The following is a 112,941-nucleotide window of genomic DNA, read 5'->3' as shown; positions in this document are numbered from 1 at the left end:
CGGAAGAGCTGGTGGAAATCGGCAAAGGCCCCATTTCCTACCGGCAGGTGGGCGACCATCTTTTTGCGCGCTCGTTGCAGATATTGAAGGAGCGCTATGAGCCGGGCTCCGACACGGGCAAGGTGCTGCTCATGCACGAGGGCGAGGAGGGCGGCATTGTCATATCGGGCCGCATCGAGGTGACCGTCGGCAGCGACCGGCGCATATTGGGGCCGGGTGACGCCTATTATTTTTCCTCAAAACTGCCGCATCGCTTTCGCTGCATCGGGCCGACAGCCTGCGAGGTTGTCAGCGCCTGCACGCCGCCGAGTTTCTAGAGCATTTCCAGCAAAAGTGCGAAGCGCCAACGCGGGGAAATCAGTCCACTGGACTGATTTCTGATCCCGCTTCGATGCGTTCGGAAATGCGGAGAAACACAACGGCGCGCAGGCGGTAATTATTAGTTGTAGCGCGAGATGCCGAGATCGTCGGCGCGGATATCCGGCTTGTTGCCGCTGACCAGATCGGCCAGAAGCTTGCCGGAGCCGCAGGACATGGTCCAGCCCAGCGTACCGTGACCGGCATTGATGAACACATTGTCGTAACGGGTTCCGCCGATGATCGGTGTGGAATCCGGTGTCATCGGGCGCAGGCCGGACCAGAAGGTCGCGGCCTTGAGGTCACCGCCCGGGAACAGATCGCTGACCGACAGGTCAAGCGTTGCACGGCGGGCAGCCGGCAGATCCTTGGTGAAGCCGGACACTTCCGCCATGCCGCCGACACGGATGCGGTCGCCCAAGCGGGTAATAGCGATCTTGTAGCTTTCGTCCAGAACCGTCGAGACGGGCGCGCGGGCTTCGTCGATGATCGGTGCGGTGATCGAATAGCCCTTCACCGGATAGATCGGCGCATTGAGGCCAAGCGACTTCACGAGCGCAGGCGTATAGCTGCCGAGCGCGACCACATAACGGTCTGCCGTGAGAATGCCGTCTGAAGTTTCCACACCGGAAACGCGTCCGCCGGACAGAACCAGCGACTTGATATTCACGCCGAAGCGGAACTTGACGCCCATGCCTTCGGCAATCTTGGCCAGCGCATTGGTGAACTTGAAGCAGTCGCCGGTTTCGTCATGGGGAAGGCGCAGGCCGCCGACAAACTTGTCCTTCACGCGGGCCAGCGCCGGTTCAATCTTGGCGCAGTCGTCACGGTCGAGCACTTCGAATGGCACGCCGTCCTGACGTAGCACTTCGATATCCTTGCCGATGCTGTCGAGCTGATATTGCTCGCGGAAGAGCTGCAACGTGCCCTGCATGCGCTGGTCATATTCGATGCCGGTATCCTTGCGGAGATCAACAAGGACGTCGCGGCTATATTCCGCCACGCGCACCATGCGGGTCTTGTTGACCTTGTAACGGCTGTCCGTGCAGTTGGCGAGCATCTGCATCAGCCAGACATACTGCTTGGGATCGGATGTTGGGCGGATGATGAGTGGCGCATGCTTCTGGAACAGCCACTTTGCGGCTTTCAGCGGAATGCCGGGAGCCGCCCATGGCGAGGCATAGCCGGGCGAAACCTGACCGGCATTGGCGAAGCTGGTTTCCAGCGCCGGACCTTCCTCGCGGTCAATGACCGTCACTTCATGGCCAAGCTTGGCCAGATAGTAAGCCGTTGTGACGCCGATGACGCCGCTGCCGAGTACGGTAATCTGCATGTTCGCCTCTTTTTTGTTATGCATTTTGGCTCGAACGCGCGCTATCCACGTAAATACGGGCATAGCGGTTGCCGAGCGCTGTCAGAATTTCATAAGGGATCGTGTCACATTCGCTCGCCACGTCTTCCAGACGCTGATGCGGGCCGATCAGTTCCACGAGACTGCCGAGCTTGAGCGTGCCTTCCGGCAGAGCGCTGACATCAAGGGTAATGGAATCCATCGAAACGCGCCCGACGATGGGCAGGCGGGTGTCGCCGTAAAAGGCTGAACCCTTGTTGCTGAGCGCGCGGAACCAGCCATCGGCATAGCCCACCGCAATGGTGGCGATCCGCATGGGGCCTTCGGCGATATAGGTGCCGCCATAGCCAATGGCCGCACCCTTTTCCACGTCGCGCACCTGAATGACGCGCGCCGACAATGTCAGCACCGGAACGATCCGGTTTTCCGCCTCGTGCTCCGTGGCCGGATCGACGCCATAAAGCGCGACGCCGGGGCGTGCGAGGTCGAAATGATAGGATTTTTCAAGGAAGCTGCCGCCGGAATTGGCAAAGGCGACGGGCAGTTTCGGCAGGCGCGCCAGTGCTGCGCGCATGGCGGCAAGCTGGCTCGCATTGGCCGGGTTTGCCGGTTCATCGCCGCTCGCCAGATGGCTGATGATGAACCGCACATCGATGCCGTCGAGCAGCGAAAGATTGTCGGCCAGCCGGTCCAGTTCCCTGGCCGAAAGGCCAAGACGCGACATGCCGGTATCGACTTGCAGGAGCGCTGGCAGTTTCTTGCCGCTGCTGGCCGCAAGATTGGCCCAGTTTTCAACCTGTTCCAGAGAATTGAGCACCGGCACAATGCCTTCGCGGGCACAGGCGGCTTCGGTGCCGGGTTGCAGGCCGTTCAGCACATAAAGCGTCGCATCGGCGTTCAGCACAGGCCGCAGTGCGATGGCTTCGCCCAGATGCGCCACGAAGAAGTCCCGGCAGCCCGCTTCGTAAAAGGCGGGCGCAACGCGCTGCGCGCCAAGGCCATAGGCATCGGCCTTGACGACCGCTGCCGCGCGGGTCGGCGCGATATGCCGCGCAACGGCGGAATAATTGTGCCGCAACGCCGCAAGATCGATGGTCAACACGCCGCCAGCGGCGAGATCGCTTTGCTCTTTCGAAAAATGCATCGACATATCAACCATATCCATTGCGCAATTCTTATTGCCCCTTATCCGCCGGATGCATTGCCGCATCCAGACGGGCATTGAGATATATTAATCGAAGACTATTCGAATGTTTTTGCTATCTGTCGCAGATTATGCGAATTTTGGCACATCCTGCGCACGTTTTAGCTTTTCATTCGAAGAATATGCATGGCGACACTCGACAGTATAGACCGGAACATCATTCGTTGTCTGCGCCGCGACGGGCGCATGACCAACAGCCAGCTTGCCGCCGAGGTGGGGCTGTCCCAGTCCGCCTGTCTGCGACGGGTGCAGATTTTGGAGGAAGGCGGCGTCATCCGTGGCTATACGGCCATCGTCGGCTCATCGGGCGGTGACGAGCGGCTGGTCGCCATTGTGCGCATAACGCTCGACCGGCAGACGGAAGAATATCTCAACCGCTTTGAAGAAGCCGTGCGGCGGCATCCGGAAGTGCAGGAATGCTATCTGATGACGGGGGATGCGGATTATATTCTGCGCGTCGAAGCTGAAAACGCCGCGGCTTATGAAATCATTCACAAGGAAATCCTGTCGCGCCTGCCGGGCGTGGCGCGCATCCATTCCAGCTTCGCCATTCGCACGGTGCTGCTCTCGAAAGCGCCGTCATCGCGTGCATAAAAAGCAAAAGCCCGGCACTGCCGGGCTTTCTCAATTTATCTGCTGATTGAAGCCGCCGCCACGCACTCCCCTCATCCTGAGGTGCGGAGCGAAGCGAAGCCTCGAAGGACGAGGGCAGGCGCTGAGGCCATTTTCCCTCGCCCTTCGAGACGCTCTCCTTCGACAGGCTCAGGAGAGGCTCCTCAGGGTGAGGGAAAAGGAAGCGTGGTCGCTTAAAAGTTGACCGAATGCAGGACCGATGCGTCGATCGTGTTGATATCGCGCTTGCCGCACAGCGCCATGGTGACGTCGAGTTCCTTGCGGATAATCTCAAGCGCCAGCGAGACGCCTTCCTTGCCCATGGCGCCAAGGCCATAGAGGAAGGGGCGACCGATGAAGACGCCCTGTGCGCCAAGCGCGCGGGCCTTCAGCACGTCCTGACCGGAGCGGATGCCGCCATCGACATGCACTTCGATCTGATCGCCCACGGCGTCGACAATCGGCTTCAGCATGGAAATGGACGACGGTGCGCCGTCGAGCTGGCGGCCGCCATGGTTGGAGACGATGATGGCATCGGCGCCGGTCTTGGCGGCCATCTTCGCATCTTCAACATCAAGGATACCCTTGAGGATCAGCTTGCCGCCCCATTGTTCCTTGATCCAGGCCACATCATTCCAGTTCATCTGCGGGTCGAACTGTTCCGCCGTCCAGGAGGAAAGCGAGGACAGGTCGGTCACGTTCTTGGCGTGGCCGGCAATGTTGCGGAAGGTGCGGCGCTGCGTGCCCATCATGCCCAGGCACCAGCCGGGACGGGTCGCCATCTGCCAGATATGCTTCGGGGTGAACTTTGGCGGGGCGGACAGACCGTTACGGATATCCTTGTGGCGCTGGCCGAGGATTTGCAGGTCGAGCGTCAGCACGAGAGCCGAGCAGCCTGCGGCCTTGGCACGGCCAATCAGGTTCTTCACGAAGTCGCGGTCCTTCATCACATAAAGCTGGAACCAGAACGGCTTCTTGGTCACCGAGGCAACATCCTCGATGGAGCAGATGCTCATCGTGGAAAGCGTGAAGGGCACGCCGAAAGCCTCAGCGGCCTGTGCGGCCAGCATTTCGCCATCGGCGTGCTGCATGCCGGTGAGGCCTGTCGGCGCGAGCGCGACCGGCATGGCCACATCCTGACCGATCATGGTCGTTGCGAGCGAACGGTTGGTCATGTCGACCAGCACGCGCTGGCGCAGCTTGATCTTCTTGAAGTCATCCTCGTTGGCACGATATGTCGACTCAGTCCATGCGCCCGAATCCGCATAATCGAAAAACATTTTCGGGACACGGCGCTGGGCGAGCCGCTTCAGATCGGCGATTTCAACGATGTTGGACATTACTCTTGCCCCTTGTGGTAAGTTTTCTTGACCACTCGCATGAAGGATCGCGCGACTGAAATCAAGTGCGAAGCTACAAAACACCGACATCAATTGGTCGTCAATTGAAGGGTGGGGCTATTTTGCTTATGCTAATAGTCTCCATGATACGTTCGCAGTGGAACAAGGATTGAGACATGAGCAAGGATGGCAAGGGTTCCAAAACCGGCTTTATCGGCAAAAGCTCAAGTGCTGCCGGTGGCTGGGGGGCTCTGAAAAGCTGCGGCAAGCAGCTTCTGGCCAGCGGCGCGCCGCTGACGGGCGCCCGTGCCTTGCTCAAGGCCAATCAGCCTGATGGTTTCGACTGTCCCGGTTGCGCCTGGGGCGATCCGGAACATGGCTCGTCCTTCGAATTTTGTGAAAACGGCGTCAAGGCGGTGGCCTGGGAGGCGACCGACCGGCGCACCACGCCTGCTTTCTTCCGGGACCATACGGTTTCGCAATTGCGCAAATGGACCGATTACGATCTGGAAAATACCGGCCGTCTGACGCATCCGCTCCGCTATAATGCGGCGACCGACAAATATGAGGCGGTTGAATGGGACGAGGCGCTGGAGCGCATCGGCGCGCTTCTGCGTGCGTTCGATCATCCCAACCGGGTTGAGTTCTACACGTCAGGCCGCGCCTCCAATGAGGCTGCCTTTCTCTATCAGCTTTTCGTGCGTGCCTATGGCACCAATAATTTCCCCGATTGCTCCAATATGTGCCACGAAGCCAGCGGTGTGGCGCTGAAACAGTCGGTCGGTGTCGGCAAAGGCACGGTGCTGCTTGAGGATTTCGAGCAGGCCGATGCGATTTTCGTCGTCGGGCAAAACCCCGGCACCAATCATCCGCGTATGCTGGGCGATTTGCGCCGTGCTGCCGAACGCGGCGCGCGCATCGCGGTGTTCAACCCGATCCGCGAGCGCGGGCTGGAGCGTTTTGCCGATCCGCAGAACAAGCTCGAAATGCTCCATGGCGGCAGCGAAGCGATTGCCAGCGATTATTTCCAGCCGCGTCTGGGTGGTGATCTGGCGGCGTTTCGCGGCATGGCAAAGGCGGTATTCGCAGCGGATGACGCAGCGCTCGCCGCAGGTGAGCCGTCCATTCTCGCCCGGGATTTTCTGAGCGCGCATACCGCCGAACTCGAGGCCTATCGCGCCGCCGTGGATGCGACGACGTGGGAGGAGATCGAAGATCAGTCCGGTCTGCTGCGGCAGTCTCTGGAGCGGGCCGCGCAGATCTATATGGATGCCGAGCGCGTGATCTGCACCTGGGCCATGGGCGTGACCCAGCATCGCCATTCGGTGATCACCATCCGCGAGATCACCAATTTCATGCTGTTGCGCGGCAATATCGGCAGGCCCGGCGCTGGCCTGTGCCCGGTGCGCGGCCATTCCAATGTGCAGGGCGACCGCACGGTTGGCATTAACGAAAATCCGCCGCGCGCATTTCTCGATGCGCTGGAAAAGGAATTCGGTTTCGATGTGCCGCGTGAGCCGGGCCATAATGTCATCGGCGCCATTGGCGCGATGCTGGACGGCACGGCACAGGCCTTTATTGGCCTCGGTGGCAATTTTGCCCGCGCGACGCCGGACAGCCCGATCATTGCGAAAGCGCTGTCGAGCCAACGCCTGACTGTGCATATCGCAACCAAGCTCAACCATTCGCATCTGGTGCCGGGGCAGGATTCGTTCATTCTGCCATGTCTTGGGCGCACTGAGATCGACCTGAATTCCAAGGGCGTTGCCCAGATCGTCACGGTCGAGGATTCCATGAGTATGGTGCATGGATCTGGCGGCATCAATGCGCCAGCCTCGCCGCATCTGCGGTCGGAAGTGGCAATCATTGCGGGCATGGCCAATGCGACGCTCGGCCCCAAGCCTGTCAACTGGCTGGAAATGGCCGACGATTACGATCTGATCCGCGACCGCATTGCGCGGGTGCTGCCTGATTTCTACGACTTCAACAAGCGTGTGCGTGTGCCGCGCGGTTTCCATCTGCGCAACACGGCGCGTGAACTGGAATGGAATACGACGAACGGCAAGGCCACTTTCTGGACCGGCGCACTGCCGGAAGCCATCGAGCACCAGCAGGCACGTGGGCGTCCGGGTCGTTATGTGTTGCAGACCTTCCGCAGCCACGACCAGTACAACACGACCATCTACGGCATGGATGACCGCTATCGCGGCGTCTATGGCGAGCGGCAGGTCGTGTTCATGAATCCGCTCGACATGGCGGATATAGGTGTCGAAGCGGGCGACCGCGCCGATATTGTCGGTGACTTCGTCGATGGTCTGGAACGCGTCGCGCGCGACTTCCGTTTTGTGCCCTATGACATTCCGCGCGGTTGTATCGCTGGCTATTATCCGGAGATGAATGTGCTCGTGCCGATTGGCAGCTCCGGCGACGAGAGTTTTACGCCGACCTCGAAATCGGTGATCGTCTCGTTCCGGCCGGTACAGCCCGTCGCCGCTTGATGGATCAAGCCGCCGCCGACTATATGGCGCTCGTCGAAAAGCTGACCGGCAATGCGCCGGACCTGTCTTCGCTTGGTGCAGGCATTATTGCTGCGCTGGCGCTGGGCGTTGCCGCCGACAGCCGCGGTTTCGCACGGGTGCTGGGGGTTGCGCATGCGCTGGTGCTGCGTGAGGTGAACCTGCTTGGCGCAGACGGTGGCTATATCGTGATCACGCAGCGCGATCCGCGCACCCAGCGCACGCGCTACGAACTCAGCTCTGCAGGCCAGCAGTTGGTCGATAAAATCTAGAACCAATCCGCTTCCAATTTGAAGAGTTATTCGGTTGCGTCCCGCCGGGCGCGGCCCTGTTACGCCCATGGACTGGCAAAATCGCCAGCGGGAATGGGCGCTTGGGTATTTCATAAAAACATCACTTGCTATTGGTTCTATATAGGTTCTATCATGTCGGCCATGAATAGAACCACCTTGATCACTTCCATTGAAGAGCGCGGCCTGCACGATCCGCAGCGGACGGGGCCGCTTTATCGCAATCTGGCGCGTATTTTGGGTGAGCTGATCGAGGAGGGAAAGCTGGCCCCTGCGGTTGGTCTGCCGCCAGAGCGTGATCTGGCCGAGGAGCTTGGGCTTGGGCGCATCACGGTGCGCAATGCCTATAAGGAACTGCTGGCGCAAGGCGCCGTTGAATCCCGGCGCGGCAGCGGTACATTCGTTGCAGAGCGTCCAGCGCGCATCAGCCAGCATCTGTGGCGGCTGACATCGTTTTCGGAGGACATGCTTTCGCGCGGCAAGGAGCCGGGCGCGCGCGTGGTGACGAACCGTATCGACAAGCCGTCGCCGGATGAAGCCTTCCGGCTGGGCGTCGGCGTGGATACGTCGATTGTGCGGCTTGACCGTCTGCGCCTCGCCGATGGGGTGCCGATGGCTTTTGAGCGCGCCGTGGTGCCGCGCCATTATCTGGATACGGATCGTGTCGATGAAGCATCGCTTTACGGTGCGCTGGCCCGGCGCGGTTACAAGCCTGTGCGCGCCTTGCAGCGACTGACTGCCGTTACGCTTGATCCCGGCACCGCGCGTCTTCTCGGCGTACATCGCGGCGCTCCGGCGCTTTTGATTGAACGCATCTCGCATCTCGATGACGACCGTATCGTCGAATACACCCGTTCGCATTATCGCGCCGACGCCTATGACTTCGTCGCTGAACTGAAAATTGGAGAATGATCATGGTGAACCAACCATCCCTCATGTTGCAGGAAACCGAGCAATCGCCTGCGGTGGTTGCAACGCTTCTGGAAAAGGAAGCCGGTACGCTGGCCGAGATCGCAAAGATTTTCGCAAAGAATGAACCGGTGGTCATCACGACGGCAGCGCGCGGTTCTTCCGATCATGCGGCGACATTCTTCAAATATCTGATGGAAATCACCACGGGCATTCCGGTCGCCTCGATCGGGCCTTCGGTTGCTTCCGTCTACGGCTCCAAGCTGAAGCTTGCCGGTGGCGTGCATTTTACTGTTTCGCAGTCTGGCGCCAGCCCCGACATCGTGGCCGCACAGGCGGCAGCCAAAAAGGGCGGTGCGACGACAATTGCCGTGGTCAATGTGGTGGACAGCCCCCTTGCGAAAGAGGCGGATCTGGTTCTCGCGCTGAATGCTGGCGAGGAAAAGAGCGTCGCGGCCACAAAGTCTTTCATTGCCGCCGTTGCAGCCCTTTCGGGCGTGGTGGCTGCCGCCAGCGGCGATGCCGATCTGCGTGCCGGTTTGCAGCGTCTGCCGGAAGCGCTTGCCGCAACCCGCCCGGATGGGCGCGAAGCGGTCGAGAACCTTCTGTTCAATGCGCGCTCGCTTTATACGGGCGGTCGCGGCACGGCCTATGCCATTGCGCTGGAAGCTGCCCTGAAGGCCAAGGAAACCGCCAATATCCACGCCGAGGCTTTCTCGCTGGCCGAGCTGATGCACGGTCCGATGCGATTGGTCGAGGAGGGCTTCCCGATCCTGTCCTTCCTGCCGCGCGATGAGGCTTTCGACACCAATATTCAGGCTCTGAAGCGGCTGCATTCCTTTGGCGCGAGCATCGTGACACTATCCGATGCCGAAACGCCGGGCTTCCGCCTGCCATCGGCCAGCACGGGCAGCCCGCATCTTGATCCGCTGGTCTCGCTCATCAATTACTACCGCGTCATTGAAGCGGTGACGCGCCGCAAGGGTTTTGACCCCGACAAGCCGCGCAATCTCAACAAGGTCACGGTGACGGTATGACGAAAAAATCAGCAATCGCCGGTGCGCGGATTTTCGATGGCGAGCGGTTTCATGACCAGTCCGCCCTTGTCTTCAGCGACGGCAAGGTTGAAGCCATTGTGCCCGAAGCAGCCCTTGGAGAGGCCCATCAGGTCGAGCGCCTGAAGGGTGGCGTCATTGCGCCGGGTTTCATCGATGCGCAGGTGAATGGCGGCGGCGGGCGTATGCTCAATGATCAGCCGACGCCTGAAACCATGTTCGTGATTGCCGAAGGTCACCGCAAATACGGCACGACCAGCCTGCTGCCGACGCTCATTACCGACACCACGATTGTGCGTGACCGCGCTATCGAAGCCGCAGTCGAAGCGGTGAAAGCCGACAAGGGTGTCGCAGGCCTGCATCTTGAAGGGCCGCATCTGGCGCCTGCGCGCAAGGGCGCGCATCTGGCCGAGCTGATGCGCCCGGTCGATGACGCTGACATCGCGCTTTACATCCATACGGCGGAGCAAATCGGTACATTGCTTGTGACCGTCGCTGCCGAACAGGTCACGCCCGAACAGGTGCGCCGTTTGAGCGATGCCGGTGTTGTGGTCAGCATCGGCCACAGCGACACGACGGCGGAAGAAGCCTTCAAGCGCTTTGATGCCGGTGCGCGCAGCGTGACCCATCTCTTCAACGCCATGAGCCAGATCGGTCATCGCGCGCCGGGTCTTGCCGGGGCGGCGCTCGATCATCCGGATATCTGGTGTGGGATCGTTGCCGATGGTCATCATGTCGATCCGATGGCGCTGCGGCTCGCGCTGCGCGCCAAGCGCGGCGAAGCCCATCTGTTCTTCGTGACGGATGCGATGTCGCTGGTCGGCTCCAATGCGACAAGTTTCGAAATCAATGGTCGCGCCGTGCATCGCGTGCCGGGCGGCATCTGCCCCAAGCTGATCCTGTCCGATGGCACCATTGCCGGTTCCGACCTCGATATGGCCTCGGCGGTTCGCTTTGGCGTGGCCGAACTGGAGCTGACGCTGGCTGAAGCCCTGCGCATGGCGAGCCTTTATCCGGCACGGTATCTGCGGCTTGCAGATCGCGGATTGCTGCGTCCGGGCATGCGCATGGATGCGGTGCATCTTGATGATGGGTTGTTTGCGAAGACAACCTGGCGCTCCGGCGTGAAACAGGCAGCCGGGTGAGGGGAAAGCAGATGACCGCTATAACAGACCGCTATTTCAACGATCTGATTGCCCGTCTGACGAGCCTGCGTGACCGTCTGGCCGAGCCGATGGAAAAGGCAGCCGACCTGATTGCCGCCGCCGCGCGCGCTGACCGCCGGGTCTATGTGTTCGGCACCGGCCATTCCCATATGATGGCGGAGGAGCTGCATTATCGCGCCGGTGGTCTGGCGATCACCGTGCCGATCCTCTGTGGCGCGATAATGTTGCAGGATGGTGCAGTTGCCAGCTCGCATTTCGAGCGGATTGAAGGCGCGGTGCTGCCGATCCTCGATCGCTATGGCATTCGGGAGGGCGACGTGTTGATCGTCGTTTCCAATTCCGGCGTCAATGCCGCACCAATCGAAGCGGCGCGCTATGCCCGCGAGAAGGGGGCGGCGGTGATCGCGGTCACTTCCGTCACCTATTCCAGCGCGATTGCCAAGGGGCGCACGCAACTGCTTTCACTCGCGGATGTCGTTCTCGACAATGATGCGCCTGCGGGCGATGCCGTGCTGGAAGTGGAGGGCAGCGCCCTGAAGGTGGGACCGGTTTCCACCGCGCTTGGCGTGACGATCCTGAATGCGATCTTTGCCGATGTCGCATCCCGTCTCGTGGATGATGGTGCCGCTCCGGTCTATCTCAGCGCCAATATGCCGGGCTCCGGTGACGTGAACCGGGAACTGGTCGCGCGGTATCGGGATCGCAATCCGCATCTTTAAGTGTCTGATCCAAAAGTCGCCATGCCGGCCTGTAAATGGCAATTTCTACGCTTCCGGTGCTCACGTACCCAAAAGTACGTTGCGCTCCGGTTCTCGAAATCACCATTTTCGCCACGGCCTGCCGCTTTTTGATCCAGACACAACAAATAAGAGCAATCTTTCTTCCAAAGTTGCTTGATAGCGCAATCCGGTCAGTGCATTACGCATTCTGGCATGGCGGAGACCGCATCGTGAACTAGTTTCAAGGCGCGCGCTTTGGCCCGCGCCTTCGAAAACTGAGGAAGTCCGATGCATAATTTTGTCCTGACCGTCACCTGCAAGTCCACCCGCGGCATCGTTGCTGCAATTTCGGGTTATCTTGCGGCCAAGGGTTGCAACATCATTGATAGCGCCCAGTTCGACGATCTCGATACGGGTCGTTTCTTCATGCGCGTCAGTTTCATTTCGGAAGAAGGCGTAGCGCTCGAGACCCTGAGCGAAGGCTTCCAGCCCGTCGCCGCGCCGTTTGAAATGGATTTCGATTTCCATGACAACGCCAAGCGCACCAAGACGCTTTTGATGGTGTCGCGCTTCGGCCATTGCCTCAATGATCTGCTCTATCGCTGGAAGATCGGCGCGCTGCCGATCGATATTGTTGGCGTGGTGTCGAACCATTTTGACTACCAGAAGGTCGTGGTGAACCATGACATTCCGTTCCACCACGTAGCCGTCACCAAGGCCAACAAGCCCGAAGCCGAACAGCGCCTGATGGATATCGTCAACGATACCGGCACGGAGCTGGTCGTTCTGGCACGCTACATGCAGGTTCTGTCCGACCAGCTTTGCAAGCAGATGTCTGGCAAGATCATCAATATTCATCACTCCTTCCTGCCGTCTTTCAAGGGCGCAAACCCTTACAAGCAGGCCTATGAGCGCGGCGTGAAGCTGATCGGCGCGACGGCGCATTACGTCACCGCCGATCTCGACGAAGGCCCGATCATCGAGCAGGACGTGGCGCGCATCACGCACGCGCAGAGCGCTGCCGATTATGTTTCCATCGGTCGCGATGTCGAGGCGCAGGTGCTGGCGCGTGCGGTCCACGCCCACATCCACCACCGTTCATTCCTCAACGGCAACCGTACCGTGGTCTTTCCGGCGAGCCCTGGCTCGTTCGCGTCGGAACGCATGGGCTGATATTGCCATTGGATAAATATAAAAGGCGGCTCATTGAGCCGCCTTTTTGCTATCTGATAATTGATCATGAATTGTTGGAATAGATTGCGGAGAGTAATAATATAAAAGGTAAATTGTAAAATTTATTTGGAGTGGGTTTATGAAAAAATATTTTACATTTTTCTTCGCAATGCTTTCGTTCAATATTGTCAGCCACGCTTATGCTGGGGATGAAAAATTGAAAGACGGCGACTTTGTTTCCACACAGAGCGAGTGTGAATCGAAGTGTGATGGACAATGCTTGCAGACAAGCAATCACTGGATGTGTTCCGGTATCCCTAAGTAGCGAGCGGTTACACTAAACTCTTCGACATCCGGGCGAAGTCCCGGAGTGAAACGTGCAGATATAAAAAAACCCCGCCGGAGCGGGGTTTTCTTTTGACCGTTGATCAGGATCAGTCGATGTCGAAGGAAACGCCCTGTGCGAGCGGCAGTGCCTTCGAATAGTTGATCGTGTTGGTTGCGCGGCGCATATAGCCCTTCCACGCATCCGAACCGGATTCACGACCGCCGCCGGTTTCCTTTTCGCCGCCGAATGCACCGCCGATTTCGGCGCCCGAAGTGCCGATATTGACGTTGGCGATGCCGCAATCCGAACCTTCAGCCGAAAGGAAGCGCTCAGCTTCCTGCAGGTTCAGTGTGAAGATCGAGGACGACAGGCCTGCGCCAACTTCGTTATGGCTCGCCAGAACGTCGTCGAAATCGGAATACTTCATCACATAAAGGATCGGAGCGAAGGTTTCTTCGAGAACCGGGCCTTCCTGCTTCGGCATTTCGACGATGGCCGGACGCACATAGTAAGCGTTTTCATGGCCGCTATCGACGCGCTCACCACCCTGAACCTTACCGCCGTGAGCGGAAGCTTCCTTGAGGGCCTTCTGCATGTTGTCGAAGGCAACCTTGTCGATCAACGGACCGACCAGAGCAGTGGTTTCAAGCGGCGAGCCGACAGAAACGCTGGCATAGGCCTTCTGCAGACGCGGGACGAGAGCGTCATAAACGCTTTCATGAACGAACAGGCGACGCAGCGTCGTGCAGCGCTGGCCAGCGGTGCCCATGGCGCCGAAAGCAATTGCGCGCAGCGCCATGTCGAGATCGGCCGACGGGCAGACGATACCGGCATTGTTGCCGCCGAGTTCGAGGATCGCGCGAGCGAAACGCTTGGCAAGACGCGGACCAACTTCGCGGCCCATGCGGGTCGAGCCAGTGGCCGAGAGAACCGGAACCTTCGGGCTGTCCACGAGGACTTCGCCGATTTCGCGGTCACCGAGCAGAACCTGCGAGAGGCCTTCCGGTGCATCGCCGAAGCGCTTGAGGGCGCGCTGGAAGATCGCATCGCAGGCGAGAGCGGTGAGAAGGGTCTTTTCAGACGGCTTCCAGACAACCGAGTTGCCGCAAACGATGGCGAGAGCCGCGTTCCACGACCAGACGGCCACAGGGAAGTTGAAGGCGGAGATGACGCCGACAACGCCGAGCGGATGCCAGGTTTCCATCATGCGATGGCCAGCGCGTTCGGTTGCAATCGTCAAGCCGTAGAGCTGGCGCGACAGACCGACAGCGAAATCGCAGATGTCGATCATTTCCTGGACTTCGCCGAGGCCTTCCGAAGTGATCTTGCCAGCTTCGATCGAAACGAGGCGGCCGAGATCTTCCTTGGAAGCGCGCAGTTCTTCACCCAGAAGACGGATCAGTTCGCCGCGCTTCGGTGCCGGAACATTGCGCCAGGCGCGAAAGGCTTCATCGCCCTTGTCGATGATCTTGGCAGCGTCGTCCTTGCTGTGGGTCTTGACGGATGCGATCTGCTCGCCCGAGACCGGGCTGAAACCAGCAAGGTTGCCTGCGGTGTAAACGGCAGCGTCAACACCGAGCTTGGCGAGAAGCTCTGCGGCTTCCTTCTTCACGTCGACTTTTCTGACAGCGGTGTTCATAGCTTTCCTCTCTATGTCTTAACTTTACTCTGCCGCTTCAAGGCCGCCGAGGCGGGCCTGTACGGCTTCGATGGATTCACGTTCGATACGGGCGTAATGCTCGAATTCGTTGAGAACCTTGGCGCCAAGGTCTTCTTCAAAGCGCTTCTGGTTCGGGCTTTCCACGAATTCCTGCGTGTCGTCATCGCCCAGATTGGACTGGAATATACCGGCAGCGCTGACCGGCAGGAAGTCTTCATAGGTCAGCGGGTCGAACTGAACCGCGCCAGCGGCTACAAGAAGCTCGATATCGGTGTTCGGCTTGAAGCTTGCAAGCTTTGCGGCATCCTTGACCGAATAGGCGAAGTAGCCGAGGCCCGCTTCACGAATGCCAGCCCATGTATCCGGGAAAGCCGCGAATGTGTCGCTCAGCGCCTTCACATAGGTGCTTGCATTGGAGCCATCCGGGGCCGGACGGGCAATGGCGCGGGTGTCGTTGAGAAGCTTGTCGTAAAGGCCGCGCCCCTTTGGCGTCAGGGCAATGCCGCGCTGTTCGATTTCACCGAAACGGGCGGTGTGCGAACCGGGGGTCCACTGACCGTCGCTGCCGATGAAGGATACTTCTTCTTCCAGCGCCTTGAACGAGGTCTGGCGCAGGAGGATCGGGCACTTGCGGGTTGGCGGGCCTTCGACAACAGCCTTCGGATTGATGCCCCGTTCCGGCATCTGGTCCTGCACGGCGTCGATGTCGAGCGTGCGTGGTGTCAGATGGTTGATGTGCGGGCCCTTGAACGAAACAACGTCGGCAATCAGGCGGTGTGCATCATGCAGGCGATGATAAAGCTCGGTCGAGACATTGGCGTGATCGTGCCAGCGGAAGGTTTCCAGCACTTCGGCCACGAACGCCTTGGCGTCGGCATCATTGAGGCCGCCTTCGGCTTCTGCCTTCTCGACGAGCGCTACCGCGCCCGCGGTAAAGATGTTGCGCTTGGCCAGAACGTCTTCCGACTCCGCACGCAGCTTCTCGTCGGCGATGAGGTCGAGACGCAAAAGCGAGGTGAAGACGCGGAACGGATTGTGCTTCAGCGCGGCATCGTCAATCGGACGAAAAGCGGTGGAGTGAACGGGAACGCCAGCCGCGCTCAGGTCGTAATAGCCGACCGGGAACATGCCCATGACCGCGAAGACGCGGCGCATCATGGAAAGTTCAGCAGCGGTGCCGAGGCGAATAGCGCCATGACGCTCTTCGGAAATACGCTCCAGCGAGTCGGTTTCCGTCAGGCGTTCGTGCAGATGGCTATCGTCCGCCAGAACCTTGGCGTTCACATCTGCGACGAGTTCCATCAGGGTGCCGTAGGCAGGCACTTCTTGCTTGTACATGCCGGACATCGCAGCCGAAAAGGCGGAGCGAATGGCGTCTGGCGATACGAATTTCTGCGCGTTCATGGCGTATGCTTCCGTAGAACTTGGATCGTCTTTGTAGGGGTCATATTCAGCATTGCGAAAACATGACGGGATTATGATGAAAATGTATCATATCAGCCGCTTTCCGGTTATGATTGCGCCGAAAGCAACTATGTTAATGCGAGATTGGAATGAAGCTAAGCAGGAGACTGATTCCGGACATCGCCACTTTGCAAGCCTTTGAATGTGCTGCACGGCATGGCAGCTTCACCCAGGCGGCCAATGAACTCAATCTCACCCAGAGCGCCGTCAGCCGTCAGATCAAGGATCTGGAAAGCCAGCTCGGCGTGCTTCTGTTCGAGCGTATCCGCCAGCGCATTCTCCTGTCAGATGCGGGGCGCAAGTTTCTGCCGGAAGTTCGGCGTCTTCTCAACCAGACCGAAGATACGATGTTGCGCGCCATGGCTTCGGCGCAGTCCACATCGTCCTTCAGCGTCGCAACCTTGCCGACATTTGGCACGCGCTGGCTGATGCCGCGCATTCCCGATTTTGTCGAGAAACATCCGGGCATTGCGATCAATGTGGCATCGCGTTCGGGCGTTTTTGATTTCGAGGAACAACCGCACGATCTTGCCATTCACTATGGGCAGCCGGTCTGGGCGCACGCAACCTGCACGTTTCTGTGCAGCGAGGTGATTGTGCCCGTCGCAAGCCCGCGCCTGCTGGAAGCGCGCCATCCGGCCGCGCCGGAAGATCTTGAAAGCGAGCCGCTTCTGCATCTCGCGACACGCCCGAAAATGTGGGCGCAATGGTTCGAAAGCTGCGGCGTCGAAGGGCAGTCAGCCTATCGGGGGCACCGTTTCGATCAGTTCTCGATGGTGATTGGCGCGGCTCTGGCCGGTCTCGGCTTTGCGCTTCTGCCGCTTTATCTGATCGAGCAGGAGCTGCGCGATGGCGATCTGGTGCTGCTTTTCGAAAAGCCCATGCGCACGGAGAATGACTATTATCTCGTTGTGCCGGAAGGAAAACTGGAGAACCCGCTGACCCAGGTGTTCTGCCAGTGGATCGCCGGGCAGGTGGGCAATACGGACTATTCGGCACTGGTTCATTCCAAACTGGAATGAATTGTTGCGCAATTAGCGCTGTCCATCCGGCTTTCGCGGCGTGAAATAGATGCAGTCGGGTGGATAGCCCGTTTTCCAATATATGAAATGGTTGCTCTCAATGTTGAACGATCCGCGCTCTCATGGTCTTTGGGAAAAGACCGCTCCGGCTGCTCCGAAGACCACGTCGCTGCAAGGCGACCTGACGGCCGACGTGGTGATTGTGGGCGGCGGTTTCTCCGGTCTTTCCACGGCTTTGCATCTGGCGGAAAAGGGCGTGAAGGCGATCGTCCTTGAAGGTATTGAGATCGGCTTTGGCGGTTCGGGTCGCAATGTGGGTCTGGTCAATGCCGGCATGTGGGTGATGCCCGATGATCTGCCGGGTGTTCTCGGCGAAAAATACGGTGCGCGTCTGCTCGATGTTCTGGGCAATGGCCCGAAGCTGGTTTTCGAAATCATCGAGAAAAACAAGATTGCCTGCGAAGTCGAAAAGCAGGGCACGCTGCATTGCGCCGTGGGCGCAAAGGGTCTGAAGGAACTGGAAGATCGCTGTGAGCAATGGGCGCGTCGTGGCGCCAATGTGAAACTGCTCGACGCTAGAGAAACCGAAGCCAAGGTCGGCACCAAGGCCTATGCGGGTTCGCTGCTTGATCTGCGCGCCGGTACGATCCAGCCGCTGGCCTATGTGCGCGGTCTGGCCCATGCGGCAGTTGGTGCAGGTGCACAGATTTTCACGGGCAGCCCGGTGGTTGGCGCTGAAGAAAAGAACGGCAAGTGGACCGTCAAGACCGCCAAGGGTTCGGTCACGGCGGACTGGGTGGTCGTTGCCACCAATGCCTACACCAATGCGCCATGGGCCGAAGTCCGCGCCGAACTGGTGCATCTGCCTTATTTCAATTTTGCAACCACGCCGCTCTCCGACAATCTGAAGAAGAGCATTCTGCCGGAACGGCAGGGCGCGTGGGACACGAAGGAAGTTCTGTCGTCCTTCCGTTTCGACCAACAGGGCCGTCTGGTGTTCGGCAGCGTCGGCGCCCTGCGCAATACGGGCGCTTCCGTGCACAAGGCCTGGGCGAAGAAGTCGCTCAAGCGCCTGTTCCCGCAGATCGGCAATGTCGAGTTCGAAGCGGAATGGTATGGCAAGATCGGCATGACCAATGACAGCCTGCCGAAGTTCCACCGTCTGGCGCGCAATGTGGTCGGCTTCTCGGGCTATAATGGTCGCGGCATCGTGCCGGGCACCGTGTTCGGCAAGATCCTGTCGCAGCTCGTTTCGGGCGAAATCAAGGAAGACGATCTGCCACTGCCGGTCAGCGATCCCAAGGCGCAGAATTTCCGTGGTGTTCGCGAAGCTTACTACGAAGCAGGCGCGCAGATCGCCCATGTCGCAGAAATGGTAATTTGATTTTTCTGCACCCCTGCGGCTTGTCATAAAACCGCAGCGCAAATCCTCTATTGCGATGCGCATCGTCTCCAGATTGGAGGGGTGCGGATCGCTGATAGGCAAGAACATTCAATGCCTTAAAAGCCTTCCGATGGACGTGATTCCGCCGGAAGGCTTTTTTGCTTTCCGAATTTACGACGCAGGATGTTTGACAGGTGCAGCATGAATAGAAATGATCGTGCCTATCGCCATAACAGTATCTGCGCGCTATCAGTTCGCACGCGGCAGGGCTGCGCTGGCATTGCCGGCCATGCTGGCGAGCATTACACCGAAATTCGAGGAGCAAACCCCATGAACAAGATGCTGAAGCGGGCCGTCGCCGTACCTGCGCTTCTTGCTCTATCCATCGCTGTGGCACAGGCCGACACGCTGACGCTTTATACCTCGCAGCCTGAAGCGGATGCGACCAAAACCGTCGAGGCTTTCCGCAAGGCCAATCCGGAAACGGAAGTGCAGATTTTCCGTTCCGGCACCAGCGAACTCCTCACCAAGCTTGCCGCAGAATTTTCCGCCGGTGCGCCGCAGCCAGACGTGCTGCTGATCGCCGATGCGGTGACCATGGAAGGCCTGAAGAAGGACAAGCGTCTGCTCGCCTATCCGGAAGCCAAGGTCGATGGTTTTGCAGCCGACGCCTATGACGCCGACAAGACCTATTTCGGCTCCAAGCTGATCACCACCGGCATTGCCTATAATACCGGCGCATCGCAGAAGCCGGAACATTGGGCTGATCTCGCCAAGGCCGATTATAAGGGCCAGGTGGTCATGCCGAGCCCGCTTTATTCGGGCGCAGCGGCTTACCTGCTGAGCGGTTTTGCGCTCAACAAGGATCTGGGCTGGGATTACTTCAAGAATCTCAAGGCCAATGAACTGGCAAGCGTGAAGGGCAACGGCGCGGTACTGAAGTCTGTTGCCAGCGGTGAAAAGCCTTACGGCATCCTCGTCGACTTCATGGCGCTCAACGCCAAGGCCAAGGGCTCGCCGGTCGAGTTCGTGTTCCCGTCAGAAGGCGTGCCTGCCGTGACCGAGCCGGTCGCCATCATGGCCACTGCCAAGAATGTCGATGGAGCCAAGAAGTTCGTTGACTTCATCCTCTCCGACGACGGCCAGAAGCTGGCGCTGGATCAGGGCTATCTGCCTGCCAAGGAAGGCGTTGGCCGTCCGGCCTGGCTGCCGGAAGGCACCAAGATCAACATCATGTCTATCGACACCCAGAAGGTTCTCGATCAGACTGATGCCGACAAGAAGCAGTTCTCCGAGCTGTTTGGCGGATAAGGCATTTCGATGCGTATCATGAAAGACCTTCAGGGCCGCGATGCGGCCCTGATTGTTGGCGTAACACTGATCGTGGCGGTTCTGTCGCTTCTGCCGATGGGCAGGCTGCTGGTGGAGCTTGTTGCGCCGCAGGGCCAGTTTTCGACATCTGTTCTGGTTGAGACGCTGGGCAGCCAGTCGACATGGGTTGCGACATGGCATTCCCTGCAAATCGGTATTGGCGGTACGTTGCTGGCGCTTGCCTTCGGCATTGCCGCGGCCTTGCTGGTGGGCCTCACCAATATGCGCGGCCGCAATCTCTTCGTGCTTTTCTATGTAACGCCGCTGTTGATCGCACCGCAGGTAACGGCGCTGGCCTGGCTCCAGCTATTCGGGCCGTCGAGCCAGTTTCTTAAACTCCTCGGCATGGCGCCGCCGCTTGGCAGTCGCAATCCGCTCTATTCCGTCTGGGGCATTATCTTTCTGCTCGGCGTGCAATATGGGCCGCTGGTTTTCCTCATCGTGCGGGCAGGCTTGCGCAAGCTGCCGCGTGAACTGGTCGAGGCCGGTTTGAGCGCAGGTGCGAGCAAATGGACCGTGCTGCGCACCATCATATTGCCGCTGATGACACCGTCGATCATCGGCGCTGCCGCTCTGGCCTTTGTCTCCTGTGTCGGCAATTTCGGCATTCCGGCCTTTCTGGGCATTCCGTCGAATTATCTCGTCCTGCCAACGCTGATCTATCAACGTCTTGCCGGTGGCGGGCCATCGGTCCTGTCGAGCGTTGCCGTATTATCGGTGCTGATCGGGCTGATCGCCATGGCGGGCATCGCAGCGCAGGATTATGCATCGCGCAGGCGCGATTTCCGCATCGTCTCCACATCGCTGCCCGCAGCACCTTTCGCGCTCGGCCCCTGGCGTCTGCTGGCCGAAGTTGTGGCATGGCTGATGATTGTCGTTGTACTCGCGCTGCCATTGATCGGGTTGACGCTTTCGGCGCTGGTCCCGGCCTATGGCGTGCCGCTGACTTTCGCCACTGCGACATTTGAAAATTTCCGCTTCGTGCTCATGGAACATGGTGGAGCGGCGCGCGCCTTCGGCAATAGCATCCTGCTGTCGCTGATCGCAGCGCTATTCGCCGTTCTGATCGCCGTGCCGCTTGCCTATATGCTGGCCTGGCGCAAGCGGCGCTGGACGCCGGTGCTCAATTTTGCCGCTGAGTTGCCCTATGCTCTTCCCGGCGTCGTGCTGGCGATTGCCTGTCTGCTGCTGTTCCTGAAACCGCTGCCTGTAATCGGTGTCAGCCTGTACAATACGCTCTGGATCATCCTGTTTGCCTATCTCGCGCGCTTCTTTGTGCTGGCGCTGCGGCCAACGGTTGCCGGTCTGCACCAGATTGATCGCGCGATGGAGGAGGCGGCACGCGTTGCAGGTGCGGGGCTTTTCTATCGGCTGCGCACGATTATATTTCCTCTTGTCGCACCGGCGACGCTTGCAGGCGGCGTGCTCATCTTCATGACCGCGTTTTGCGAGCTGACGGTTTCTGCGCTTCTCTGGGCGTCGGGATCGGAAACGCTGGGTGTGGTGATGTTTTCTTTCGAACAGGCGGGTGATTCCGCCTATGCGGCTGCCTTGTCCATTGTGGCCGTTGCGGTGACATTCATGCTGATGCTTGCAACAAATCTGTTTGCGCGGCGTCTTCCAAACGGAGTCCTGCCATGGCGCGACTGAAGATCGACCAGGTATCCAAGACGTTCAACGGGTTTCAGGCTCTGTCCGGCGTGACACTGGATGTGAATGACGGCGAGTTCGTTGCCATTCTCGGACCTTCCGGCTGCGGCAAGACCACGCTTCTGCGCATGATTGCGGGTTTCGAGGAAGTTGACGGCGGTGAAATCAACATCGGCGATAAGCGCGTCTCCCATGCAGGCGGCAACGTGCCGCCGGAAAAGCGGCAGGTCGGCATCGTCTTCCAGAATTATGCGCTCTGGCCGCATATGACCGTGGCGGAAAATGTCGGCTACAGTCTGCGCGTGGCCAAGGTTGCCAGGGCCGAGCGGGAACGCCGGGTGAGGCAAGCGCTTGCGCTGGTCGATCTCGACGGTTTCGGTGATCGTCGTCCCGCCAATCTCTCCGGCGGACAACGCCAGCGCGTGGCGCTCGCCCGCTGTCTGGTGGCAGCGCCGTCGCTGGTGCTGTTCGATGAGCCGCTGGCCAATCTCGACGTGCATCTGCGCGCCTCGATGGAAGACGAGTTCGCCGCCTTCCACAAGCGCACCGGAACGACGATCATCTACATCACCCATGATCAGGCGGAAGCCATGGCGCTTGCCGACCGCATCGCGGTACTCGATCACGGCAAGCTTCAGCAGTTCGATACGCCGCGAAAGCTCTATGAAGAACCTGCCAGTGAAATGGTGGCCTCCTTCATCGCCCATGGCATGGTTCTGCCTGCCGAAGTGGTGTCTTTTGCGCAAGCGGGACATTGCGAAGCGCTGGTGCTGGGCAGCCGCACGCAGGTGCGCTGTTCAGGCATCGAAATGCCACGCGCCAATGCGCAGCTTTGCGTGCGGGCTGCCGATCTGAAACTCACCGAAACCGGTGGAATTCCGGTTCGCGTGAAGCGTTCTGTTTATCGCGGCGGTGGTTCGCGCATTGAGGCCGAAGTCATAACCAAGCCGGAAATTGCACTTCATTTCGAAGTGCGCGATCCGGTTCGGCTGGAAGAGGGCGACGAGGTTCGTATCGCGATCTGCGGCGGCTGGATCATCCCGACCGAAGATATGCCGGTGAGAAAAGCTTCAACCGGCTTTCCAATCGGCAATAAAATCTGACACTAACCAAAACATGTAAGTCTTCTTGTGAGAAGCGAGGTTGCCATATAAGCTCAGGCTAATATTTTTGCTGGAGGGGAGATGGCGGCAGCCCGTTTTTCCAATATTGATGGCTTGCGTGCGATAGCCGCAACATCAGTTGTGTTTCATCACTTCTTCGCCGATATACTGCATCACGCGACCTATAAGGACACGCCGTTATTCGGCATATTGATGTCCTTGGTCACAAGCTTCGACTTTGGCCGTTTTGGCGTGGTTCTGTTCTTTCTGATCAGCGGTTTTGTGGTGCCGTTCAGCATCCGAAGCGGCAATAAGGGCGAGCATCCGATCCGGCGTTTTGCCATAGGGCGCTTCTTCCGCCTCTATCCGGCTTTCTGGCTGTCTCTGGCTTTCATGTGGGCCCATCTGACGTTCACGGGCGACAGTCCGGAACTGAAAACACTGGCCGCCAATGTGACCATGGCGGCAAATATGTTCGGCCAGCCCTGGCTGTCGGGCGTTTATTGGACGCTCTTCATCGAGCTTGCCTTCTACGTCCTGATCGCGCTGGCTTTCATGGCGGGCATCTTGCGCCAGCCATTGATGATCTTCGCCGCCGGGTTATTGCTGGCGGCTTCCACCGGCGTGCCGTTCATGTTGCGCTCGTTCGGCATCAACTTGCCGGTGATCTATATCGGGCTGCATTTGTCGTTTCTGTTTTGTGGCCTGCTCTTGCGTCTCGCCGTTATCGAAAAGGCGCCGCATGCGGTCTGGACCGCGCTGGTGCTGGCCATCGTGCAGATGAGCATTATCGGTTCGATTGGTGATTTCTCGCTGGCCCGGAACGACACATTCTTCATCGTCGGCAAGTTTCCGGTCATTGCCGCCTATATCGCGGCCTATGCGGTTTTTCTGCTGTCACTCTGGACCATGCGACCGAAATCCGAAATTTTGGCAGCGACGGGTGAGATCAGCTATTCAATCTATCTCTTTCACGTCCCGGTATTCTGGACGATCTTTCTGTTCCTGCCGCCGACCGGCTTGTGGAGCGACCTGATAACGATGGTGCTCTGCGTGGTGGCTGCCTTTACCGTTTCCAGCCTGACCTATCGTTTTGTCGAAAAGCCGATGATCGCCTTTGGCCGACGGTTGGCCGGGCAGGCAAAACGCCCGGTGCCGCAGGTACAAAACTAGAGCATTTCCAGCAAAAGTGCGTAGCGGTTTTGCGTAGGATAATGCGTAGAAACAAATAGATAAGCGCATCACGAAAAGTGTGAAACGGCCTTCACGTGGGTTGTGAAGGCCGTCTGGTTCTTATTTCTTCTTCATCGCTTCCAGCAGTGCAGCGCCGAACCCGCCCGTTGCGGGCTGTTCCTGCTTGCGCTGCGGCGTGAAGTTCTTGGCCGGGCGTTGGTCGCGGGTGCTGGGACCACGCTGAGCAGGGGCTTCGCCGCCATCTTTGCGCCCGGTGGCATCGCCACCGTCTTTGCGCATGGAAAGGCCGATGCGCTTGCGCGGCACATCCACTTCCGTCACACGCACCTTCACCACATCGCCCGCTTTCACCACTTCATGCGGGTCTTTGACGAAACGGTCTGCGAGCTGCGAGACATGCACAAGGCCGTCCTGATGCACGCCGATATCCACGAAAGCGCCAAAGGCGGCCACGTTGGTCACGGTGCCTTCCAGCATCATGCCGGGTTTCAGGTCCTTGATATCGTCAATGCCGTCGGCAAAGGTCGCGGTCTTGAATTCCGGTCGCGGATCGCGGCCCGGCTTGTCCAGTTCGGCAATGATGTCGCGTACGGTCGGCAGGCCGAAACGTTCATCCACGAAAACCCGCGGGTCGAGGCTTTTCAGCGCCACGCTGTCGCCCATCAGCGCACGCACATCGCGACCGCATGCGGCAACGATCTTCTTCGCCACGCCATAGGCTTCCGGGTGAACCGATGAAGCATCAAGCGGTTCGCTGCCGTTCGGAATGCGCAGGAAGCCCGCGCATTGCTCGAAAGTGCGGTTGCCAAGACGCGCGACTTTGAGCAGTTCCTTGCGGTTCTTGAAAGCGCCTTCGGCATCGCGATGGGCCACAATTGCCTCGGCGATGGATGTGCCAAGCCCCGACACGCGGGCAAGCAACGAGGCGGATGCCGTATTGAGATCGACACCAACCGCATTCACCGCGTCTTCGACAACGGCGTCGAGGGCGCGGGCAAGACGTATCTGATCGACGTCATGCTGGTACTGGCCGACGCCGATTGATTTCGGCTCGATCTTAACGAGTTCGGCCAGCGGATCCTGCAGGCGGCGTGCAATGGAAACCGCACCGCGCAGCGAAACGTCCAGTTGCGGGAATTCCAAGGCGGCGGCTTCCGATGCCGAATAGACCGATGCACCCGCTTCTGAAACGATGACCTTCAGCGGTTTTGGCGCTGGCATGTCCGACAACATGTCCACGACGAGACGTTCCGTCTCGCGGCTGCCGGTGCCATTGCCAATCGCGATGAGTTCTATTCTGTGCTTGCGAACGAGGCTGGCCAGTTCAGCCTGTGTGCCACGCACGTCGTTTCTCGGCGGGAAGGGATAGACCGTGGTGGTGTCGAGCAGCTTGCCCGTGCCGTCGACCACCGCTACCTTGACGCCGGTGCGGATGCCCGGATCGAGGCCCATCGTGGCGCGCGAACCGGCGGGTGCGGCCAGCAACAGGTCTTTCAGATTGCGGGCGAACACATTGATCGCCTCTTCTTCGGCGCGCTCGCGCAGATCGCGCATCAGGTCGAGCGAAAGCGAGAGCGACAACTTCACGCGCCATGCCCAGCCTGCCACTTCCATCAGCCAGCGATCGCCCGGCAGCGTGCCGCCAATCGCATAGGCGGCAGCGATCTTGCGCTCGACGGGTTTCACAGGTGAGGTATCGTCGGCATCGATTTCGATGTCGAGCGACAGAAAATCCTCGTTGCGTCCACGCAGCATGGCGAGCGCACGGTGACCGGCGACGGTGGCCCAGCGTTCGAAATGATCGAAATAATCCGAAAACTTCGCGCCTGCCTCCTGCTTGCCGTCGACAACACGTGAACGCAGAACGGCACGGTCCTTCAGATAGTTGCGCAGATTGCCGATCAGCTCGGCATTTTCCGCAAAACCTTCGGCAATGATGTCGCGCGCGCCATCGAGTGCTGCTTTTACATCGGCGACTTCGCCGGTGACATAGGACGCGGCTATCTCGGCAGGCACAAGGCGGCGGTCGGTGAGGATCGCCTCGGCCAGAGGTCCAAGGCCGCGCTCGCGGGCGATTTCCGCACGGGTGCGGCGCTTCGGCTTATATGGCAGATAGAGATCTTCCAGCTCGGCTTTGGTCTGGACATTGGCGATCTTCAATTCCAGTTCGGGTGTCAGCTTTTCCTGACTGCGGATGGATTCCAGAATGGATGTGCGGCGGGCTTCAAGCTCACGCAGATAGGCAAGGCGTTCGGACAACTGACGCAACTGCGTATCATCGAGCCCGCCGGTGACTTCCTTGCGGTAGCGCGCGACGAAGGGCACGGTCGAGCCTTCGTCCAGCAGACCGATAGCGGCGAGTGCCTGCTCTGGCCTTGCGTTGATTTCCGCCGCGATAATTCCGGCAATGCGCTTGCTGTCGTCCGCCATCTTCATTCCAATCTCAAATATTTGCAGCGAACATAGTCGGATGTCCGTTCGGCGCAATCAAGGCGGTATCGATGTTCCACAGGAAAGGCGGCAGTTTGGCCGTTCACGCCGATGTGAACACCTCCCCCCTTTTTAAATCGGGTTTCAGCGATATCTATATCGTGAAATGACGATATGCATTAGATCAGCGAGGTGATTGCAATGTCGGACGTTCAATCTACGGTCTCGGCGATACCCTTGGATGAGATATTCAAGGCACTTAGCAATCCGGTGCGTCTCGAAATTTTGAGCTGGCTCAAAGAGCCGGGGAAACATTTCTCCGCTCAGCACATGTCTTTGGAGATGGGCGTGTGCGCGGGCCAGTTCGAACGGTGTGGTCTGTCTCAATCCACCGTTTCAGCCCATTTGTCCGTGCTGACAAAAGCGGGGCTGATAACGCCCCATCGTGTCGGCCAATGGACGTTCTACAAACGCGACGAAGAGGCGATTGCCGCCTTCATCGCGTCGCTATCCGGTCTTTGACCAGTTCTTCCCGTTTGACCAACTTTTCCAACTTGAAGGAAATGCACTATGGCCACCTTGTTCGATCCTGTCACCGTCGGTGATCTGAAGCTTGCCAACCGCGTTGTGATGGCGCCGCTGACGCGCAATCGCTCGCCGCGCGCCGTGCCGAATGATCTCAATGTCACCTATTACGAGCAGCGCGCCAGTGCTGGCCTCATCATCACCGAGGCAACGCCGATCAGTCATCAGGGACAGGGCTATGCCGATGTTCCGGGTCTTTATTCGGCCGAGCAGCTCGCTGGCTGGAAGCGGGTGACCGATGCCGTTCACACCGCCGGTGGCAAGATCGTTGTGCAGATGTGGCATGTGGGCCGTATTTCCCACAACACCTTGCAGCCGAATGGCGGCAAGCCGGTCGCACCTTCGGCGATCATTGCCAAGTCGAAGACCTATCTGGTTCATCCTGATGGCACGGGCGAATTCGCACCGACCTCCGAGCCGCGCGCGCTGGAAAAGAGCGAGATTGCAGAAATCGTCGCCACCTATGCCAAGGCTGCCAAGGATGCGATTGACGTTGCCGGCTTCGACGGTGTCGAAATTCATGCGGCCAACGGCTATCTGATCGACCAGTTCCTGCGTTCGGGCAGCAATCAGCGCACAGACGAATATGGCGGCTCGATTGAAAACCGCGCGCGCTTCCTGTTCGAAGTGGTCGATGCGATCACCAAGACGGTCGATGCAGGCAAGGTTGGTATCCGCCTTTCGCCGGTCACGCCCGCCAATGACGCATCGGATTCCGATCCGCAGCCATTGTTCGATTATGTCATCGACAAGCTTGCCGCGTACGGCCTTGCCTATGTTCATATTATCGAAGGCGCAACCGGCGGTCCGCGTGACTTCCAGCAGGGCCCGCAGCCTTTCGACTATGCTCACCTGAAGCAGGTCTATCGCGACGCTGGCGGCGATGCCGCCTGGATGGTCAATAATGGCTATGACCGCGAGCTGGCCGAGGAAGAAATTGCCCGCGGTCGCGCCGATCTGGTGGCATTCGGCAAGCCGTTCATTTCCAATCCGGATCTCGTGCGTCGTCTGAAGGAAAATGCGCCGCTCAACGAACTGGACCAGCAGCATATGTATGGCGGTGGCGCCAAGGGCTATACGGATTATCCGGCGCTCGCCTGATATTGAAAACAAAAAAGCCCGGTCGCGCGACCGGGCTTTTCTTTACGATACTTGAATAATCAGAGCCTGGCGCGGGTCGAACGCGGCGTGGCCAGCAGAAGATTGGTTTCGCTGGCCTTGATGCCGGGCACAAGGCGGATCCGACGCAGCACTGCATCGAAGTCGGTGAGGGTGGCCGCGCCCAGCTCAACCACCAGATCAAAACGACCATTGGTGGTGTGGACGGCGGAAATTTCAGAGAAACCGCCAAGCGCCTTGACCACACGGTCGGCGACATGGCCCTCGATTTCGATCATCATGATGCCGCGCACCGGCAGGTCGACAGCGTCCGAGCGCAGAATGACCGTATAGCCCAGAATATCGCCTGAACGCTCCAGTCGCTCCATGCGCGCACGTATCGTTGCGCGGGAAACGCCAAGGTCTATCGCAATGTCGGATATGCTGCGGCGGCCATTATGGCGCAAAAGCGTAATAAGCTTTTCATCCAGATCGTCCATAGTTTCTCCAATTTGAAAAGCCAATCCGACATTCTGATAAACCAAACCGATAAAATTGCCAATCCGGTTGGTTCACATCGCCAAATAAAAATGATGAATCTTGGAGCAATAATCAGAAGGAACCTTGTTTAATGCATTGCAAGATTTTGGGACTACCCGTTCAGGAAGGCACTGGCCGCGCAGGCTGCAATATGGGTCCCGATTCCTACCGTGCTGCCGGTATTGCGGATGCCATCCGCGAGCTTGGTCACGGTTTTACGGATCTCGGCAATCTGGTTCCCAGCCCAGCACAGGCTGCAAAGGCCCCGCAGGAACATCCAAACCACGCGATCAAGGCGCTGCCAAGCGCAGTTGCATGGATCGAGGCGATCAGCGACGCGGCTTTCCGCGAGAGCGAAGAGGGCTTCCCGATTTTCCTCGGCGGCGACCATCTTCTGGCTGCCGGAACAGTTCCGGGCATTGCGCGCCGCGCTGCCGCAAAGGGTCGCAAGCAGTTCGTGCTCTGGCTCGATGCGCATACGGATTTCCACACGCTGGAAACCACAACCAGCGGCAATCTGCATGGCACGCCGGTTGCCTATTACACCGGGCAGAAGGGCTTCGAAGGCTATTTCCCAAAGCTTGAAGCCGCTATCGATCCGCACAATGTCTGCATGCTCGGTATCCGCAGCGTCGATCCGGCGGAACGTCTGGCCATCCAGAAAACCAAGGTTTCGGTTTTCGACATGCGCATGATTGACGAGCACGGCGTGGCCGCTCTGTTGCGCCGTTTCCTCGACCGCGTGAAAGCGGAAGATGGCCTTCTGCATGTCAGCCTCGACGTCGATTTCCTTGACCCGTCGGTTGCACCAGCTGTCGGCACCACGGTTCCGGGCGGCGCGACCTTCCGCGAGGCGCATCTCATCATGGAAATGCTGCATGACAGCGCCCTGGTTACGAGCCTCGATCTGGTCGAGCTGAACCCGTTCCTTGATGAACGCGGCCGCACAGCCACCGTCATGGTCGATCTGATGGCGAGCCTTCTGGGCCGCAGCGTCATGGATCGTCCGACGATCAGCTACTAAGGCGTGTCACCTGCCTGCTTGGGCCGTTATGCGGCCCGACGCAACAGAATGACGCTCCGATCATTGTATCAATACGCAATGCGTTCCGAAGGTCGTGTCAGTCTTTCGGAGCGTGTTTAAGGAGAATTTGAATGACCCAGCCGAACCTCAACATCGTCCCCTTCGTCAGTGTCGACAACATGATGAAGCTGGTGCTTTCCATCGGCGTCGAGACCTTCCTGAAGGAACTCGCAGATTACGTGGAAGAGGATTTCCGTCGCTGGGAAAATTTCGACAAAACCCCGCGTGTTGCGTCCCACTCCCGCGAAGGCGTGATCGAGCTGATGCCGACGAGCGACGGCACGCTCTATGGCTTCAAATATGTCAACGGTCACCCGAAGAACACGCGTGAGGGTCTTCAAACCGTCACGGCTTTTGGCGTTCTGGCTGATGTCGGCAGCGGCTATCCGATGCTCCTGACCGAAATGACGATCCTGACGGCGCTGCGCACGGCTGCCACTTCTGCGGTTGCCGCCAAATATCTTGCGCCGAAGAATGCCCGCACCATGGCGATCATCGGCAATGGCGCGCAGAGCGAATTCCAGGCCATGGCGTTCAAGGCGCTGCTCGGTGTGAACAAGCTTCGCCTATACGATCTCGACCCGGAAGCGACCGCAAAATGCATGCGCAACTTGGCCCATGCAGGCTTCGACATCGTCGCCTGCAAGTCGGTTGAGGAAGTGGTCGAGGGTGCTGACATCATCACGACCGTAACGGCTGACAAGGCCAATGCCACCATCCTGACCGACAATACGGTTGGCGCGGGCGTGCATATCAATGCCGTTGGTGGCGATTGCCCGGGCAAGACCGAATTGCACGGCGATATTCTGCGCCGTTCCGACATTTTCGTCGAATATCCGCCGCAGACCCGGATTGAAGGTGAAATTCAGCAGCTGCCGGAAGACTATCCGGTCAACGAGCTGTGGGAAGTCATCGCTGGCAAGGCGGAAGGCCGCAAGGACGCGCGCCAGATCACGCTGTTCGATTCCGTTGGCTTTGCCACGGAAGATTTTTCGGCGCTGCGTTATGTGCGCGACAAGCTGAAGGATACGGGCCTTTATGAACAGCTCGACCTTCTGGCCGATCCGGATGAGCCGCGCGATCTGTTCGGTATGCTGTTGCGTCACGAAAAGCAGCTGGAAGCGGATAAGTCGAAGCCTGCCGCCTGAGTGTCTGATCCAAAAGCCGCCATGCTGGTCTGCAAATGGCAATTTCTGCGCTTCCGGTGCTCACGTACCTTTAAGTACGGCTCAAGCTCCGGTTCTCGAAATCACCATTTTCGCCATGGCCTGTCGCTTTTTGATTCAGACACTATAGCGGGCGGCGAGCATGACGCGGGGCGGCGATACGCCCCGCTTGCGTTGCAATGGCCATTTCGAAGCTGTCGGCAATGCGCCTTGCGCGGTCGATGAAGATGATCGCCGCTTCCGCAGGATAGATATCGCGTGCGGTTTGCTCGAATAGCGCAAGCCAGCGGTCGAAATGCTCGTTCTTCAAATTGAGCTTGAGATGTGGCGGCATAGGCCGCCCGTCATATCCGCCGGTCTTGAGAATGACCGACGACCAGAATTGCGCAATCTGCGCAATATGATGATCCCAGTCGTGCACGGCCTCCGCAAAGATTGGCCCGAGCAGCTCATCCTCCCGTGCCCGTCCATAGAATGTGGCCACCAGTTCCTGAATGGAAGCGGGGTCTATCGATGGATGCGGCTGGTTGATGAGAAGGGTCATGGCAAGGCTTTCAGGATTGTTCCAGCCCGGATATAGGCGCTCGCCCTCCGCTTATCCAGCGCAGCTTTGCCGCATCCTGGCTCTATTCCTCGGAGCGGCTCTTATTTTCACGGTCGCGTTCATAGCGCTTCTTGAGCGGAAAGGGCGGCAACCAGCTCTCGCGGCGGATCGTCCAAAGCTCGTAGGTCGGCACGAATTGATCGGGGGCGTCCAGTGAGCCCAGATTGACTTCGATCTCATCGCCAGAACGGCCAAAGACTGTGGAGCCGCAGCGCGGGCAGAAATGCCGTCCGGCATAGTCGCGCGTCTCGCCGCTAACCGTGACTGCATTCTCAGGAAATATAGCCGAGGCGTGAAAGAGCGCCCCGTGATGCTTGCGGCAGTCGAGACAGTGGCAGAGGCCAACCCGATAGGGACGCCCCGTGGTTACAAACCGGACATTGCCGCACAGGCAACCACCCATTGATTGTTCCATATGTCTCCTCCTCAAATCAGCGATGAAGCCTTCTATAATGAGGCGCTCCAACAGTAATGCAACCGGCGCGATGACTGCCGAAATATTGCATCGAAAGCGGGTTGGCTGCGTTCGAATCTGCCGTCATCGCCGTGATCGCAGAGGCAGAAATCATAGATATTCAATGATGAAGCATTTTTATTCGCTGTCGCTGTGATTGGTCATTTATAGTAAATTTTAGATACCAGCGTTATTTTTTTAATAAAATCAATGTGTTTCTTGCAGTTAAATCGAAAATGCTAATATTCATTTATCTTCTATGAAGATTTGAAGTTATCTACTGTAAATTTAAGTATTGCCCATCAAATTAAATTGGTTTCTTAATACCCGAGGGCTTTTATGCAATGAACTGAGGGGTTTCGATGCATTTAGGTGTTCGCGGATTGACGGCCGCCCTATTGCTTTCCACGACGGCGCTTTTCACAGTCGGCGCTGTGCTTCTGCAATCTGGTAATGCTCAGGCTGCATGTGTGTTTTCACCGACAGCTGGTGACGATGTTTTCATCTGTGATAGCGGCACGTCCGCAGCAGGTCTGACTGATACGAGCGGTAACAACACGCTCCTGCTGCCTGAAGGCGGCAGCGGCACGGTCAATGGCAATGTGACCTTCGGAGCGGGGACAGATCGCATCGAGGTGCATTCGGGGTCGATTGTCGGCAATGTCGATCAGGGAAGCGGCGCAGATGCGTTCGTCATTTCCGGCGGCACGGTGACGGGCAATGTCCAGCAGGGCGCGGGCGTCGATGATTTCCAGATGACCGGTGGCCAGATTGGGTCGCTCAATCAGGGTGACGCTCGCGATACGTTTTTCATGTCGGGCGGACGGATTGTCGATGCCTTCGAAGATGGCGATTATGCCGTCATGACCGGCGGTCAGATCGGTCGCGTCGATATGAAGCTCGACAAGAACTACTTCAATATGTCGGGCGGTATCATCGACCGCAATCTGGTGACGGGCTTCGACACCGATACAATCATCATTTCCAACGGCAGCATTGGCGGCAATATCAGCGTCAGCGGTGGCGCGGACAGCGTGACAATCACAGGCGGCACAATTGGCGGCAATGTTCTCATGAGCGTCGGCAACGATCAGTTCACCTGGAACGGCGGCGGTGTCGTGAATGGCTTTGTTGATCTCGGCGGGGACGACGACGTTGCAGTGCTCGCCAACCTCACCGATGCCAATATAGGCGCAACGTCGCGGATCACCGGCGGTGTGGGGGTCGACAGTCTGACATTCGACAATGTGGTGGCAGGTGCTGTCAGCCGCTTCGACAGTTGGGAAACCGTCAATCTCACCAACAATACCAGTCTGACTTTCGATACGGCGTTTACGCTGGGTGACGCCGGAACTGGCACGGGCACGCTCAATATCGACGCGACGAGCACCATTCTGGGCGGCTCTGCACAGTCGAGCATCGTGCCTTTCACAGCGGGACAACTGGCCAATGTGGTCAATGCGGGCCGCATCGACCTGACAAATGGCGGCTCCAGCACCACCGACAGTCTCACGATCACAGGCAACTATACCGGCCAGAACGGACTGTTGCTCATCGATACAGTATTGGCGGGCGATGGTTCGCCATCGGACAGACTGGTGATCGATAGCGGTGCCGCTTCCGGCAACACCACAATCGAGGTGAACAATGTCGGCGGTGCGGGTGCGAAGACCACTACCGACGGCATCATGGTGGTGCAGGCGCTCAACGGTGCGACCACGACTGCGGGCGCTTTTGCGCTGAACGAGCCTCTCGCGGCGGGTGCCTACCAATATTATCTGTTCAAGGGTGGCGTCTCCGCCGACACGACTGAAAACTGGTATCTGCGCTCGACAATCGTACAGGGAATTACGCCGACCGCACCTGTCGTGCCAACTCCGGTGCCGCTCCCGGCTCCGGGTGTTGCGCCGCCTTCGGCTGACGCGACGCCTGTTGAAGGCGATGTCGTCACGCTTTATCGCGAAGAGGTGCCGGTCTATTCCGCGCTGCCACCGGTTGCGCATCACCTGGCGCTGACCACGCTCGGCACATTTCATGAGCGCCGGGGCGAGCAGGACCTGCTCAAAAGCGGCGGCTATTTGCCGTCAAGCTGGATGCGGGTGTTCGGTCAGGACGTGGACATGAAGTGGAAGGGCACGGTTGGGCCCGGCGTCGATGGCAGCCTCCTCGGCCTGCAGGCTGGACAGGATCTGTTCGGTTATGAATCGGCCAACGGCCATTTCGACCGCTTCGGCGTCTTCTTCGGTTATGCGCGTGCCACGGGTGACATTACCGGTCAGGCGCTTGGCTGGAACGATCTTGCAGTTGGCGATCTGGACGTTTCGGGCACCAGTTTTGGCGGTTACTGGACCCATATTGGCCCGCAAGGCTGGTATCTTGATGCCGTGTTGATGGGAACATGGTTCGACGGCAGCGCCAGTTCCAACGCGCAGCAAAGCATTGATGTCGGCGGTCATGGCGTGACGGCCTCGCTGGAAGGCGGCTATCCGGTAGCGCTGGGCGGAAACTGGACGCTGGAGCCACAGGCGCAACTGATCTGGCAGCATCTGTCGCTCGATGATCAGGCAGACAGCTATTCCAGCGTGACATTTGATTCCGACAATGCCTGGACTGGTCGCATCGGCATGCGCTTGCAGGGCACGCAAGACACGTCGTTCGGCAAGCTGCGCCCCTATTTGAAGGCCAATCTCTGGCAGAATTTTTCATCGGATCAGGTCGTCATCTTTGGCACCGATCCTATCACCACGAATTTGAAGGGCACCTCGCTGGAAGTGGGCGGCGGGGTAACGATCGATGTATCGGAAAAGGCCAGTCTTTTTGCGACGGCCGATTACACAACCAATCTTGGAGGAGAGCGAACCCGTATCTGGGAAGGCAATATCGGACTGAATGTAAAGTGGTAATTTTAATGGCGGCTGACGGCGTCGCCATATTCATTTCAGGTGAGGGAACACGATAATGGGCAGACGCGCATATGATAAACTTGCGAAGATTTGTGCATCTCTGAATACGTCCGAACAGGAACTGGCTTACGCGCTCGGCATATCGCGCATCGCACTCAAATCAATCGAACGACCCGACGCCCCCCTCTATCTGCGTCTGGCGCTTGCAGCACTGCTGTCGGACATGGACCCCGATGAAGTGCTGAATGCTACTCATTCATCCCCCACGATCGACGTACCGCTGCACATCTTGTCAACGCGGTAGAACTCAAAGGTTGAAGACCAAAGGGTGTTGTCATGACAAAAACTGTCGCCCTGCTTTTCTTGTTTGGCCTCTTGGCCTACCCCCAACTGGCGGAGGCGGCCTGTTCACAGGCGGCCAGTGCTTCCGAGCTTATGGCGCAAAGACAGCTTACTGCTTTGCGCGGCATGGAGCGGGCGCGCGGCTGCAAAGGCGATAGCGGCGGTGGGCTGTTCAATGCCTGTCGCGATTTGTCGGTACGCATCGCAGAGGTGCAGCGGCAGATTTCGGCTGGGCTCGCATCGCGGGCCTGTTCCGAAGCGCCGTCTGCAACAAAAAGCGCACGCGTGGACCGGCCAAAGGCAGCGAATGTCACGGCCAAGACCGACGATAAATCGACGCCGTCCTGGGGTGGCAAGGGCGCGCTGACCTATTGCGTGCGGCTTTCCGATGGCTACCTGTTCCCGGCGCCGCATTCGCAATTCGACAAAGCGGAGAGCACCCCGGAAACACTCGCTCAATGCCGGTTCATCTGCCAGAATCAAAATGTCGATCTTTATGTTCTGAGCGACCCGAATGGCGAAACGGCGGATATGATTTCCGCTACCAGCGGCAAGTCCTATGCCGACCTGCCAACCGCGTACAATTATCATGATAGCGGAAACTTCCAGAAATGCGACTGGGCGGGCTATGTCGCCAAGGTAAGCGAGCTGCGTGCCAGCAATCGATCCGCCAAAGCTATGCGCAATGTGGTCATGCCGATGCCGGATAATCGCCCCGCGCGCAATGCCGATACAGTTGATACGGTCGCCACGGCGGCCTTTGCGCCGCTGACGGACCGAACGGTACGCGTTGTTGGGCCGGCTTTTATTTTCGATCAGGGCGTAGCACCCGAACCCAGCCAGTAATGGCTGCGATCAATTTATTATGAGTTCGGGAAGGGGACGATGGTAGCGGAGGAGGGATTCGAACCCCCGACACAAGGATTATGATTCCTCTGCTCTAACCTACTGAGCTACTCCGCCACGCGTCGCTTTGCAGAACTTTTTATCGTCACCGTTTCCGGTGGGACAAAGCATTGTTCCTGCAAGGAATGGCGGCGGTATATGTGGGGAATGAAAACCTGTCAAGCACTCTTCGCACAGGTTTCGTCTTGTTTTCCATCATTTGCACCGATAAGGAACTGTGCATAAGCAAAGGCATAGTTTCATGGCACCTCGTATTGCGGTTTTGGGTTGCGGCTATTGGGGCGGCAACCACATTCGTACCCTGAAGAGCCTCGGCGCCCTTCAGGCAGTCTCCGACGCCAATCCGGCAAATGCCGAACGATTCGCTTTCGAATTCGGCGTTCCCAATGTTCCAGTCGATGAATTGTTCACCCGTCCAGACGTCGACGCTATTGTTCTGGCCCTACCTGCACAGTTCCACGCGCAATATGCGACCGAAGCTGTGAAGAACGGCAAGGACGTTCTCGTCGAAAAGCCCATTGCGCTCGATGTCGCATCGGCGGAAGCGGAAGTGAAAGCTGCGCGCGAAAACGGTCGCATCTTCATGGTTGGGCACGTTCTGCGTTTCCATCCGGCTTTCGAGAAGCTTCTCGACATGGTCAAGAGCGGTGAACTCGGCGAGATTCGTTATGTTCATTCGCATCGCGTCGGTCTCGGCAAGTTCCACGCGCAGTTCGATGCGCTGTGGGATCTCGCGCCGCACGACCTGTCGATGATTCTCGCCATCACCGGCGAAGAGCCAAGCGCCATTCGCGGCGAAGGCACGGCCATCATCGATCATCTGAACGATTTTGCGCATGTGCACATGGAATTTCCGAGCGGCATTCGCGGACATCTTTTTGCCTCACGGCTCAATGCATATCGCGAACGTCGCCTCAGCGTGACCGGCACCAAGGGCATGGCTGTCTTCGATGACGGCGAACCGTGGGACCGCAAGCTTGCTCTCTACAAGCACGAAGTCTGGCGGGAAAACGATCAGTGGGCTTTCAAGTTCGTAGACCCGATCTATATACCGGTCGAGGAAGGCATGCCGCTCACCCGCGAGTTGCAGCATTTCATGCATTGCATCGAAACGCGCGAGACGCCGCGGACCGATGGCAAGGAAGCGATCGATGTTCTGCGGATTCTGACCGAAGGCTCCGTGAAGCATAACAAATAAGATGTCGCGGGCGGAGCTTACGTTTCGTCAAGCGGTGTTACAGCATTCGCAAAACTTTGAACGCCCCGGCCATGGCAGGGCGGGGCGCAAGCGAATAAATAGGTGCCAAGGATTCGTACGTGGTTCGTGCGAGGCCAACTCTATGGAGCCAACATGCAGTTTATTGATCTTGGAGCGCAGCGCGCGCGTATCGAAGACCGTCTCAATGCCGCCATTTCCAAGGTTGTTGCGGAAGGCCGCTATATTCTCGGGCCTGAAGTGGCAGAGTTCGAAAAGAAGCTCGGCGAATATCTGGGCGTCGAACATGTGATCGCCTGCGCCAATGGCACCGACGCCCTGCAGATGCCTCTGATGGCACGCGGCATCGGTCCTGGCGATGCAGTGTTCGTTCCGTCCTTCACCTTCGCCGCGACCGCGGAAGTTGTAGCGCTTGTCGGAGCGGAGCCAGTTTTCGTCGATGTCGACGCGACCAGCTACAATATGAATGTCGAACAGCTTGAAGCTGCCATTGCCGCTATCCGCAAGGAAGGTCGCCTGCAGCCGAAGGCAATCATTCCCGTCGACCTGTTCGGCCTTGCTGCCGACTATAACCGCATTACCGCGATTGCAGAGCGCGAAGGCCTGTTCGTCATCGAAGACGCCGCACAATCCATCGGCGGCAAGCGCGACAACGTCATGTGTGGTGCTTTCGGTCATGTCGGTGCGACCAGCTTCTACCCGGCCAAGCCGCTGGGCTGCTATGGTGACGGCGGTGCGATGTTCACCAATGATGCCGAGCTTGCCAACACGCTGCGCTCCGTGCTGTTCCACGGCAAGGGAGAAACGCAGTATGACAATGTTCGCATTGGTCTCAACTCGCGCCTCGATACGATCCAGGCCGCGGTTCTTCTGGAAAAGCTTGCAATCCTCGAAGACGAAATGGAAGCGCGCGATCGTATCGCTAAGCGTTACAATGAAGCGCTGAAGGATGTGGTGAAGGTTCCGGCCTTGCCGGCCGGTAACCGTTCGGCCTGGGCGCAATATTCCATCGAAAGCGAAAACCGCGACGGACTGAAGGCGCATCTTCAGGCCGAGGGCGTGCCGTCAGTGATCTATTATGTGAAGCCGCTGCACCAGCAGACAGCATATAAGCACTATCCGGTTGCGCCGGGCGGCCTACCGGTCTCGGAAGCTTTGCCATCGCGTATTCTGAGCCTGCCGATGCATCCGTATCTCTCGGAAGCCGATCAGGACAAGATCATCGGCGCTATCCGTGGTTTCCACGGCAAGAAGGCCTGATCTGGTCTGGTCAGTTCAGTTGAAGAAAAGCCCGGCGAAAGCCGGGTTTTTTATTTGCACGATTTTTCCGGACGTTTTGCCAGGCTTCTTTCCACACGTTTGGCGACGAAGCGGGCAATCGCCGGTCCCGCAAAGAGCACCACGAAAAAACGGCTCGTCTGCATGGCGATGATGAAGGGCAGGTCGACATTGGTCGATGCGGCGATGATGGCAACCGTGTCTGCACCGCCCGGGCTTGTCGCCAGATAGGCGGTGAGGGGATCGAGATCGAGCATGTGGCCAAGCGCCATGCCGAACAGGCCGCAGACGGCGATCAGAATCAGTGTCGATGCCAGCACGGCGGGAAAGGCCCGTGCTGCATGCGCGATGATCGCACGCGAGAAGCCAAGCCCGATACGCCAGCCAATCAGCGTATAACTGATCGCCAGCAGCCATGGCGGCAGGTCGATGGTCATGACGCCGGTATCCTGAAGGATCGCGCCCAGCACCAACGGCACCAGCATGGCGCCCGTTGGAATACGCGAGACCTGACCAAGAAGCGCACCAGCGACAACGAGAAGCAGCGTCGCGCCTAGGCTGGATGGGTTGAGCGGTGGAAACCAGTCCATCGCGGCAGGCGTTGCCATTTCCACGCCCGCACCAAGACGCACGACGAGCGATGCGGTGGTCGCAACCAGCACGACGCGCAGATACTGCATGAAAGCGACGAGCCGCGCGTCTGCGCCGAAGGATTCCGCCATCAGCGTCATTGCGGTGGCAGCACCCGGAGAGGAACCCCAGACGGCGGTTGTGCCTGGCAGGACGCGGAACCGCGCCAGCAAATAGCCAATCAGCGTGCTGGAAAACAGCACGAAGAGCATCGAGATCAGGATGATCGGCAGATGCCGCCCCATATTGGAGAAGAACTCAGGCGTAATCGCACGGGCAATCAACAGGCCGACCACGGCCTGCGCAAGTGTCGAAAGCTGGTTGTGAACGCGCAAGGTGCTTTCACCAGCGGCCATCAGAATACCGCCGATCATCGCGCCCAGCAGCAAGGCTGCCGGAAGATGCAACAGCTCCCCGACAACAATCAAAACAGCCGACACCACCAGAAGCAGGCCCCACTGGACCGGCTTGGGCGTCTTGCTGAAATTGAACTTGCTTGGGGCTGGTTTAAGCCCTGAGAGGGCGGATCTCTGCATTGCACGTCTTCCCTACATGCGGGTGAGGCGGGATGCAAACCAAGTTTTTATGTCGCCGGTGCGGACAGAGCCATCTGGCTGTTATTTGCTGGCCCGGCTTACAGACGCAAAGGCACCGCCCTTATCACTACAGTTGCATTCTTCGCCATGCCGGGCTGCAACGAGCAATTTCCTGTGCGCCGGTGCTCACGTACCCAAAAGTACGCTCCGCTCCGGTGCTCGAAAATCACTCGTTTCGCCACGGCCTGACGAATTTGCAACTGTAGTGTTACAAAGAAGGGCAGTGCCTTGAAAATCGCAATCGTTTCGCCGTTGATCAGCCGATCATTGCGCGACGCTGATTGGCCGGGCGCTCGACGACTTCGCGTGGCGCCTTGCCGCCGTCACGCTCTTCCAGTGCTTCGGCTTTGGAAAGCTCGATTTCGGCGACGGCCAGTTCTGCTTCGGCCGCTTCCTTCTGCGACATCAGATCGCCGATCGAACCGAACAGGTTGTCACGCCGCTGGCGCGCAGCCTTGGCGAAGGTCGGATAAGCAAAATGATTGATGTCGGTGATGCCGGCTTTCTTTTCTTCCGACAGGATCTGGGCGTCGAGTTCTCCAGCCATTCGCTCGAACTCGCCGATCATCAGGTCAAGCTGGCCCAGTTGACGGCGCTTTTCCTTCACCTGGAACAGTTTCAGCCTGACTAGGCTTTCACGTGGCTTCATACGCAATACTCCTTGAACACCAACCAGCTTCCATGTGTTGGGGCGTTCCCCCCTGAGTCTAGAAAACGGTTCGATCCTGCTTATCGGATCGGCGCTCTAAACCAATTCATTCGAAACATGGTCTCGTCGACCCTCGTTTCACGTGGTCGGACCATGTTTTATTAACAAGTGTGAATAAGCAAAATGCGCCCGTTCACACCGCGAATCCCCCGCGAATCCAGCCCCAAAGAGGGAAAGCGTCGCGGCCGTTGTCGGAAATCACCCCTCGTAGCGAAACAAAAAGTTAAGATTTCACCCGTTTGGTAACCATTCCTTTACCGGCGAGGTTAATCATACGCGTTAGGACTTAAGGCTCGGTAAACCTAATGTGGTTTTTGAGCAACAGGTGAAACCTAGAGTCGGATGAATCGCTTAGCGAGAATTCTTAAAGTGATGCTTTAGAGTCATGAGAAAGTGAATCTCCTTATGATTCAGATCGCTACGAGAATTTTCTAAACAGGGCATAAATATGCTTGCCAACCAGAATCATATTTTGTTAACCATTTGCTGGCACCTTCATACAGAGGCAACGACGGTTCCGTGTGCCGCCTTGAGGGACATCTGGTCGGCTGCGGAAAGGGGATAAGAGATGCGCGTCCTTTTGATTGAAGACGACAGTGCTATCGCACAGAGCATTGAGCTGATGCTCAAGTCCGAGAGTTTCAATGTCTACACGACCGATCTGGGCGAGGAAGGCATCGATCTCGGCAAGCTTTATGACTACGACATCATCCTGCTGGATTTGAATCTGCCGGATATGTCTGGTTACGAAGTTCTTCGTACGTTGCGCCTTTCCAAGGTGAAGACGCCGATCCTGATCCTCTCCGGCATGGCCGGCATCGAGGACAAGGTTCGCGGCCTTGGCTTCGGCGCTGACGACTATATGACCAAGCCTTTCCACAAGGATGAGCTGATCGCGCGTATTCATGCGATCGTTCGTCGCTCGAAGGGCCATGCACAGTCGGTCATCACCACGGGTGATCTGATCGTCAATCTGGACGCAAAGACGGTGGAAGTTTCCGGCCAGCGCGTTCACCTGACGGGCAAGGAATACCAGATGCTTGAGCTTCTCAGCTTGCGCAAGGGTACGACGCTCACCAAGGAAATGTTCCTCAACCACCTTTATGGCGGTATGGACGAGCCGGAACTGAAGATCATCGACGTCTTCATCTGCAAGCTGCGTAAGAAGCTTGACGCAGTTTCCGGTAGCCAGAGCTACATTGAAACCGTCTGGGGCCGCGGTTATGTGCTGCGCGAGCCGGATGCCGAGCTGCGCGAAAGCGCCTGATCGGTCCGGACCTTACGGTCATCGAATAAAAAAGCTCCGCTTCGGCGGAGCTTTTTGTTTTTGGCAGTTCGAGGATCAGGTGGTTTTGTCGCGACGTATCGCCAAAACCCGTATCACGCCAGACGCGGGCGCCTCGGCTGTTCGGCGCTCATCAAGGCGGTGAATTGCTCGGTGAGATAGGCGCGGTCGAAGGGCTTTAATATGTAGCCATCCGCGCCGGAGCGTTTGGCACGCATGATACGCGTGACGTCGAGTTCATAGAGGCAAATGATGATGCGCGGATGCTGGCCATCGGGCAGGGCGCGCAGTTCCGGGATGACTTCGAGCGCGGTCATGTCCGGCAAGTCGAAATCGAGAAGGATGATATCCGGCATCCGCGATGCGCAACTGTCGAGCGCGTCATGTCCGGTGGAGACTTCGGCAAATTCTGCGATGGAATCGGACAGGATACGGCGCGCGACCTTGCGGATGACGGATGAATCGTCAACCAGCAGGCAATAGCCGGCCATTGCTTCGTCTCCCATCGAATTTCCCCCAGAAAGGCAGCGGGCAGCTGCCTGAAACACCTCACGTCACACGGTCGTTGCCTGCTGTCATCATGTCAGCAGAAGCGCGGGCGACCCCGCGCATTAGAGCGGTTCCGATTTTAACGGAATGGTTGGATCCGCTCTATCCATTTGTTTTGTCGCATTATCCTACGCATCGAAGCGAGACCAGAAATCAGTCCAGTGGGCTGATTTCCCCGTATAGCGCTTCGCACTTTTGCTGGAAATGCGCCAAATTCACTTACTCAGCAGAGAATACGATATCTTCCGCCGTCGCGTGAATAGAAATCGTCATGCCGGCTTCTTCGGCAAGCAGCAGCGTATAATAAGGCTGCACGGAATGCGCATCAATTGGCTCTTCCGGGGTGGTGCCGGAATGCAGCTCCAGGAACTTTGGCGGAACGCGCAGCATACGGCCCTTGACCGTGATGACAAAGCGCGGCTCGGTATCGCCGCCTTCCAGGCGCACGGCTAGCGAGCCGCCACGCGGGATCGCACCATTGGCGATCAGCAGCATGTTGAGCAGCAGCTTGACCTTGTTCTTGGGCAGAAGCACGCGGGTGCCTTCCCAGGTCAGTTCCGGCTTCTCGTTCTTGAAATATTCGGTGGCGACGGTCTGCGCGTCGCCCGTGTCGATCTGCACGCCTGCTGAACCGGCAGCGCCGAAGGCAATGCGGGCAAACTGGAGACGGGCCGAGGCGTTGCGTGCGCTCGACTTGATCAGCGCCATCGCATCTTCGTCTGCGCCGCCTTCTTCCAGCAGTTCAAGACCGTTATTGATCGCGCCAACCGGCGAGATGATGTCATGACAGATCCTGCTGCACAGAAGCGCACCGAGGTCGAGTGCGGAAAGGGTAACGGGTAGTGGCATGGCGCTTTCTCCGGAACGCGGATGGACCCGGCTCCGCGGCGCTTCGGCCGGACGGTCGCGTCCTGATCGGTTAACGAAACCGCCCGTAAAACCTGTCGTTTGACGCGCGGCATGAAGATGGGCGAATCGCCCTGAATGTCGGTTTAACTGGATACACGCCACACTAGAAAGCCGCAACAAAGCTGTCTTTTTTGAGATCAGCTTATCAATGGAGGCGCCTTGATGAAGACGAGGGATTTTCGCCTTTGTAACGCCAATTTCCGCTCATAAAGGTTTGGACAATAAATTAGCGTTTACAATATGCGCGATTCGACGCGAAAGCCCGGAAGAGGCGGCGTCATGCTTTTAACAGGGCGTCAGACAGAGAAGCGGTAGCCAGAAGGAAATAAAAATGGCCATACCATCCCTGTCGCAAACCAGTTTCCGCAATGCGGCGTATTATATCGCGTTTCTTGCGGCACTGTTTGTCTCCATCCTCGCTCTGCCGCATCAGGCACGGGCGCAGAACACCTACACCGCCGAGGAAATCGTCGATTCCGGTCATCGGTTCTTTGGCTCGGCTTCGGGCGGGCTTGCCAGCGCCGTCGAGAAAGCGTTCCAGAGCTTCGGCTTGCCGAACGGCTATGTTCTTGGTGAAGAAGGTTCCGGCGCGTTCATCGGCGGACTGACCTATGGCGAAGGCACGCTTTATACGAAGAATGCCGGTGACCATAAGACTTACTGGCAGGGCCCTTCGCTCGGCTGGGATTTCGGCGGTCAGGGCTCGCGCGTCATGATGCTCGTCTATAATCTGGACGATATCCAGAACCTTTACGGCCGCTATGCGGGCGTTGCCGGTTCGGCTTATGTCGTTGCAGGCGTCGGGTTCAACGTACTGAAGCGCGAAAACATCGTGCTCGTACCGATCCGCACCGGCGTTGGCGCGAGGCTTGGCGTGAATATCGGCTATCTGAAGGTTTCCGCCGCTCCGACCTGGAACCCCTTCTAGGTCGTTGTGAATTTTGGCTGCGCGAAGGCTGTTTTGCACCCGGAATGTTTCGGTGCAAGAAAGCCTTTTGCGCATTCCAGACCTATGCGCTACCATCAGTTGATGGTTCTGTTTGGCTGCAAAAAGCTCAACTTCGTGTGAAACCTTGATCCAGTCGGCACTCTTCTTCCTGCTTGGCGTTCTTGTGACGGTTTTCGTCCTGATCCTGCTTGGGCCATCGGTCTGGCGGCGCGCTTTCTTTCTGGCGCGACGGCAGGTTCAGGCCGAACTGCCGATCACGCTTGCTGAAATCCGGGCTGACAAGGATGGCTTGCGTGCGGAATTCGCCGTCGCGATCAGCAAGCTGGAGCAGCAGTTGAAGCGGGAACGCCAGAAGGCAGCCGAACAGGCGGTTACCCTTGGGCGTCAATATGAAGAGCTGAAGCGCATTCCGTTGCTTGAGGAAAGCCAGTCCACCATCGAGAAGAAACTGGTGGATCAGGATCAGACGCTGTCAGAGGCCAAGTCGTCGCAAGAGACGGCGTCGGAAAAGTCCGAAATCCTGCAAGCTGAGCTTGAACGCGTTCAAAGTCATTACACTGCGCTGGAAGGGCTTGCGGATACGCTGCGTATCGAGATAAGCGCTAATGAGGCTGAACGTGGCCGCTTGTCGAGCGAGATAACCGAGATGCGCCGTGACCGTAAGGAAGCAACTGCCCGCTATAACGAGCTTTCAACGCAGCTCACCTCGGCGCAGACTGAATTGAAGAGCGAGAAACGCCGAAACGGCGATTTGCAGCAGAAGCTGGAAAAGCTGATTTCCGAACTGTCCGACGCACAGGAAAAGCTGGAACGCTTTTCGCGCAGCGGTGCTATCGCTGTTTCGCTGTCCGATCAGGATCAAGCGGAGATCACGCGCCAGAATGCAGCGCTTCGCGAGGAGATGGCGGAGCTTGCTGCCCGGATGGTTGCTGCAACCGCAGAAAAGGAAGGCCCCGATTCGCCTATTCACGGCATTCTGCAAGCCGCAGAGACGGCGGCAGGTGGCAAAAGCGGGAAGAACGGCAAGGCTGTTTCCAAAAGCCTCGCAAGCCGCATTCAGGAATTGCCGAAGGGCTGATCGTTCTCCGATCCCGTCATTCATGATTCGCGAAAACGCCGACCAGATAACAATCCGGTCGGCGTTTCAGTTTCCTGCCGGCTTTATCAGCCGTTGGTAATCACATCAGACCAATCGGGGTGACGCGTTGCCTGCGCATGCATGAAGCTGCAGCGCGGAATGATTTTCCAGCCATTGCGGCGCGCATCGAGAATGGCGTTCTTGGCCAGTGCCTGTGCCGCACCCTTGCCGCGCATGGACTCCGGCACGCGTGTATGATCGACGGAAATGAGCGAAGGCCCCAGCTTGGTGTAGGTCATTTCGGCTTCGCTGCCATCCAGCGACGCCACATAGCGCCCGCCGTCGGAACTGTCTTCCTTGCGAATCTCGATATTTCCGCTCATGCCATCCTCCAGATTGAACACACACAGTCTTCAACATAGGAATGAATTGCGCAAACAAAAACCGGCCCAGAGGGCCGGTTTTCAATTTGTCAGATCTATGGGCTGAATCGGTCGAATGATTGAACGACTGTTCAACCCGGCACGATCCATCAGTGCCGATATTGCTGAATTCTGGTCGTCCGGAGACCGGCGAGACCATGCTCATCGATCGAGGACTGCCAGCCAAGGAACTCTTCCACCGTCAATGTATAACGCTGGCATGCCTCCTCAAGGCTCAGAAGTCCGCCGCGAACAGCAGCGACAACTTCGGCCTTGCGGCGGATGACCCAGCGCCTTGTATTGGCGGGGGGAAGGTCCGCAATGGTCAGCGGGCTGCCATCGGGACCAATTACATACTTTATACGCGGTCTTACCAGATCGGTCATTGTACTCTCTACACAACACTCAAGGACCTAATCGAGTGTGAGACTAGCGCCACAGCTTTAAAAATTACCTAAACTGCCGGTAACACTCTGGTAACACTTGAAAAATTTTCGAAGAAAAATGAATGGCCCGACGACATTTGGGCATTTTTCGGTGAATTTCACGGTGAAGTGTGGGGGCCAGGTCGCAATTCGACCAATGTTTATTATGCGACACCTTGGCAAATTGCCGCAGTTTCGCCTATATAGGCCTTAGAAATCTGAATTTTGAGAAGCAGGGCGCATGCCCGGAAGCTGGAATCAATCATGAGCCTGAACAGCCTCGATCTGCCGGGAAAGCCGGAAGACACGCGCGTTGTCGTCGCCATGTCGGGCGGCGTCGATTCATCTGTTGTGGCCGGGATTCTCAAACGTGAAGGTTACGACGTCGTCGGCGTGACGCTGCAGCTTTATGATCATGGCGCAGCGGTTCATCGCGCCGGCTCCTGTTGTGCAGGACAGGATATTGAAGACGCCCGCCGCGTTTCGGAAAGCCTCGGCATTCCCCATTACGTTCTCGATTACGAAGCGCGTTTCCGCGAAGCCGTGATCGACCCGTTCGCGAATTCCTATGTCAGCGGTGAGACGCCGATCCCATGCGTTTCCTGCAACCAGACGGTCAAGTTTGCTGATCTTCTCCAGACCGCGCGCGATCTTGGTGCGGATGCTCTGGCGACGGGTCACTATATTCGCAGCCGCGCAAATGGTGCGCATCGCTCGCTCTATCGTCCGGTCGATACGGATCGTGACCAGAGCTATTTCCTTTTCGCGACCACGCAGGAGCAGATCGATTATCTGCGCTTCCCGCTTGGCCATCTGCCAAAGGCGCAGGTGCGTGAAATCGCTGAGGAAATGGGCCTGACGGTCGCCAAGAAGCAGGATAGTCAGGATATCTGCTTCGTGCCGCAGGGCAAATATTCCGACATTATTTCCCGGCTGAAGCCGGAAGCGGCCAATCCGGGCGATATCGTTCATATCGACGGTCGCACGCTTGGCCGTCACGATGGGATCGTGCATTACACGGTCGGCCAGCGTCGCGGTATCGGCGTTGCAACTGGTGAGCCGCTTTATGTCGTGCATCTCGATGCCGCCAATGCGCGCGTTATCGTCGGCCCGCGTGAGGCGCTGGAAACGCACAAGGTGTTCCTGCGCGATATCAACTGGCTGGGCGATGGCCCAATTGACGATCTGCCGGAAGGCGGAATGGAAGTTTTTGCCAAGGTTCGCTCCACGCGTCCGCCGCGTCCGGCCGTTCTGCGCCACTCCGACGGCAAGACCTGGGTCGAACTGGTGGATGGCGAAAGCGGCATCGCACCGGGACAGGCCTGCGTGCTTTATTCCGACGAGAGCAATACGGCGCGCGTTTTCGGTGGCGGTTTCATCGGTCGTTCCGAACGCGAACCGCAGGCAGAAGAAATGCTACGCCGTCTGGTGGCCAGCACGGCGAGTGCTTCGGCGGCCTGAGCCGGGTTCAGAGATCAAAACAAATCATAGGCGGGTGTTTGCACCCGCCTATTTTTTTGCCTGCAACAGCACCCAATCCCGGAACGCGGCCACGATGGGTCGTTCCAGCGCCGTTGCCGGATAGACCAGATGATAGGCGAAACCCTTGGCGACTTCCTGACAGAAGGGCGCAACCAGAACGCCGTCCTCCATCTCGCGCGCCACAAGAGACCGGCGCACTAATGCAAAGCCATGCCCGGCTTTCGCTGTTTCAATAGCGCCATTGCTGTCGAGAAAGATCGGCCCGTTGGATGCGTCGATGGTGCTCAGACCCGCCGCCTCCAGCCATAAACGCCAGTCATGTCTATGCTCGTCATGGAGCAGGGTAAAGTTTTCGAGCACTGCAGGATCGCGATCCTTGCCCGTCAAAAGGGAAGGGCTGCACACCGGCGTCAGATCATCATCAATCAGCCGCTCGCTTTCCAGCCCGGGATAGATTCCGAAGCCATGGCGTATCGCAACATCGATGCCGTCGCGCTCAAGATCGACAATCCGGTTGGATGGGCTGATGCGCAGATCGACCTGCGGGTGCAGCGCTTCAAAAAGCGAAAGCCGCGGCGTCAGCCATTGAATGGCAAAGCTGGGTGTACAACTGATCGTCAGTATGGGCAGCGCCCGGGTTTTGAGCTGCGCCGTTGCCTCGCGAATGGTGCGGAATGCCGTGCGCAAAGCCGCAAAATACTGTTCGCCATCCGTTGTCAGGATAAGACGGCGCGGCTTGCGCGTGAACAGCGTGATGCCAAGCGACATTTCCAGTTCGCGCACCTGAAGGCTGACAGCGCCGGGCGTCACATTCAGTTCCTGCGCCGCCAATGTTACACTGCCGCGCCGGGCTGTGGCTTCAAACGCACGCAGCCCGTTGAGGGAGGGGAGTGGTGCATGCATGGTTTAGTTTTACTCACTCATCCTGCGAGAAACACTCGTTTGCCAAGCGTTGAATTTAAAAGCGATAAACGGGAAGTCAATCCGGCTCAGTTGGCCTAGTCTGGCTATGGTAGAGCCCAATTATTGAATTTCGGGAGTGCTGGCGATGACGACGCAAAAGGTGATGGGCTGGAAAGAATGGGGCATGTTGCTCGTGCTTTCCGTGCTCTGGGGCGGGTCATTCTTCTTCAACGGCATTGCGGTTCGGGAACTGCCGCCATTCAGCATTGTCACGCTGCGCGTTGCTCTGGCGGCGCTCGCCCTGATGGTACTGATCCGTTTGATGGGCCTGTCCATGCCGAAGGACCGGCGCATCTGGGTTGCCTTTTTCGGTATGGGATTTCTCAACAACCTGCTGCCGTTTTGTCTCATCGTCTGGGGCCAGACGCAGATTGCCAGCGGGCTTGCTTCCATCCTCAATGCGACGACACCGCTATTCGGCGTGATCGTTGCGCATTTTCTCACCGCGGACGAAAAGATCACCCGCAACAAGGTCGTCGGGGTTCTGATCGGTTTCTGCGGTGTGGCGATCATGATCGGACCCGACGCCATTGGTGGACTTGGCCATAATCTCTGGCCGCAGCTTGCTATTCTCTGCGCGGCACTTTCCTATGCTTTCGCCGGTATTTTCGGACGCCGTTTCAAGGCGATGGGCGTCGCGCCGCTGATCACGGCCACCGGTCAGGTGACGGCAACGACCGTCATGCTCATTCCGGTTGCCCTGATCGTGGATCATCCGTGGACGCTGGCCGCACCAAGCGCTGCCACTTGGGGTGCGCTGGCCGGTATCGCGCTGCTCTCAACTGCGCTTGCCTATGTGCTCTTCTTCCGCATCCTCTCGACGGCGGGTGCGGTCAATCTGATGCTGGTGACGTTTCTCATACCGGTCAGTGCGATCCTGCTCGGCGTGCTGTTTCTGGGTGAGACCCTGCAAGCCAAGCATTTTATCGGCATGGCAATGATTGCCGCTGGGCTGGCGGCCATTGACGGGCGGCTGACCGCTGCGCTTTTACCGATTGCTGGGAGCACATCCCGAAAAGTGTAAAACGGTTTTCGGGATGTGCGGAAAAACAAATACTAGAGCGCGAGGTCTACTGAAACCGGCTGAAGCGCGACAGGGCGATGCCGGAGGCGGTAGCAACATTCAGGCTGTCGAATTCCTTCGACATGGGAATGCGGGCTGTCTGGAGCCGCTCCAGAAGCCGCTGTGGCAGTCCTTCGCCTTCCGTGCCAAGCAACAGCGCCTGACGATCATGTCCGGTCGCCTGATAGATGCTGGTTTCTGACGATGGGCTGAGCGCCAGCACGTTGAAGTCTGCATCCTGCAAGGCGGCGAGAATCTCATCAATGCGTCCGCCGTGGAAATAGGGCACTTTCAGCGTCGCGCCTACAGAGACGCGAATGGCCTTGCGATAAAGCGGATCGCAGCAGGTTTCGTCCATCAGCACGCAATCGGCCTCGAAGGCGGCAGCGTTGCGGAAGATGGAGCCGACATTGTCATGATTGGATATGCCGCACAGCACTGTGACGAGCGATTGTTGCGGGAGCGCGGCCAGCAAGTCAGCCAATTCCGGCTGGGGCTTGCGGCGTCCGACGGCAAGAATGCCGCGATGCACATGAAAGCCAGCAACAGCATCCATGACGGCTTGCGGTACACAATAGACCGGGGTGCCTGTGGGGATCTGCGCCAGCGGTTCCGTCAGCCCTTCGAGCCGATTTTCCAGCACGAGCAACGATTCTGTCTCAAAACGTGTCGTGGAGGAGAACAGGACATTGATGACGACTTTGCCCTCGGCGATGAAACGCTTCTGGCGTCCGACGAGGTCTTTTTCGCGAATGTCACGATAGGGGGAAAGGCGGTCGTCGTCCGGATCGTCTATGCGTTGGAGACAGCCGTGCAAATGATCTTCTGATTTCATTGCACGGCTGTAACCTCATGCTTAAGCGATGGCTAGTACCGGCTGTTCCTGCCGGCGCGGTGTCGGACTCATATAGAGACTTGAGAGTGTCGACAACATCAACTCGATATGCGGTGACGAAACCATATAGTAGATGGTCTGGGCATCGCGTCGGGTCGAAACGAGGTCGAGAGCCCGCAATTTGGCCAAATGCTGCGACAAAGCCGACTGACTGAGGTCAATCGCCTTGGCGAGCGCGCCAACCGACATTTCATTGTGTAGCAGCTTGCATAAAATCAATAGTCGCTTGTTGTTTGCGAGTGCTGAAAGAAAATCTGCTGCCTGATCTGCATTTTCTGTTAAATCACAAAAAGTATGTTCTTGGTTCATTTGCTGTCATACCCCCGTAAGACCGCTGGTAGTTTCAAATGACGGTTCCTTTTTGGAACACGCATTCAAATTTAAAGGCTGCCATTTCGTTTGAAAAGGCCTTGCTTAAATGCGCTCGTGTTTAAATCGCGCAAATTTGTCCCAAAAAGACAGTGAATTTGTTTCAGCGGGGCGCGGCGGTCATTTTTGCCAGTTCGGAGCGTATTTCTGCGACCGTGCCGCAACGCTGCGAAAAGGAGAGTCGCACCATCTCATTGCCAACCGCAATGTCGATACCGTCGGGGTCTATCCCCGCGACCTTCGATGGCTTTGCTGCTGCGCCGATCATTTCGGTAACAAGGGCAGCAATCGCATCTTCTCCACTTTCTATGACGCTATCAAGAAAGTCCTGTTCGTTGGGAGCTATACTTTCGGCTATGTGGGCGGGACAGATTAGGTCTTCCGATGTGAGATTGAAGGCTTTGCCGAACCCGCCGTTCAGACTGGCGCCCGAAACATGCAGGCGAAAGAACGCGAAGTCACCGAGATCGACATAAAGCGCGCCTTTGGGATTATGGTTCAGATAGCGGCGGCGAATGCGCGGATAGTCGTCCGCTGTCCGCTCGACCTTGGCGGCTTCGCAGTGAAGGGTGATGCGCGGATGGGCAAGCGGATCGCCTTTTCCGGGTTCGCCAAGTAATAGTGAACAAGCGGGGTTGGCAAGCAGACCTGGCGTATGGGCCGCCAGTCCCGAAACCAGAATGAGCGGTGTGCCGTCCGTGTCCGTGGCCGTTGCCACGCGGCTTGCCAGCGGGCGGCTGGTTTTCGCATCCAGCACGGCAAGGGCGCCATAGCGCGCCGTGCGCATCAATGTTTTGGCGAGCTGAATGGCTTCCGGCGTTGTCGGCCTGATAGGAGATTCGGTCTTTTCTTTGGTCTCGGTCATCGGGTCGCCGTAAATATGAGTTCTTTTGTCTAGTTCTTAGTCGATTTTCTGGCGATAAAACAGGGGCCTGCCGCTGATATTGCCCGCAATTCCGGCGATTCCAGAGGCGCTATGCGACAGCTGCATGACCCTATGCGAAAATTCACGCAAATAATATTATGATTTGACCGCTCTTAGCGCAATTTTCCGCAATATGGCGTTTCGAAGAAATTAAAATCTAAAAATATAGGTGGTAAACGCATAAGAATGTGAACTGGTTCTAACAATTGCGCTTGCAAAGTAGGGAACCAAGCGTTTCGATAGGCCAAGCTGCGAGCAATGGGGTGCGCGCGGCAGACTTTTCCGTGGAGGCGGACAATAAAATGAAAATGTACAAAACACTCCTGGCTGCAACCGCGCTGGTGGCTCTTATGAGCGGTGCTGCATCTGCCAAGACACTCGTTTACTGCTCGCCGGCTTCGCCTGAAGGCTTCGATCCGGCTGCCTATACGGGCGGGGATACGTTCGATGCTTCGTCGCGCACGGCCTATGACCGTCTCGTCGAGTTCAAGCATGGCGAAACCACGATTGAACCCGGTCTCGCCGAGAGCTGGGACGTTTCGAAGGACGGCCTCGAATATACCTTCCACCTGCGTAAGGGTGTGAAGTTCCAGACGACCGACTTTTTCACGCCGACGCGCGAATTCAACGCCGATGACGTGATCTTCTCGTTCGAGCGTCAGGCCAAGAAGGACAATCCCTGGCACGAATATACCGCCGGTGTTTCCTACGAATATTTCGACAGCATGGAATTCCCGACGCTGATCAAGGAGATCAAGCGCGTGGACGACCATACCGTCACCTTCGTGCTGAGCCGTCCGGAAGCTCCGTTCCTCGCCGATCTGGCCATGGATTTCGCATCCATCCTGTCGAAGGAATATGCCGACAAGCTTCAGGCCGACAAGAAGATGGATGATCTCAACCAGTTCCCGCTTGGAACCGGCCCGTTCACCTTCGTCGCCTACCAGAAGGACGCTGTGATCCGCTACAAGGCTAACCCGGATTACTGGGGCGGCAAGGAAAAGATCGATGATCTCGTTTTCGCGATCACGACCGATCCGGCTGTGCGCGCGCAGAAGCTGAAGGCCGGCGAATGCCACATCATGTCCTATCCGGCTCCGGCGGACATCGAAGGTCTGAAGGCCGATTCGAACCTCAAGGTTGACGAACAGCCAGGTCTGAACGTTGCCTATCTTGCCTACAACACGCTGGTCGCTCCGTTCGACAAGCCTGAAGTGCGCAAGGCGCTGAACCAGGCCATCAACAAGAAGGCCATCGTCGACGCCGTGTTCCAGGGTTCGGGCGAAGTTGCCAAGAACCCGATCCCGCCGACAATGTGGGGCTATAACAACGACGTCAAGGACGACGAGTACAACCCGGAAGAAGCCAAGAAGGCGCTTGAAGCTGCTGGCGTCAAGGACCTGAAGATGAAGGTCTGGGCAATGCCGGTCAGCCGTCCGTACATGCCGAATGCCCGCCGCGTGGCCGAGCTGATCCAGTCGGACTTCGCAAAGGTTGGCGTTGGCGTGGACATCGTTTCGATGGAATGGGGTGAATACCTCAAGAAGTCGTCCGACAAGGACCGTGACGGTGCGGCCATCATGGGCTGGACCGGCGACAATGGCGATCCGGACAACTTCCTCGGCGTTCTGCTCGGCTGCTCGGGCGTTGGCAACAACAACCGTGCCCAGTGGTGCTACAAGCCGTTTGAAGATCTGATCCAGAAGGCCAAGGTCACTGCCGATCAGGGCGAACGTGCCAAGCTCTATGAGCAGGCGCAGGTCGTCTTCAAGGAGCAGGCTCCTTGGGCAACTCTCGACCACTCGACCGTGTTCATGCCGATGTCCTCCAAGGTCTCCGGCTACAAGATGGACCCAGTGGGTATCCATCGCTTCACCGGCGTCGATATCGCAGAGTAATTCGTCTCAACACCAGCGGCCGGGAGCGGAGGGGTCAACCCTCCGCTCCCGGTCGGAGTTTATTCTATGTTCCGTTTTTTTCTGAATAAGTTGGCCTATCTGGTGCCGACTTTCATCGGGATTACCATCGTCGCCTTCGGTTTCGTGCGCGTGCTGCCGGGCGATCCGGTGCTGTTGATGGCCGGTGAACGTGGTGTCAATCCCGAGCGTCATGCTGAGCTTATGGCGCAATTCGGTTTCGACCGTCCGCTCTGGCAGCAATATCTCGACTATGTCTGGAACCTGTTGCATGGCGACTTCGGCCTTTCGATCGTCACCAAGAAGCCGGTCCTGACCGAGTTCTTTTCGCTCTTCCCGGCTACCGTGGAATTGAGCGTTTGCGCAATCATTCTGGCCGTGTTGATCGGTATTCCGGCGGGCGTTGTTGCAGCCGTCAAGCGCGGGTCGTGGTTCGACCAGTCGCTGATGGGTGTCGCCCTTGTCGGTTATTCCATGCCGATCTTCTGGTGGGGCCTGCTCCTCATCATTTTCTTCTCGAATTATCTGCAGCTGACCCCGGTATCGGGCCGTATTTCGCTGCTGTTTTTCTTCCCGCCCGTCACCGGTTTCATGCTGATCGACAGCCTTTTGTCGGGGCAGAAGGGTGCTTTTGCATCGGCTGCGTCTCATCTTGTCCTGCCGACCATCGTGCTGGCGACTATCCCGCTTGCGGTCATTGCGCGCCAGACCCGTTCGGCAATGCTGGAAGTGCTGGGCGAAGACTATGTGCGCACGGCGCGCGCCAAGGGCCTGTCGACCCGCCGGGTTGTCGGACTGCATGCGCTTCGCAATGCACTCATTCCGGTGATCACGACCATTGGTCTGCAGGTTGGCGTGCTTCTCGCTGGCGCAATCCTGACGGAAACGATCTTTTCCTGGCCGGGCATCGGCAAATGGATGCTCGATTCGATCTCTCGCCGCGATTATCCGGTCGTGCAAGGCGGACTTCTGCTGATCGCAGGGCTGGTTATGGCAGTCAATCTGATTGTCGATCTGCTCTACGGTCTGGTCAATCCGCGTATCCGGCACAGGTGAGGTTCCAATGAGCAATGTAACAAACACACCCGTCGCCACGGATACCGCCACGCCCGGCGTCAGCCGCATGGCGATGCTGAAGGACTTCTGGTTTTATTTCAGCGTCAATCGCGGCGCTGTCATCGGCCTCTGGGTTTTCATCGCCATCGTCCTGATGGCCATTTTCGCGCCGCTGATCGCGCCGCATGATCCGACGGAACAGTTCCGCGAATTCTTCCTGAAGCCTCCGGCATGGCAGGAAGGCGGCTCGACGTCGTTCCTTCTCGGCACCGACGCCGTGGGCCGCGATATCCTGTCCCGCCTGATCTACGGCGCGCAATATTCACTGCTGGTCGGCTTCGTAATCGTGGTGATCTCGATGTGCGTCGGCATCACGATTGGCGTGCTGGCCGGTTATCTGGGCGGGGCCGTGGATGCCGCTTTCATGCGCGTCATGGATATCATGCTGTCCTTCCCGTCGCTGCTTCTGGCGCTGGTGCTGGTAGCTATTCTCGGGCCGGGCCTGACGAATGCAGTCATCGCGATCACGCTGGTTCTGCTGCCGCACTTTTCGCGTCTGACGCGTGCTGCGGTGATGGCGGAAAAGGAGCGGGAATATGTGACGGCTGCCAAGCTTGCCGGTGCAAGCAGGCTGCGTCTGATGTTCAAGACCGTGTTGCCGAACTGTCTGGCGCCGCTGGTCGTTCAGGCCACCATGTCGTTCTCCAACGCCATTCTCGAAGTGGCGGCCCTCGGCTTCCTGAACATGGGCGCACAGCCGCCTACGCCGGAATGGGGCACCATGCTTGCCGAAGCACGGGAATTCATCACGCGCGCCTGGTGGGTTGTGACCTTCCCGGGTCTGGCGATCCTGATCACTGTTCTCGCCATCAATCTGATCGGCGACGGTCTGCGCGATGCGCTTGACCCGAAACTCAAGAGGAGCTGATCGATGGCTTTGCTTGAAATCAAGAACCTTACGGTTTCGTTCGATACTTCGACCGGTCCATTCAAGGCGGTCGACGGCATCGATATCAAGGTCGACAAGGGTGAAGTTCTGGCCATTGTCGGCGAGTCCGGTTCGGGCAAGTCGGTGGGCATGCTGGCCGTTATGGGCCTTCTGCCCAAGACCGCGACTGTGACGGCAGACACGATGTCGTTCGACGGCAAGGATTTGCGCACGCTCTCCAGTTCGGAGCGCCGCCAGATCATTGGTCGCGACATTTCGATGATCTTCCAGGAGCCGATTGCCAGTCTCAATCCGTGCTTCACGGTTGGCTATCAGCTTGAGGAAGTGCTCAAGCAGCATATGGGTATGAACGGGTCGGCGAGCCGTGCCCGCGCTATCGAACTGCTAGAGCTTGTCGGTATCCGCGACGCTGCCGAGCGTCTGGGCAGCTTCCCGCATCAGATGTCGGGCGGTCAGTGCCAGCGTGTCATGATTGCTATCGCGATTGCCTGCAATCCGAAGCTCCTGATCGCTGACGAGCCGACCACAGCGCTCGATGTGACGATCCAGAAGCAGATCCTCGATCTCCTGATGCGACTCCAGGTGGAACATGGCATGGGTCTGATCATGATCACCCACGATATGGGTGTCGTCGCCGAAACGGCGGATCGGGTCATCGTGCAGTATAAGGGCCATAAGATGGAAGACGCCGACGTGCTGTCGCTGTTCTCCGCGCCGCAAAGCCCTTACACCCGTGCGCTTCTGTCGGCTTTGCCGGAAAATGCGACCGGCGACCGTCTGCCGACGGTGTCCGATTTCGTCTTTGACAATAGCAGTGCAGGAGAAGCGCGATGAGCGAGGTTGTTCTCGAAGCGCGCGATATCAAGCGCGACTATCATGTCGGCGGCGGCCTGTTTGGCAAGCCGAAGGTGGTTCATGCCGTCAAGGGCGTCAGCTTCAAGCTAGAAAAGGGCAAGACGCTGGCAATCGTGGGCGAATCCGGTTGCGGCAAGTCCACGCTGGCGCGCATCCTGACCATGATCGATCCACAGACTTCCGGCGATCTGAAAATCGGCGGCAAGGATGTGAACATCGCTCGTGACGGGCTGACGCCTGAAATGCGCCAGAAGGTGCAGATCGTGTTCCAGAACCCTTATGGTTCGCTCAATCCGCGCCAGAAGATCGGCGACGTACTGGCCGAACCGCTGTTGCTGAACACGAACATGTCGGCTGAAGAGCGTCGCGCCAAGGCGATGCAGATGCTGTTGAAGGTCGGTCTCGGTCGCGAGCACTTCAACCGCTATCCGCACATGTTCTCCGGCGGTCAGCGCCAGCGTATCGCCATTGCGCGCGCGCTGATGCTCAATCCGAAGCTGCTGATTCTCGACGAGCCGGTTTCCGCGCTCGATCTGTCGGTGCAGGCACAGGTTCTCAACCTGTTGTCCGACCTGCAGGAAGAGTTCGGCCTGACCTACGTCTTCATCAGCCACGACCTTTCGGTGGTGCGCTATATCGCCGATGAGGTGATGGTGATGTATTTCGGTGAGGTGGTTGAATACGGGTCGCGTGACGACGTGTTCAACAATCCGCAGCACGATTATACCAAGAAGCTGTTTGCCGCGACGCCACGTGCGGATGTCGATGCCATTCGCGCCCGCGTTGAAGCGCGTGCTGCTGCCAGACAGTCAGCGCAGGCTTAAACTCGCTTCGATACTCATGAAAAACGCCGCCTTTTTGAGGCGGCGTTTTTGTTTTTATCCAGCGCGCTGCTGGTGCCAGGCAAGCGCCCGGACGATATCGTCCGCCGCAACCTTGCCGACGATGTTTCCGTTCTCGACGATGCCGACATCGCCGTTACTGTCTGCAACGGCGTTCATCAACTCGCGCACCAGCGTTTCCCGGCGGGCAGTCGCCGCAAAGGGGCGCGGGGCGGCGTTACGGTCGAATGGCGTCATGATATCGCCCGCGCGCAGCACGCCGAGCGGGTTCATATGGGCGACGAAATCGGCGACATATTGATCGGCTGGCTGCAGCAGGATTTGCTGCGGCGTTCCGCACTGAACAATGCGTCCGCCTTCCATGATCGCGATGCGATTGCCGATTTTCATGGCTTCATCGAGATCGTGGCTCACAAAAACGATGGTTTTCTTCAGCCGCGACTGGAAGGCCAGAAGCTCGTCCTGCAACCTTGTGCGGATCAGCGGATCGAGCGCCGAGAATGGCTCGTCCATCAGCAGGATCGGTGCGCCGGTAGCAAAGGCGCGGGCGAGGCCGACACGCTGCTGCATACCGCCAGAGAGTTCACCGACCTTGCGTTTGGCCCAGTCCTGAAGGCCAACCAGTTCAAGCTGCTGGCGGGCCTTATTGATGCGGTCTTCCTTGCCCATGCCGGAGATTTCCAGCCCGAAAGCCACATTCTCCTCAACGGTGCGCCACGGTAGCAAACCGAATTGCTGAAACACCATCGAAACGAGTTCGGTGCGTAGGTGGCGAAGCGTGTTGCGATCCGCTTTGCCGACATCGATGCCACGGTCGCCGTCCTGTACTGTGACGCGACCGCGCGAGATCGGATTGAGCCGGTTGATGGCGCGCAGCAGCGTGGACTTGCCGGAACCGGACAGGCCCATCAGAACAAGGATTTCGCCTTCTTCAATGTCGAGCGTGCAATTATGGACGCCAAGCACATGACCGGTTTCGGCCTGAATCTTGGATCGCGTTGCGCCGCCATCGGCCAGCGCCAGCGCATTGTCCGTGTTCTTGCCGAAAATGATGCAGACGTCTTCGAGTGCGATAATGGTCATCCGCAATCTCCTGACTTTTGTTTGAGCATGATCCGAACCGAAAACCGGTTCCCACTTTTCGGGACCATGCTATTTTTCCCTGCCAGCGCGGAAGATGCGGTCGAGCACGATGGCGACCACGACGATGACAAGGCCTGCCTCGAAGCCGAGCGCGGTGTTGACCGAGTTCAGCGCGCGAACAACCGGAACGCCAAGACCGTCTGCACCGACGAGCGCCGCGATGACCACCATCGAAAGCGACAGCATGATCGTCTGGGTCAGGCCCGCCAGAATTTGCGGCATGGCATAGGGCAGCTCGATCTTCCAGAGAAGCTGCGATCGCGAAGCTCCGAAGGCTTCGCCCGCCTCAATCAACGAGGATGGGGTGGATGAAACGCCAAGATGCGTCAGGCGCACAGGCGCGGGCAGAACGAAAATGGCTGTGGCAAGCAGGCCGGGCACCATGCCGATGCCGAAGAATACAATGGCCGGGATCAGATAGACGAAGGTTGGCAGCGTCTGCATCAGATCGAGCACAGGGCGCATGGCGGCATAAAGCGTCGGGCGATGGGCTGCGGCAATGCCGAGCGGAACGCCGATGGCCATGCAGAGAACGCAGGATGAAAGCACCAGCGTCAGCGTTTCCAGCGTCCGGTCCCAGTAACCCTGATTGAGAATGAACAGAAAGCCCAGGATCGTCAGGACGACCACAGAAATGCGCCGCTGGATAAACCAGGCAATCACCGCGAATATGGCGATCAGGAGCAGGGGATGGGGCAGTTTCAGGACGAAAAGCAGGGCGTCAATCATGCTTTGCATGACCGCTGCCAGCAGGTCGAAAAAGCCGCCCATATTGTTCGTCAGCCAGTCCACGACCGTTTTTGCAGTCGGTCCAACCGGGATTTTATAGTCCGTCAGCCAGTTCAACGATGAAGTCTCCTGCTGCGTTTTCTGATGGAAAGGATACGGCTACCCGCAAATAACGAGGCCGCGGGTTTAGCCGCGGCCTGCGAGTGCTGCGCGTCAGAGGCCGAGGGCCGATTTGACAGCTGGCAGACCTTCCTTGCCGTCAACGGTCGTCACGCCAGCGAGCCACGTGTCGAGCACAGCCGGATTTGCCTTGAGCCAGTCGGTCGCCGCCTTCGAAGGCTCCTGACCGTCATCGAGAATCTTGCCCATGATCTCGTTTTCGAGATCGAGGTTGAATTCCAGATTGGTCAGGAACTTGCCGACATTCGGGCATTCCTGCGTGTAGCCCTTGCGCACATTGGTCTCGACCTTGGCACCGCCGAGATTCGGGCCGAAGAAGTCATCGCCGCCGGTGAGATAGGTGATCTCGAAGCGCTTGTTCATCGGATGCGGTTCCCAGGCGAGGAACACGATCGGCTCCTTGCTTTTGACGGCGCGCGCGACCTGCGCAAGCATGCCCTGTTCGGAGGATTCCGCCAGTTCGAACGACTTCAGGCCGAAGGCGTCCTTGTTGATCATGTCGAGGATCAGACGATTGCCGTCATTGCCCGGCTCGATGCCGTAAATCTTGCCGCCAAGCTTGTCCTTGAAGGTGGCGATATCTTTGAAGTCCTTGAGGCCTTCATTGGCGGCATATGTCGGCACGGCAAGCGTGTATTTCGCGCCGGTCAGATTGGTGCGCAGCGTTTCGACGCTCTTGTCATCCAGATAAGGCTTGAGATCGGCGCTCATGGAAGGGTTCCAGTAGCCGAGGAAGACATCAATGTCCTTCTTGCTCAGCGACGCATAGGTCACCGGCACGGAAAGAACCTTGATATCGGTCTTGTAGCCGAGGCCCTTGAGAATTTCGGTCGCAACCGCAGTTGTCGAGGTAATGTCGGTCCAGCCGACATCGGAGAAGCGCACCGTCGAGCAGCTTTTCGGCTCTTCCGCGAAGCTGGCGCCGGGTGCTGCAAGCATTGCCGTTCCCGTGGCAAGCGCAGCAAAGGCAAGCGTATAGGTCAGTTTCATTGTTCTCTCCATTTCCGGGCCGTTTTGACGGTTTGCTTATTTTTCCGGTTCCGGCTTTAGCAAACACCAAAGATTGCGCCGTTCAAGTACCACAGCGGCGAAAATATTCTCGATTGCGACGTCTGTCTCTTTTGTCGTGATGAGAATGAAAAATATCCCGCACTTTTTCTGGAACGGCTCGAAGTTGCGCCATGTTACGGATCAGCTCCCCGGTTTCAACCCTGCCACGCCAAAATGCCGGATAAAATCAGTTGGATGAGCGATCCCGGTTGTCGAAAAGACAAGCGCACTCTATTTGAAAGGGAACAACGTTTCTTGCTCGCGCCTTTTCGGGAAACGACGTTTTTTGCGGACGGATCGGCGCGTGAGCGAAAATGGTTCGAAGTCCCGGAATTGCGGGCCAAATGAAGGATGATCGATAGTGTGGAATGCAGTGCGGGCCGTTTTCTCCTTCCTAGGTCGTATGATTGCGGGTCTGGCCCGGCTGATAGCCATTCCGCTGGCCGCTTTGTGGCGGCTTTATCTTAAGTTCGGAATATTGTGGAAAGCCATAATTGGCGTCGTCGTGGTCGGTCTGGCCGCGCTCTATATCTATTTTATCTGGCAGACTCAGGTCTGGACCAATTTCGATCCGGACTATCCGGCAAAGTATAGTTATCAGACCGCCCAGACGCCCGGCGAGGAAGTAAGTTCGCAGCCCGCACCCGCTGCGCCAGCACAAGCCCCGGAACCGGCACCATCCACCGGAACCGCGACCGGATCGGGCAATGACCAACCGTCTTCCGAAACGCCACAGACTGCACAGCCGGTTCAGGCGGCACAAATTCCGTCAACGGCGCGCAAGTGCTCGCGTTCGGCGATTGCCGAGGTTGCTGCAGACCTCACCGATTTCAATGTGAACCAGAATGCGTGGATTTCCTCCATGCTGCTCTACAAGGCCGGCTTCTTCGGTCTTGACTGGGATCGCACACCGTTTCTCGACAACAAGGCCTCGTTCCAGCGTGGTATCAATGCCGCCGTGCGTCGTACGGCGATTGAACTGGTGGACAATATCGGCCGTCTGCGCGGCACATCGCAGATCGATGGCGATCTGCAAAAGGCGCGTGGCAATTTGCAGTTTGCCGAGGATTCCTGGTATTTCGGCCTGAGCCCGTTCGGTCCGAAGACCCCGACGCCGAGCTATTATCGTTCGGCAATCAAGGATCTGCGTTCGTTCAATACGCGCCTTGAAAACTGTCAGGCCACGTTTGATGCCCGCGCCGACAATCTGATCCAGTTTGTCGACCGTATCGCCAGCGATCTGGGTTCCACCTCGGCGATCCTCAAAGACCGCGCGGAGAACTATCATAATGGCTGGTTCGACACCCGTGCGGATGACCGCTTCTGGTTCGCCTATGGTCAGCTCTACGCCTATTACGGCCTGCTCCGCTCGGCGCATTCCGATTTCCGCGGCGTGCTGGCTGAAAAGCACCTCGACGGTGTGTGGGACGAGATGGAAAAGCAGATGCGTTCGGCGCTCGACATGCAGCCTTTCATCGTTTCCAACGGCAGCCCGGATGCGTGGTTTACACCGTCGCATCTGACCACGATGGGCTTCTATATCCTGCGCGTTCGTTCCAATCTGGTCGACGTGAAGCAGGTTCTGGAGCGCTGACGGGCAATGGAACTGCCTCCGATTTTGCGACAGGCGGTGGATGCCGCGCTTGAGGGCGTGGCATTGGCCGATCTCAAGCGCGCCTCCGACCTGCTGTCGCGCCGCTATCGCGCCGAGACGCGGGACGGTCGCCTGCATATTTCCGACGATCTGGCTGCGAAAGCCTATCTCGCGGCGCGGCTGCCTGCCACTTATGCGGCGGTCCGCGCAAGCCTCGACAGTGCTGCGGAAGTCTGCCCGGATTTCGCGCCGCAATCGATGCTGGATGTCGGCGCTGGGCCGGGTACGGCGCTATGGGCGGCTCGGGGATGCTGGCCGTCGCTTGAAAACGCCACGATGATCGAAGCAAGCCCGGCCATTCGCGCCGTTGGTAGCAGTCTGGCCACACAGAGCGGTCTGGCATCGCTCGACTGGCGCGCCGGCGATGTGGTGAAGGAAAAGCTCGATTTTCCGCAAGCCGATCTCGTCACCATTGCCTATGTGCTGGATGAGCTGGGGCCCGATGATCGGCGCAAGCTGGTTGCGCAGCTTTGGGCGTCTGCACGGCAGATGTTCGTGATTGTTGAGCCGGGCACGCCTGCGGGCTGGCAGCGCATTCTTGATGCATGCACGGCGCTGATCGGGCTGGGTGCAACGATTGCCGCGCCTTGCCCGCACCAACTGGATTGCCCGCTGGTCGCACCGGACTGGTGCCATTTCTCACGCCGCGTTGCCCGTTCGCGCATTCACCGCATGACCAAGGATGCGGAAGTGCCGTGGGAGGATGAGAAGTTCATCTATCTCGCCGCCATGCGTGAACCGTCCGATGCCGTTGAAGCGCGGGTCGTTGCCCCGACGAGGGTTGGCGGTGGCAAAGTTTCGGTTAAGCTCTGCAAGGATGACGGCAGCGCGGACGAACGTCTGCTGACCAAGCGCGATGGGGACCTGTTCCGCTGGGCGCGCCGCGCCGATTGGGGCGATGCCTTATTGAGAGATTGAGTTGGAACCAAAGCGATGAAGATCAGTCTGGTCCAGTTACGTCTGCTGCAAGCTGTCGCCGAAACCGGCAGCGTCGGTGCTGCGGCGCGCCAGCTGGGTCTGACGCAATCAGGAGCCAGTCAGGCGATTGCGACGCTGGAAAAGATGCTGGGCCTTGACGTGCTGGCGCGCAAACGAGACGGCGCAACCCTGACCGCCTTTGGCCAGTCTATCCTCGACGATGCCAGGACCGCTCTTGCAGCGGTGGAGCGGATAGAGCTGCAAGCACGAAGCAGTGTTTCAGCGGGCCCCGAACGGCTCCGTATTGCGGCCATTCCAAGCCAACTCGAATATGTTTTGCCCGGTTTGCGGAAAGTTTTTCAGCGGCTCTATCCGGCTATTGAACTCAGCGCTTTCGAAGGCGGACATGATGTCGTGAGCCAGTGGGTGCGGGACGGCATTGCCGATCTTGGCATAACCTCGCTGCCCACACCGGAGCTGGAAGCGTGCGACATTGGTCAGGAGGAGCTTGTCGTGGTGGGACGCAGCGACGATCCATTCATGCGGCACGACAGGGTCGCCGTCGAGACCCTGCGGGATCGCCAGCTGATTGCCGCCGCAGGCTGTGAGATGATCATCGACCGCATCATTCACGGCGATGGTAAGACCTGCAGCGAGCAGGTACGCACCCGTGATGTGGCCACCGTGCTGGAAATGGTGCGGCATGGTATTGGCACCACGCTTTTATCGGAGATCAGCCTGCCGGGTGCGGACCTGCACGGATTGCGGGCGCTCCGTCTCAATCCGCCGACATTTCGCACTGTCTATATCGTATTTCGGGCGGACAGTCCGGTCCGCCATCTGGTCGAACGGTTCTGCGATGTGGCGCAGGATGCCAAAAGCAAAACGGCATAAGAAACTCTAATATCTCATATCTCGCTTATCCGTGGTGTCCGTCGCGGCGAAGAGTGCAATAGTCCGGCTCTTCTTCGACAATCCCGCAGCGAGCAACCATGACCGCCATCGCCGACAACAATCCGACACGTTCGACATCTGATACCATACGCGGTCTGGCCTGGGGGCTTTCCGGGGTTCTGGTATGGTCCGGATCATTCGTTTTGACACGTTTCGGGTTCAAGACCGCGCTTACGCCTTTCGATATCATCGCTTTGCGCTTTGGCGTGGCGGGGCTGGTGCTGCTGCCGATTGTTGTCCTGAAGGGCTTTGGCTTTCGACAGCTTGGGCTGCCGGGCTTTGTGCTGCTGGTTTCCGGCGCAGGTGCGCCTTATGCCCTGATGACCGCCTATGGTCTGCAATTTGCCCCCGCATCCCGTGCGGCAGCGCTCATTCCGGGCATCATGACAGTGCTCGTGGCCATTCTGGGCGTGGTGCTTCTGGGAGAACGTCTTGCAATGTCGCGCTGGCTGGGGGTGGTTCTGATCCTGATCGGCAGCATGCTGATCGCCGGGCTGTCGCAACTGGGCGGGCAGGAAATGATCGGACACATCGCCTTCTTCGCAGCGGCGCTGATATGGGCGATCTATGTCATGGTGTTTCGCAGCAAGGGGATGGACGGGCTGCACGCGACGGCGCTTTCAGCGGTCGCCTCGGCCCTGTTCTATCTGCCGATCTATGCGCTTTTTCTGCCCAAGGGGCTTGGTGCAACATCCTGGGGCGATATCACCCTGCAAGGGTTTTATCAGGGCGTTCTCACTTCGGCCTTTGGCGTCTTTGCCTTCAACCGCGCTGTTGTTCTGCTGGGAACGGCGGCCGGGGCTGCACTTTCGGCGCTGATCCCCGTCATCACGCTGGTTCTTGCCCTTGTCCTGCTTGGCGAAGTGCCGGGCTTTACCGACACGCTCGCCGCGCTCCTGACCAGTGTCGGTGTGCTGGCACTGAACAGGAAGGGCAAAAAGCCGGTCGCGTCATGAAGCCTGCAGAACGACGCGCGGGGCAGGGCGGTTGATGATGAATACCATCGCCGCCGCAGCAAGGCACATGGCGCCAGCCAGAACGAGTGCTGGCGTATAGCTGTCATAGTCGGTGCGGACGAAGCCCGCAAAACCGGCGGCGGCAGCGGCGCCAATCTGGTGGCCTGTGAACACCCAGCCGAAGACCAGACCGGCCTTTTCCGGGCCGAAACGTTCGGCGGCGAGCTTCACCGTCGGCGGTACGGTTGCGACCCAGTCGAGACCGTAGAAGACGGCGAACAGCGCCAGTTCATAAACCGAGAAGTCGGTGAAGGTCAGATAGATCAGCGACAGGCCGCGCAGCGCATAGAACCAGAACAACAGCCAGCGATTGTCGAAACGGTCGGAGAGCCAGCCGGACATGATCGTGCCGATCAGGTCGAATGCGCCGATGACTGCGAGGATTCCGGCTGCACCAACCGGCGCGATGCCGTAGTCACCGCAAAGCGTGATCCAGTGGGTCTGGATGAGGCCGTTGGTCGAGAAACCGCAGACGAAGAAGGTCAGGAACAGCACCCAGAAAGTGGAGGTCGAGGACGCTTCGCGCAGGGTCACCAGCGGCGAGGCAAGCATGGCGCCAAAGCTCTTCTTCGGTTCAGGTGCTGGCAGCGGAGCCGTGCGGCCATAGGGCTTCAGGCCGATATCTGCCGGGTGATCGCGCATCAAAGCGAGAACCAGCAACAGCGCAACGGTCAGGAATCCGATGACGATGGTAAGCGATGCGCGCCAGCCAATGGTCTGGCTGACACTGGCGAGGATCGGCATGAAAACCAGCTGGCCAGTGGCATTGCTGGCGGTCATCAGGCCGACCACGAGGCCACGGCGCTTTTCAAACCAGCGGGCGGCAACCGTTGCACCCAGCACGAGCGCGGTCATGCCGGTGCCGACACCGATCACGACGCCCCAAAGGCCCACCATCTGCCATTCCTCCGTCATAAAGATGGAGCCGAGAAGGCCGCTGGCGATCAGGATCAGCGCTGCGGTCACAACGCGGCGCAGGCCGAACTGGTTCATGAAGGCGGCCGCAAACGGTCCCATCAGGCCGAACAGAACCAGACGAAGCGCCATGGCAAAGGAGATATTGGCGTTGGTCCAGCCGAATTCGCGCTGGAGCGGTTCGATCAATATGCCTGCCGACCCCATGGCGGCAGCCGTTGCCAGCATGGTCAGGAAGGTAATGGCGGCGACAACCCATCCGTAATGGATGTTTCTCTGTTCGAGAACGCGTGCGAGGCGGGCAGATATCATCTTGAGCGCTTTCGGTTAGGGGCATTTTTGCAAAAATGGCCACGGATAGGAAGGCGAGCTTCTTTGCGCGTAGCCGCAGAAGCGCGCTCCGTCATTGTTTCCAGTCAAGTCAGTTCAGTTAGAGGGTCGCGTCCAGCGGGCTTCAGAGTGCCTGAAGCAGCGCCTGCAACTGTTCGACCCCGTTATTTCCAAGTTTTTCTTCGATTTCTTCCTGGGCTTTATCCCAGAGCGGACCACCACGGGTGAGAAGCTCCCGGCCCGTATCGGTCAATCTGATATTGGTTTCGCGATGGTCTTCGCCCTGGCCGGGCTCAACCAGTCCCATGCGCTGCAACACCTTGGCGTTGCGCCCCATCGTGGAGCGATCAAGCTCCGCCGTGCGCGCCAGTTCGGTGATCGACAGTGTGCCCGCGCGGTCAAGCCGACGCAGCAGGCTGAACTGTGCGACATTGATGCCAAGCGGCGCCAGCGCCTCGTCATAGATGGCGGAGGTTTTGCGCGATGCCTGACGCAGAAGTATGCAGAAACAAGAATGTGCCATAATGCGGGTATATACCCGCAAATGAATTCTGGCAAGCATTCATTGCTGGAGCAGGAAGGATCCTGTCAGCGTGGTGATGGCCATGAGAGGCCTATTATACCGCGATATGCGCGGTTTCCTTGACTTCTTCCATGACGGCATAGGTGTGAGATTCCCGCACGCCCGGCAGAGAAAGAAGCGCTTCGGACAGGAAACGGCGATAATGATCCATGTCGGAAACGCGGGCCTTGACGAGATAGTCGAAGCCGCCTGCCACCATATGGCATTCGAGAACGTCTGGATTGTTGCGCGTGAACGTCGCGAAGGTCTCGAAGACTTCCGGCGTTGTGCGGTCGAGCTTGATCTCGATGAAAACCAGCATGGCGCGGTCGAGCATCTTGGGCGACAGCCGTGCCGAATAGCCCAGAATATAGCCTTCCCGGGTCAGGCGCTTGACGCGTTCGGCAGTCGCTGTCTGCGAGAGATTGATGCGATCGGCAAGCTCGGTATTGGTCAGGCGCCCGTTCTCCTGAAGGGCCTGTAGGATGTTCCTGTCCATGGCATCAAGGTTCTTCATGCGTGTGTCCCCAACTGGTCGCCTGTTTGCGGCGACTCTTTTCTTCATGCGTTCGTTCTGAATTAAGTCACGGGAATGAATCTGAAATCCGCGCTGGGCGCAAGACGAAACTTGTTCAGAAGGCTGACAAATTTGCGGGGACTGGTGCGCCATGTCCCAAATACGAACAGGCGGCTCCGAATCAATTACTAGTTGCCAAGTATATGCAACTCATGGTAGTGATTAGCCATACTGAAAGTCGTATTACACGTATAAATTTAGTCATTTGGGGGGCGAGGAGCCTCGTTTTGATCAGGCAAGGCACCCCGCTTCCTTGTCTGTATGTCCTCATTAAGGACAGGGAAAAGTCCGGACCTTCCGTGGTGTCCGGACTTTTCTTTTTTCGGTTCCGAGGGCTTAGCATAATTCTGACAGGTATAGGCCTGACAACAATGACAGGGTAGGCTCATCGGGGCCGGGTATCGGGTCTGTCGGGAAAAATGCGAGGCCACAATTTTCCGGTTGCAAGCCGCCCGGCGGGGCGCTAACACTAGCGCCCATGAACATTTCGCACATTCGCATCAACGGTTGGTGGTGGGCTCGCTAAAAGCGGCCACGCAGGCGTTTGCGCATATGCGTTCAGGAGACAGGGCCGCTGGGATTATCCGGGCGGCCTTTTTGTTTGGCTGCCCGAATAGGACCGAAGCCCGGAATTATTCGAAAACCAAAGCAATTGGGATTAGCCGACCATGAATGCGAAGATAGCGGATAGCGAGATATTTCAGCACGAAACGGCTGGCGGCATTGTCGTCGAGCGCGTGCGCCATCTCACTGCGTATAAGGGCGCCATCGAAACCTATATCGATGTGCTCAATGAAAGACGCGGTGCGGTGTTCTCATCCAACTACGAATATCCGGGCCGCTATACGCGATGGGATACGGCAATCGTCGATCCGCCAGTGGTGATCACGTCGCGCCAGCGCACCATGCGCATTGAAGCGTTGAACGCCCGTGGCGTCATCCTGCTGCGCCCCATTCTCGATACAGTGCAGGCTTTGGGCGAAGTGACGGTGGATACGTCCACGCAGGATCGCATCGAGCTGACCATTGCGGAGCCGACCGGCACATTTACCGAAGAAGAGCGTTCGCGCATGCCTTCGGTGTTCACGGTGCTGCGCGCCATTGTCGGGCTGTTCTTCTCGGAAGAAGATGCCAATCTCGGCCTTTACGGTGCCTTCGGTTACGATCTGGCGTTCCAGTTCGACCCGATCCAGTACAAGCTCAAGCGCCCGGAAACCCAGCGCGATCTGGTGCTGTTCATTCCCGACGAGATCTTTGTCGCCGACCACTATGCAGCACGCGCCTGGGTCGATCGTTATGAATTCACCTGCGGCGGTTCCTCGACGCATGGTCTTGCGCGGGCAACGCCTGCCGAGGCGTTCAAGCCTTCGGAACGTACATTGCCGCGTGGCGATCACAATCCGGGCGAATATGCCAAGCTGGTCGAGCGCGCCAAGGATAGTTTCAAGCGCGGCGATCTGTTCGAGGTCGTGCCGGGTCAGACCTTCTATGAGCGTTGCCACACTGCACCGTCGGAAATCTTCCGTCGCCTGAAGACGATCAATCCGTCGCCTTATTCCTTCTTCATCAATCTGGGCGAGAACGAATATCTGGTTGGCGCATCGCCGGAAATGTTCGTGCGCGTCAATGGCCGTCGCATCGAAACCTGCCCGATTTCGGGCACGATCAAGCGCGGCGAGGATGCGATTTCGGATTCGGAGCAGATTCTGAAACTGCTCAATTCCAAGAAGGATGAGTCCGAGCTGACCATGTGTTCGGATGTGGATCGCAACGACAAGAGCCGTGTCTGCGAGCCGGGTTCGGTGCGGGTGATTGGTCGCCGCCAGATCGAAATGTATTCGCGCCTGATCCATACGGTTGATCATATTGAAGGTCGCCTGCGTGACGGTATGGATGCTTTCGACGGTTTCCTCAGCCATGCATGGGCTGTGACCGTGACCGGCGCGCCGAAATTGTGGGCGATGCGTTTCCTTGAGGAAAACGAGCGCAGCCCGCGTGCATGGTATGGCGGCGCCATCGGCATGATGCATTTCAACGGCGACATGAATACCGGTCTCACGCTGCGCACCATCCGCATCAAGGATGGCGTGGCTGAAATCCGTGCCGGTGCAACGCTGCTGTTTGATTCCAACCCGGAAGAAGAAGAGGCGGAAACCGAGCTGAAGGCTTCGGCGATGATCGCGGCTGTGCGTGAGGCGCAGAAGAGCAATCATGTTGCTGAAGAACGTGTGGCCGCCAAGGTAGGCGAGGGCATCTCGGTCCTGCTGGTGGATCACGAAGATTCCTTCGTACACACGCTGGCCAATTATTTCCGCCAGACGGGCGCAACCGTATCGACGGTGCGCTCGCCAGTCGCCGACGACATTTTCGACCGCGTCAATCCTGATCTCGTGGTGCTTTCGCCGGGGCCGGGTTCACCGCAGGATTTCGACTGCAAGGCAACCATCGACAAGGCGCGCAAGCGCGAACTGCCGATCTTCGGCGTCTGCCTTGGCCTTCAGGCTCTGGCGGAAGCCTATGGCGGCACGTTGCGCCAGTTGCGTATTCCGATGCATGGCAAGCCGTCGCGCATTCGCGTGTCGAAGCCGGAACGCATTTTCTCCGGTCTGCCGAAGGAAGTGACGGTCGGGCGCTACCATTCGATCTTTGCCGATCCGGAGCGTCTGCCGGATGATTTCCTCGTTACAGCGGAAACCGAAGACGGTGTGATCATGGCTTTCGAGCATAAGAAGGAACCGGTGGCGGCTGTTCAGTTCCACCCGGAATCGATCATGACACTCGGTCATAATGCCGGTATGCGCATAATCGAGAATGTGGTGACGCATCTGGCGGGCAAACACAAAAAAGCGCGCCGCAGCAACTACTGAAAAGGCGCTTCATCGCGTTGATATTCAACCGGTCGCAGTCACCCTGCGGCCGGTTTTGTTTTGGGATTTCGACGGTGCGTTTCCGCGGCTTGCTCTGGCAACGCATTTTCAACTGTAATGCCTTGCATTTGCAGGAAAAATTAAATGCGATAACTGGAAAAACAGGGGTACGAACTTCGATTGTTCTGGGGTATAGAGCGGTCATTGAAGCACATCCCAAAAAGTGTGAAACGGTTTTTGGACAAGATGCGCTTTAGACAATGCAGTTGCATAGGACTGACCGGCTCTGAAAGCTAATTTCAAGCCAAAGCCGGTGCGCATGAGCCCAATATGCATGAGCCTGAATTGATCAAGGTCCGGTTTTTGGGCCTGTCTCGGGCAGTAATTAGATAAATCAAAGGTTCGTCATGGACGCGAGTGCAAGAGTTCGGCGGCTAGCCGCATGGTCGATTCCCATTGCCTTTGGGGTGATGGGGCTGAAATATGTGGCCTATATGCTCACCGGCTCGGTGGCGCTCTATTCCGATGCGCTCGAATCCATCGTCAATGTCATCGCGGCAGTGGGCGCCTGGTGGGCGATCAGCGTGAGCTATAAGCCCGCCGATGAAAATCACCCGTTCGGTCATCACAAGGCGGAATATATTTCGGCGGTTGTCGAGGGCGTTTTGATCACCGTTGCGGCGCTGTTGATCTTCCGCGAGGCTTGGTTTGCCTTGCAGACCCCGCGCCAGCTCGAAGCACCATGGCTTGGCCTCGGCATCAACACAGTTGCCGCTGTCGTCAATGGCGTCTGGGCCACACTCCTGATCCGTACCGGGCGTGCGGCACGGTCTCCAGCGCTGGAAGCCGATGGCAAGCACATCATGACCGACGTATTCACGTCGCTGGGCGTGCTGGTCGGTCTGGTGGGTGCTGTCGTCACCGGTTGGGCAATCCTCGATCCGCTGCTCGCCATTGTCGTGGCGCTGAATATTCTGTGGCAGGGCTGGCATGTGATCAACTCGTCGGTGCAGGGATTGATGGATATTGGCGTCGAGCCAGCCGAGGAAATGCGCATTCGCGATGTCATTTCGTCCAATGCAGCAGGCGCCATTGAAGTGCACGATCTGAAAACGCGTATCGCCGGGCGCGTTACCTTCATCGAGTTTCATCTGGTTGTGGCTGCGGACATGAGCGTCGGCGATGCGCATGTGATCTGCGACCGCATTGAAGATGCCCTGAAAGAACAGATCGGCAGCGCCCGCGTCGTCATCCATGTTGAACCGGAAGACGAGGCGAAATTGCCTTTGGGTACAAGTGCGGTTCCCTTCGCTTGATTGAAATACCGTGCTGACCGAAGCAACTGGCGTAAATGCATCTTGCATCGGTCAAATCGCGCGTGTAAAAGCTTGACCATGATGACGAAGAACGCAACATCTCTGGGACATTCGGCTGCCGCCACTGGCGCGCGCGTCGATGTTTGCGTTCTCAACTCGCTTCTTACCCTCGGCCTTAGCGGCGATCGCCGGGCTCGTTGAAGGAGCGTCCGGCGGTCGAAAACGGTCCCGCTGGCCTGTGCTCCTTTTCATAAAACCCTTACAATCGATCATGAATATCCGTGCTTGACGGGCTTTAATGCCGTCCAGAAGCCGGGAGGAAACGAGAAATGAACCAGTCCGTTATCACGCCGCAATCCGTCGCCGAAGCCGAACGTAAAGGCATGCGGGACGCAGCCACCAAATATTCGCCATTCCCGGCTCCCAAGCTCGACGACCGTACCTGGCCATCCAAGCGCATCGAAAAAGCGCCGATCTGGTGCTCGGTCGATCTGCGCGACGGCAATCAGGCTTTGATCGACCCGATGGGTCACGACCGCAAGGAGCGCATGTTCCGCTTGCTGGTCGATATGGGTTTCCCGGAAATCGAAATCGGCTTTCCATCTGCCTCGCAGACGGATTTCGACTTCTGCCGCTGGGCGATTGAACAGGGCAATGTGCCGGACGAGCTGGATTTGCAGGTTTTGGTGCAGTGCCGTCCTGAACTGATCACCCGTACGTTCGAAGCTTTGGAAGGCGCAAAGACGCCGATCATCCACTTCTACAATTCCACCAGCGAATTGCAGCGTCGCGTGGTTTTCGCCAAGGATGTTGGCGGGATCAAGCAGATCGCGACCGATGCCGCCAAGATGATCATGGATATGGCGGCCAAGGCAGGTGGCGGCTATCGCTTCCAGTATTCGCCGGAAAGCTTTACCGGCACCGAGCTGGATGTGGCGCTGGAAATCTGCAATGCGGTCATCGAGATCGTGAAGCCGACAGCGGACAACAAGCTGATCGTCAATCTGCCGTCCACGGTGGAAATGAACACGCCGAATGTCTATGCCGACCAGATCGAATGGATGTGCCGCAATCTCGACAATCGCGAAAACCTGATCATTTCGCTGCACCCGCATAATGACCGCGGTACGGGCATCGCTGCGACGGAACTGGGCCTGATGGCCGGTGCCGATCGCGTCGAAGGCACCTTGTTTGGCAATGGCGAACGCACCGGCAATGTGGATGTGGTAACGCTGGCGTTGAACATGTACACGCAGGGCATCGATCCCGAGCTGGATTGCACGGACATCAATCGCATGAAGGATGTCTATGAATATTCGAACCAGCTGAAGATCGCAGAGCGTCACCCCTATGTCGGCGAGCTGGTCTATACCGCTTTCTCCGGCTCGCATCAGGATGCGATCAACAAGGGCATGAAGGCGCGCAAGTCGGCCAATTCGCCGGTTTGGGAAGTGCCTTATCTGCCGATCGACCCGCAGGACGTTGGCCGTTCCTACGAAGCGATCATCCGCATCAATTCGCAGTCGGGCAAGGGCGGCATCGCCTATATCCTGCAGGCCGATTACGGTTTGAACCTGCCGCGCAATCTGCAGGTCGAGTTCCGCGAAATCATCCAGCAGATCACGGACGACGAAGGCAAGGAATTGCCGTCCAAGCGCATTCATGAAGAGTTCCAGAAACTCTATGTGACGCAGCCGGATGCCCGCATCAAGTTCGTGGATCACCACACCATCCCGGATCCTGAACAGAAGGGTCGCCGCATTCTCACTGCCGAAATTACCGATAACGGCGTGACCAAGAATATCGAAGGCAAGGGCACCGGTCCGATTGACGGCTTTGTCGACGCGCTGTCGAAATATCTCGGCGTGAAGATGTCGGTCGTGGATTATTCCGAACATTCGCTCCAGCAGGGTTCGGATGCATCGGCCATCTCCTATGTTGAAATGGCGCATCCGGGCGGTAAGCTGTTCGGTGCCGGCATCAACGACAATATCGTCAGCGCATCGCTGGAAGCCATCGTATCGGCGGCCAACCGGGTGATCGGTCAGTAACCGAAGGCTATTGAACGAAAAAGGCGGCACACTGTGCCGCCTTTTTCATTTGTAGAGTTCCTGCTCGGATATCTTGAAAATGCGCTCGCTTGCATCTTCGATGCCGTGCTGTTCCCAGAGGCAATGCCAGCCGCCATCCAGCTTGCGGTCGATGTTGAAGAGATTGTAGCGGGCAGGCGGCTTGTGGCCGCCATAGTTCTGACTGGCCGACGGGACGCAGATCACAGGCATTTTGCCGTTGGTTCCGTCGATTTCATATTTCGTCGCCAGATGCGTGTGGCCGTGAATGACCAGTTCCGCGCCATGCTTGCGGATGATCTTTTGAAAACGGCGGATGCCGTAAAGTCGCTTGTGGGTCGGCGTTGCACCGTGGATCGGCGGATGATGGATCATCACGACCCGGAAATGCCCGCGCGCACCTGCCTCATCGAGCGTGGCGGCAAGACGCTTGGCCTGCGCGGAGCGGAAATCGCCGCTTGCCATGAAAGGTGCTGTGGCGCGGGCCGACGAGACGCCGATCATCGCGACATCATCGCGCACACGCATATAAGGAAATTGCGGGCGTTTGCCCTTGTTGTCGATGCCGTCGCCGCGCATCCACGGTTCCCATTTGCGGCAGGACCGGTCGAGCGCGCCGGGGACATAGGCATCGTGATTGCCGGGCACGACCGAGACATCATCCGGGTTGCCCAGTTTCGACAGCCAGTCGGCGGCGATATCTATTTCCAGATTGAGAGCCAGATTGACCAGATCGCCAGTGACGGCAATATGATTCGGCGCTTGCGTCAGCATATCGGCTACAAGTTTATCGAGCACCGTTCCGTGCATTGCACCCTTGCGGTTGCGCAGCCAGTTGATATAACCGGTGATACGCTTCGAGGCCAATTCGCGATATCTCACACGCGGCAGTGGCGAAAGGTGGATATCGGAGATGTGAGCGAGGCGAAACATAAGGCCCGTTTACTGGATAATTTCTAAAATAGAAACCGTGTTTAGCGACTTTTTGTTGATGCGATTGCTGCATTGATAACTGCATATAATGTTTGCTGGAGAGTCGGAATGCGCTTTCGTCATTTTATATTTCATTCATATTTTCTTTTGCGGCGCCCCATGACACTTGGGGTAAGGGCAATTGTGTATGATGAAAAGATTAACTCTGTTTTTTTAGTAAGACATACTTACGTACCGGGATGGCAGTTGCCGGGCGGTGGTGTAGATAGTGGGGAGACTTTTCAGCAGGCGCTAGAAAAAGAATTGCGGGAAGAGGGTAATATTGTCCTGAAAGGCCGCCCCCAACTTCTTGCGCTTTACAAGAATGCCCATGCTTCTCCACGGGATCATGTAGCACTGTATGTATGCCGTTCTTTTGAACAACTTGCGCCGAAAGTGCCCGATAGGGAGATTGCCGAGAGTGGTTTCTTTCCGCTCGACGATCTTCCGGAAGGAACCACAGCTTCAACCAAGCGGCGTTTGCAGGAAGCCCTGTATGATCTGGAGCCGCTGCCGATGTGGTAATACCACTTGTGCCCGGCGGTTTTGTTTAACGCCGGGCGGAGATACTCTGTAATACTTTGGTATAAAGGGCGCAGGATGCGCCCTTTAAAATAGTCTGAAATTAGAAGCGGTAGGTGATACCGGTGCCGATCAGCCATGGATTGAGCTTGGCTTTGCCGCTCAGTTCCTGCCCGCCAACGGTGACGTCGAATTTCGGTTCGAGGAACAGCTTTTTCACGTCGAAGTTCAAGCCCCAATGTTCGTCGATCATATAGTCCACACCGAACTGGAGTGCGCCGCCAAACGTGTTCTTGACCTTCAGATAGTCGGCGCTGCCTGCATCCTGATTGTAGAAGATGGTGTAATTGACGCCTGCACCGACATAGGGCTTGAACGCGCCGAAATTGGTGAAGTGATATTGCAGGGTCAGGGTTGGCGGCAGAATCCAGGTCTTGCCAACGTTGCCCAGACTGCTGATGGAGCCTGCGCCGTTGATATTGGCATAGGTCGTGCCGAGAATGAGTTCGGCGGCGATATTGTCGGTGAAGTAATAGGTGATATCGAGTTCGGGCGTGATCGACTTCGAGTAGTCGAGGTCTGAACCCGGAACACCATTCACATGGCCCTTGTTTTCCGCAATCACCCCAAGGGCGCGCACGCGGATCTGCCATGGTGAAAGCGCTTCCGGTACAGCCTGAATTTCAGAGGCTGGCTGGGCGACCACAGTGTCGGCGGCAAAGGCGGCCGGGGCGGCAAATGTCAGCGCGGTTGCTGCAAGCAGCCCTTTCGCAAAACGGTTCATCAAATCTCTCCTTAGTCACAGTGCAGTCTTGGGTGTCGTCCTGGGGGATGCATCCAATCTGAACTGCGTTGCCCCGCGCCCCATTGATCAAGATCAAAGGGGCGCAAGAGAATGAGAGAGTGCTGATATTAGAAACCGCACTGTTGCAGGAAAAGCGCAGTTGCGGTCGGGGCGGTTAATTCTTCGAAAAACGATCTCTGTCATGCGGGACTGCAAAGTCGATTTCCGGGCCCATCGGCACAACGCCGGTTGGGTTGATTGTCTTGTGACTGCGGTAATAATGGCCCTTGATATGTTCCATATTCACCGTCGAGGCCACGCCCGGCACTTGATACAGTTCACGCGTGTAGTTCCACAGGTTCGGATAATCGGCGATCCGGCGCAGATTGCATTTGAAATGGCCAACATAGACCGGATCGAAGCGCAAAAGCGTCGTGAACAGACGCCAATCCGCTTCCGCCAGGCTTGAGCCTGTCAGATAACGCTGGCGGGAGAGGCGGTCTTCCAGTGTGTCGAGCGCTGCGAACAACTGCTTGAACGCTTCTTCATAAGCGTCTTGCTCGGTGGCAAAGCCAGCGCGGTAAACGCCATTGTTGATATTGGGATAGATGAAATCGTTGAGCGCATCGATCTCAGCCGCCAGCGCTTCCGGATAGAAGTCGAGCGAGGCATCGCCGAATTCATTGAAAGCCGTATTGAGCATGCGGATGATTTCCGACGACTCGTTGGAAACGATCGTCTGGCGTTGCTTGTCCCACAGGACCGGCACAGTCACGCGGCCGGAATAGTTGGGATCGGCGCGGGTATAGATTTCATAAAGGCGCTTGGAGCCGTACAGATCATCACCGGTGCTGCCGGTGGTGCCGTAAAAGGTCCAGCCTTCTTCCACCATCAGAAAATCCACGACCGAAACCGAGATGACTTCTTCCAGTTTCTTCAGTGCGCGAAAAATCAGCGTGCGATGCGCCCATGGGCATGCATAGGAAACATAAAGATGATAGCGGCCCGGCTCGGCCTTGAACCCGCCTTCGCCAGTCGGACCAGCGCTGCCGTCCGCGGTTATCCAGTTGCGGAATTGCGATTTTGAGCGTTCAAAGCGGCCTTTTGTGCTCTTGGTGTCGTACCAGACATCCTGCCACTTGCCATCGACCAGAAGTCCCATGTGATTTCTCCTTTTGGCAGCTAAGCATTTCCAGCAAAAGTGCGAAGCGGTTTTGCGTGGGATAATGCGTTGAACAAATAGATCGAAACGGCGGCATTTACAGCATCTCAACTCGTAAACAGTGCGTCACGCTGCCAAAAAGAGAAGTTGAAACTACCATTTTGAAAAAAATGGTTTTACCTCTGCTCAATTTGGTGTAATGGGAGTTCCAATTTGCGATCATCCAATGTTCGATCGCCCAGGAGACACGTAATGGAAATGCTTTTCATCCGACGATGAAACTTGGACCGCACTGCCAGCGCGGAATGCATTCCATTGACCTGACGGTCCCTGAAGTCTCCAATTGTGATCTTAAGCCCATGCAGCAGCTTGAACTGACCTACGCGCAGGAATGCCCGGCGCACGACATTGAAATCGAAGCCATCAATGCCGAAGCTTTCGGACCGGGACGCTTTACACGCGCCGCCCATTTCATCCGTGAAGGCGGCCCGCATGATCTGAGCCTTTCCTTCGTTGCCTTGATGGGCGGCATAGTGGTGGGTTCCGTGCGGCTGACACCGGTTGTGATCGGCAAGACACCTGCACTGTTGCTGGGGCCGCTTGCCGTGCGGCCTGAATGGAAGAAGCGGGGCATTGGCGGCACGCTGATGCGCCAGTCGCTGGAAGCGGCGACGAAGGCGGGACACAAGCTGGTCATTCTGGTGGGTGACGAACCTTATTATGGCCCGTTCGGCTTCAAGATAGTGCCGCACGGCTCCATGGTCATGCCCGCACCGGTCGATCCGCGCCGGATGCTTGCCTGCGAACTCACCGCCGGTGCCGCAAGCGGCGTCAGCGGCATTGTGCGCCACGCCAACCGGGCCTGATTTTCCGTTTAATCTTTGATTTGTGGGAACGTTTGCTTTCCCCTTATCCTGAGGAGCCGTCGAAGACGGCGCATCATCCTGAGATTTTTGAAGGATCGAAGGAGAGGGGAAACCAGCGCGTGCCTCGTCCTTCGACACGGTGCTTAGCACCTGCTCAGGATGAGGGGGTAACGAGGTGTAGACGAAGAATGGTGTGCGAGGGCGGATTACCGCCCTTCGCGATACCACATGCCGCCAAAGACCAAGAGCAGGGCAGCGAGCGCCAGGAAGCCGGAGAACAACGGCAAGCGGTTCACGCTTTTGAGCTGCGTGTCGGTGGTTTCACGCAGGCCGATCCAGTCATTGCCGCTGGCTGTGCGATTGGCGGCAACCGCCGTAATCGACGGCACCCGCACGGCGCTGTCGGCACTTGCACGCACGCGATGGACTGAACCGCCGGTCGCTTCAGCAATGGGTTTCAGGCGATCCACGGTTGAAATGCTGTCGGCAAATTCCGGTGCATCGACGGGTCCGACATGGGCCAGCGTCTCCAGATCGCCGTTCTTGATCCGGAAGACGCCGATTTCGTCGGTTTGCAGCGAACCGTCGAACAGACCCGGCTTGTTCTGTGCGAGATTGACCTGCAATGTCTTGCCAGCAGGCGTTGTGACGGTCGCGGTGCCCGGATTATCGCCCATCGTTTGACGGTGAATGCTCAAAGTGCGGCCATTGCCTGCAGCGGTGAGCGCTTCTTCTTCCAGTTCCGGCTCCTGCATCAGCCAGTGCGCAATGCGGCGATAGAGCGCCGCATAGGGGCCGCCGCCTTCAAAGCCGCGTGCCCATAGCCAGCCCTGATCGGACAGGAACATGCCGACGCGGCCTTTTCCAACGCGATTGAGTACCAGAAGCGGCTTGTTGTCCGCACCGCTCATCACCGTTTCGCCCTGCGGCGCGGTGATGTCGATGGTGCGGAACCAGCGGCTCCAATGGGGCGGTTCCTGCTCGCTGCCATCAAGGCCGCGTGTGACGGGGTGGCGTTTGCCGAGATCGGTCAGGCGGGGATAGAACGCTTTTTCGGTCACCGTGCCGGTCGGCATGGCGGGCAGGGCGTTGTAAAGCGGCGTGCGGGCAATCGACATTTCGCCTGCATATTCCGGCCCGGCTGCAACCAGCAGCGCGCCGCCATTTTCCACATATTGCGCGATGTAATCGTAATAGAGCAGCGGCAGCACATCGCGATGCTGGTAGCGATCCAGAATGATGAGATCGAACTCGTTGACCTTGTCCACGAAAAGCTCGCGCGTCGGGAAGGCGATCAGCGACAATTCATTGATCGGCGTGCCGTCCTGCTTTTCCGGCGGGCGCAAAATGGTGAAGTGGACGAGATCCACGGCGGCGTCGGATTTCAGCAGATTGCGCCAGGTGCGCTCGCCATTATGCGGCTCGCCGGAGACGAGCAGCACGCGCAGATTTTCGCGAATACCGTCGACGGTTGCGACCGCACGGTTGTTGGCCTCGGTCACTTCACCCGGAATCGCGGGCGTGGCAATTTCAACGATATTCACACCGGCGCGTGGCAAGGTGATGGTGACAGATGTTTCCTGCCCCACCTGCGCCTGTTCCTGAGAAACCGCTTCGCCATTGACGCGGATTTCTACCGGCGCAGGGCTGCCGAGATTTTTGCCTTCGTCGATGACCGTGAACGACATTTCAAGCGGCTTGCCGCTGATGCCGTAGCGTGGAGCCTTGTTGAAGCGGATGCGACGGTCGAATTCGTCCGGTTTGCCCGTCACCAGCCCATGTAAAGGCGCGTCGAAGCCCAGCGCATTCTTGTTGGCGGGCGTATCGTGCACCTGTCCGTCGGTGATCATGATCGCGCCCGCAACGCGGGTTGGCGGCACGTCGAGCAGCGCCCGCGCCAGCGGCCCGAAAAGCCGCGTCGCATAGCCATCCTCGTTTTCGTCAGGCTTGCCGGTTTCCACCACGCGCGTTTCAAATTGCGGCATGGTGGCAAGCTGATCCTGCACGGCTTTCAAAGCGGCATCGGTGTCGGCGCGGCGGTTCCCAAGTTCCTGACTCTGGCTCCGGTCCACCACGACAGCGACGACACTTTTCAGCGGCTCGCGCTCTTCATTGATTACCACGGGGTTGAAGAGCGCCAAGGCAAGGGCTGCGGCGGCCAGAAGACGGATCAACCCGCCGCGCATGCGCAGGGCGACAGTTGCCAGAACCAGCAATGCCAGCGGCACGAGAATGCCGATGAGCCATGGTGTTGAGAGGAACGGCTCGAATTCGATATTCATGCCCGCCTCCTAACGCCGTAAGTTCCTATCTGTACGGACCGTAACGCTTCCCCCTGATCCTGAGATGCGGAGCGAAGCGAAGCCTCGAAGGGTGAGGGCAGGCACTGCGCATTTCCCTTCGCCCATCGATCCTTCGACAAGCTCAGGATATTGCGCCGTCTTTGATGGCTCCTCATGATGAGGGAAAAAGAGAACCGGGACTGGGCGATGACATGGTTGCAAAACATCATGCTCTAATTCCCCAGCCGCTCGAGCAGGGCCGGAACATGGACCTGATCGGACTTGTAATTGCCGGTGAGCATGTACATCACGATATTGACGCCGCCGCGAATGGCATAGATGCGCTGCATCGGGTCGTTCGGCACGGTGGGGAGCAGGGGATTGCCCTGATCATCCACGGCCCATGCGCCTGCCAGATCATTGGCGGTGATCATGATCGGCGTCACGCCGTCGCCGGTTCTAACCGGACGGTCGTGCGGCGAGGCATTGGGGGCTGTCGCCTCCACCCAGAGCGGGCTTCCCTCATAACGACCCGGAAAATCCGGCATGATGAAGAAGGATTTCGTCAGGACGTGATCGTCGGGCACGGGTTCGAGCGGCGGCACATTCATGTCGTCGAGAATGGCCCGCAGGCGCTGATTGGCTGGCGAGACCGATGGATCAAGGCTCGCGCCCGACTGCAACTGGTCGCGCGTATCGAACAGCACTGTGCCGCCCTGCTGCATATAGGCGTCCACCTTGGCAATGGCTTCAGGGCTTGGCATCGGTGCATTCGGGTCTATCGGCCAATAGATCAGCGGATAGAAGGCCAGTTCATCCTTGGATGGGTCAACGCCGATCGGGTCGCCGGGTTCCAGCGCCGTCTTGTCGGTCAGCGCAAAGGTCAGACCTTTCAGACCGGCCTTGCTGATATTGTCGGTCTCGGCACTGCCGGTGATGATATAGGCAAGATGGGTCTGCGAAACCGAGCCGATGATCGCTTCATCGCCCGGCTTGCTGTCGTCATGAATTTGTGGCGGCTGTGGCGACGCTGCTTGTGCAAAGGCGCGGTCATGACCAGCAGACAAGGCGGCAAGGCTTCCCGCGAGCAGCAAAGCAATCCCTGCCGTTTTGGCGCGCACTTTCATGCGGCGGCGGAACGCGCCACGCAGCCACAGCATCAGCAGGGAATCGAGCGCCAGAAGCATCGCGGCAGCGGCAAAGAACGGCCCTGCCAGCGATATCGACTGATCTGCCGTATAGGAGACGGGCGTGACGCCGACTGAGAGGGTCGGCTGGCGGATCGGCTCCAGCTTGGTGTTGCTGTCGGCGAAAATGTTGAGTGCTTTCAAACCGTCCTCATTGCCGTAGAAACCGGGCGGCGTGTTGATGCTGACACTGGCCTCTTTGTTGCGCTCGACGATCAGCGGCTTGGCCTCCGAGGTTGGCGGCGTTAGCGCACCGGCGGCTGAAAGCAGCTGGAACGGCGGCAGTGAAACAGCATCCTGATTGTCCTGCGCGCCGGTGCGCTGCGACAGCGACACGATGCGGCGTAGCATTTCCACGAAGGAGCCGGAAATCGGCAGGCTCGACCATGTGGCGTCCGGCGAAATATGGAACAGCACGATATTGCCGCGACCGCGCTGCTGACCTGTGACCAATGGGGTGCCGTCCTGAAGGATGGCATAGGCCTTGTCGTTGAGATCGAAAGACGGTTCGGCCAGCACCTGACGGTTGACATTGACATCTTCAGGGATCGGCAATCCGGCAAAAGGGCCCTTTTCCGGGAATGCGCGCAGCTTCTGCGGTTCAGACCAGGACAAGGTGCCGCCAAGCGCACGCTCGCCCTTGCGCAACCTTACCGGAAGCAGCGGATCATTGTCGCTCGCGCTTGCCAGACGTGGTCCGGCAAAGCGCACCAGCGTGCCGCCTTCTTCCACCCATGCGGAAATCCGCTCTGCGACAGGCGGCGGCAAGTTGCCGATATCGGCCATGATGAGAATGGACGGCTTGGCATCCAGCAGTTCGGGGACCGACTGAAGCAGATCGGCGGAACGCGGCTCAATCAGATTGGCGTAAGGCGTCAGGGCGCGCTTGATGTAATGCAGCGGTGACAAAAGCGGCTGCGCGAGATCGCCGTCGCCGCTGGCAATCAGGCCGATGGTGCGCCGCTCGGACCCGGCATCGATCAGATGCGTTGCACCTGCCTGTTCGACACCGTCGATGCGGATCAGGCGGAAATCGTTGCGCAGTTCGACCGGCAGATTGAAATGCGCCGTGCCTTCGGGGCTGCCCAGCGCAAAGGACAGTGGCGCTTCGGCGATGCGGCGTCCCTTGTCGTCATAGGCCGCCGCCATCAGGCTGCGCGGCATGGTCACGCCTTCCGGGCGGATTGCGGTGGCTTCGAGGCTGTCGGCCTTGTTATCCACCCCGATCAGCGCAAGGGTGCGGTCAAGATTGGCACCATACCAGAGAACATTTGCCAGATGGCCGGTCTTGTCCAATGCGGCAAAGGTCTCTTCGTCGACAGGGGACGCCAACCCGTCATTCATGAAGGCGAGGCGAACTTTGACGCCATCCGACAGGGCGGAAGCCAGCCGTTCCATCGTCGCCTTACGGTCGACTGGAATCGGGCGCGGTCGCATGGCTTGTAGCCGTTCTGTGGCGCGGGTGCCGTCATAGGGGCCGATTTCCGCATTGGCTGGTTCTGCGGTGCCAAGGATGTAAATCTGCGCGTTGGAGCCTTCCGCGTCATCGATCAGCTTTTCGGCGGCGTTGACACGCTGCTGCCAGTCTTCGGCAGCGGCCCAGCCATTATCCACTACAATGGCCAGCGGTTCCTGACCGGTCAGCGCGACAGGACGCGGGTTCCAGATCGGCGCTGCCAGCGCCATGATCACGAGTGCGGCGATTAACAGACGCAAAAGCGTCATCCACCACGGGCTTTTTGAGGGCACTTCTTCGCGCTTGAAAACCTGCGCCAGAATGCGCAGCGGCGGAAAGGTTTCTTCCTGCGGGCGCGGCGGCGTCATGCGCAGCAGCCACCAGATCACCGGCAGGGCGACCAGACCGGCTAGGATCAGTGGCGAACCAAAGGCAAGCGGCAGAAAATTCATGCGCTGGCCCCCGTTGCGCCCAATGCCCCCGTCGCGCTCAGCGCACTATGGAGACGCGCCAGCGCTTCCGCCGCCGGACGGTCGGTGCGATGCACGGAATAGCTCCAGCCGAGCCGTTTGCAGAAGTCCGACAGGGTTTGGCGCCGGGCCGTGTAAAGACGGCGATAATCCTCGGCATAGGTTTCGGCGCGACCGGCAACCAGCGTCGCGCCTGTCTCGGGATCGCGAAATTCGGTGCGACCGGAATAGGGGAAGGTTTCTTCTGCAGGATCGGCAACTTCGACCAGATGCGCACGCACACCACGCTTCGCAAGCCGGTCGAGAAGTTCTGTCAGTTCGTCGAACGGGTGCAGGAAATCGGAGACGAGAACCACTTCCGAAAAACGGCGGATCTGCGCAATATCCGGCAGCGGGCTCATGGACGCGCTGGTGGGTGCTTCATGCATGAGAGCGCCGGCAAGACGCTCCGCGCCGTTGCGGGCAGCGAAAGGCGGGATCAGTGCCGGAAAGGCGATGCGCTCGCCGGAGCGTGACAGGATTTCCGCCAACGCCAGCGTCAGCACCAGCGCGCGGGCTTCCTTGGAAACAGGCGACATTTGCGAGCGGTAGAGCATGGAGGGCGAGAAATCGCACCACAGCCACACCGTATGGGCCGATTCCCATTCGCGGTCGCGAACATAGGTATGATCGTCGCGGGCGGAGCGCCGCCAGTCGATACGCGAAAGCTGCTCGCCCTGCACATAGGGGCGGAACTGCCAGAAATTCTCGCCTGGACCACGCTTGCGCCGTCCGTGCCAGCCATTCATGACAGTGTTGACGACACGCTGGGCTTCAACCAGCAGATCGGGGATCGCCGCGGCCCGTGCACGCGCGCGGGCCAGCGTATCCTTGCGATCTGCGGTGGAAACTTGCGTGCCGATGACCATCAGACAGCAGCCTTTACCAGATTGGCGATGACATCGCGGATGTGCATGCCATCGGCGCGGGCTGCGAAATTGAGCGCCATGCGATGTTGCAGCACCGGCTCGGCCAGTGCCTTCACATCGTCGACCGAAGGGGCGAGGCGGCCATCATAAAGCGCACGGGCGCGGGCGCAGAGCATCAGCGCCTGACTGGCGCGGGGACCGGGGCCCCATGCGATATGCTGCCTGGCGTGATCATTGTCGGCATCAGGGCGCGCGGAGCGTACCAGCTTCAGGATCGCTTCGACGACGCTTTCCGAAACCGGCATACGGCGCACCAGTGTCTGCATCTGCTTCAGACGTTCCGCATCGAGAATCTCGTAGGGCTTCGCTTCGGCGACGCCCGTGGTTTCGAGAAGAATACGGCGCTCGGCGTCGAGTTCCGGATAGAGAATGTCGATTTGCATCAGGAAACGGTCGAGCTGGGCTTCCGGCAGCGGATAGGTGCCTTCCTGTTCCAGCGGGTTCTGCGTTGCGAGAACGTGGAATGGCGCAGGCAGGTCATAACGCTGGCCAGCGACCGTGACATGATATTCCTGCATGGCCTGCAACAGCGCGGACTGGGTGCGTGGGCTAGCGCGGTTGATTTCGTCAGCCATCAGGAGCTGTGCGAAAATCGGTCCCTTGAGATAGCGGAACGAGCGGCGACCATCGGCGTCCTGTTCCATGACTTCCGAACCGATGATGTCGGAAGGCATCAGGTCAGGCGTGAACTGGATGCGCTGGCCGGAGAGGCCGAGCACTACGCCCAGCGTTTCAACCAGCTTGGTCTTGGCAAGGCCGGGCACACCGACCAGCAGCGCATGGCCGCCTGCCAGAATGGCGACGAGCGTGCGCTCGATCACACTTTCTTGTCCGAAGATAACCGTGCCGACGCCTTCCTTGATGCGTGCAATATCTGCGAGCGCCCGTTCGGCTTCCGCAACAATCTGCTCGGAGTTGGCGGTTTCAGGCGTGATGACGACGCTCATGGTGACCTCGCAATATGTGACCGCTCTGGCGGACGTGCCTTATAAATCGCATATAATGCTGACAAGCCGCGAAACGGTGACTATTTCATGACTTCCATCATATTAAACACATTCGAACAGGAATAACCGAGTCGGATGACAAAGAGCACCCCTATAGGCAAAGTTGCGCCGCAAAACGCGATGCAAAGCGCCGGGACGACCAGCGGTCTGGAAGCCCTGATCGCGCGCGCCCATGCCGATGCGCAAAGCGGTCCGTCAACGAAAGAGCGCGGCATTCCGCCTGTCGAGCGGTGGAACCCCGATTTCTGCGGCGACCTCGACATGGAGATCAAGGCCGACGGAACCTGGTTTTATATGGGGACGCCGATTGGCCGCAAACAGCTGGTGCGCCTGTTCTCCACCGTGCTGCGCAAGGACGAGGACGGCAAGACCTATCTCGTCACGCCGGTCGAAAAGGTCGGCATCCGTGTCGAAGATGCGCCGTTCATTGCCGTTGAAATGCAGATTTCCGGTGAGGGCTTGGAACAAACGCTGACATTCCGCACCAATGTCGGCGATGTGGTGGAAGTCGATGCGGAGCATCCGTTGCGGTTCGTCGTTGAACAAGAAAGCGACGGATTGAAACCCTATGTACTTGTTCGCGGGCGTCTGGAAGCGCTGGTGACGCGCTCCGTGATGTATGATCTGGTCGGGCTCGGCGAGGAAATCGAGATCGACGGCGTGACGATGTTTGCTGTGCGGTCCGGCGGCGCCGTCTTCCCGATCATGCCAGCCGATGCGCTGGAAGCAGCCCAGAAATGATGGTGTACTGATGGAACGTGGTCTGAAATCCCTTTCGGCGTTTTCCGCTGGTGATTTTGCCGAGCGCGTTCGCAGCTGGCAGCCGGATCACAGCGAGATTACCGGCGATCATTCGCTCAATCCTGACTTCACGCAGGCCATGGTTACGTCCCAGATGCGCGACGCAGCTGTGCTGGTGCCTGTGGTGGACCGCGGTCCCGATGCGACGGTGCTTCTCACCCAGCGCACCGATACGTTGCGAAAACATTCGGGCCAGATCGCGTTTCCGGGCGGAGCCATCGATCCGGGCGACGGAACGGCGGAACATGCAGCGCTTCGCGAGGCCAATGAGGAAATCGGCCTTGCAGCCGAGCGCGCAGAGATCATTGGCAATCTGCCACGCTATCTGACTGGCAGCGGCTTTTCGATCACGCCGGTTCTGGCTGTGGTCAAGACGCCGTTCGACCTGCATCCGAACCCGGATGAGGTGGCTGATATTTTCGAGGTGCCATTGTCTTTCCTGATGAATCCGGCCAATCACCGGCGCGAAAGCAGGGTGCTCAATGGCAAGGAGCGCTTTTATTACGCCATGCCCTATCACGAGCGATTCATCTGGGGGATTACCGCCGGAATCATTCGCGGACTTTATGAAAGGCTCTACGTTTGAGCGACAATGTGAACATTTCCGACACGGCGAGCTGGTTGAAGTCGAAGTCTCTGCAGGCGCTGTTCAAGGCCTTGAACCGCGACAGCGGGGAGGCGCGCGTGGTCGGCGGTGCGGTGCGCAACACATTGCTGGGCACCGCTGTCAGCGATGTCGATCTTGCCACCACGCATGTGCCGCAGGAAACGGTTCGATTGGCCGAGGAGGCAGGGTTCAAGCCTGTCCCGACCGGCATCGAGCACGGCACGATCACTGTTGTCGCCCACGGACATGCCTATGAAGTGACGACCTTGCGCAAGGATGTCGAGACCGATGGCCGCCATGCCAAGGTTGCCTTTGGAACCGACTGGAAAACCGATGCCGAGCGGCGCGATTTCACCATCAATGCGCTTTATGCGACGGCGGACGGCAAAATCATCGACCATGTCGGCGGGCTCGCCGATATTGAAACCCGGACACTGCGTTTCATCGGCGATGCCGAACAGCGCATTCGCGAGGATTACCTGCGTATCCTGCGCTTTTTCCGCTTCTTCGCCTGGTATGGTTCCGGGCGTCCGGAAGCCGAAGGCCTGCGCGCCAGTGCTAGGCTGAAGGACGGCATCGAGCAGCTTTCCGCCGAACGCGTGTGGTCGGAACTGAAGAAGCTGCTGTCCGCTCCCGATCCGTCGCGCGCCCTTTTGTGGATGCGACAAGGCGGTGTGCTGAACCTCGTTCTGCCTGAAAGCGAAAAATGGGGCATCGACGCCATTCATGGTCTGGTGCGTTCCGAAGGCGACCTTGGCTGGTCGCCCGATCCGCTGTTGCGGCTTGAGAGCATTGTGCCGCCGGATGCGGTGCGCATGGAAGAAATGGGCAAGCGCCTGAAAATGTCCAATGCCGAGCGTGCGCGGCTGGAGGCTTGGGCGCGGGCGGATGCGGTGAAGCCGGAGCTGTCCGAACAAGCCTTGAAGAAGGTGATTTACCGTGGCAGCAAACAGGCGGTGGTGGACCGGATCAAGCTTGCCTATGCGGCGGCGCGTGCCGATGCAGCGGGCAGCGATGACGCGATGATCCGCGCTGGCGGCTTTTCACGGTTGCTCGAAACGGCGGAACATTATGAAGCCCCCGTCTTTCCCGTGACGGGCGGTGATCTTCTGGCGCTTGGCGTGGAAAAAGGTCCGGGTCTGGGTGTGGCGTTGCGGTCGCTTGAAACTTTCTGGATCGACTCCGGTTTTAGCCTTGACCGGGCCACTCTTCTGGAGAAACTTGATCGCGATAAAATGAACAGCTGACCGCTTGTGTGCAAAATTCAGCCGTAGTTTCATCAGTTTATGGCTGGGAATCTTTTCAGCGCCGATTTGAAAGAGCATGAAATGTCCAATCCCGATACATCGATCCAAGATAAGGCAGCCTCTGATCCGAAACAGAAATTCGGCACTGAAGGTCTTGCCGCAATGGACCGCCCGAGCAAAATCACCCGGTTTTTCATGGGGATCGTCTCCTGGGCGGAAAGCCTCAATCTGAAATATGCCAAGCTCGGCAATCCGCCTGTTTATGACAATGCGACCTTCCCATGGGCGGCAGAAATTGAAAAGGAATGGCCTGCCATTCGCAAGGAGCTGGACACGATCCTGCTGCGCCAGAGCGAGCTGCCGTCCTTTCAGGATATTTCGACCGACGTGAAGACGATTTCCACCGATAATCGCTGGAAGACATTCTTCCTGCTCGGCTTTGGCGTGAAGTCGGAGCAGAACATCAAGACCTGCCCGGAAACATGGCGCATCGTGAACAAGATCCCGGGCCTGACCACGGCAATGTTCTCAATCTTCGAACCGGGCAAGCATCTGCCGCCGCATCGCGGGCCTTATAATGGCGTGCTGCGCCTGCATCTCGGCCTCATCGTGCCGGAGCCCAATGAAAAGCTGGCCATTCGCGTCGACAAGCAGGTTTGCCATTGGCATGAGGGCAAGGTTCTCATCTTCGACGACGCCTATGAGCATGAGGCGTGGAACCACAGCGACAAGACGCGCGTGGTTCTGTTTGTCGACTTCGTGAAGCCACTGAAGTTCCCGGCCCGTTTCGTCAACTGGTGCCTGATGAACCTCGCGATCTTCACGCCCTTCATCAAGGAAGGGCTGGACAACCACAATGAGTGGGAAAAGAAGTTCTACGCAGAAGCCGAGAAGCTCCGCAATCAGCCAAAGGCCTGATGGGATTTGACTTTCGCCCTATGCGATCTTACATGCGGGTCAGAGGGCCGATCGGCCCTCTGACCTTCCCACCTCTGAAAGAGGAATTGTTGATGCTGGAGATTGTTGGAAGCCTTTAATCGTTCCGAACAAGAACTGCGATGACGGACGCTGAGAGCGTCTGATCGGGCAGTTGTTCAGGGACGGGAACGGCATTGGCCGTGGATAGCTGTGCGCTGTCCGTGAGTGCTGATGCTTGTTATGGTTTCCATCCAGGCATGAACAACAATGAATATCTCACGTATTGAACAGCGCGTGTTGCACGTGCTGGCGCAAGGCGGCCTTATCCGCCATTTGCGCGAAGACGGACGCGTCTGCGAAATCGAATGCTATACCCGCGAGGGTTACCTGCTCGCCGATTGTACAATGGCTGTGTTCCAGCAATTGCGGCGCAAACGGCTGATCGAATCCCGATCAGGCAGTCCCTATCGCATTTCTCTTAAAGGGCGCGAAAATGTTCGCGCTCAGCTCAATAACCGTTGAGGGAGGGCGTCATGCATATTCGCAAGGAAAAGCCCGATGATATCGCTGCAATCCGTCATCTGACGGATGAAGCATTCAGCACGGTTCCTTATAGTAACCAGAGGGAAGGGGAGATCGTCGATGCACTTCGTGCAGCCTCGGCGCTCACTTTGTCGCTGGTTGCCGTGGACGGGGACGCGGTTCTCGGTCATGTGGCCTTCTCGCCGGTTCAGATCGGCGGGGAGGACAAGGGCTGGTATGCGCTTGGTCCCATCTCGGTTCAGCCCGAAAGGCAGGGCGAAGGGATCGGCGGAGCACTCGTTCGTGAGGGTCTTGCCCTATTGCAGGCCGACGGTGCGAAAGGCTGCGTTCTGGTGGGCGACCCCGGCTATTACAGGCGGTTCGGGTTCAAAGCCGATCCGCGGCTGAAAATGCCGGGCATAGCTGCGGAATATGTCCAGTGTCTGGCCTTTGGGCCAGACATGCCGCAAGGTGACATCACGCATCATCCCGCTTTTAGCATATAAAAAAGGGCCGGTTATCCGGCCCTTTCTATTTAAAAAATTACGGCCATTTCACCACGGGTGGCATGGACGACAGAATGGAGTTCACATTGCCGCCGGTCTTCAGGCCGAAGATCGTGCCGCGATCATAGAGCAGGTTGAACTCGACATAGCGGCCACGGCGCACGAGCTGTTCGTCGCGGTCGGCCTGCGTCCAGTCCTGATTGAAGTTCTGGCGCACCAGATGCGGATAGACGACGGAAAAGCCGCGACCCACATCGCGTGTATAGGCGAAATCGGCATCCCAGCCGCCATTTTCATCCGACGAATGCAGCCAGTCATAGAAGATGCCGCCGGTGCCGCGCGGTTCATTGCGATGCGGCAGGAAGAAATACTCGTCGCACCAGTCCTTCACGCGCTGATAGTCGACAACATTCTTGTGCTTTTCGCAGATGAAGCGGAATGCCTTGTGAAAAGCGAGCGTGTCGGCATCTTCCTGCGTGCGCCGGCGGTCGAGGACCGGGGTCAGGTCGGCGCCACCGCCAAACCACTGGCGGCTCGTCACGACCATGCGTGTGTTCATATGAACGGCTGGCACATTCGGGTTTTGCGGATGCGCGATCAGCGAAATGCCGCTTGCCCAATAGCGCGGGTCTTCTTCCGCACCGGGGATCTGCTTGCGGAATTCCGGCGAGAATTCGCCATAGACGGTGGACACGTGAACGCCGACTTTTTCGAAAACGCGCCCGTGCATGATCGACATGACACCGCCGCCACCTTTGCCTTCTTCCTTCAGCCAGGGCGTGCGCACGAAGCGGCCCGGCTCACGGTCGGACAGGGGGCCTTGCAGCTCGTCTTCCAGCTGCTCGAAGCTTGAGCAGATGCGGTCGCGCAGTTCCTCGAACCAGCGTTGCGCCGCCTGTTTCTTTTCCTCGATATCGTGGGGGATGATAGCGGGAATTTCGTCGCGTTGCATTGGTTGTTTCCTCTCGGCGCAATCTGCCGGATCGCTGCGTGCAGCCAAGGTTAAATGGCAAGGTGAAATAGGCTTTGCTATATCTGCTGGCTTAGCAAGTTCCGCCCCGCGCGCATAGGGCGAAGACCGGCTTCGACAGTTTGGCGAAATCGCTCTCCCCAAGAAAAGACTCGTCTTTGCAAAACCGCTACCCTATCTTTTGTGATCAAGGGGCTGGATACGTGTGTTTCCAGCCAACCGGGAGGCAATCGCATGACAGCAGCACCGCCCCGTCCTCCGCTCGAAGGCTTGCGTAAGCAGCTGGAGAAGAGCCGCGCTCAAAACAGCGCCAAGAAAAGCCGGTTGCCACGCGACGGTTTCATCCGTGAAACATTCACCCTGCCGCGTCAGGCAGCGCGCGAAAAAGCGCGGGAATGGTTCGATACATTTCCCAAATCGGCTTACTGGACCGAGATTGAAAGCTGGTGTGAACGGCCCGACGATGTGATCGAATTCACCATGCGTCGGCTGCCAACCGCAGATTGAAGATATGATTCAATTTCTGCCGCCAACTGCTTGAAACTGGATTCAAATTGGATCGCAATAAATGGCACCCAATAACTGCCGCATTGGGTGCCATTCATCTTGAGTTGTTATACCGTTACGACCTTATTCCGCAGCGGTTTGCGGTGCTTTTTCCCATGCGTCCCACTTGCCGATGATGCTGTCCGCATAGGCCTTGCCGACCCGGTAAGCATTGGTCGTGGCCAGCGGGAAACCGCCCGACTTTGCGCCTAGGGAATCAATGGCGGTCTGGTCCTTGCCCTGCCGGTCGAAATTTGAAGAGGTGCGCAGGACGGCGATGCGGTTGAAATCCACCTTGCCCGCATCCGCAGCGCGCTTGAGTGCTGTCAGCGTGGCATTGTCTTCCATCTGCGAGGTGCAGTAATCGGCTTTGCCGTCGGTCAGAAGTTTGGCCCAATCGCTCATCGCTTCACCGAGCTTTGCACCATGCCAGTAGGTGTCACCGGACGCCGTATCGCAAATGGTGACTTTCGGCGCGCCGATGGCAGCTTCCTGCGTGTAGCGCTTGCGATATTCCTTCGCGTCGTCGCCATCGAGAAGGGCGACATCCTTCGTGGTGGCCAGCGCATAATCGGCCAGCTTGCCGTTCAGTTCAAAGACTTCCGTGCCCGCAGCCCATTTGGGTTTTTCGCCGGGCTTGGCCGCACCAAGACCGAAGAAATCCGTGCTCCAGCCTTCCGGCGCTTCACGGATATCGATGCGGTGGCTGAGATTGGCGTCGATGACATATTTTGCCCAATGGGCCGAACCGAGTGTGCCGTGCTGCGGATCGACGCCCGCAATGCCCGCAATCAGAAAATAGGTGTGGCTGAGGTCGAGCTTGTCGCTAAGCGCCACGGCCGCCGTGGAACTTGCAGCATTGGCAAAACCCATGGCGGTTGTCATATGGCAAAGGCCGGCTGCGGTGCAGTCGATCTCCGGATATTCAGGGCTCAAGCCAGGCAGCTTGATCTTCTGCGTGAAGTTTTCACCTTCCAGCCATGGCTTGGCTTCCTCACCAAACATGGTGATGACCATGACCTTGGGCGCCAGACGTTCGGCGCCCTTGGTGGCTTCCTGAGCAAAGGCCGGAGCTGCGGTCAGCAGCGAAAGGGTGGATGCCGCGAGAACGGCGGTACGGGCAGACAGTTTCATGGAATGAAGCGCGCCTTTCGAACCGGAAATGGGGGCGATGCGCGGCGGTCCGGTCAATCCGCGACGCATACTGCGGGCAATTCGAGTACTGATTCCGCCAAGACGCCTATGGTCTTGTTAGTTCACGCATTATCCGACGCAAAACCGCTTCGCACTTTTGCTGGAAATGCTTTTGAATCAGAATCACTTTCGCTTCTCATCTGGCGCAAAGCTTCCCCTGCCGTCATGGCGACCGAAACCGCAAGATTGAGGGAGCGGGTACCGGGAACCATCGGGATCAACAGACGCGCATCGGCGCTGTCGTGGATCGCATCCGGCACGCCGGAGGATTCGCGCCCGAAGAGGAGAATGTCATTCCCCTGAAAACGGTAGTCTGTATAGGGGATTGCAGCCTTGGTTGAGAGCAGTACGATGCGGCGTCCAGCTTGTTTGCGCCAGTTTTCGAAATGGTTCCAGTCGGCGTGTCGCGTCAGCGCGGCCTGTGCCAGATAATCCATGCCCGCACGCTTCAGGGAGCGATCGGAAATGTCGAAACCCGCAGGCTCGATCAGGTCTACGGCAAAGCCGAGACATGCGGCCATGCGCAGAATTGTTCCCGTGTTGCCGGGAATGTCGGGCTGGTAAAGGGCGACGCGCAGATCCATATGAAGCGGGTAACGCGAAATGGCTGTCGCCGCAAGGCTGCATATCGGGCGCGGTCCATGCGTCAACATCCTGATACGGATAGTCTTTACAGATCCCGTCGGATCGCAAAAATTTTCCTGTTTTGTTCCGGTCAAGTCTTGGCAATTGCACAAGGCCCGCCTAAAAGGAGCGCCATGTTTAAGTGGTTCGAACACCGACTCAATGCCTATCCCGAAGAGCCGCCGCAGGAACCTCCGCGCGGTCTGGTCGCGTTTTGCCTTTATTATACCCGCGGCGCCTGGCCGTGGATTATCGGCATGGCAATTTTCACCACCCTGATTGCAATCATCGAAGTGTCGCTGTTTGCCTTCATGGGCAATATTGTGGACTGGCTTTCCCACCAGTCGCGCGAGACCTTTCTGAGCAATGAAGGCTGGCGGCTGGCATTGATTGCCGGAGTCGTGCTGGTCGGCTTGCCGGGCGTGGTGCTGGTGCACTCGCTGGTGATCCATCAGACGCTGCTTGGCAATTATCCCATGCGCGTGCGCTGGCTGATGCATCGTTATCTGATCCGCCAGTCGATGGCGTTTTTTCAGGACGAGTTCGCCGGGCGCATTTCAACCAAGCTGATGCAGACCGCTCTTGCCGTGCGCGAAACGGTGATGAAGCTGCTCGACGTTCTGAACTATGTCATCGTCTATTTTGCGGGCACGCTGTTCATCGCGGCCTCCGCCGATCTGCGTTTGATGATCCCGTTCCTCGTCTGGCTCGTGGTCTATATGCTTCTGCTGCGCTTCTTCATTCCGCGTTTGCGGGTGATTTCGGAACAGCAGGCCGATGCGCGCTCGACCATGACGGGCCGCATCGTTGACAGCTATACCAATATAGCGACCGTCAAGCTGTTCTCGCATTCGAGCCGCGAGGAATCCTATGTGCGCGAAAGCCTCGATGGTTTCCTCGGCACGGTGCATCGCCAGATGCGTCTCGTGACCATGTTCCACTTCACACTCTATGTGTCGAACTGCCTGCTGCTGTTTGCTGTTGGTGTGATCGGTATCGGCCTCTGGATGCAGGAAGCCGTGACGGTGGGCGCGGTGGCGGTCGGCATCGGTCTTGTGCTGCGCCTCAACGGTATGTCGCAATGGATCATGTGGGAAATGTCGGCGCTGTTCGAGAATATCGGCACGGTGGAAGACGGTATCACCACGATTGCGCGCGCGCATGAAGTGGTGGACGTGCCCAATGCTCCGGCGCTGCATGTGACCAAGGGTGAACTGGATTTCGATCAGGTCGGCTTCCATTACGGCAAGGGCAAGGGCGTTCTGGAAAACTTGACGCTGAAGATTCCGCCGGGCCAGAAAGTTGGTCTTGTCGGTCGTTCCGGTGCCGGCAAGTCCACGCTGGTCAATCTGCTGCTGCGCTTCTACGATCTGGAGAAGGGTCGCATTCTGATCGACGGTCAGGACATTTCGAAAGTGTCGCAAGACTCGCTGCGCGCCAATATCGGCATGGTCACGCAGGACACGTCGCTTCTGCACCGCACCGTGCGCGAAAACATCATGTATGGCAGGCCCGATGCGACCGAGGAAATGTTGCAGCAGGCGATCCGTCTTGCGCAGGCAGACCAGTTTGTTCCGCTCCTCACCGATCCGAAGGGACGGCGCGGACTGGAAGCGCATGTTGGCGAGCGCGGCGTCAAGCTGTCCGGTGGTCAGCGCCAGCGTATCGCCATTGCGCGTGTGATGTTGAAAGATGCGCCGATCCTCATTCTCGACGAGGCAACATCCGCGCTCGATTCGGAAGTGGAAGCGGCCATTCAGGACAGCCTCAATACGCTGATGGAAGGCAAGACGGTCATTGCGATTGCACATCGTCTTTCCACCATTGCCGCGCTTGATCGCCTGATCGTCATGGACAAAGGGCGGATCGTCGAAGACGGCACGCATGAGGAACTTGTTGCGCTCGGCGGCATTTATGCAAGTCTATGGGCGCGTCAATCCGGCGGGTTCCTCGGCTTCGAAGACAATTCCGAGGATGCGCTGGTCAAGTAAGGAAAACGCTATTGATGAAAGCGGTCTACAGCCTGTTCGAACGTTGGGTTGATCCCTTCCGTGAACCGGACAATCTGAGACCGCCTTCAACCACAATGGCTTTCCTCTGGCACTATGCGCGCCAGGCCAAATGGCCGCTTGCCGCAGCGCTTGCGGCAGGCGGGCTTCTGCCGCTGGTAGAAGCTGCACTGTTCTATTTCACCGGGCGTCTGGTTGATATTCTGGATCAGGCTGGCAGAGGCACCATAGAGCGCAGCTGGTCTGCGCTCATCGAGGCTGCCGGGCCCGAGCTTCTTTTCATGGGCTTCACAGTTCTGGTGATCCGGCTGGTCGTCACCGCGGCAACGACCTTGCTGGAAGACCAGACCATGTCGCCCGGCTTCTATAACATGATCCGCTGGCAGGCGAATTCCTATGTGCTGCGCCAGTCCTATGCCTTTTTCCAGAATGATTTCGCGGGGCGTATCGCCACAAAGGTCTGGCAGGCCGGGCAGGCGGCGGGCGACCTGATCGAAAGTCTCATCCAGTCCGTCTGGTTCATGACGATCTACAGCGTCACCACGCTGTTTCTGGTCGGTCGGCTCGACTGGCGGCTGGCCGCAGCGGTCATCGTCTGGATTATCGCTTTCGGCTTCATCGCATGGCGCTTTCTGCCGCGAATCCGCAAGAATGCAGAAGCTTCTGCCGAAGCGGGTTCCATGATCAACGGGCGGATCGTCGACAGCTATTCCAACATTCAGACCATCAAGCTCAACACTGCGGATGATGACGAGCGCTATCTGCGTGATGGTTTCGAACGCTATCTCGCGGCGATCCTGCCTTTCATGCGGTCGTTGACCGGTGTGCGTGTGTCGCTGACTGCCTTGTCCGGCCTGATGATCGTGAGCGTTGCGGCGATTGCCATCGATCTGTGGACAAAGGATGCCATCACGGTCGGTCAGGTGTCTTTCACGCTTGGTCTGGTGCTGCGTCTCAACATGCTGCTCGGACGCCTGATGATGCAGCTCAACGGCATGTTGCGCCAACTGGGGTTGATCGAGAATTCGATGCGCCTCGTCTCCGCGCCGCTCGGCCTTGAAGACCGGCCGGGCGCAAAGCCTTTGGTGGTTAGCGATGCGCGCATCGATGTGCGCGACGTGACGTTCCACTACGGCAAGGGCGCGGGCGTTCTCCAGAACATCAATCTGACGGTACGGGGCGGCGAGCGCGTGGGGCTGGTCGGCCATTCCGGCGCGGGCAAGACCACGCTCGTCAACCTGATCCTGCGCCTCTACGATGTTGAAAAGGGCTCCATCGCGGTGGATGGGCAGGATATACGCGATGTCACGCAGACCTCACTCCGCCACGCCTTTGCGGTCGTCAGTCAGGAAACGGCACTTTTGCATCGCTCACTGCGCGATAATATCATGCTGACCCGTGACGATGCCACCGACGAGGAATTGCAGAAGGCCACCCGGCAGGCAGAGGCGGCTTCATCGCCAATCTTGAAGATTTTCAGGGTCGCAAGTCGTTCGATGCCTTTGTGGGCGAACGCGGCGTGAAACTGTCGGGCGGGCAGCGCCAGCGCATCGCCATTGCACGCGCCGTGCTGAAGGATGCGCCCATTCTGATTCTCGATGAGGCGACCTCTGCGCTCGATTCGGAAGTCGAAGCGTCGATACAGGAAAATCTGAAGCGACTCATGGAAGGCAAGACGGTGATTGCCATTGCGCATCGTCTGTCGACCATTGCCGCACTCGACCGTCTGGTGGTCATGGACCAGGGCCGGATCGTCGAAGAGGGCACGCATGAGGAACTTATCGCCAAAGGCGGTATCTATGCTGGCCTCTGGGCACGCCAGTCAGGCGGGTTTCTCGCAGAGAACGGCGAAAACTAAAAACTTCAGGTCATCTGGGCCGGTCTTTAGCCTTGGCCGCAGCTTTGCTGTGTATCCATCAAATTAATCAAGCAAATCCGCCTGCGACATCGTGCCGTCCTAAGGGCTTGGTGTCTGGACAAGCGTTTTTTACACGCATAAACCGGATAGTGAGATGGAGGGAATTTCGTCCTGCGAGCGCTTGCGGGATAACTTTTGCGCAGGTGCAAAAGCGGACGAGGGGAGAGTTCAATTGAACATGCAGATTAAAAGGGAGTTGGCACGTGAGCGCACACGACACGGCTGAGCCGACACGGCGTGATTTTCTCTATATTGCGACGGGAATGGCCGGTGTGGTCGGTGTTGGCGGACTGGCATGGCCGTTTATCGACCAGATGCGTCCAGACGCTTCGACACTCGCAGCCGCTTCCATCGAAGTCGACGTTTCTTCTCTCGCAGAAGGCGCGTCCCTGACCGTCAAATGGCGCGGCAAGCCGGTATTCATCCGCAACCGTTCCGCCAAGGAAGTGGAAGAAGGCAAGAGCGCGGCTCTCGGTGATCTCAAGGACCCGGTCGCCCGCAATGCCAACCTTCCATCCGACGCACAGGCGACCGACGTTGCCCGCTCGGCAGGTGAAGGCAAGGAAAACTGGCTCATCATGATTGGCGTTTGCACCCATCTGGGTTGCGTGCCGCTTGGTGAATCCGGCGCATTCGGCGGTTGGTTCTGCCCATGCCATGGCTCGACCTATGACACTGCGGGTCGTATCCGCAGCGGCCCGGCACCGGAAAACATGCACATTCCGCAATATGCGTTCACTTCCGATACGGTCATCAGGATCGGCTAAAACAGGTCTTGGGGAGAGAAGACATGAGTGGTGGACACTCCACATATACGCCGAAGACCGGCATCGAAAAATGGGTGGACGAACGGCTTCCCTTGCCGCGTCTGGTCTATGATTCCTTCGTGGCCTATCCAACGCCGCGTAACCTGAACTACATGTACACCTTCGGTGGCATTTTGAGCTTCATGCTCATCGCGCAGATTCTGACCGGCATCGTTCTGGCGATGCACTATGCTGCGGATACGGGCATTGCGTTCAATTCCGTCGAAAAGATCATGCGCGACGTCAACTCCGGCTGGCTTCTGCGCTACATGCACTCCAACGGTGCATCCTTCTTCTTCATCGCTGTTTACCTGCATATTGCACGCGGTCTCTACTACGGCTCCTACAAGGCGCCGCGCGAGCTTCTGTGGATCCTCGGTGTGGTGATCTTCCTTCTCATGATGGCGACCGCCTTCATGGGTTACGTGCTGCCGTGGGGCCAGATGTCCTTCTGGGGCGCAACGGTTATCACCGGCTTCTTCACGGCCTTCCCGGTCATAGGCGAGCCGATACAGCAGCTTCTTCTTGGCGGCTTTGCGGTGGACAATCCGACGCTGAACCGCTTCTTCTCGCTGCACTATCTGCTGCCGTTCATGATTGCGGGCGTTGTCGTCCTGCACGTCTGGGCGCTGCATGTCACCGGCCAGACCAATCCGACCGGCATTGAAGTGAAGTCGAAGACCGACACGGTTTCGTTCACGCCTTATGCGACCATCAAGGACGCTTTCGGCGCGCTCGTCTTCTTCGTGTTCTTCGCTTATTTCGTCTTCTACATGCCGAACTTCCTCGGCCACCCGGATAACTATATCCCAGCCGACTCGCTCAAGACGCCTGCTCACATCGTTCCTGAATGGTACTTCCTGCCGTTCTACGCGATGCTGCGCGCCATCACCTTCAACATCGGCCCGATCGACTCCAAGCTCGGCGGCGTTCTGACCATGTTCGGTTCGATCGCTATCCTCTTCGTGGTTCCGTGGCTCGATACGTCGAAGGTTCGTTCGGCTGTCTATCGCCCATGGTTCAAGCTGTTCTTCTGGCTCTTCGTGATCAACGCCATCTTCCTTGGATGGCTGGGTTCGCGTCCTGCCGAAGGCTCCTATGTCTTCATGGCGCAGCTCGGTACGCTTTACTATTTCGCTTTCTTCATCGTCATCATGCCGGTTCTCGGCCTGATCGAGACGCCGAAGCGTCTGCCCAACTCGATCACCGAGGCTGTGCTGGCAAAGAGCGAAGGCAAGGCCGAGATTGCCCCCGTGGAAATCAAGGGCTGAACCAGCGAGAGATATGAAGGACGTAACGATGAAAAACATCCTCAAGAGCTTCGCTGCCTTTGGTATCGCTCCGCTGGTCGCACTTGGTCTTTCCATGAGCGGTGCCTTCGCTGAGGAGGGCGGCAATGCGGCGGAACCGACGCATTTCCCGATCCACCATCCAAAGCAGGAAAAGTGGAGCTTTGCCGGCCCGTTCGGCACCTATGACAAGGGACAGCTGCAGCGCGGTCTGAAGGTCTATAAGGAAGTATGCTCGGCCTGCCATTCCATGAACCTGGTGGCCTTCCGTACGCTGGAAGACCTCGGCTATTCGCCGGAACAGGTGAAGGCGCTGGCTGCCGAATACGAAGTGCAGGACGGCCCGAATGGCGAAGGTGAAATGTTCACCCGCAAGGCGTTGCCGACCGACCATTTCCCGGCGCCATTCCCGAATGCGGCCGCTGCTGCGGCTGCAAACAATGGTGCGGCTCCGCCTGACTTTTCGCTGATCGCCAAGGCGCGCGCAGTGGAACGCGGCTTCCCGCAGTTCATCTTCGACATCTTCACGCAATATGCCGAAGGTGGTCCGGACTACATCCATTCACTGTTGACCGGCTTCGATGAGCAGCCGCCAGCGGGCATGCAGATTGCCGAAGGTACGCACTATAATCCGTACTTCATCTCGGCAAAGGCGCTTGCCATGGCCAAGCCGCTCAATGACGGTCAGGTGACCTATGATGACGGCTCGCCGCAGACGGTGGACCAGTATGCGCGTGACGTTTCGGCTTTCCTGATGTGGGCAGCAGAACCGCATCTGGAACAGCGCAAGCGCACTGGCTTCCGGGTGATTGTGTTCCTGATTCTCTTTGCGGGTCTGGCCTATATCGCCAAGCGGTCGATCTGGTCTGATGTGAAGCACTGAGCAATCAGCTGATCTTTGAATAGAGGGCGCCCGAAAAGGCGCCCTTTTTGTTTGTGGGGTGCTGATTTACAGTCAATAGCGGTCTGACCCGCCGCCAGAGCTGCCGTTTTGCTCGCGCATGCGCGAATAAGCTTGGCGTGGCTGCGATATCGTGATTGAAAAGAGCGTAACAGCCAGAGGCGTCTTGATCGCCTTGCCGGGCGCGTTGACGAGGAAGGGATGCAGGTCACGGGACCGCTCTCCAGTCGAGGTGTTCCGTCGTTGCTGAAAGTTCAAATTGAAAGGACCGACAATGGAATCCGGGCTCAAAGCCACCTTGAAGGATGCCATCAGAACCATTCCGGACTATCCCAAACCCGGCGTGCAGTTCCGCGACGTAACGACCCTCATGGGCGACGCGCAGGCATTCCGCCGCTCGGTCGACGAACTGGTCTATCCTTTTGCTGGTAACAAGGTGGATAAGGTTGCAGGCATTGAAGCCCGCGGCTTCATTCTTGGCGGCGCCATTGCGCACCAGATCTCCGCTGGTTTCGTGCCGATCCGCAAAAAGGGCAAGCTGCCGCGCGATACGGTGCGTATTGCCTACAGCCTTGAATATGGCATCGACGAAATGGAGATGCATCGCGACGCAATCGAGAAGGGCGAGCGCATCATCCTCGTCGACGATCTGATCGCCACCGGCGGTACGGCGGAAGCCGCTGCCAAGCTGTTGTTGCAGATGGGGGCGAACATCGTCGCCGCCTGCTTCATCATCGATCTGCCAGATCTCGGCGGACGCAAGAAGCTGGAAGCGCTCGGCGTGCCCGTGCGCACGCTGGTTTCATTCGAAGGCGACTGAGGGCGAAGTTTTACAAAGGATGTTGCGATGACTTTGACGATCGGGTTTCTGATATTTCCATCCATTCAGCAACTCGATCTGACAGGGCCGCACGACATTTTCTCGTCGGCGGAAGGAACGGATGTTCACCTGATCTGGAAAGATCGCAATCCGGTTATTTCCTCTTCGGGACTTACCTTTGTCCCCACGGCTACATTCGATGATTGCCCGCCGCTGGATGTCATCTGCATTCCGGGCGGAGGTGGTGTAAATCCACTATTGACGGATACGGTCGTGCTGGATTTTGTGCGCGAGCAGGCGCGCAATGCACGCTATGTCACCTCCGTGTGCACGGGTGCCTTGGTTCTTGGCGCTGCAGGACTCCTGACGGGGAAAAGAGCGACGACTCACTGGAATGCGATGGATTTTCTGGAGCATTTCGGTGCGATACCGACCAAAGGACGCGTCGTGCAGGACGGCAATATCATCACGGCAGGTGGCGTCACGTCGGGGATCGACTTTGGACTGTCTATTCTCGAAGAGCTATTCGGGCGGGCGGAAGCGGAAACTGTGCAACTGACACTGGAATACGCACCTGCACCTCCATTTCATTCCGGAACGCCCGATCAGGCGCGACCTGAAATTCTGGCGCTTGGACGCGAACGCCTCGCCGCATCCAGAGCGGCGAGGGAGGCGATTTTCGCCAAATGGCCAAAGCAATGATTGGCCTTACTGGCTTATGGCAGCTTGACCATAGCCGCGTTTTCGAAGGACAGCACTTCCTCGCCATTCTGGTTGAAGGCGCGGCTGCTCATCGCCAGCATCGACCAGCCCGGGCGGGAAGCGAGCGGGCGCAGCGCATGGACGGTGCGCTTATAGGTGATGGTATCTCCGGCATAGACAGGCTTTGACCATTTCAGGTTTTCAAAGCCGGGCGAGGGGCCGAAAGTCGGCGGCGTCTCGCCGCGCTTCAACGCGTCCTTGGTTGCCTGCACGATGGAGGCGACATTCAGCTTCATGAATACCGCTGTCGTGTGCCAGCCAGAGGCGCACAGGCCGCCGAACAGGCTGTTCTTTGCAGCTTCAGCATCGAGATGAAACGGTTGCGGATCATACTTTGTGGCAAAGTCGATGATCTCTTCGGCGGTGAAAGTGTAGCTGCCGATGTCCAGTTCCCGACCGAGATTGTCTTCAAGATAGCTCATCATGCACCCGCCTTGGCTTCGGCTTCGTGTGCCGCGTCGTAGTCACGGCGTCCCATCATGCAAGGATGCTGCATTTCGCACACGGTTTCGCCGCGTTGATTGACCAGCGCGTGATGCAGGGTGACGAAACCGATTTCGGGGCGGCTCTTGGAAAGGCGGCGGTCGATAACCGTGGAAACACCGCTCAGCGTGTCACCAGCGAGAACCGGGCGCTTCCAGCGGGTGAATTCAACGCCGGGGCCGCCTTGCGACGTGGAGTTGGTGAGAAAGGCGTCGCAGACGAGGCGCATGATCAGCGATACGGTCTGCCAGCCTGAGGCGGCAAGACCGCCAAGCACGCTGGCTTTGCCTGCTTCCTCATCAAGGTGGAAGGGCTGCGGATCGAATGCGCTTGCGAATTCGATGATCTCTTCCTTGTTGATCGTGCGCGGACCGAAAGGGATTTTCAGTCCCGGCACCATATCCTCATAGGCGTATTTCAGCTGGGGCTTGCTCACCCTCGATCTCCTCCAAACCGGTTTCCGGAAATGCTCTAAATATGCAAAGGCCGCCGGGATGCGGCGGCCTGATCGTATCAGGTGTTGAAGCGGAACAGCATCACATCGCCGTCATGGACGATGTATTCCTTGCCTTCGTCTCTGGCCTTGCCCGCTTCCTTGGCGCCGACTTCGCCGTTGTATTTGACGTAGTCTTCATAGGCGATGGTCTGGGCTCGAATGAAACCGCGCTCGAAATCGGTGTGGATCACACCGGCAGCGCCGGGAGCCTTGGTGCCGCGACGGATGGTCCAGGCACGGGTTTCCTTCGGTCCGGCGGTGAAATAGGTGATGAGGTCGAGCAGTTTGTAACCGGCACGGATCAGGCGGTCGAGGCCCGGTTCCTCAAGGTCCATGCTCTTCAGATATTCCCTGGCTTCCTCATCTGGCAGCTGGGCAACTTCTGCTTCGATGGCAGCGGAGATGATGACCGTCTGCGCACCCTGTTCCTCGGCCATCTTTTCGACAGCAGCGCTATACGCGTTGCCCTTGGCAGCATCACCTTCGGCGACATTGCAGACATAGAGCACAGGCTTGGAAGTGAGAAGGTTCAGACCCTTCAGCGTCAGCAGATCTTCTGCTGCGATATCCTTCAGCATCAGGCGAACCGGCTGACCATTCTGGAGCAGTTCAAGCGCTGCTTCCATCACCGGCAGAATGGTGAGGGCTTCCTTGTCCTTGCCGGTGGCGCGCTTGCGGATCTGCACGATGCGGCGCTCGATGCTTTCGAGGTCCGACAGCATCAGTTCGGTTTCAACCGTCTGCGCGTCCGATACGGGATCGATACGACCTTCGACATGGGTGATGTCGTCATCTTCAAAGCAGCGCAGCACATGCACGATGGCATCGACTTCGCGGATATTGGCGAGGAACTGGTTGCCGAGACCTTCGCCCTTCGAGGCTCCGCGGACGAGGCCCGCAATGTCAACGAAGTTGATGCGGGTCGGGATGATTTCCTTTGACCCGGCGATCCTGGCAAGTTCGTTCTGGCGCGGATCCGGAACTGCCACTTCGCCGGTGTTCGGCTCGATGGTGCAGAACGGATAGTTTGCGGCCTGTGCGGCGGCCGTTTTGGTCAGCGCGTTGAAAAGCGTCGACTTGCCAACATTTGGCAGACCGACGATGCCGCATTTGAAACCCATGATCGTACCTGTCAGACTAGAATAGAATTACCGTCGCTATGCGACATTGAGGTGTGAAGCGTCAAGAGGCGGAGGCGTCGCGCCCTTGGGAACGGCTTATTTTTACGCATTCTCCCACGCAAAACCGCTTCGCGCTTTTACTGGAAATGCTTCAGTCCTTCTTGCCCAGCAGCTTTTTCAGCATTTCAGCCATAGGGCCGCTTTCAGGAATGGCCGGTTTCTTCTGGTTCTGCCGCGCCTGACGGATATGGCTCTGCGCCTTTGGCGGAGCCTTGTCCGACTGCGCGGGATCGGCCTTGAAACCGCTTGGCCGCTGATTGCCGTCGCCCATGGCAAGCGCAATGCGGTTCATGAAGCTGTTGTCGTCACCCGGCTTGGCAAGCAGGCCCACATTGTCGGCGACAGCGCCCAGAAGCGTGTCCAGCCATTCATTGTCGGCCTTGGCAAAATCGCCGAGGACATAATTATGCACGAGTTCCTTCGCGCCCGGATGGCCGATGCCAAGCCGCATGCGGCGATAATTCTGGCCGCCGGGGAAGGACTGCACATGCGCGTCGATGGATTTGATGCCGTTATGGCCGCCGGAGCCGCCGCCGGTCTTGATGCGCAGCTTGCCCGGAATAAGGTCGAGTTCGTCATAGATGACGACGAGGTCGGCAGAGGTGAGCTTGTAAAAGCGCATGGCCTCGCCGATGGACTGGCCCGAGAGGTTCATGAAAGTCTGCGGCTTGATCAGCAGCACTTTTTCGCCGTCGATCACGCCATCGGCGATCTCGGCCTGAAACTTCTTCTGCCAGTTGGAAAAGCGATGGCGGCGGAATATTTCATCCGCCGCCATGAAACCGATATTATGCCGGTTATGCGCATATTTGGGGCCCGGATTGCCAAGACCTGCGATGAGCAGCATGGTTCAGAGCCCCTAAAATGCGGAAAGCGATTATTCGCCGTCCTTGGCTTCTTCTTCAGCGCCTTCAGCAGCAGCTTCGTCCGACTTCAGGCCGGCAGGAGCAGCAATGGTGGCGATGGTGAAGTCGCGATCGTGGATCGCAGGCGTCACGCCCTTCGGCAGCTTGATTGCCGAAATGTGGACGGAGTCACCGATTTCAAGGCCGGTCAGGTCGAATTCGAGCGCTTCCGGAATTGCATTGGCCGGAACGATCAGTTCAACGTCGTGACGAACGATGTTGAGAACGCCGCCGCGCTTGATGCCCGGTGCAGCTTCTTCGTTCTTGAAGTGAACAGGAACGTTCACGTGAACGACCGACTTTGCGGAAACGCGCAGGAAGTCGACATGCTGCGGGAAGTCGCGGACTGGGTCCATCTGGTAGTCCTTCGGGAGGACCTGAATCTTCTTGCCGTCTACTTCGACCGTGGCAACCGTGGTCTTAAAACCACCGCCATGAATCTTGTAGTAGATCTCCTTGTAGGAGACGGCGATTGCGAGGGGCTCCTGCTTGTCGCCATAGATGACTGCAGGAATCTGGCCGTTGCGACGCAGTTCGCGGGAGGACCCCTTACCAACCCGGGTACGCAGATCGGCCTTGAGCACGTATGATTCGCTCATGGCATTTCCTTTCAAAGTTATTGGAGTGTCGCTCGTTGTAATTTTTGCGCCTGATCTTGACCGAAAACCGGTTTCCACTTTTCGGGATCATGCTTCAACAAACGACATGAAACAGCCCGTATCGTCTGTCACAAGGTGAAAGACCGGACCGCTCCATTCCGCGTTGCCTCCAAGGGTGTCTACGCGGATGGCGGTGGCTATAGACCATAGCGTGCAGCAGCGCAAGTTTTTTGGCCTGCCAGCGATTGCCGCGCCCGGCATCTGTGGGCATTTCTCATAACCGGTGGCATTGGCTGCGTCAAAGATGTTAAGCGAATGCCTGATCGACCGCTGGCCTGGCCGTGCGAGTCGTCTGTTCCTGTCATTTTCAATCAAGGAGGCGAGATGCAGGTCGGTATCGACATGGGTGCTGTTGCTGGAAGCGGTTCTGCCTCGGCAGCGGCGCTTGGCGGTGGCAAGCAGGCCATGCTTGATCTTGAGGAGCTTCTCGCCACGCGCCTGCTCGTTCAGGGCAATTCCGGCTCCGGCAAGTCGCATCTTTTGCGTCGCCTGCTCGAGCAGAGCGCGCAATGGGTGCAGCAATGCATTGTCGACCCGGAAGGGGACTTTGTCACGCTGGCCGATCTTTACGGCCATGTCGTCGTGGATGCTGCCCGCACCGAAGCCGAATTGACCCGTATTGCCGGACGTATCCGCCAGCACCGTGTTTCGGTGGTGCTCAATCTGGAAGGTCTCGATGTCGAGCAGCAAATGCGCTCGGCAGCGGCTTTCCTTGGCGGTCTTTTCGATGCCGAACGCGATTACTGGTATCCGATGCTCGTGGTGGTGGACGAAGCACAGCTTTTTGCGCCTGCCGCCGCTGGTGAAGTGTCCGACGAAGCGCGCAAGCTATCGCTCGGCGCGATGACGAACCTCATGTGTCGGGGGCGCAAGCGCGGACTGGCTGGTGTCATTGCCACGCAGCGTCTGGCCAAGCTTGCCAAGAACGTGGCTGCTGAAGCCTCCAATTTTCTCATGGGCCGCACCTTCCTCGATATCGACATGGCCCGCGCCGCCGATCTGCTCGGCATGGAGCGCAAGCAGGCGGAAATGTTCCGCGATCTGGAGCGCGGACATTTTGTGGCGCTTGGACCGGCACTCTCGCGACGCCCGCTGCCGATCCGCATCGGCAAGGTGCAAACCTCCGCGCGTTCGTCATCGCCGAAGCTCATGCCGCTGCCCGATGCGCCGGAAGATGCGCTCGATCTGATCTTTACGCCTGCGCCGCAGGAAATCCGCGCCGTCGTGCGCCGCACGCCACCACCACCGCCGCCGCCATCCACGGCGGAAATTCTGGCGCAAGTGGCCAAGCCGAAGCCGGAAGCAGAGCCGGTCGAAGCGCCGCTCTTTCCGGGTATCGTTGAAGCGGAACGCGACGAGCTACTCGATAAGGTCATGCGCGAGATTGTGGATGATCCGGAGGCCTCGTTCCGGTCTGTGGCCGTTCTCTATCAGGACTTTCTGGTGCGCTGCCGCATTCATCGGGTTCCGGGCGAACCGCTGGCCTTGCCGGCCTTCCGCCGCAGGCTTGCGGTGGCGCAGGCCAGTATTGAAAGCGATGTGGCCAGCGGCGAAACGTGGCAGCAGGCGCTGTCACTGTCGGAAAGCCTCACCGACGATGTGCAGGGCGTGTTCCTGATCGTCGCGCAGGCGGCGGTGACCGGTGCGCCTTGCCCGTCCGATGCGGCGCTGGCCCGCGCCTATGGTACGCATTCGTTCAGCCGCGCCCGGCGTCTGCTGACGTACTTCGAGGAGCGCGGGCTTCTCGTTGTCCGCAATGATTTCAAGGGAATGCGCATTGTCAATTTCCCTGATCTTGCTTGCGAAACGGCACCGGGTGATCCCAACGCTCCGGACGATCTGGCGGAAGAGGGCGCAGCCGCCGAGTAGGGCCAAGTTGCTGCCTGTGAAAACTGTCATGAACCTGTAATGATCCTCGCCGACAGCTTGCGAAACGGATCATTCAGGGCAGCAGCGTGACAGAGCCAGTAAAGCAGCCAGGTTTCAAAGAACTCTTCACGACTTTCGGCAAAGTGGGTCTGCTGTCTTTCGGTGGCCCCGCCGCCCAGATCGCCATGCTGCAACGCATCATCGTGGATGAGAAAAAATGGATGGATCAGGAACGGCTGATCCATGCGCTGAACTTCTGCATGTTGTTGCCCGGGCCGGAAGCCATGCAGCTTGCGACCTATTCGGGCTGGGTCGTCAAAGGCTGGCGCGGCGGCCTGCTGGCGGGGCTTCTGTTCGTGCTGCCCGGCGCTATCGTGATGCTTGCGCTCTCCGCGCTTTATATTGCCTTCGGGCATGTGGAGATGGTGGCAGGCTTGCTGTTCGGCCTCAAGGCAGCGGTGCTGGCTGTGGTGTTCGAAGCGCTTTACCGCATGGCGAAACGCACGCTTGCTTCCGGTTTTTCCTATGCAGTGGCGATTGCGGCGTTTATTGCCATAGCGCTTTTGAAACTGCCGTTTCCGTTCGTCGTTCTGCTGGCGGCGATGGCAGGCGGCTTGCGCCATATCCTTCAGGGCAGCGGGGCGGGCGCTGGTTTGGGCGAGGCGACGCCCGGCGCATTGCGCGAGTTCACGCAGCAAACGCTGGTCTGGGGCGGGCTTTGGCTCGCACCGCTCGTTCTTCTCTATGTGGCTTTCGGCGGCGCTCATGTCTTCGTGCAGGAAGCGGCGTTCTTTTCAAAGCTCGCTGCGGTGACTTTCGGCGGTGCCTATGCCGCGCTGTCCTATACGGCGCAACAGGCGGTCGAGCATTTCGGCTGGATGAAGCCCGGCGAAATGCTGACCGGGCTGGGGCTGGCCGAAACCACGCCGGGACCGCTGATCCTCGTGCTGGTTTTCGTTGGCTTTGTGGGGGCCGCAAACCTGTCGGGCCTGCCGCCAATTCTGGGCGGCCTTGTCGGCGGCATCATTGCGCTGTGGTTTACCTTCGTGCCGTGTTTTCTATGGATTTTGGCGGGCGCGCCCTTCGTGGAGCGGCTGCGCCAGGTGCGCTGGCTTTCTGCCATGCTGAGCGGCATCACGGCGGCGGTCGTGGGCGTGATCGCCAATCTGGCGCTGTGGTTCTCGCTGCATGTGCTGTTTGCACAGGTGCTGGATAAGGCAGTCGGGCCGTTCAGCGTGCCCTTGCCGGTCTGGAGCACAATAGACAATGCCGCCGTCCTGATCGCAGGCGCGGCGGCATTGTTGCTTGTCGTCCTGAGGCTCAACATGCCGCTGGTGCTGTTGCTTGCGGCATGCCTCGGAATTGTGATCCGCTTGATATTTTAGTCGAACAGGCTCGAAACGGATTCTTCCGCTGCCGTACGCGCAATGGCTTCGCCGATCAGATCGGAGATAGAGAGCACGCGGATATTCGGTGCATCGTTGATCGCGGTGGTCGGCTGGATGGAATCGGTGATCACCAGTTCCTTCAGCTTCGAAGAGGCGATACGGGCAACGGCGCCGCCGGACAGAACACCATGCGTGATGTAAGCGGTGACGCTGTTCGCGCCCTTGGCCAGGAGGGCCTCGGCTGCGTTGCAGAGCGTGCCGCCGGAATCAACGATATCGTCGAACAGCAGACAATCTTTGCCAGCCACTTCACCGATGACGTTCATGACTTCCGATTCACCCGGACGTTCGCGGCGCTTGTCGACGATGGCGAGCTGCGCGTCGATGCGCTTGGCCAGCGAGCGGGCACGAACCACGCCGCCGACGTCCGGCGATACAACCATGCAGTTGCCGGTTGCGTAATTGGCCTTCACGTCACGCGCGATAACCGGAACGGCATAGAGATTGTCGGTCGGGATATCGAAGAAGCCCTGAATCTGACCGGCATGAAGATCAAGGGTCAGAACGCGGTTTGCACCGGCTTCGGTGATGAGATTGGCAACCAGCTTTGCCGAGATCGGCGTGCGCGGGCCGGGCTTGCGGTCCTGACGGGCATAACCGAAATAAGGCAGGACGGCGGTGATGCGGCGCGCCGACGAACGGCGGAAGGCATCGATCATGATGAGCAGTTCCATCAGGTGATCGTTTGCCGGATAGGAAGTCGATTGCAGAACGAACACGTCTTCGCCGCGCACGTTTTCCTGGATCTCTACGAAAATCTCCTGATCGGCGAAGCGGCGAACGCTAGCCTTGCCGAGCGGGATGTTGAGATATTTAGCAACGGATTCGGCAAGTGCCCGGTTGGAGTTGCCTGCGAAAAGTTTCATTCTTTTTGCCTCTGAGCCGATGCGATAGGTTTGCGGTTTCGTTCTGTCGCAAAAAGTCCGTATAACGGACGTAATCTTGTTTCGCGCATGGACCGCAACGATGCGGGGCCCAGCAACGTCATCCTTTAAAAACTTTAAAGCCGCGTACTTTTGGCCGGTCAGGTTAAGTACAGCAGCTTACAAGGTTTTCTCGAATGTGCGGCCTATTGCAAAGAGTCATCGTCATTGCAAGGCCCGACTGTTCACAATTGTTGAAAAAGGCCGGATTTCCGGCCTTTCCGCGTGTCAAAAAGCGGGGATTCAGTAAGGGATTTCAGTTCCTTGCTGAAAATGCTCATAGTTTATGCGCGATTTGCCGCAAGCCAGGTAGAATATTCCTGCATGGTGCGGTCGGCGATGGCCTGCATCGTGGCGGGCTGCACTACGCTCCATGAGTCTGCCGCTGCGCCTTGCACTTTCTCCTGCCCCTGAATGCGGTGCAACCGGTTGCCGGAAGCGTCCAGCACATCCCAGACATAGAGCACGGTCGTCTGGTTGTCTTCCGAGAGAACCGAGAAGTACCCCTTCATGACATAGGCAGCACTCGTGTCATTGGCGCCTGCCAGCTCCACGCCCTTGGCCTTGGCATCGTCATTCATGCGATGGGTCAGCGGCGTCACGACATTGACGGGCGCGCCGACAATGGGCGCAATGTGCAGCTTGCCCGGCTTCAGCGTCGCCGTGCGCCCCGGTGTGGTCGCAGGCGTTGTGGTTCCGGGTGTCGTCACAGCGCCCGGCGTCGTTGCCTGACCGTTAGCCGGTTGTCCGGCGGTCTGGCCGACAGCCTGGCCTGTGGTTTGGCCAGAGGCTTGGCTTGTGTTTTGGCCAGAGCCCTGCACGTTCAGTGCGGATTCTGTGCTGTTGCAGGCAGCGAGCGCTCCGGCAAGCAACAGCATCATCGAAATATGTGCCTTGTTCATGTTCGGCTTCATGCTCCTGAAAACGCATAGTCCTGAAAATACAGGCGGTTCTCACGTCAGGCCGATTTATCGCCGATCGTGGGCCGTTTGACAATGATGTCAGGCGATAAGCATATCAAGAGAATGGCGGGATAATGGCTGAGCCGCACCATTTGTTGTGAGGTATGTCTGTCCGAGCGTCATTGCAGCGCCGCTGTCGGAATCCATGATGATCATATGCGCGAAGAGCGTCATATCGGGCTGAATGCTCTCCGGATTGCCTGCATAGAACATTTGCGGGTCCATCCATGACGGTGTGAAGCGCGCGCCGACCGAATAGCCGCAGGCATTCAGGCGGTGGCGTGTCAGCCCGTGTGCCTCCATGGTGCGGGCATGGGCGTCGAATACATCACCGAATGTTGAAGCCGGTGTCATCGCCGCCTCGACGGCTTCCAGCGCCTCGCGGGCGGCGTCGTAAAGCTTGACGTGATGCTCTGTCGGCTGGCCGATCAGGATCGTGCGCATCATCGGCGCGTGATAATGGCGGAACACACCCGACCATTCGAGCGTGAGCTGGTCATTGGCATCGAGCGTGCGGCGACCGGATTTATAGCGGCAGAGCAGGGCATCTTCGCCCGAGCCGATGATATATTCATTGGCCGGATAGTCACCGTCGCCAGCGAAATTGGCGCTCATCATCGCGGCCAGAATAACGGCTTCGCTTGCGCCGGCCCGTGTGGTCTTCAGCGCTGCGTCGAGCGCGTCGTCACCCAGCTGCGCCGCGCGCCTGGCATAGGTGATTTCCGCCGGGCTTTTCAAAAGGCGCAGGCGGTCCACCATGCCGGACGCATCGAACAATTTGGCAAAGCTCTGCAATTGCTCGTCGAGCCTGCGGGCATTTGCGCCGGTGAGGCCATGGGTCTGGTATTCGATACCGATGCGGGTGCCGAGCAGATCAAGCTCGGTCAGGATGGTGCGCAGGTCCGCTGCCGGATTGGCATTGTCGCGGTCGGTCCAGACGACGATGTTCTCGATATTCGAGGTCTGGCGCGCCTGGCGCAAATCCGCCGAGCGCGTCATCAGCACCATCGAACCGTCGGCCTTCACCACAAGGCACTGGAAGAAGCAGAAGCCGAACGTGTCATAGCCCGTCAGCCAGTACATGCTTTCCTGTGCGAACAGCAGGAGAGCATCGAGCTTTTCCTCCTCCATCTTCAAGATCAGACGGTCGCGGCGTGCGGCGAATTCTTCCGGCTCGAAGTGAAGGGCCATGCGGTTCTCCTCAAATGGAATCTTTGGCAGCAACGATAGCAATGGCTGCAATCTGGCGTCCGTAATCCGGCTCTTTGCGGTGGGTGGTACGCCGGTAGGAAAAGAACTGGTCTTCATCGGCGTAGGTGCACTGGCGAAGGGAGCTGGCCTGTACGCCAGCCTTGGTCAGGCGGTCGGTGATGAAGGTCCACAGATCGAAAAGCTTGTGATCCGGCTTGTCCGAAGCGCGGAAATAGCGCGCATAGGCAGGGTCCTTGCTCAAAAACTCTGCATAGAATTCCGGTCCGACTTCATAATTGTCGGGACCGATTGTCGGTCCGAGGACCGCAACGATGTTCTCACGCTTTGCGCCGAGGCCGATCATGGCGTCGATGGTGTTTTCCAGCACGCCGCTGAATGCACCGCGCCAGCCTGCATGGGCGGAACCGATGACACCGGCCTCATGATCGGCAAACAGAACAGGACCGCAATCGGCAGAAAGCGCGCCGAGCGCAATGCCGGGAACAGTGGTCACCATGGCATCGGCCTTGGGGCGTGGCGAATCGAAAGGCGCGGTCACATGCAGCACATCGGGCGAATGAACCTGATGCACGGTCAAAAGATGGTCTGGCGCAACGCCAAGCGATTCTGCCACCCGGCGGCGGTTTTCCGCGACATGTTCTGCCACGTCATCCGATCCGGCACCGACATTCAGCCCGGCATAGATACCGTCCGAAACGCCGCCTTTGCGCGTGAAAAAGCCGTGCGCAATGCGCTTCCCGGCCTGACCGGCGGGCTTGTCGAGCAGAGGCGAGCGGAGCGGTTGCGGCGTGTCAGTCATGATGTATTGGCCTTGTTAGACCGAGCATAATCCGGAAAAGTGGGAACCGGCTTTCCGAAAAGATCATGCTCAGACGCGTGGATCGGGATGGTGGGGGAGGCAGGTTGTCTTGTCAATTGCAGCTTTTTGAAGAGCAATTGACAGTCAGGCTGTCTCGAAAGGAATGAGGCGGGTGTCGCGGTCGCTGAATGCCAGCACCTTGAACAAGGTGCCCATCTGATCGGGCGCTGCCAAACGCTCCACATCCTGCCGGATCTTTTCCTGAAA

104 protein-coding genes, 1 tRNA gene and 1 pseudogene (2 of these 106 cut by a window edge) are annotated in these 112,941 nt (G+C 58.2%); 59 read left to right on the top strand and 47 right to left on the bottom strand.

The features are described from left to right. Positions 1–317: the 3' portion of a cupin domain-containing protein gene (locus ACTJKP_RS04785; RefSeq protein WP_078338831.1), read on the top strand. 232 nt of this gene lie to the left of the window's left edge; the window shows 317 of its 549 coding nt (coding positions 233–549); its start codon lies beyond the left edge, outside the window; it ends in the stop codon at positions 315–317. Positions 318–439: 122 nt separating this feature from the next. On the opposite strand, the gene ACTJKP_RS04780 is transcribed toward ACTJKP_RS04785, so the two are convergent. After that, entirely contained in the window at positions 440–1,690 is a 1,251-nt protein-coding gene (locus tag ACTJKP_RS04780; RefSeq protein WP_440629846.1) for a D-amino acid dehydrogenase, read from the bottom strand. A gap of 16 nt (positions 1,691–1,706) precedes the next feature. Continuing rightward, positions 1,707–2,867 carry an alanine racemase gene (alr, locus tag ACTJKP_RS04775; protein ID WP_440629886.1) on the bottom strand — a complete coding sequence of 387 codons (1,161 nt, stop codon included), beginning with the start codon at positions 2,865–2,867 and terminating at the stop codon, positions 1,707–1,709. A gap of 171 nt (positions 2,868–3,038) precedes the next feature. Here alr and ACTJKP_RS04770 point away from each other — a divergent pair, with 171 nt between their 5' ends. Next, on the top strand, positions 3,039–3,506 hold the full coding sequence (locus tag ACTJKP_RS04770; RefSeq protein WP_078338830.1) for an Lrp/AsnC family transcriptional regulator: 468 nt from the start codon (positions 3,039–3,041) through the stop codon (positions 3,504–3,506). 212 nt (positions 3,507–3,718) lie between these two features. Here the strand turns inward: ACTJKP_RS04770 and ACTJKP_RS04765 are convergent, their stop codons facing one another. Continuing rightward, positions 3,719–4,864: an alpha-hydroxy acid oxidase gene (locus tag ACTJKP_RS04765; protein WP_078338829.1), complete on the bottom strand. Its 1,146-nt coding sequence runs from the start codon at positions 4,862–4,864 to the stop codon at positions 3,719–3,721. Between the two features lie 176 nt (positions 4,865–5,040). Here ACTJKP_RS04765 and ACTJKP_RS04760 point away from each other — a divergent pair, with 176 nt between their 5' ends. The 7 genes from ACTJKP_RS04760 (at position 5,041) to purU (ending at position 12,692) form a co-directional block, all read left to right on the top strand. Next, complete coding sequence (locus ACTJKP_RS04760; protein ID WP_440629845.1) at positions 5,041–7,362, top strand: FdhF/YdeP family oxidoreductase; 2,322 nt, start codon at positions 5,041–5,043, stop codon at positions 7,360–7,362. After that, positions 7,362–7,652, top strand: coding sequence for a hypothetical protein (locus ACTJKP_RS04755; protein ID WP_440629844.1), 291 nt, complete (start codon positions 7,362–7,364; stop codon positions 7,650–7,652). The genes ACTJKP_RS04760 and ACTJKP_RS04755 overlap by 1 nt, the downstream gene beginning before the upstream one ends. A gap of 162 nt (positions 7,653–7,814) precedes the next feature. Then, positions 7,815–8,582, top strand: coding sequence for a GntR family transcriptional regulator (locus ACTJKP_RS04750; protein ID WP_078338879.1), 768 nt, complete (start codon positions 7,815–7,817; stop codon positions 8,580–8,582). A gap of 5 nt (positions 8,583–8,587) precedes the next feature. Next, positions 8,588–9,616, top strand: a complete 1,029-nt coding sequence (locus tag ACTJKP_RS04745) for an SIS domain-containing protein (RefSeq protein ID WP_440629885.1) — start codon at positions 8,588–8,590, stop codon at positions 9,614–9,616. Further along, a complete protein-coding gene (nagA, locus tag ACTJKP_RS04740) occupies positions 9,613–10,779 on the top strand; it encodes an N-acetylglucosamine-6-phosphate deacetylase (protein WP_440629843.1) in 1,167 nt (388 codons plus the stop codon). The genes ACTJKP_RS04745 and nagA overlap by 4 nt, the downstream gene beginning before the upstream one ends. Before the next feature lie 11 nt (positions 10,780–10,790). Beyond that, the gene (locus tag ACTJKP_RS04735; protein ID WP_440629842.1) at positions 10,791–11,519 is read left to right on the top strand and encodes an SIS domain-containing protein; all 729 of its coding nucleotides are present in this window, start codon (positions 10,791–10,793) and stop codon (positions 11,517–11,519) included. Between the two features lie 288 nt (positions 11,520–11,807). Continuing rightward, positions 11,808–12,692, top strand: coding sequence for a formyltetrahydrofolate deformylase (gene purU, locus ACTJKP_RS04730; RefSeq protein WP_078338824.1), 885 nt, complete (start codon positions 11,808–11,810; stop codon positions 12,690–12,692). Positions 12,693–13,126: 434 nt separating this feature from the next. Here purU and amaB read toward each other — a convergent pair whose 3' ends face one another. Beyond that, the gene (gene amaB, locus ACTJKP_RS04725) at positions 13,127–14,659 is read right to left on the bottom strand and encodes an L-piperidine-6-carboxylate dehydrogenase (protein WP_078338823.1); all 1,533 of its coding nucleotides are present in this window, start codon (positions 14,657–14,659) and stop codon (positions 13,127–13,129) included. Between the two features lie 24 nt (positions 14,660–14,683). Further along, positions 14,684–16,084 carry a 2-oxoadipate dioxygenase/decarboxylase HglS gene (gene hglS / locus ACTJKP_RS04720; RefSeq protein ID WP_440629841.1) on the bottom strand — a complete coding sequence of 467 codons (1,401 nt, stop codon included), beginning with the start codon at positions 16,082–16,084 and terminating at the stop codon, positions 14,684–14,686. A 149-nt stretch (positions 16,085–16,233) separates the two neighbouring features. Between hglS and ACTJKP_RS04715 the strand changes: the two genes are divergently transcribed. The 6 genes from ACTJKP_RS04715 to ACTJKP_RS04690 all read left to right on the top strand — a co-directional run bounded on the left by ACTJKP_RS04715 (position 16,234) and on the right by ACTJKP_RS04690 (position 23,847). Then, positions 16,234–17,166 carry a LysR family transcriptional regulator gene (locus tag ACTJKP_RS04715; RefSeq protein WP_440629840.1) on the top strand — a complete coding sequence of 311 codons (933 nt, stop codon included), beginning with the start codon at positions 16,234–16,236 and terminating at the stop codon, positions 17,164–17,166. 100 nt (positions 17,167–17,266) lie between these two features. Next, on the top strand, positions 17,267–18,550 hold the full coding sequence (locus ACTJKP_RS04710; protein WP_138785408.1) for an NAD(P)/FAD-dependent oxidoreductase: 1,284 nt from the start codon (positions 17,267–17,269) through the stop codon (positions 18,548–18,550). A gap of 330 nt (positions 18,551–18,880) precedes the next feature. After that, positions 18,881–19,861, top strand: coding sequence for an ABC transporter substrate-binding protein (locus ACTJKP_RS04705; protein ID WP_280994220.1), 981 nt, complete (start codon positions 18,881–18,883; stop codon positions 19,859–19,861). 9 nt (positions 19,862–19,870) lie between these two features. Continuing rightward, on the top strand, positions 19,871–21,571 hold the full coding sequence (locus ACTJKP_RS04700; protein WP_440629839.1) for an ABC transporter permease: 1,701 nt from the start codon (positions 19,871–19,873) through the stop codon (positions 21,569–21,571). Next, positions 21,559–22,674, top strand: a complete 1,116-nt coding sequence (locus ACTJKP_RS04695; protein WP_440629838.1) for an ABC transporter ATP-binding protein — start codon at positions 21,559–21,561, stop codon at positions 22,672–22,674. Before ACTJKP_RS04700 ends, ACTJKP_RS04695 begins: the two co-directional genes overlap by 13 nt. 81 nt (positions 22,675–22,755) lie before the next feature. Beyond that, positions 22,756–23,847, top strand: coding sequence for an acyltransferase family protein (locus tag ACTJKP_RS04690; protein WP_440629837.1), 1,092 nt, complete (start codon positions 22,756–22,758; stop codon positions 23,845–23,847). A 120-nt stretch (positions 23,848–23,967) separates the two neighbouring features. Here the strand turns inward: ACTJKP_RS04690 and ACTJKP_RS04685 are convergent, their stop codons facing one another. Beyond that, a complete protein-coding gene (locus tag ACTJKP_RS04685) occupies positions 23,968–26,298 on the bottom strand; it encodes a Tex family protein (protein WP_440629884.1) in 2,331 nt (776 codons plus the stop codon). A gap of 201 nt (positions 26,299–26,499) precedes the next feature. On the opposite strand from ACTJKP_RS04685, the gene ACTJKP_RS04680 reads away from it, so the two are divergent. After that, on the top strand, positions 26,500–26,820 hold the full coding sequence (locus ACTJKP_RS04680; RefSeq protein WP_440629836.1) for an ArsR/SmtB family transcription factor: 321 nt from the start codon (positions 26,500–26,502) through the stop codon (positions 26,818–26,820). Between the two features lie 48 nt (positions 26,821–26,868). After that, positions 26,869–27,984, top strand: a complete 1,116-nt coding sequence (locus ACTJKP_RS04675) for an alkene reductase (RefSeq protein WP_440629835.1) — start codon at positions 26,869–26,871, stop codon at positions 27,982–27,984. 59 nt (positions 27,985–28,043) lie between these two features. Here ACTJKP_RS04675 and ACTJKP_RS04670 read toward each other — a convergent pair whose 3' ends face one another. Further along, positions 28,044–28,481, bottom strand: coding sequence for an Lrp/AsnC family transcriptional regulator (locus tag ACTJKP_RS04670; RefSeq protein WP_078338814.1), 438 nt, complete (start codon positions 28,479–28,481; stop codon positions 28,044–28,046). Positions 28,482–28,612: 131 nt separating this feature from the next. Between ACTJKP_RS04670 and rocF the strand changes: the two genes are divergently transcribed. Both rocF and ACTJKP_RS04660 read left to right on the top strand, forming a co-directional pair. Continuing rightward, the gene (gene rocF / locus ACTJKP_RS04665) at positions 28,613–29,545 is read left to right on the top strand and encodes an arginase (protein WP_440629834.1); all 933 of its coding nucleotides are present in this window, start codon (positions 28,613–28,615) and stop codon (positions 29,543–29,545) included. Positions 29,546–29,676: 131 nt separating this feature from the next. Continuing rightward, entirely contained in the window at positions 29,677–30,753 is a 1,077-nt protein-coding gene (locus ACTJKP_RS04660; RefSeq protein WP_078338812.1) for an ornithine cyclodeaminase, read from the top strand. A 142-nt stretch (positions 30,754–30,895) separates the two neighbouring features. Here the strand turns inward: ACTJKP_RS04660 and ACTJKP_RS04655 are convergent, their stop codons facing one another. Both ACTJKP_RS04655 and ACTJKP_RS04650 read right to left on the bottom strand, forming a co-directional pair. Next, positions 30,896–31,315: a group III truncated hemoglobin gene (locus ACTJKP_RS04655; RefSeq protein WP_280994211.1), complete on the bottom strand. Its 420-nt coding sequence runs from the start codon at positions 31,313–31,315 to the stop codon at positions 30,896–30,898. 82 nt (positions 31,316–31,397) lie between these two features. Continuing rightward, positions 31,398–31,790 carry a GFA family protein gene (locus ACTJKP_RS04650; protein ID WP_078338810.1) on the bottom strand — a complete coding sequence of 131 codons (393 nt, stop codon included), beginning with the start codon at positions 31,788–31,790 and terminating at the stop codon, positions 31,398–31,400. Between the two features lie 401 nt (positions 31,791–32,191). On the opposite strand from ACTJKP_RS04650, the gene ACTJKP_RS04645 reads away from it, so the two are divergent. Genes ACTJKP_RS04645 through ACTJKP_RS04635 form a run of 3 tightly spaced genes read left to right on the top strand, consistent with a single transcriptional unit; the run spans position 32,192 to position 35,920 of the window. After that, positions 32,192–34,732, top strand: coding sequence for an autotransporter family protein (locus ACTJKP_RS04645; protein WP_440629833.1), 2,541 nt, complete (start codon positions 32,192–32,194; stop codon positions 34,730–34,732). Positions 34,733–34,787: 55 nt separating this feature from the next. Then, positions 34,788–35,036 (top strand): hypothetical protein, encoded by a 249-nt coding sequence (locus tag ACTJKP_RS04640; protein WP_078338808.1) that lies wholly within the window; start codon positions 34,788–34,790, stop codon positions 35,034–35,036. Positions 35,037–35,068: 32 nt separating this feature from the next. Beyond that, on the top strand, positions 35,069–35,920 hold the full coding sequence (locus ACTJKP_RS04635; protein WP_440629832.1) for a DUF2865 domain-containing protein: 852 nt from the start codon (positions 35,069–35,071) through the stop codon (positions 35,918–35,920). Between the two features lie 40 nt (positions 35,921–35,960). On the opposite strand, the gene ACTJKP_RS04630 is transcribed toward ACTJKP_RS04635, so the two are convergent. Beyond that, positions 35,961–36,037: transfer RNA gene (locus ACTJKP_RS04630), tRNA-Met, on the bottom strand. Between the two features lie 184 nt (positions 36,038–36,221). Here ACTJKP_RS04630 and ACTJKP_RS04625 point away from each other — a divergent pair. Next, positions 36,222–37,178, top strand: a complete 957-nt coding sequence (locus ACTJKP_RS04625; protein ID WP_440629831.1) for a Gfo/Idh/MocA family protein — start codon at positions 36,222–36,224, stop codon at positions 37,176–37,178. Positions 37,179–37,331: 153 nt separating this feature from the next. Continuing rightward, positions 37,332–38,456, top strand: a complete 1,125-nt coding sequence (locus ACTJKP_RS04620; protein ID WP_078338802.1) for a DegT/DnrJ/EryC1/StrS family aminotransferase — start codon at positions 37,332–37,334, stop codon at positions 38,454–38,456. Positions 38,457–38,506: 50 nt separating this feature from the next. On the opposite strand, the gene ACTJKP_RS04615 is transcribed toward ACTJKP_RS04620, so the two are convergent. Further along, positions 38,507–39,640 carry an AbrB family transcriptional regulator gene (locus ACTJKP_RS04615; RefSeq protein WP_440629830.1) on the bottom strand — a complete coding sequence of 378 codons (1,134 nt, stop codon included), beginning with the start codon at positions 39,638–39,640 and terminating at the stop codon, positions 38,507–38,509. Between the two features lie 316 nt (positions 39,641–39,956). Continuing rightward, positions 39,957–40,349 carry a flagellar export protein FliJ gene (locus ACTJKP_RS04610; RefSeq protein WP_078338800.1) on the bottom strand — a complete coding sequence of 131 codons (393 nt, stop codon included), beginning with the start codon at positions 40,347–40,349 and terminating at the stop codon, positions 39,957–39,959. A 628-nt stretch (positions 40,350–40,977) separates the two neighbouring features. Here ACTJKP_RS04610 and ctrA point away from each other — a divergent pair. Next, entirely contained in the window at positions 40,978–41,676 is a 699-nt protein-coding gene (gene ctrA / locus ACTJKP_RS04605) for a response regulator transcription factor CtrA (RefSeq protein WP_078338799.1), read from the top strand. A 113-nt stretch (positions 41,677–41,789) separates the two neighbouring features. On the opposite strand, the gene ACTJKP_RS04600 is transcribed toward ctrA, so the two are convergent. Both ACTJKP_RS04600 and chpT read right to left on the bottom strand, forming a co-directional pair. Then, on the bottom strand, positions 41,790–42,200 hold the full coding sequence (locus ACTJKP_RS04600; RefSeq protein ID WP_078338798.1) for a response regulator: 411 nt from the start codon (positions 42,198–42,200) through the stop codon (positions 41,790–41,792). Positions 42,201–42,462: 262 nt separating this feature from the next. Continuing rightward, complete coding sequence (gene chpT / locus ACTJKP_RS04595) at positions 42,463–43,092, bottom strand: histidine phosphotransferase ChpT (protein ID WP_440629829.1); 630 nt, start codon at positions 43,090–43,092, stop codon at positions 42,463–42,465. Between the two features lie 391 nt (positions 43,093–43,483). Between chpT and ACTJKP_RS04590 the strand changes: the two genes are divergently transcribed. Both ACTJKP_RS04590 and ACTJKP_RS04585 read left to right on the top strand, forming a co-directional pair. Further along, the gene (locus ACTJKP_RS04590; RefSeq protein ID WP_078338797.1) at positions 43,484–44,080 is read left to right on the top strand and encodes a DUF1134 domain-containing protein; all 597 of its coding nucleotides are present in this window, start codon (positions 43,484–43,486) and stop codon (positions 44,078–44,080) included. Between the two features lie 145 nt (positions 44,081–44,225). After that, entirely contained in the window at positions 44,226–45,179 is a 954-nt protein-coding gene (locus tag ACTJKP_RS04585) for a hypothetical protein (protein ID WP_440629828.1), read from the top strand. Between the two features lie 86 nt (positions 45,180–45,265). Here the strand turns inward: ACTJKP_RS04585 and ACTJKP_RS04580 are convergent, their stop codons facing one another. Both ACTJKP_RS04580 and sciP read right to left on the bottom strand, forming a co-directional pair. Continuing rightward, positions 45,266–45,562, bottom strand: a complete 297-nt coding sequence (locus ACTJKP_RS04580) for a GNAT family N-acetyltransferase (protein WP_078338875.1) — start codon at positions 45,560–45,562, stop codon at positions 45,266–45,268. 149 nt (positions 45,563–45,711) lie between these two features. Next, positions 45,712–45,987, bottom strand: a complete 276-nt coding sequence (gene sciP, locus ACTJKP_RS04575) for a CtrA inhibitor SciP (protein WP_010659559.1) — start codon at positions 45,985–45,987, stop codon at positions 45,712–45,714. 303 nt (positions 45,988–46,290) lie between these two features. Between sciP and mnmA the strand changes: the two genes are divergently transcribed. Beyond that, entirely contained in the window at positions 46,291–47,487 is a 1,197-nt protein-coding gene (gene mnmA, locus ACTJKP_RS04570) for a tRNA 2-thiouridine(34) synthase MnmA (RefSeq protein WP_440629827.1), read from the top strand. Positions 47,488–47,535: 48 nt separating this feature from the next. Here mnmA and gcvA read toward each other — a convergent pair whose 3' ends face one another. Further along, entirely contained in the window at positions 47,536–48,411 is an 876-nt protein-coding gene (gene gcvA, locus ACTJKP_RS04565) for a transcriptional regulator GcvA (protein WP_440629826.1), read from the bottom strand. Between the two features lie 145 nt (positions 48,412–48,556). Here gcvA and ACTJKP_RS04560 point away from each other — a divergent pair, with 145 nt between their 5' ends. Next, positions 48,557–49,495: a DMT family transporter gene (locus ACTJKP_RS04560; RefSeq protein ID WP_440629825.1), complete on the top strand. Its 939-nt coding sequence runs from the start codon at positions 48,557–48,559 to the stop codon at positions 49,493–49,495. A 46-nt stretch (positions 49,496–49,541) separates the two neighbouring features. Here ACTJKP_RS04560 and ACTJKP_RS04555 read toward each other — a convergent pair whose 3' ends face one another. From ACTJKP_RS04555 to ACTJKP_RS04545, 3 genes are all read right to left on the bottom strand, one after another. Continuing rightward, entirely contained in the window at positions 49,542–50,369 is an 828-nt protein-coding gene (locus ACTJKP_RS04555) for a TrmH family RNA methyltransferase (RefSeq protein WP_440629824.1), read from the bottom strand. Positions 50,370–50,390: 21 nt separating this feature from the next. Continuing rightward, positions 50,391–50,738 (bottom strand): ArsR/SmtB family transcription factor, encoded by a 348-nt coding sequence (locus ACTJKP_RS04550; RefSeq protein WP_078338792.1) that lies wholly within the window; start codon positions 50,736–50,738, stop codon positions 50,391–50,393. Between the two features lie 163 nt (positions 50,739–50,901). Continuing rightward, on the bottom strand, positions 50,902–51,663 hold the full coding sequence (locus ACTJKP_RS04545; RefSeq protein ID WP_440629823.1) for a HugZ family protein: 762 nt from the start codon (positions 51,661–51,663) through the stop codon (positions 50,902–50,904). A gap of 362 nt (positions 51,664–52,025) precedes the next feature. On the opposite strand from ACTJKP_RS04545, the gene ACTJKP_RS04540 reads away from it, so the two are divergent. The 5 genes from ACTJKP_RS04540 to ACTJKP_RS04520 all read left to right on the top strand — a co-directional run bounded on the left by ACTJKP_RS04540 (position 52,026) and on the right by ACTJKP_RS04520 (position 57,323). Then, the gene (locus ACTJKP_RS04540; protein ID WP_078338790.1) at positions 52,026–53,621 is read left to right on the top strand and encodes an ABC transporter substrate-binding protein; all 1,596 of its coding nucleotides are present in this window, start codon (positions 52,026–52,028) and stop codon (positions 53,619–53,621) included. 66 nt (positions 53,622–53,687) lie between these two features. Beyond that, a complete protein-coding gene (locus ACTJKP_RS04535) occupies positions 53,688–54,695 on the top strand; it encodes an ABC transporter permease subunit (RefSeq protein ID WP_440629822.1) in 1,008 nt (335 codons plus the stop codon). Positions 54,696–54,762: 67 nt separating this feature from the next. Next, positions 54,763–55,623, top strand: coding sequence for an ABC transporter permease subunit (locus tag ACTJKP_RS04530; RefSeq protein ID WP_162762627.1), 861 nt, complete (start codon positions 54,763–54,765; stop codon positions 55,621–55,623). Between the two features lie 3 nt (positions 55,624–55,626). Continuing rightward, positions 55,627–56,478, top strand: a complete 852-nt coding sequence (locus ACTJKP_RS04525; RefSeq protein ID WP_440629821.1) for an ABC transporter ATP-binding protein — start codon at positions 55,627–55,629, stop codon at positions 56,476–56,478. After that, entirely contained in the window at positions 56,475–57,323 is an 849-nt protein-coding gene (locus ACTJKP_RS04520) for a dipeptide ABC transporter ATP-binding protein (RefSeq protein ID WP_440629820.1), read from the top strand. The genes ACTJKP_RS04525 and ACTJKP_RS04520 overlap by 4 nt, the downstream gene beginning before the upstream one ends. A 54-nt stretch (positions 57,324–57,377) precedes the next feature. Here the strand turns inward: ACTJKP_RS04520 and choV are convergent, their stop codons facing one another. The 3 genes from choV to ACTJKP_RS04505 all read right to left on the bottom strand — a co-directional run bounded on the left by choV (position 57,378) and on the right by ACTJKP_RS04505 (position 60,395). Next, on the bottom strand, positions 57,378–58,424 hold the full coding sequence (gene choV, locus ACTJKP_RS04515) for a choline ABC transporter ATP-binding protein (RefSeq protein ID WP_440629819.1): 1,047 nt from the start codon (positions 58,422–58,424) through the stop codon (positions 57,378–57,380). Between the two features lie 69 nt (positions 58,425–58,493). Further along, positions 58,494–59,330: a choline ABC transporter permease subunit gene (gene choW / locus ACTJKP_RS04510; RefSeq protein ID WP_078338784.1), complete on the bottom strand. Its 837-nt coding sequence runs from the start codon at positions 59,328–59,330 to the stop codon at positions 58,494–58,496. A 96-nt stretch (positions 59,331–59,426) separates the two neighbouring features. Next, on the bottom strand, positions 59,427–60,395 hold the full coding sequence (locus tag ACTJKP_RS04505) for a choline ABC transporter substrate-binding protein (RefSeq protein WP_078338783.1): 969 nt from the start codon (positions 60,393–60,395) through the stop codon (positions 59,427–59,429). Between the two features lie 451 nt (positions 60,396–60,846). On the opposite strand from ACTJKP_RS04505, the gene ACTJKP_RS04500 reads away from it, so the two are divergent. The 4 genes from ACTJKP_RS04500 to ACTJKP_RS04485 all read left to right on the top strand — a co-directional run bounded on the left by ACTJKP_RS04500 (position 60,847) and on the right by ACTJKP_RS04485 (position 64,925). After that, entirely contained in the window at positions 60,847–62,037 is a 1,191-nt protein-coding gene (locus ACTJKP_RS04500) for a DUF2333 family protein (RefSeq protein ID WP_440629883.1), read from the top strand. 6 nt (positions 62,038–62,043) lie between these two features. Then, entirely contained in the window at positions 62,044–63,015 is a 972-nt protein-coding gene (locus ACTJKP_RS04495) for a small ribosomal subunit Rsm22 family protein (RefSeq protein WP_440629818.1), read from the top strand. A gap of 15 nt (positions 63,016–63,030) precedes the next feature. Continuing rightward, positions 63,031–63,909, top strand: coding sequence for a LysR family transcriptional regulator (locus ACTJKP_RS04490; protein WP_440629817.1), 879 nt, complete (start codon positions 63,031–63,033; stop codon positions 63,907–63,909). A gap of 98 nt (positions 63,910–64,007) precedes the next feature. Further along, positions 64,008–64,925: a DMT family transporter gene (locus ACTJKP_RS04485; protein WP_440629816.1), complete on the top strand. Its 918-nt coding sequence runs from the start codon at positions 64,008–64,010 to the stop codon at positions 64,923–64,925. Here the strand turns inward: ACTJKP_RS04485 and ACTJKP_RS04480 are convergent. The 3 genes from ACTJKP_RS04480 to ACTJKP_RS04470 form a co-directional block, all read right to left on the bottom strand. Beyond that, the gene (locus tag ACTJKP_RS04480; RefSeq protein WP_440629815.1) at positions 64,920–66,212 is read right to left on the bottom strand and encodes an MFS transporter; all 1,293 of its coding nucleotides are present in this window, start codon (positions 66,210–66,212) and stop codon (positions 64,920–64,922) included. The two genes, ACTJKP_RS04485 and ACTJKP_RS04480, sit on opposite strands and share 6 nt — an antisense overlap. 142 nt (positions 66,213–66,354) lie before the next feature. Then, positions 66,355–66,753, bottom strand: coding sequence for a MarR family winged helix-turn-helix transcriptional regulator (locus ACTJKP_RS04475; protein ID WP_440629814.1), 399 nt, complete (start codon positions 66,751–66,753; stop codon positions 66,355–66,357). Between the two features lie 94 nt (positions 66,754–66,847). Beyond that, the gene (locus tag ACTJKP_RS04470; protein WP_078338776.1) at positions 66,848–67,309 is read right to left on the bottom strand and encodes an Lrp/AsnC ligand binding domain-containing protein; all 462 of its coding nucleotides are present in this window, start codon (positions 67,307–67,309) and stop codon (positions 66,848–66,850) included. 728 nt (positions 67,310–68,037) lie between these two features. On the opposite strand from ACTJKP_RS04470, the gene ACTJKP_RS04465 reads away from it, so the two are divergent. The 3 genes from ACTJKP_RS04465 to leuA all read left to right on the top strand — a co-directional run bounded on the left by ACTJKP_RS04465 (position 68,038) and on the right by leuA (position 73,603). Further along, on the top strand, positions 68,038–70,236 hold the full coding sequence (locus ACTJKP_RS04465; RefSeq protein ID WP_078338775.1) for an anthranilate synthase component I: 2,199 nt from the start codon (positions 68,038–68,040) through the stop codon (positions 70,234–70,236). A 407-nt stretch (positions 70,237–70,643) separates the two neighbouring features. Beyond that, positions 70,644–71,552, top strand: a complete 909-nt coding sequence (locus tag ACTJKP_RS04460; protein ID WP_440629813.1) for a cation diffusion facilitator family transporter — start codon at positions 70,644–70,646, stop codon at positions 71,550–71,552. A gap of 329 nt (positions 71,553–71,881) precedes the next feature. Next, positions 71,882–73,603, top strand: coding sequence for a 2-isopropylmalate synthase (leuA, locus tag ACTJKP_RS04455; RefSeq protein WP_078338773.1), 1,722 nt, complete (start codon positions 71,882–71,884; stop codon positions 73,601–73,603). Between the two features lie 45 nt (positions 73,604–73,648). On the opposite strand, the gene ACTJKP_RS04450 is transcribed toward leuA, so the two are convergent. After that, positions 73,649–74,554, bottom strand: a complete 906-nt coding sequence (locus tag ACTJKP_RS04450; protein ID WP_440629812.1) for a metallophosphoesterase family protein — start codon at positions 74,552–74,554, stop codon at positions 73,649–73,651. A 108-nt stretch (positions 74,555–74,662) separates the two neighbouring features. On the opposite strand from ACTJKP_RS04450, the gene ACTJKP_RS04445 reads away from it, so the two are divergent. After that, entirely contained in the window at positions 74,663–75,118 is a 456-nt protein-coding gene (locus ACTJKP_RS04445) for an NUDIX domain-containing protein (protein ID WP_078338771.1), read from the top strand. Positions 75,119–75,218: 100 nt separating this feature from the next. Here the strand turns inward: ACTJKP_RS04445 and ACTJKP_RS04440 are convergent, their stop codons facing one another. Together ACTJKP_RS04440 and ACTJKP_RS04435 are read right to left on the bottom strand one after the other, a co-directional pair. Next, positions 75,219–75,899 carry an OmpW/AlkL family protein gene (locus ACTJKP_RS04440; protein ID WP_440629811.1) on the bottom strand — a complete coding sequence of 227 codons (681 nt, stop codon included), beginning with the start codon at positions 75,897–75,899 and terminating at the stop codon, positions 75,219–75,221. 175 nt (positions 75,900–76,074) lie between these two features. Then, positions 76,075–77,061, bottom strand: a complete 987-nt coding sequence (locus ACTJKP_RS04435) for a glutathione S-transferase family protein (RefSeq protein WP_440629810.1) — start codon at positions 77,059–77,061, stop codon at positions 76,075–76,077. 359 nt (positions 77,062–77,420) lie between these two features. Between ACTJKP_RS04435 and ACTJKP_RS04430 the strand changes: the two genes are divergently transcribed. After that, positions 77,421–77,927, top strand: coding sequence for a GNAT family N-acetyltransferase (locus ACTJKP_RS04430; RefSeq protein WP_440629809.1), 507 nt, complete (start codon positions 77,421–77,423; stop codon positions 77,925–77,927). 206 nt (positions 77,928–78,133) lie between these two features. Here the strand turns inward: ACTJKP_RS04430 and ACTJKP_RS04425 are convergent, their stop codons facing one another. The 4 genes from ACTJKP_RS04425 to ACTJKP_RS04410 all read right to left on the bottom strand — a co-directional run bounded on the left by ACTJKP_RS04425 (position 78,134) and on the right by ACTJKP_RS04410 (position 85,237). After that, entirely contained in the window at positions 78,134–80,209 is a 2,076-nt protein-coding gene (locus ACTJKP_RS04425; protein WP_440629808.1) for a hypothetical protein, read from the bottom strand. A gap of 233 nt (positions 80,210–80,442) precedes the next feature. After that, positions 80,443–83,304, bottom strand: a complete 2,862-nt coding sequence (locus ACTJKP_RS04420; RefSeq protein ID WP_440629807.1) for a DUF4159 domain-containing protein — start codon at positions 83,302–83,304, stop codon at positions 80,443–80,445. Next, complete coding sequence (locus tag ACTJKP_RS04415) at positions 83,301–84,230, bottom strand: DUF58 domain-containing protein (RefSeq protein WP_440629806.1); 930 nt, start codon at positions 84,228–84,230, stop codon at positions 83,301–83,303. The genes ACTJKP_RS04420 and ACTJKP_RS04415 overlap by 4 nt, the downstream gene beginning before the upstream one ends. Next, positions 84,230–85,237, bottom strand: coding sequence for an AAA family ATPase (locus tag ACTJKP_RS04410; RefSeq protein ID WP_138785270.1), 1,008 nt, complete (start codon positions 85,235–85,237; stop codon positions 84,230–84,232). The genes ACTJKP_RS04415 and ACTJKP_RS04410 overlap by 1 nt, the downstream gene beginning before the upstream one ends. Positions 85,238–85,372: 135 nt before the next feature. On the opposite strand from ACTJKP_RS04410, the gene ACTJKP_RS04405 reads away from it, so the two are divergent. The 6 genes from ACTJKP_RS04405 to ACTJKP_RS04380 all read left to right on the top strand — a co-directional run bounded on the left by ACTJKP_RS04405 (position 85,373) and on the right by ACTJKP_RS04380 (position 89,898). Further along, positions 85,373–86,038 (top strand): DUF1285 domain-containing protein, encoded by a 666-nt coding sequence (locus ACTJKP_RS04405; RefSeq protein ID WP_440629805.1) that lies wholly within the window; start codon positions 85,373–85,375, stop codon positions 86,036–86,038. 10 nt (positions 86,039–86,048) lie between these two features. Next, the gene (locus ACTJKP_RS04400) at positions 86,049–86,684 is read left to right on the top strand and encodes a CoA pyrophosphatase (protein WP_440629804.1); all 636 of its coding nucleotides are present in this window, start codon (positions 86,049–86,051) and stop codon (positions 86,682–86,684) included. Next, complete coding sequence (locus ACTJKP_RS04395; RefSeq protein ID WP_440629803.1) at positions 86,681–87,952, top strand: CCA tRNA nucleotidyltransferase; 1,272 nt, start codon at positions 86,681–86,683, stop codon at positions 87,950–87,952. The genes ACTJKP_RS04400 and ACTJKP_RS04395 overlap by 4 nt, the downstream gene beginning before the upstream one ends. Before the next feature lie 81 nt (positions 87,953–88,033). Continuing rightward, on the top strand, positions 88,034–88,870 hold the full coding sequence (locus tag ACTJKP_RS04390; protein WP_151591953.1) for an aspartyl/asparaginyl beta-hydroxylase domain-containing protein: 837 nt from the start codon (positions 88,034–88,036) through the stop codon (positions 88,868–88,870). A 267-nt stretch (positions 88,871–89,137) separates the two neighbouring features. Then, the gene (locus ACTJKP_RS04385; protein ID WP_078338761.1) at positions 89,138–89,392 is read left to right on the top strand and encodes a YjhX family toxin; all 255 of its coding nucleotides are present in this window, start codon (positions 89,138–89,140) and stop codon (positions 89,390–89,392) included. A gap of 11 nt (positions 89,393–89,403) precedes the next feature. After that, on the top strand, positions 89,404–89,898 hold the full coding sequence (locus ACTJKP_RS04380) for a GNAT family N-acetyltransferase (protein WP_440629802.1): 495 nt from the start codon (positions 89,404–89,406) through the stop codon (positions 89,896–89,898). Positions 89,899–89,935: 37 nt separating this feature from the next. Here ACTJKP_RS04380 and hemF read toward each other — a convergent pair whose 3' ends face one another. Then, entirely contained in the window at positions 89,936–90,850 is a 915-nt protein-coding gene (hemF, locus tag ACTJKP_RS04375; RefSeq protein ID WP_078338759.1) for an oxygen-dependent coproporphyrinogen oxidase, read from the bottom strand. Between the two features lie 252 nt (positions 90,851–91,102). Between hemF and ACTJKP_RS04370 the strand changes: the two genes are divergently transcribed. Further along, complete coding sequence (locus tag ACTJKP_RS04370) at positions 91,103–91,375, top strand: hypothetical protein (protein WP_078338758.1); 273 nt, start codon at positions 91,103–91,105, stop codon at positions 91,373–91,375. Between the two features lie 123 nt (positions 91,376–91,498). On the opposite strand, the gene ACTJKP_RS04365 is transcribed toward ACTJKP_RS04370, so the two are convergent. Both ACTJKP_RS04365 and ACTJKP_RS04360 read right to left on the bottom strand, forming a co-directional pair. Beyond that, positions 91,499–92,548 (bottom strand): purine-nucleoside phosphorylase, encoded by a 1,050-nt coding sequence (locus ACTJKP_RS04365; protein ID WP_440629801.1) that lies wholly within the window; start codon positions 92,546–92,548, stop codon positions 91,499–91,501. 122 nt (positions 92,549–92,670) lie between these two features. Then, a complete protein-coding gene (locus ACTJKP_RS04360; protein WP_440629882.1) occupies positions 92,671–93,192 on the bottom strand; it encodes a tRNA (cytidine(34)-2'-O)-methyltransferase in 522 nt (173 codons plus the stop codon). Between the two features lie 174 nt (positions 93,193–93,366). Here ACTJKP_RS04360 and ACTJKP_RS04355 point away from each other — a divergent pair, with 174 nt between their 5' ends. The 5 genes and pseudogenes from ACTJKP_RS04355 (at position 93,367) to ACTJKP_RS04335 (ending at position 100,137) form a co-directional block, all read left to right on the top strand. Further along, positions 93,367–95,223 carry an ABC transporter ATP-binding protein gene (locus ACTJKP_RS04355; RefSeq protein ID WP_078338757.1) on the top strand — a complete coding sequence of 619 codons (1,857 nt, stop codon included), beginning with the start codon at positions 93,367–93,369 and terminating at the stop codon, positions 95,221–95,223. Between the two features lie 14 nt (positions 95,224–95,237). After that, a pseudogene (locus ACTJKP_RS04350) lies at positions 95,238–97,099 on the top strand (ABC transporter ATP-binding protein). A 263-nt stretch (positions 97,100–97,362) separates the two neighbouring features. Then, positions 97,363–97,926 carry a ubiquinol-cytochrome c reductase iron-sulfur subunit gene (gene petA, locus ACTJKP_RS04345; protein ID WP_078338755.1) on the top strand — a complete coding sequence of 188 codons (564 nt, stop codon included), beginning with the start codon at positions 97,363–97,365 and terminating at the stop codon, positions 97,924–97,926. 23 nt (positions 97,927–97,949) lie between these two features. Continuing rightward, positions 97,950–99,236 carry a cytochrome b gene (locus ACTJKP_RS04340; protein WP_078338754.1) on the top strand — a complete coding sequence of 429 codons (1,287 nt, stop codon included), beginning with the start codon at positions 97,950–97,952 and terminating at the stop codon, positions 99,234–99,236. Positions 99,237–99,264: 28 nt separating this feature from the next. Next, positions 99,265–100,137 carry a cytochrome c1 gene (locus ACTJKP_RS04335; RefSeq protein ID WP_176168315.1) on the top strand — a complete coding sequence of 291 codons (873 nt, stop codon included), beginning with the start codon at positions 99,265–99,267 and terminating at the stop codon, positions 100,135–100,137. A gap of 72 nt (positions 100,138–100,209) precedes the next feature. Here the strand turns inward: ACTJKP_RS04335 and ACTJKP_RS04330 are convergent, their stop codons facing one another. Continuing rightward, on the bottom strand, positions 100,210–100,467 hold the full coding sequence (locus ACTJKP_RS04330; RefSeq protein ID WP_440629887.1) for a hypothetical protein: 258 nt from the start codon (positions 100,465–100,467) through the stop codon (positions 100,210–100,212). Between ACTJKP_RS04330 and ACTJKP_RS04325 the strand changes: the two genes are divergently transcribed. Together ACTJKP_RS04325 and ACTJKP_RS04320 are read left to right on the top strand one after the other, a co-directional pair. Beyond that, positions 100,430–100,975 carry an adenine phosphoribosyltransferase gene (locus tag ACTJKP_RS04325; protein WP_078338752.1) on the top strand — a complete coding sequence of 182 codons (546 nt, stop codon included), beginning with the start codon at positions 100,430–100,432 and terminating at the stop codon, positions 100,973–100,975. The two genes, ACTJKP_RS04330 and ACTJKP_RS04325, sit on opposite strands and share 38 nt — an antisense overlap. Before the next feature lie 27 nt (positions 100,976–101,002). Beyond that, entirely contained in the window at positions 101,003–101,677 is a 675-nt protein-coding gene (locus ACTJKP_RS04320; RefSeq protein WP_440629800.1) for a DJ-1/PfpI family protein, read from the top strand. Between the two features lie 14 nt (positions 101,678–101,691). On the opposite strand, the gene ACTJKP_RS04315 is transcribed toward ACTJKP_RS04320, so the two are convergent. The 5 genes from ACTJKP_RS04315 to ACTJKP_RS04295 form a co-directional block, all read right to left on the bottom strand. Next, a complete protein-coding gene (locus ACTJKP_RS04315; RefSeq protein WP_078338750.1) occupies positions 101,692–102,159 on the bottom strand; it encodes a MaoC family dehydratase in 468 nt (155 codons plus the stop codon). Next, complete coding sequence (locus ACTJKP_RS04310; RefSeq protein WP_440629799.1) at positions 102,159–102,656, bottom strand: MaoC family dehydratase; 498 nt, start codon at positions 102,654–102,656, stop codon at positions 102,159–102,161. Before ACTJKP_RS04310 ends, ACTJKP_RS04315 begins: the two co-directional genes overlap by 1 nt. Positions 102,657–102,733: 77 nt before the next feature. Then, positions 102,734–103,837 (bottom strand): redox-regulated ATPase YchF, encoded by a 1,104-nt coding sequence (gene ychF, locus ACTJKP_RS04305; RefSeq protein WP_440629798.1) that lies wholly within the window; start codon positions 103,835–103,837, stop codon positions 102,734–102,736. A 151-nt stretch (positions 103,838–103,988) separates the two neighbouring features. After that, positions 103,989–104,744 (bottom strand): aminoacyl-tRNA hydrolase, encoded by a 756-nt coding sequence (gene pth, locus ACTJKP_RS04300; protein WP_440629797.1) that lies wholly within the window; start codon positions 104,742–104,744, stop codon positions 103,989–103,991. A 30-nt stretch (positions 104,745–104,774) separates the two neighbouring features. Beyond that, on the bottom strand, positions 104,775–105,401 hold the full coding sequence (locus ACTJKP_RS04295) for a 50S ribosomal protein L25/general stress protein Ctc (protein ID WP_440629796.1): 627 nt from the start codon (positions 105,399–105,401) through the stop codon (positions 104,775–104,777). 384 nt (positions 105,402–105,785) lie between these two features. Between ACTJKP_RS04295 and ACTJKP_RS04290 the strand changes: the two genes are divergently transcribed. Together ACTJKP_RS04290 and chrA are read left to right on the top strand one after the other, a co-directional pair. Then, positions 105,786–107,330: a helicase HerA domain-containing protein gene (locus ACTJKP_RS04290; RefSeq protein ID WP_440629795.1), complete on the top strand. Its 1,545-nt coding sequence runs from the start codon at positions 105,786–105,788 to the stop codon at positions 107,328–107,330. An 86-nt stretch (positions 107,331–107,416) separates the two neighbouring features. Beyond that, positions 107,417–108,715 (top strand): chromate efflux transporter, encoded by a 1,299-nt coding sequence (gene chrA, locus ACTJKP_RS04285; protein WP_440629794.1) that lies wholly within the window; start codon positions 107,417–107,419, stop codon positions 108,713–108,715. Here the strand turns inward: chrA and ACTJKP_RS04280 are convergent. The 5 genes from ACTJKP_RS04280 to ACTJKP_RS04260 all read right to left on the bottom strand — a co-directional run. Continuing rightward, entirely contained in the window at positions 108,712–109,644 is a 933-nt protein-coding gene (locus ACTJKP_RS04280) for a ribose-phosphate pyrophosphokinase (RefSeq protein WP_078338743.1), read from the bottom strand. The genes chrA and ACTJKP_RS04280 overlap by 4 nt on opposite strands. A gap of 341 nt (positions 109,645–109,985) precedes the next feature. Then, a complete protein-coding gene (locus ACTJKP_RS04275; protein WP_440629793.1) occupies positions 109,986–110,615 on the bottom strand; it encodes a hypothetical protein in 630 nt (209 codons plus the stop codon). Positions 110,616–110,702: 87 nt separating this feature from the next. Further along, positions 110,703–111,854 (bottom strand): M24 family metallopeptidase, encoded by a 1,152-nt coding sequence (locus ACTJKP_RS04270; RefSeq protein ID WP_440629792.1) that lies wholly within the window; start codon positions 111,852–111,854, stop codon positions 110,703–110,705. A 10-nt stretch (positions 111,855–111,864) separates the two neighbouring features. Continuing rightward, the gene (gene pgeF, locus ACTJKP_RS04265; protein WP_440629791.1) at positions 111,865–112,674 is read right to left on the bottom strand and encodes a peptidoglycan editing factor PgeF; all 810 of its coding nucleotides are present in this window, start codon (positions 112,672–112,674) and stop codon (positions 111,865–111,867) included. 144 nt (positions 112,675–112,818) lie between these two features. Beyond that, positions 112,819–112,941: the 3' portion of a class I SAM-dependent methyltransferase gene (locus ACTJKP_RS04260; protein WP_440629790.1), read on the bottom strand. It continues 981 nt past the right edge of the window; 123 of the gene's 1,104 nt are visible here — the last part of the coding sequence; its start codon lies beyond the right edge, outside the window — the gene reads right to left on this strand; its stop codon occupies positions 112,819–112,821.

The organism is Brucella sp. 22210, from assembly GCF_052045675.1.
Taxonomy (GTDB): Bacteria; Pseudomonadota; Alphaproteobacteria; order Rhizobiales; family Rhizobiaceae; genus Brucella.
Note: the sequence above shows the minus strand (reverse complement) of the source record. Positions and strands in the feature narration are given on the sequence as shown.

What these genes read in the sequence shown, in the direction of transcription:
- ACTJKP_RS04380 (WP_440629802.1), top strand. Translation starts at nt 89,404, where the DNA reads ATGCATATTCGCAAGGAAAAGCCCGATGATATCGCTGCAATCCGTCAT.
- ACTJKP_RS04325 (WP_078338752.1), top strand. Translation starts at nt 100,430, where the DNA reads ATGGAATCCGGGCTCAAAGCCACCTTGAAGGATGCCATCAGAACCATT.
- ACTJKP_RS04365 (WP_440629801.1), bottom strand. Translation starts at nt 92,548, where the DNA reads ATGAAACTGTCTGCCCGTACCGCCGTTCTCGCGGCATCCACCCTTTCG.
- ACTJKP_RS04410 (WP_138785270.1), bottom strand. Translation starts at nt 85,237, where the DNA reads ATGAGCGTCGTCATCACGCCTGAAACCGCCAACTCCGAGCAGATTGTT.
- ACTJKP_RS04550 (WP_078338792.1), bottom strand. Translation starts at nt 50,738, where the DNA reads ATGAACCAAGAACATACTTTTTGTGATTTAACAGAAAATGCAGATCAG.
- ACTJKP_RS04470 (WP_078338776.1), bottom strand. Translation starts at nt 67,309, where the DNA reads ATGAAGAACCTTGATGCCATGGACAGGAACATCCTACAGGCCCTTCAG.
- ACTJKP_RS04590 (WP_078338797.1), top strand. Translation starts at nt 43,484, where the DNA reads ATGGCCATACCATCCCTGTCGCAAACCAGTTTCCGCAATGCGGCGTAT.
- ACTJKP_RS04275 (WP_440629793.1), bottom strand. Translation starts at nt 110,615, where the DNA reads ATGAAGCCGAACATGAACAAGGCACATATTTCGATGATGCTGTTGCTT.
- alr (WP_440629886.1), bottom strand. Translation starts at nt 2,867, where the DNA reads ATGGTTGATATGTCGATGCATTTTTCGAAAGAGCAAAGCGATCTCGCC.
- ACTJKP_RS04460 (WP_440629813.1), top strand. Translation starts at nt 70,644, where the DNA reads ATGGACGCGAGTGCAAGAGTTCGGCGGCTAGCCGCATGGTCGATTCCC.
- ACTJKP_RS04735 (WP_440629842.1), top strand. Translation starts at nt 10,791, where the DNA reads ATGACCGCTATAACAGACCGCTATTTCAACGATCTGATTGCCCGTCTG.
- nagA (WP_440629843.1), top strand. Translation starts at nt 9,613, where the DNA reads ATGACGAAAAAATCAGCAATCGCCGGTGCGCGGATTTTCGATGGCGAG.
- chpT (WP_440629829.1), bottom strand. Translation starts at nt 43,092, where the DNA reads ATGCCACTACCCGTTACCCTTTCCGCACTCGACCTCGGTGCGCTTCTG.
- ACTJKP_RS04615 (WP_440629830.1), bottom strand. Translation starts at nt 39,640, where the DNA reads ATGCAGAGATCCGCCCTCTCAGGGCTTAAACCAGCCCCAAGCAAGTTC.
- ACTJKP_RS04655 (WP_280994211.1), bottom strand. Translation starts at nt 31,315, where the DNA reads ATGACCCTTCTCATCAACCAGCCGCATCCATCGATAGACCCCGCTTCC.
- ACTJKP_RS04540 (WP_078338790.1), top strand. Translation starts at nt 52,026, where the DNA reads ATGAAAATGTACAAAACACTCCTGGCTGCAACCGCGCTGGTGGCTCTT.
- ACTJKP_RS04560 (WP_440629825.1), top strand. Translation starts at nt 48,557, where the DNA reads ATGACGACGCAAAAGGTGATGGGCTGGAAAGAATGGGGCATGTTGCTC.
- ACTJKP_RS04440 (WP_440629811.1), bottom strand. Translation starts at nt 75,899, where the DNA reads ATGAACCGTTTTGCGAAAGGGCTGCTTGCAGCAACCGCGCTGACATTT.
- ctrA (WP_078338799.1), top strand. Translation starts at nt 40,978, where the DNA reads ATGCGCGTCCTTTTGATTGAAGACGACAGTGCTATCGCACAGAGCATT.
- ACTJKP_RS04640 (WP_078338808.1), top strand. Translation starts at nt 34,788, where the DNA reads ATGGGCAGACGCGCATATGATAAACTTGCGAAGATTTGTGCATCTCTG.
- ACTJKP_RS04355 (WP_078338757.1), top strand. Translation starts at nt 93,367, where the DNA reads ATGTTTAAGTGGTTCGAACACCGACTCAATGCCTATCCCGAAGAGCCG.
- ACTJKP_RS04390 (WP_151591953.1), top strand. Translation starts at nt 88,034, where the DNA reads ATGTCCAATCCCGATACATCGATCCAAGATAAGGCAGCCTCTGATCCG.
- pth (WP_440629797.1), bottom strand. Translation starts at nt 104,744, where the DNA reads ATGCTGCTCATCGCAGGTCTTGGCAATCCGGGCCCCAAATATGCGCAT.
- ACTJKP_RS04700 (WP_440629839.1), top strand. Translation starts at nt 19,871, where the DNA reads ATGCGTATCATGAAAGACCTTCAGGGCCGCGATGCGGCCCTGATTGTT.
- rocF (WP_440629834.1), top strand. Translation starts at nt 28,613, where the DNA reads ATGCATTGCAAGATTTTGGGACTACCCGTTCAGGAAGGCACTGGCCGC.
- ACTJKP_RS04545 (WP_440629823.1), bottom strand. Translation starts at nt 51,663, where the DNA reads ATGACCGAGACCAAAGAAAAGACCGAATCTCCTATCAGGCCGACAACG.
- ACTJKP_RS04755 (WP_440629844.1), top strand. Translation starts at nt 7,362, where the DNA reads ATGGATCAAGCCGCCGCCGACTATATGGCGCTCGTCGAAAAGCTGACC.
- ACTJKP_RS04450 (WP_440629812.1), bottom strand. Translation starts at nt 74,554, where the DNA reads ATGTTTCGCCTCGCTCACATCTCCGATATCCACCTTTCGCCACTGCCG.
- ACTJKP_RS04385 (WP_078338761.1), top strand. Translation starts at nt 89,138, where the DNA reads ATGAATATCTCACGTATTGAACAGCGCGTGTTGCACGTGCTGGCGCAA.
- ACTJKP_RS04520 (WP_440629820.1), top strand. Translation starts at nt 56,475, where the DNA reads ATGAGCGAGGTTGTTCTCGAAGCGCGCGATATCAAGCGCGACTATCAT.
- ACTJKP_RS04675 (WP_440629835.1), top strand. Translation starts at nt 26,869, where the DNA reads ATGGCCACCTTGTTCGATCCTGTCACCGTCGGTGATCTGAAGCTTGCC.
- ACTJKP_RS04715 (WP_440629840.1), top strand. Translation starts at nt 16,234, where the DNA reads ATGAAGCTAAGCAGGAGACTGATTCCGGACATCGCCACTTTGCAAGCC.
- ACTJKP_RS04600 (WP_078338798.1), bottom strand. Translation starts at nt 42,200, where the DNA reads ATGGGAGACGAAGCAATGGCCGGCTATTGCCTGCTGGTTGACGATTCA.
- ACTJKP_RS04650 (WP_078338810.1), bottom strand. Translation starts at nt 31,790, where the DNA reads ATGGAACAATCAATGGGTGGTTGCCTGTGCGGCAATGTCCGGTTTGTA.
- ACTJKP_RS04475 (WP_440629814.1), bottom strand. Translation starts at nt 66,753, where the DNA reads ATGGCACATTCTTGTTTCTGCATACTTCTGCGTCAGGCATCGCGCAAA.
- hglS (WP_440629841.1), bottom strand. Translation starts at nt 16,084, where the DNA reads ATGAACGCGCAGAAATTCGTATCGCCAGACGCCATTCGCTCCGCCTTT.
- ychF (WP_440629798.1), bottom strand. Translation starts at nt 103,837, where the DNA reads ATGGGTTTCAAATGCGGCATCGTCGGTCTGCCAAATGTTGGCAAGTCG.
- gcvA (WP_440629826.1), bottom strand. Translation starts at nt 48,411, where the DNA reads ATGCATGCACCACTCCCCTCCCTCAACGGGCTGCGTGCGTTTGAAGCC.
- ACTJKP_RS04680 (WP_440629836.1), top strand. Translation starts at nt 26,500, where the DNA reads ATGTCGGACGTTCAATCTACGGTCTCGGCGATACCCTTGGATGAGATA.
- ACTJKP_RS04780 (WP_440629846.1), bottom strand. Translation starts at nt 1,690, where the DNA reads ATGCAGATTACCGTACTCGGCAGCGGCGTCATCGGCGTCACAACGGCT.
- ACTJKP_RS04415 (WP_440629806.1), bottom strand. Translation starts at nt 84,230, where the DNA reads ATGGTCATCGGCACGCAAGTTTCCACCGCAGATCGCAAGGATACGCTG.
- ACTJKP_RS04335 (WP_176168315.1), top strand. Translation starts at nt 99,265, where the DNA reads ATGAAAAACATCCTCAAGAGCTTCGCTGCCTTTGGTATCGCTCCGCTG.
- ACTJKP_RS04270 (WP_440629792.1), bottom strand. Translation starts at nt 111,854, where the DNA reads ATGGCCCTTCACTTCGAGCCGGAAGAATTCGCCGCACGCCGCGACCGT.
- ACTJKP_RS04770 (WP_078338830.1), top strand. Translation starts at nt 3,039, where the DNA reads ATGGCGACACTCGACAGTATAGACCGGAACATCATTCGTTGTCTGCGC.
- ACTJKP_RS04635 (WP_440629832.1), top strand. Translation starts at nt 35,069, where the DNA reads ATGACAAAAACTGTCGCCCTGCTTTTCTTGTTTGGCCTCTTGGCCTAC.
- ACTJKP_RS04400 (WP_440629804.1), top strand. Translation starts at nt 86,049, where the DNA reads ATGGAACGTGGTCTGAAATCCCTTTCGGCGTTTTCCGCTGGTGATTTT.
- ACTJKP_RS04705 (WP_280994220.1), top strand. Translation starts at nt 18,881, where the DNA reads ATGAACAAGATGCTGAAGCGGGCCGTCGCCGTACCTGCGCTTCTTGCT.
- choV (WP_440629819.1), bottom strand. Translation starts at nt 58,424, where the DNA reads ATGACCATTATCGCACTCGAAGACGTCTGCATCATTTTCGGCAAGAAC.
- ACTJKP_RS04490 (WP_440629817.1), top strand. Translation starts at nt 63,031, where the DNA reads ATGAAGATCAGTCTGGTCCAGTTACGTCTGCTGCAAGCTGTCGCCGAA.
- ACTJKP_RS04315 (WP_078338750.1), bottom strand. Translation starts at nt 102,159, where the DNA reads ATGAGCTATCTTGAAGACAATCTCGGTCGGGAACTGGACATCGGCAGC.
- ACTJKP_RS04280 (WP_078338743.1), bottom strand. Translation starts at nt 109,644, where the DNA reads ATGAAACTTTTCGCAGGCAACTCCAACCGGGCACTTGCCGAATCCGTT.
- ACTJKP_RS04610 (WP_078338800.1), bottom strand. Translation starts at nt 40,349, where the DNA reads ATGAAGCCACGTGAAAGCCTAGTCAGGCTGAAACTGTTCCAGGTGAAG.
- amaB (WP_078338823.1), bottom strand. Translation starts at nt 14,659, where the DNA reads ATGAACACCGCTGTCAGAAAAGTCGACGTGAAGAAGGAAGCCGCAGAG.
- ACTJKP_RS04525 (WP_440629821.1), top strand. Translation starts at nt 55,627, where the DNA reads ATGGCTTTGCTTGAAATCAAGAACCTTACGGTTTCGTTCGATACTTCG.
- ACTJKP_RS04340 (WP_078338754.1), top strand. Translation starts at nt 97,950, where the DNA reads ATGAGTGGTGGACACTCCACATATACGCCGAAGACCGGCATCGAAAAA.
- hemF (WP_078338759.1), bottom strand. Translation starts at nt 90,850, where the DNA reads ATGCAACGCGACGAAATTCCCGCTATCATCCCCCACGATATCGAGGAA.
- ACTJKP_RS04495 (WP_440629818.1), top strand. Translation starts at nt 62,044, where the DNA reads ATGGAACTGCCTCCGATTTTGCGACAGGCGGTGGATGCCGCGCTTGAG.
- ACTJKP_RS04290 (WP_440629795.1), top strand. Translation starts at nt 105,786, where the DNA reads ATGCAGGTCGGTATCGACATGGGTGCTGTTGCTGGAAGCGGTTCTGCC.
- ACTJKP_RS04660 (WP_078338812.1), top strand. Translation starts at nt 29,677, where the DNA reads ATGACCCAGCCGAACCTCAACATCGTCCCCTTCGTCAGTGTCGACAAC.
- ACTJKP_RS04645 (WP_440629833.1), top strand. Translation starts at nt 32,192, where the DNA reads ATGCATTTAGGTGTTCGCGGATTGACGGCCGCCCTATTGCTTTCCACG.
- ACTJKP_RS04320 (WP_440629800.1), top strand. Translation starts at nt 101,003, where the DNA reads ATGACTTTGACGATCGGGTTTCTGATATTTCCATCCATTCAGCAACTC.
- purU (WP_078338824.1), top strand. Translation starts at nt 11,808, where the DNA reads ATGCATAATTTTGTCCTGACCGTCACCTGCAAGTCCACCCGCGGCATC.
- ACTJKP_RS04670 (WP_078338814.1), bottom strand. Translation starts at nt 28,481, where the DNA reads ATGGACGATCTGGATGAAAAGCTTATTACGCTTTTGCGCCATAATGGC.
- sciP (WP_010659559.1), bottom strand. Translation starts at nt 45,987, where the DNA reads ATGACCGATCTGGTAAGACCGCGTATAAAGTATGTAATTGGTCCCGAT.
- ACTJKP_RS04425 (WP_440629808.1), bottom strand. Translation starts at nt 80,209, where the DNA reads ATGAATATCGAATTCGAGCCGTTCCTCTCAACACCATGGCTCATCGGC.
- ACTJKP_RS04690 (WP_440629837.1), top strand. Translation starts at nt 22,756, where the DNA reads ATGGCGGCAGCCCGTTTTTCCAATATTGATGGCTTGCGTGCGATAGCC.
- ACTJKP_RS04765 (WP_078338829.1), bottom strand. Translation starts at nt 4,864, where the DNA reads ATGTCCAACATCGTTGAAATCGCCGATCTGAAGCGGCTCGCCCAGCGC.
- ACTJKP_RS04485 (WP_440629816.1), top strand. Translation starts at nt 64,008, where the DNA reads ATGACCGCCATCGCCGACAACAATCCGACACGTTCGACATCTGATACC.
- ACTJKP_RS04360 (WP_440629882.1), bottom strand. Translation starts at nt 93,192, where the DNA reads ATGGATCTGCGCGTCGCCCTTTACCAGCCCGACATTCCCGGCAACACG.
- ACTJKP_RS04480 (WP_440629815.1), bottom strand. Translation starts at nt 66,212, where the DNA reads ATGATATCTGCCCGCCTCGCACGCGTTCTCGAACAGAGAAACATCCAT.
- ACTJKP_RS04530 (WP_162762627.1), top strand. Translation starts at nt 54,763, where the DNA reads ATGGCGATGCTGAAGGACTTCTGGTTTTATTTCAGCGTCAATCGCGGC.
- ACTJKP_RS04750 (WP_078338879.1), top strand. Translation starts at nt 7,815, where the DNA reads ATGAATAGAACCACCTTGATCACTTCCATTGAAGAGCGCGGCCTGCAC.
- ACTJKP_RS04465 (WP_078338775.1), top strand. Translation starts at nt 68,038, where the DNA reads ATGAATGCGAAGATAGCGGATAGCGAGATATTTCAGCACGAAACGGCT.
- ACTJKP_RS04370 (WP_078338758.1), top strand. Translation starts at nt 91,103, where the DNA reads ATGACAGCAGCACCGCCCCGTCCTCCGCTCGAAGGCTTGCGTAAGCAG.
- ACTJKP_RS04695 (WP_440629838.1), top strand. Translation starts at nt 21,559, where the DNA reads ATGGCGCGACTGAAGATCGACCAGGTATCCAAGACGTTCAACGGGTTT.
- leuA (WP_078338773.1), top strand. Translation starts at nt 71,882, where the DNA reads ATGAACCAGTCCGTTATCACGCCGCAATCCGTCGCCGAAGCCGAACGT.
- ACTJKP_RS04620 (WP_078338802.1), top strand. Translation starts at nt 37,332, where the DNA reads ATGCAGTTTATTGATCTTGGAGCGCAGCGCGCGCGTATCGAAGACCGT.
- ACTJKP_RS04760 (WP_440629845.1), top strand. Translation starts at nt 5,041, where the DNA reads ATGAGCAAGGATGGCAAGGGTTCCAAAACCGGCTTTATCGGCAAAAGC.
- mnmA (WP_440629827.1), top strand. Translation starts at nt 46,291, where the DNA reads ATGAGCCTGAACAGCCTCGATCTGCCGGGAAAGCCGGAAGACACGCGC.
- pgeF (WP_440629791.1), bottom strand. Translation starts at nt 112,674, where the DNA reads ATGACTGACACGCCGCAACCGCTCCGCTCGCCTCTGCTCGACAAGCCC.
- ACTJKP_RS04710 (WP_138785408.1), top strand. Translation starts at nt 17,267, where the DNA reads ATGTTGAACGATCCGCGCTCTCATGGTCTTTGGGAAAAGACCGCTCCG.
- ACTJKP_RS04625 (WP_440629831.1), top strand. Translation starts at nt 36,222, where the DNA reads ATGGCACCTCGTATTGCGGTTTTGGGTTGCGGCTATTGGGGCGGCAAC.
- ACTJKP_RS04420 (WP_440629807.1), bottom strand. Translation starts at nt 83,304, where the DNA reads ATGAATTTTCTGCCGCTTGCCTTTGGTTCGCCACTGATCCTAGCCGGT.
- ACTJKP_RS04445 (WP_078338771.1), top strand. Translation starts at nt 74,663, where the DNA reads ATGCGCTTTCGTCATTTTATATTTCATTCATATTTTCTTTTGCGGCGC.
- ACTJKP_RS04535 (WP_440629822.1), top strand. Translation starts at nt 53,688, where the DNA reads ATGTTCCGTTTTTTTCTGAATAAGTTGGCCTATCTGGTGCCGACTTTC.
- ACTJKP_RS04330 (WP_440629887.1), bottom strand. Translation starts at nt 100,467, where the DNA reads ATGGCATCCTTCAAGGTGGCTTTGAGCCCGGATTCCATTGTCGGTCCT.
- ACTJKP_RS04555 (WP_440629824.1), bottom strand. Translation starts at nt 50,369, where the DNA reads ATGAAATCAGAAGATCATTTGCACGGCTGTCTCCAACGCATAGACGAT.
- ACTJKP_RS04430 (WP_440629809.1), top strand. Translation starts at nt 77,421, where the DNA reads ATGCAGCAGCTTGAACTGACCTACGCGCAGGAATGCCCGGCGCACGAC.
- ACTJKP_RS04580 (WP_078338875.1), bottom strand. Translation starts at nt 45,562, where the DNA reads ATGAGCGGAAATATCGAGATTCGCAAGGAAGACAGTTCCGACGGCGGG.
- ACTJKP_RS04405 (WP_440629805.1), top strand. Translation starts at nt 85,373, where the DNA reads ATGACAAAGAGCACCCCTATAGGCAAAGTTGCGCCGCAAAACGCGATG.
- ACTJKP_RS04295 (WP_440629796.1), bottom strand. Translation starts at nt 105,401, where the DNA reads ATGAGCGAATCATACGTGCTCAAGGCCGATCTGCGTACCCGGGTTGGT.
- ACTJKP_RS04685 (WP_440629884.1), bottom strand. Translation starts at nt 26,298, where the DNA reads ATGGCGGACGACAGCAAGCGCATTGCCGGAATTATCGCGGCGGAAATC.
- ACTJKP_RS04435 (WP_440629810.1), bottom strand. Translation starts at nt 77,061, where the DNA reads ATGGGACTTCTGGTCGATGGCAAGTGGCAGGATGTCTGGTACGACACC.
- ACTJKP_RS04505 (WP_078338783.1), bottom strand. Translation starts at nt 60,395, where the DNA reads ATGGAGAGAACAATGAAACTGACCTATACGCTTGCCTTTGCTGCGCTT.
- ACTJKP_RS04500 (WP_440629883.1), top strand. Translation starts at nt 60,847, where the DNA reads ATGATTGCGGGTCTGGCCCGGCTGATAGCCATTCCGCTGGCCGCTTTG.